This is a genomic window from Rhizobium leguminosarum (assembly GCF_019798305.1).
Classification (GTDB): Bacteria; Pseudomonadota; Alphaproteobacteria; order Rhizobiales; family Rhizobiaceae; genus Rhizobium; species Rhizobium leguminosarum_U.
The window spans coordinates 228,950-343,412 of sequence record NZ_JAAXDD010000003.1; the positions used below are offsets into that span (position 1 = coordinate 228,950).

The following is a 114,463-nucleotide window of genomic DNA, read 5'->3' on the forward strand; positions in this document are numbered from 1 at the left end:
CCGTCGCTGACGAGCCAGTTCGTCCTCCTGACGCTGACAACCAGCATTGCATCGGCGATTTCGGCCTACGAGCTGACCTCCGTATCGCAGCGCATCGAGTCGGAGAGCTTCCGCAGCTTCGAGGTCTACTTTACGGTCACGGTTTTCTATTTCGTGATCTCCTGGCTGATGATGCGCATCTTCGCGCTGTTTTCGGCGCGCTACTTCAAATATCCGGTCAAGTAGGAGGAATTCCATGGGTCACGACGAATTCGTCTTCCTCCTGATCGGCCTGAAGTGGACCGTGGTCCTGTCCGCCGTCGGCTTCGTCTGCGGCGGCATTGCGGGGCTCGGCGTCGCCCTTGCGCGCGCCTCGGGCATCCCGCTGCTGGAACGCGTCACCGCCGCCTATATCGCCGTCTTCCAGGGTACACCGCTGCTGATGCAGCTTTTCGTCGTCTATTACGGCCTGGCGCTGGTCGGGCTGATGCTCGATGCCTGGGTGGCCGTTGCGATCGGCCTGACCCTGCATGCGAGCGCCTATCTGGGCGAGATCTGGCGCGGATCGATCGAAGCGGTTCCGCGCGGCCAGACGGAAGCGGCAAAGGCTCTCAGCCTCAGATACGTCTCGCGCATGAGGGATGTCATCCTGCCGCAGGCGCTGCGCATCTCGCTGCCAGCCACGGTCGGCTTCCTCGTGCAGTTGATCAAAGGCACCTCGCTTGCGTCGATCGTCGGCTTCACCGAGCTGACGCGGGCCGGCAACATCATCTCCAACCAGATCTTCCAACCGCTGACGGTCTTCGGCATCGTCGGCATTCTCTATTTCCTGATGTGCTGCCCACTGACGATCCTTGGCGCGCGCCTCGAACGAAAGTTTGCCGCCTCTGCGCGCTGATCCGCATCGCCCCATTCTTCGACGCGGTCCAGCCCGCCAATATGGAGTTCTACTGATGACCAGTCCCAGTCCCGCTCAAGAGGCAGAAACCATGATCACCATGGAGCGGGTGGAGAAGTGGTATGGCGCTTTTCAGGCCCTGCGCGACATCAACATATCGGTTCGCAGCGGCGAGAGGATCGTCTTGTGCGGGCCTTCCGGCAGCGGCAAGTCGACGCTCATTCGCTGCATCAACCATCTCGAGACCTACGAAAAAGGGGAAATCCGCGTCGGCGGGATTCTTCTCGGCAATCAGGCCAAGACCATCGATGCGATCCGTCGCGAAGTCGGCATGGTCTTCCAGCAGTTCAATCTGTTTCCGCATCTGACCGTGCTGCAGAACTGCATGCTGGCGCCGATGAAGGCGGCCGGCGTCGGTAGGGCGGAGGCCGAGGAACGGGCACGCGGGCTGCTCGAGCGGGTCAAGATCCTGGAGCAGGCCGACAAATATCCGGTGCAGCTTTCGGGCGGTCAGCAACAGCGTGTCGCCATCGCCCGCGCGCTTTGCATGCGGCCGAAAGTGATGCTGTTCGATGAGCCGACGTCGGCGCTTGACCCGGAGATGGTCAAGGAGGTGCTGGATACGATGATCGCGCTGGCCGACGAGGGCATGACGATGATCTGCGTCACGCACGAAATGGGCTTTGCCCGCCAGGTCGCCGATCGCGTGATCTTCATGGCAGCGGCGCGATCGTCGAGGAAGCCCCGCCCGCCGAATTCTTCACAAACCCGCAGCATGAGCGAACCAGGAAATTCCTCGGAGAAATCCTGCGGAAGTAAGGGGTCTCAAGGTCGATGCCTCTGGCAAATTACGGGAGCCGGCAATGAAGCCGCTGGAGATTGCAGTCATGGGAGCCGGCCTCATCGGCAGGCGCCACGCCGAGCGCATCATGTCCGAGCCCGGAACCGCTCTCTCGGCGGTGATCGATCCTTCCGCCGCCGGTCGCGACTTTGCCGAGACTGTCGGCGCTCGATGGTACCGGAGCTTCTTGGACATCCGCGTCGAGGACAGGCCTCACGGCGTCATCGTGGCAACGCCGAACCAGCTCCACGTCGAGAACGGCATGGAGATCGTCGCGGCCGGCATCCCCGTTCTGATCGAGAAACCGATCGCCGACGATGTCGATGCTGCAGCAGCGCTCGTTGCAGCCGGCGAGAAAGCAGGCATAGCGCTGCTGGTCGGCCATCACAGGCGCCACAATCCGATGATCCAGGCGGTCAAACAGATCGTCAACGGCGGAAGGCTTGGCCGGATCATCGCGGTGCACGGCACGTTCTGGGTCGCCAAGCCCGACGACTATTTCGATATCCCCTGGCGGCGCGAAGCGGGCGCCGGCCCGGTCTTCGTCAACCTGATCCACGATGTCGATCTCTTCCGATATCTCTTCGGCGAGGTCGAAGCCGTCCATGCGATGGAATCGCACGCCGTGCGGAACCATGCCGTCGAGGATACGGCCGTCGTCACGCTGCGTTTCGCAAGCGGGGTTCTTGCAACCCTCAACGGCAGTGATGCCGTGGCCGCGCCCTGGAGCTGGGAGACGACCACCGGCGAAAACCCTGCTTTTCCCCGTTACGATCAATTCTGCTATCAGATCGGCGGCACCAAGGGTTCGCTCGGAATTCCTGATCTGACGCTTTGGACGAGCCCTTTGAGGCCCGACTGGCTGGAGCAGCTTGCCCAGGAGCGGGTGCCTTACCAAGCAGCCGATCCCCTTTGCGTTCAGCTCAGACATTTTTGCGACGTCATTCGTGGCGATGCCACGCCTCTGGTGAGTGGTCGGGAGGGCCTCGCAACGCTCAGGGTCGTCGAAGCGATCAAGAGATCGGCGCGCTGGGGACAGATGATCCACCTCTCTAACGCCAGCGCCTCTTCCGATCCCCAGAAAGTCTGACCACATGATCACCGGGACGACCAAACTCATCGCTCACCTCGGCTATCCGACGGAGTCCTTCAAGGCCCCCCTGATCTACAATCCGTACTTCGAGGAGAACGGAATTGATGCCGTCGTCGTGCCGATGGGCTGCAGGCCGCAGCACTATCCGGCGTTTCTGAAGCTTCTGTTCCGGTTGTCCAATATCCACGGTGCTCTGATCACGATGCCGCACAAGATTTCGACGATGGCGCTGCTCGACGAAACGTCGACCAACGCGAAAGTCGCCGGCTCGTGCAATGCAGTGCGTCTTGGTTCGGACGGCAGGCTGATCGGTGACATGTTCGATGGCGAAGGCTTCGTTCGCGGCGTATTGCGCAAGGGTAAGAAGGTCGAAGGAGCCCATGCGCTCATTGCGGGTGCCGGCGGCGTCGGCTCGGCGATCGCGGCGTCCTTGGCACAGGCGGGCGTGGAGCATCTCGCCATCTTCGACCCCAATGAGACGACCGCGACCGCGCTGCTGGACAGGCTGAAGAAATATTATCCGCAGCTTCAAGTGACGGTCGGCTCCGCCGATCCAGCGGGTTTCGATATCGTCGTCAACGCGACACCCCTCGGCATGCGACGGGGCGACCCGTTGCCGATCGATATCGACCGCATCTCGCCTTCGACCTTCGTCGGCGAAGTCGTGATGACGAAGGAGATAACCCCTTTTCTCGAGGCCGTGCGAGCGCGCGGCTGTGCATTTCAGGTTGGGACGGACATGTTGTTCGAACAGATCCCCGCCTATCTCGAATTCTTCGAATTCCCGACAACGACGGCCGACAATCTGCGTGCCATCGCCAAACTCGGATGATGCGAATTCAGAGCATGATGCCGAAAAGTGTGAGCGGTTTTTCGGACGACATCCTGTTCTAGAGCGAGGCGGTGATGCCGCCATCGACGGTCAGCATGTGGCCGTTGACGAAGGAGGAGGCATCCGAGGCGAGGAAGACGGCGGCGCCGACAAGCTCCTTGACCTCGCCCCAGCGGCCCGCCGGCGTGCGGGTTTCCAGCCAGCCAGAAAACTTGGGATCGTCGACAAGCGCCTGGTTGAGCGGCGTGCGGAAATAGCCGGGCGCGATCGCATTGACCTGCAGGCCGTATTTCGCCCAGTCGGTGGCCATGCCGCGCGTGAGGTTCTTCACCGCGCCTTTGGTCGCGGTATAGGGCGCGATACCGGGACGGGCGAGTTCGGCCTGGACGGAGGCGATGTTGATGATCTTGCCGCGGCCGCGCGATATCATCGCCTGGGCGACCGGCTGGCTGACATAGAACAGGCTGGAGACATTGGTCTTGAAGATCTCGTCCCATTTGTCGACCGGGAAGTTCTCCAGCGGTGTGCGAAACTGCATGCCGGCATTGTTGACGAGGATGTCGATCGGGCCGATCTCGGCCTCGATGTAGGTGATGGCGGTGCGGCTGGCCTCCGCATCGGTGACGTCGAAGGCGGCGCTGACCGCATGGCGATGGCTGCGACGGATATCCTCGGCGGCGGCCTCCGCCTTCTGCGCGTTGCGGCCGTTGATGATGATCGAAGCGCCATGCTCGGCAAGCCCGACTGCCAATGCGCGGCCGATGCCCTGGCTGGAGCCGGTGACGAGGGCGCGGCGGCCGGAGAGATCGAAGAGGGGGAAGGTCACGAGGCTGCTCCGTTGAGGGAAGAAAAGCTTGCAAGCCGAGGTCACGCCCGTCTTGATAAGTATAGCACCTGGTGCTACATAAACCCATGGTCGGGCGCACATACAAAACGGGTTGGTTTACCAAGGCGGCGCGCAAGGCGCATATATCAGATTCGGAATTGCGTGAAGCTATCAGGCAGGTAGCGGAAGGCAAGGCCGACGATCTGGGCGGCGGTGTCTTCAAGAAGCGTCTGAAAGACAACCGTCATCGTTCGATCGTCTTGGCGAATGCCGGACGGTTTTGGGTGTTCGCCTATCTTTTCGCCCAAGAAGGATCGTGCGAATATCGATGACGCGGAGCTACTGGCTTTCAAGGCGCTTGCTGCTTTGTACCGCAAGAAAACAGCATCCGATATCGAAACCGAACTTCGAGCCGGTGCGCTCGTGGAGGTAGATGATGAAGACGAAGCGTAATTTCAAAAGCGATGCTTTCGAAGCGATCCACAGTTCAGTCGAGGCCATGTACAACGCCGGCACAATCGACAAGGAAACGATGCGCTCCTTCGACGAAAGTTGCCTCGTTTCGCCGGGCGTTCTCGATCCTGAAGAGATCAAGGCACTGCGGGAAAGCAATCACGTAAGCCAGCCCGTTTTCGCACGATATCTCAATACCAGCGAATCCACGGTGCAGAAGTGGGAAAGCGGTGCCAAGCGGCCGAGCGGAATCGCGCTGAAGCTGCTCTCGATCGTGCAGAAGCACGGGCTTCAGGTTCTGAGCTAAAGCGATCCAAGCCGCCTGATATTCCCCGTCAGCTCCTTCGCCAGCCGCAGGCTGGCGGCGGTTGCTATCGTCATTTGCGGCAGCAGCAGCCATTCGAGCGTCCAGGCAGCGCCCGAGCGTTCCTGTTCATGGACGAGGGACTGGTGGACGCCCGATAAAGCAGTGGCGTTGAAGCGGGCGAGCGAGACGAGGACCTCGGCGGAAATGGGGTTTTGCTTGTGTGCCATGGCCGACGAGGTGCCACCGCCCGAGATTTCGATCTCATCGCCGGCCTGGGCAAGCAGCGCGATATCCTGCCCTATCTTGCCGAGACTGCCTGATATCGACGCGAACAGGCCGGCAATATCGGCGATCGGCAGACGCCCGCTCTGCCATTGCGGTGCATCTGTGAGGCCGAGTTCCTGGGCGAGCGAGGCACGGATGGCTGCGGCCTGCGATCCGAGCTTGTCCAGTGTTCCGGCCGCACCACCGAACTGGACAGGAAAGCTCTGTTCGGTCAGGCGGTCGCGATAGGTCGTCAACGGTGCGCGCCACGCATTGAGGCGATCGGAGACGGTGATAGGGATTGCCGCCTGCATGCGGGTATGACCCATCAGCTGATTCCGGCCGAACTGGCCGTCCAGCGCATCGAGCCCTGCGGTAATGGTGGAAAGCCGGCCGGCAAACAGGAAGACGACGGCCTTCAGGCGGATCATCAGGCTGGTATCGATGACATCCTGGCTGGTGGCGCCGAGGTGCAGGCTTTTTGCCGCTTCCTCTCCGACATCGGTGCGCAGCTGCTTGATGAGGTCGGGAACGACGACACCGTCTCTTGCCGTTGCCGATCGAAGACTGGACATATCCGGCGAGAAGGCGGTGCAGGTGTCAGCGATGCGCCTTGCGGCTTCGGCAGGAATGAGGCCATGAGCGGCTTCAGCCTTGGCGAGCGCGGCCTCGAAGGAGAGCATGGCCAGGATATCCGCCTCGGCGGAGAAATAGGGCGCGATTTCGTCGTCGCCGAGCAGGCCGGAAAGGAAGGGGTGGTCGAAGGGCGATGCGGTCATGATTGTCTCGGTTTGTGTGGCGGCCCCCTCATCCGGCTGCCGCCACCTTCTCCCCGCTGGGGAGAAGGGACTAGAGGCGGCGTCCGCGCTTTATGGGCAGGTGATCTCGGTGGGCACGTCCCCTCTCCCCTTGGTGAGAGGGCAGGTGAAGGGAGGTTACTTGCACAGTGGCCAGCAAACAAGCCGCCACCATGCCCTCAGATATCGAGAAACACCGTTTCCTTCGGACCCTGCAGGTGGATGTCGAAATGGCAGGTCGCGCCGTCGCGGGTGGCGACCATCGTTGCGACGCGCTCGCGATGTTCGATGCGGGAAAGCAGCGGGTCGGCGGCGTTGGCTTCCGTCTCCTCGGGGAAATACATGCGCGTGTGCAGGCCGATATTGATGCCGCGGGCCACGATCCAGAAGGTGATGTGCGGGGCTTGTCTGCGGCCGTCCTTGAAGGGGACACGGCCGGGCTTGACCGTCTCGAAGCTGTAGACGCCGTCCTCGGCACGGGTTGGGCAGCGGCCCCAGCCGGTGAAATTGGGATCGGCGGCGCCGCGCATTTCAGACGGGCTGTTGTAGAGGCCGGCGCTGTCGGCCTGCCAGATCTCGATCACCGCATCGCGCACCAGCGCACCGGCGCCATCGAGGATCCGGCCGGTGACGGTGATACGCTCGCCGAGCGTCTTGTCGTTGACCATCTCCATGCCGAGATCGGTGTCGTAGACGCCCGCGATGTCGCAGAAATTCGGCGTCAAGCCGATATGGACGTAGGGGCCGGCCGTCTGCGACGGGGTTTCCTTGAGGTAGCCGAGCTGCTGCATGGTCAGTTGCCCTCCAATTTGTTTTCGAACATCGTCGAGCGACGGCCGCGCAGCACGATATCGAATTTATAGGCACGTGAATCCATCGGAATGGTGTTGCCCCAGTCGAGCGGCGCGATCAGCTGCTCGATCGCCGCCTTGTCGGGGATCGTGCCGACGATCGGACATTTCCAGATCATCGGATCGCCTTCGAAATACATCTGGGTGATCAGGCGTTGGGCAAAGCCGTGTCCGAAGATCGAAAAATGGATATGGGCGGGACGCCAGTCGTTGATCCCGTTCGGCCAGGGATAGGCGCCGGGACGGATGGTGCGGAAATGGTAGCGGCCGTCCTCGTCGGTGATGGCGCGGCCGCAGCCGCCGAAATTCGGGTCGATCGCCGCCAGATAGGTTTCCTTCTTATGGCGATAGCGGCCGCCGGCATTAGCCTGCCAGAACTCGACCAAGGCGCCTGCAACCGGCCTGGCGCGCTCGTCGAGCACGCGGCCATGGACGATGATGCGTTCGCCGATCGCACTTTCGCCGGGCCGCGCGTAGTTCAGGATCAGGTCGTTGTCGAGGTCTCCGATCATCGAATGGCCAAAGACCGGACCGGTGGTCTCGGAAATCGTGCCGTCGAGCGACAGCAGCGCGCGCTGCGGCGCGCGCAGCACGGAGGTCTTGTAGCCGGGGGTCAGCGCCGGCGCATGCCAGGCGCGGTCGCGGGCGAAGAAGCCGCCGGTCTCGGGCTTGCGGTTCGGTCGTTCGGACATTTTCCTCCCTCAGGCCGCCTTTTCGGCGTCCATCTGTTCAAAAGCCTGTTTTGCGATCTTGATCGCGTGATTGGCGGCGGGAACGCCGGCATAGATCGCCACATGCAGCAGCGCCTCGCAGATGTCCTCGCGGGTCGCCCCCGTATTGACAGTGGCGCGCACATGCATGGCGACCTCGTCGTCCTGGCCCAGCGCCGCAAGCAGGGCGATCGTGACGATCGAGCGCTCGCGCTTCGTCAGCCCCGGGCGCGACCAGACATGGCCCCAGGCAGCTTCGGTGATCAACTCCTGGAAAGGGCGGTCGAACTCGGTCGCAGCAGTGGCGGCGCGGTCGACATGGGCGTCGCCGAGCACGGCGCGGCGGGTCGCCATGCCCTGCCGATAGCGCTCGGAGGAGGGCGCGGTCTCATTCATGGGCTGACTTCTCCGGACGGAATGGATGTGAGGAAGGCGCGGATGATCGCCGTTAGCGCCTCCGGCTGCTCGACGCAGGGAATGTGCGCGCAATCAGGGATGACCTCGTAACGGGCGCCTGATATCAGCTTCGCGGTCGAAAGCACGAGATCGGGCGGCGTCGAGCCGTCCTGGTCGCCGACGATGCAGATCGTTGGCACAGTGATCGTCTTGGCGATTTCGGTGAAATCGGCATCGCGGATCGCGGCGCAGGCGGCGAGATAGCCCTCGACGGGCTGGCGCGTCAGCATGTTGCAATAGCCGGCATAGGCGGTGCTCTCGGGCCGCCGGAAGGCGGGCGTGAACCAGCGTTCCATGATGGCATCGACGATGCTGCTGATCCCATTTCTCTCGACGGCGGCGATGCGGGCGTTCCAGCTCTCCGCCGTGCCGATCTTAGGGGCGGTGTCGCAGAGGATCAGCGCGCGGACCAGGTCCGGCCGGCGGTGATAGAGCGACTGGGCGATGAGGCCGCCGACGGAGAGGCCGCAGATGACGGCATTCTTGACCGACAGCAGATCGAGCAGGCCGGCGAGATCCGTCGCATGGTCTTCGATCGATGAGGGGAGCTGGCCGACATCGGAAAGGCCGTGGCCGCGCTTGTCGTAAAGCACGATGGCAAATTCACCGGCAAGCCGCATCACGACGTCGCGCCAGATGCGGAAATCCGTTCCCAGCGAATTGGTAAAGACGATCACCGGCCTGTCGGCAGGGGCGCCAATGACCTGATAATGGATCGTCACGTCGTTTATGCGGGCGAATTGCACGTCGATCTCCTCCCTCATCAAATCAGTTCAGCCGGAGGGCCGGCATTTGGTTTAACTGACGGACGGCATTCCTGACTCAGGCGTCTGCGCCATGAATGGCTCCTCCCGCCTGCCTCACCCTCCGTCATGCTCGGGCTTGACCCGAGCATCCACAACGCATCCACCAGCAGCAGCGGGCATGGATCCTCGGGTCAAGCCCGAGGATGACGGAGAGTGGGGTTAGCCCTCTTGCCAAACTTGCCCCGGCCTATCGAGGCAGACCGCATCCGGTGCTTCACTAAGCCTCCCTGGATTATAGAGGATTTCACAAAGAATGATGCGCGCTTCAAAATTTTAGAGTTCTCGCCGCCCATCCAACGGGACAGGTAGATTCCGGCTGGAAATTGAATGATTGATCCGGTTAAGTAAAATGATATTTATTGGCGTTTCGATAACCCTGGAGTTATGTGAACAATGATCGACAGCCGGGTCAAGTTCCGCCATCTGCAAACCTTTGTCGAGGTGGCGCGGCAGAAGAGCGTCATGAAGGCCGCCGAATTGCTGCATGTCAGCCAGCCGGCAGTCACCAAGACGATCCGGGAACTGGAACAGGTGCTGGGGGTCGATGTTTTCGAGCGCGATGGCCGCGGCATCAAGATTACCCGCTACGGCGAGGTCTTTCTGCGGCACGCAGGCGCTGCGCTGACCGCCTTGCGCCAGGGCCTCGATTCCGTCTCGCAGGAGCAGTTTTCCGAGGCGCCGCCGATCCGCATCGGCGCGCTGCCGACGGTGTCATCGCGCATCATGCCGCGGGCGATGGAACTCTTCCTCAAGGAGAAGACCTGGAGCAGGGTGAAGATCGTCACCGGCGAGAACGCGGTGCTCCTGGAGCAGCTTCGTGTCGGAGATCTCGATATCGTCGTCGGACGTCTGGCCGGCGCCGAGAACATGGCGGGCTTTTCCTTCGAACATCTTTATTCCGAGAAGGTGGTGTTTGCCGTGCGCGCCGGCCATCCGCTGCTCGACGGCCGGCAACCGCTGTTTGCCGGCGTCGCCAACTATACGGTTCTGATGCCGACGCGCGGTTCGATCATCCGGCCGGTGGTCGAAAATTTCTTGATCGCCAACGGCGTCTCCAGCCTGCCGAACCAGATCGAGACAGTGTCGGATTCCTTCGGCCGCGCATTCCTCAGGGCAAGTGACGCGATCTGGATCATTTCCAACGGCGTCGTGGCCGGCGATGTCGCCGACGGGCGGCTGGCGCTTCTGCCGGTCGATACCGGCGAGACCAAGGGGCCGGTCGGCTTGACGATGCGCGCCGATGCCGTGCCGTCCCTACCGCAATCGATCCTGATGCAGACGATCCGCGAGGCGGCAGGCACGGTATCCTGAGATAACGGAGGTCGGACCGATGGGCGATCAGAAAAGATCTGGGCAGGCGGGCGACGGAAGCGACGGTGAAATTCGTCGCGGTGCTTTCGGTGATGATCTTCGTCGCGGCAGGCTCGCTGTCCTATTGGCACGGCTGGCTGTTCCTTCTCAATTTTTGCGGCTGGATCATCGCGACGACAGCCTATTTCCTGAAATATGACCGCGCTTTGCTGGAACAGCGACTGCATGTCGGGCCGCGCGCGGAGCGGCAACCCATGCAAAAGCGTATTCAGCTTTTCAACAGCGTCGTGCTGATGCGCTCTTCATCGGCTCGGCGCTCGATCATCGGTTCGGCTTGTCGGCCGTTCCGGTGCCGATGGTAATTTTCGGTAATCTGCTGGTCGCGGTCGGCTTTTACGGCTGCTTCCTCGTCCTGCGGCAGAACAGCTTCGCCTCGGCGACGGTCGAGATCCGTAGGGATCAGCGACTCATTTCGAGCTGGCTCTATAGCGTCGTGCGCCATCCAATGTACGCGCCGGCGCTGGTGCTCTTCTCAGGCATGCCGCCGTCGTTCGGCTCGTATTGGGGCCTGCTTGCTATCCCTCCCGCCTTCGCCGGACTGCCGGCTGCTGGATGAGGAGAAGCATCTGACGAGAGACCTGCCGGGCTACGCCGAATACCGCCGCAAGGTCCGCTACGGCGGCTGCCTGGACTATGGTGGCGCCAAAGCCGGCAGTCCGCTGGACCCACCTCTTTAAATTTGATTGATGAATGCCCAGATTTGGACTATGTCTAGTTCAAGACGGGAGGCCTTTATGCAGCATGCACGACGGGAGCACCGAGAAGGCCAAGGGCCACAGCGACTGAAAACCGAGCGGTTTGCTCCGGCAAACCGCAAGAGGCTAAGCGCCCCGGCCTTGCGAACCTTTCTGGCGATCGCCGATCTCTGGGGGCTGACGGAAGAGCAGCGGCTGCTCGTGCTCGGTTATCCCTCTCGGTCGACCTATCACAATTGGGCCAAACAGGCGCGCGAGCACGGCGCCTTCACGCTCGATGTCGATACGCTGACCCGCATCTCGGCCGTGCTCGGCATCCACCAGGCCCTCGGCGTGCTGTTTTCCGATGAACGCGCCGGCGTCGCCTGGCTGCGCACATCGCATCAGGCGCTCGTTTTCAGCGGGCGTCCGCCGCTTGATATCGTGACCAACGGGACCCAGGACGGGTTGATGACCGTCCGCCGCTTTCTCGATGGCGCGCGAGGCGGTCTCTATATGCAGCCGAATGCGCTCGACGAAGCGTTCACGCCCTACGAAGACGCGGACATCGTCTTCCGGTGAGGGATCGTTTTGCCCAGGCGCCGCGTCCGTCGTACCGGCTGATCCCCTCGCAATTTCCGCCCATCGGGCTTTTTGAGACGGTGACGCGGGCGGCCGATCTCGAAGCCGTGATGGAGCTCGTCGGCTGGACCAACGACCGCCTGGTCGCCGACCGTATCCAACGGCTTCCCGAGGACCAATGGGTTTATGGCATTGCCAACGCCAGTATTGTGATGGCGGCATTCCTGCATGTCGCGCCGGGAGGAATGCGCTTCAACGGCCCTGATCTCGGCGCCTGGTATGCCGCCGACGATCTCAGGACAGCCGCCGCGGAGGTTGGCCATCATCTCAGGCGCGAAGTTTACGCGCGCGGCGTCGCGACGATGGCGCGCACCTATCGAAGCTATTCGGCCAGTCTGATTGGTGATTACCTCGACATTCGCGGCGAAGAGAGGCTGCGGCCCGATGTCTATGACGGCACCAGCTATGCGGCATCGCAGGTGCTGGGGGAAGAGGTGCGCTCGAGCGGCGGCGCCGGTATCCTCTATGATAGTGTCCGGCTGAGAGGTGGAGTGGCCATCGTCGCCCACCGGCCGCGCAATATTCGCGACGTCGTCCAGGCCGACCACTTCGAAATCACCGTTTCCGCCACCGACCGACGCATCGATGTCAGGAAGCTTGCAGCCTGATGGCGGCAGCCGCGGGCGGGCGCCGGGATATGGGTGATGCTCAAACCGGCAATCGTTCGGCCCATGTCTTCACCGCCTTCGCCATCGTGGCGAGGTGATCGGCACTGGAGAAACCGGAGATCGACTTGCGTGGCTTGAGGTCGTGGTCGCCATCCTCCAGCCAGAGGATCTCGATCCTCTCGGACAGATCGTAGCCCGGCACCTCGTCCCGCGTGCCGAATTCGTCGCGGGTTCCCTGGCAGATCAGGGCGGGCGTCGTCAGCCCTTTGAGATGGCCGGTGCGCAGCTTCCCCGGCTGGCCGGGCGGATGGAAGGGATAGCCGAGGCAGAGCAGGCCGGCGATCTTCCTCCGGCGATGAAGATCGTCGGCGACCATGCTGGCGACCCGGCCGCCCATCGACTTGCCGCCGATGATAAGCGGGCCGCTGGCCCCGAGTTCGGCAATCGCCGCCTCGTATTCGGGATTGAGCGTTTCGGCCCGTGGCGGCGGCTTGCGGCCTTCCGAGGTGCGGCGGGCAGCCATATAGGCGAATTCGAAACGAGCCACACGGAAGCTGACGCCGGCGAGCGCATTTGCGGCTGCTGTCATCGATGCCGAATCCATCGGCGCGCCGGCGCCATGCGCAAGAAGGATGGTGAAGCGCGCACCCTGAGGCCCCTGCAGCAGAAACCTGTCAAGCATCGGTAGTCCTCCATCCCATCGCCGGAACCATGTCCACGGCCGTGACTTCTTCCTGGAAAGGAGACTGACAATGTCGACGAATGATCAAAACGTAAAGCCCGAGCAGCGGCGACCCAAGGATGTCGGCGTCGTTCCTGAAAAGCCGGAGCCCGCCGACGCAAAATCGATGGCGCCGCCGGCGGTGCAGCCGGCTGGGGTCAGGGACAAAAGCGAACGACCTGTGGTTAATCCGATCACCGGGGTCGCCTCCTGATCGACAGAGCATGAAAAAGTGTGAGCGGTTTTCGGACGACATTATGCTCTAACCGTTTGATTTAGAACAGGACTCAGGTTTTAAGCCGACCCGGCCTAAAATCATCCTGTTCTAGGATCAATCGTCGTGCGGAACCGGCTCTTGAAACGCCGGCGGAAAGGGTCCATATACCCGTCCTGCCTGAAAAATGGATGCGCGTGGTATCGACGTCGTCGAACTGTTCGTTGTCCGACAGGATAAGGGCGCTCCCCGCAAGGGTCGAGCGCCCTTTTTGCTTTTCAGTCCTTGCGCATATCGCCGCTTTCTTCTTGTCGTTTAATGGCGGAAGAGATTTCAGCGGCGGAGAAGCGGGGCCCCGTGGATTGGATGAGTGAGCGATCATCGGCAGAACTTGTAGAAATGTGGGCCGGAAATAATAAGCACGGAACGGCTGTAAACTATCTCTACCTGGGGGCAGCGCGTCAAATCGGTCGTCAAAGCCACGTTGAACAATCAGCCACGCCAGCCAAACGGAGACAGCCGCACCTTGTTACGCCGGGAAAGGGTTTCGCCACGCATCTAGTTGTTCAAGCCGTTCGTACCACGCCTGTATATGCCTGAACTCGGAAAGTGGAATCTCAGCAGAAGTCGCATAAGGAAGTGCAGCGGCTAGTGCGAAATCTGCGACAGTCAGTGTCTTCCCGACCGCAACGCTGTTCGTGGCCAAATGATCGTCGAGCACGCGAGCATGGAGGCGGAAACTCGTCTTCGCATCTTCGACCACGGCGACGTCAGGCTCGCCGCCGAACAACGGCTTGATCAAGGTTTCAAACCACAGCGTTGCCCCGTGCCGGGTGAAATGACTGGCATCCCAACTCAACCAGCGCAGCACGTCGATCTGCCGGTGGTCATGCGGCCAGAAATCCGAGGCAACTCTGTCAGACAACCGGCACATGATGGCATTCGCTTCCCACAAGGTTCCGCCATCATCCTGCAGCACAGGGACTTTCCCGTTCGGGTTAAGAGCCAGGAATTCAGTGGTGCGCTGTTCTCCGCTTGCCAGGTCAATCCTTATGAACTCCACGTCGGCTTTAAGAAAACGGGCAGCGGCGCAGGCCTTCCGAGGATTGAGCGTCTCGCAATAGTAAAGCTTCATCGCCGCCTTATTCATGATCCGGCCTTTCGGATTCAGCCCCCAGAAAAACGCCAAGTCGCTCGAAGCTTTGCGACCAACCACCTTCATGACCCTCAAGTGACGATGCGCTTTCAAATCCACTTTGCCGAAACGTCATTTCCGTGCCTCCGTCGCTTTCCTTTAGCGCAATCGTGACCACCGTTTCCGGGCTCGTTTCGCCGGTTCCGATTTCCCAGGCATGTGTGAAGACAAGCCTGTGCGGAGGCTCGACCTCAAGGTATTTTCCGCTAACCCAGTGCTCCTCTCCATCTGGCGCTATCAGACAGGCGCGGTGTCTACCGCCGGGCCAAACTTCAAGCTGGTCGCCCACCGCCTTGAAACCGTGAGGACCGCTCCATTGCGCTAGCGCTTTCGGGTCGGTCCATGCCCTGAAAACGAGATCGCAGGGGGCATTGAACCTTCGTACAAAAACCAGATCGCGAGCATTGTCAGTATCAGTCTTCGGATTTGTCATCTTCGTATCCTTGTACCTTGGACAAATAGCCATCGAGACGATCGAAGCTCTGATCCCAGAAGCGTCTATAATCGCCAATCCAATCAGAAATTTTCTTCAACGCGTCCGGCTGAAGTTCGCGGGGACGCGAAGTCGCTTCACGGCCGGAGCGGATCAATCCGGCCTGTTCCAGGACCTTGAGATGCTTTGAGATGGCAGGCTGAGACAACTCGAAGGGATCTGCGAGTTCGGCCACGGTCGCCTTGCCGTTAGCAAGCCGCTCAAGGATTGCTCTCCTTGTTGGGTCTGAGAGTGCGGAGAAAATCGAATCGAGGCTGCTATCCATATATCACCATGTAGCTATATAACCGAAGAGATATATTGCTTATGGCGGCGTGTCAAGGCCATCTTGCGCGACCGTTTCCCTGCCAACAGGTGCCCATGCTGACGCTGGCGACGCTGGGGCGGCTAGAGCGGCCATTAAGAAACGTTCTCCTTTCCATTATGCGGCCTCCGAAACGAGCTTCGGCATGCCAGCGAAGATCGCGGAACGGTTCTTGCACGGTTACTAATATGTTTACTGTGGGGAGACCTAATGTCATGAAGTGGCGCACATCCGAAGAGTTTGCCCCTCTGATGCTCGTCGTGAGTGGGTCGGAAAAATACAAGCTTGTCGCAACCCTTTTCCAGGCTGCCGAGATGCTGACCGTTGGCTGGCCGATCGACGACGGAGAAGAATATCTTATAGCGATTAGAGCGTGCCGAAATGCAATTCATGGGGAAATTCCGGCTCAGGACGCGCGAGCAGCGCTTATCCGTGCCGCCGACGAAGCTGGCATTCCGGTGATCACCGTTCACTGAGTTTCGCAGCCGACGGTGAAATGAGTTCACGGGGCGGCGTCCTCTCGGAAGGGCGCAATGCTGATCATGAGCTGGTTCGATGGTCCGCATTTCGGAACGCGAGATCTTGATCTGCTGGGCTTTGGCGATCCGGGCGCTGAGCCGGCCAAAGCGCGGGGCGAATATTTTCCGTCGGCTCTGTCGATTTTCGCATCAGCCGATCGTCCTTGTAATGATGTGCTGGCACCGCGGTCGTGGCTTCAGCACGTCCTTGGCGCGTCTGAGACGCGCGGCAATAGAAGGAGGATATCATCATGGATAATCAACATCTGGTCCCCGCCGCCGTGCTTGCGGCCAAGAACGTCGTCCGGTTTCCCAATGAGAGCCAGGCGTATCGCAGCGCCCGCGACGCGCTGCTGGCCGAAGAGATCGAATTGCGCCGGCACATCGAGCGCGTGGCAAGACAGCGCCGGGCGCTGCCGCCGGGCGGCGAGGTGACGAAAGACTACCGCTTCCAAGGCAGCGATGGGCCGATCTCCTTTGCCGAGCTCTTCGCCGACAAGGATACGCTGATCGTCTACAGCTACATGTTCGGCCCGCAACGCGAGCGCCCGTGCCCGATGTGCACCTCGCTGCTGTCGGCCTGGGACGGCGAAGTGCCTGACATCCAGCAGCGCGCCGCCCTTGCTGTCGTCGCCCGCTCGCCGATCGAAAGGCTGCTGGCCTTCAAGAAGGAGCGCGGCTGGCATCATCTGCCGCTTTATTCCGACATGACGGACGACTACAGCCGCGACTATCACGCAATCGGCAGGGATGGCAGCGATGACGCCGCCTTCAACGTATTCACGCGGCGCGACGGCACCATCCGCCATTTCTGGAGCCAGGAGATGGGCGGTGTGACGGCCGATCCCGGTGAGGATCCGCGCGGCGCGCCCGACCTGATGCCGCTCTGGACCGTGCTCGATGCGACGCCCGAAGGTCGGGCACCGGACTGGTATCCGAAGCTGGCTTATTAAGATCAGCCGCGTCTACGCCGTCAGCCGGTGGAGCGGTTTCTTGAGGCTTCGACCCATTCGATGCTGGTAACCGCGTCATCAGACAGCGGCGGCGGATCGATGTCGTAGACATAGCCGGAGAGCATGTCGGCGGCGCGTTCCGCCGCCTTGATCTTCGCCTCGGTTTCCGCGACCGCCTTGGAGATTGCTTCGATGCGGGCGCGGAACATGTGGGCGAGCACATCGCGGCCGGACTGCTTTTCCAGCCGTTCCAGATGCAGTCCGATGCGCGAGGCGTGGCGCTCCAGCTCGCTCTTGCTGAAACGCGCCTTTCGCAGTTCTTCGGAAAGACTGTCCTGCATGACGGCCACGGGATCGAAACTTCCGGGTGCGCGCTCGTCGAGCACTGCATCGGTGACGAGCTTCTCGATCATCACCAGCGCCTGCAATTCGGCCGCATCGGCGAATTCGACGTCGTAGCCGGTATCGTCGTAGACCTTGCGCCGGACCGGATCGAGAAGCAGCCCATAGGCTTTCTGCAGATGGGCAAAGGCTTCCGAATCGCCACCCGAATCGGGGTGGGCGACCTTCGCCAGGCGCCGATAGGCGGCCTTCAGCTGCGCCTCGTCCGCATCGCGTTCAACGCCGAGAATATCGTATGGATCCGTCACGCCTGCTCCCTTGCTCCCCGGCACGTTGCGGGCAGTCTAGGTCTTCTTCTGCATCAGAAGGGCGAAGTTTAGACCGAAACGAGGAATGACGTCCATGGCCCGAGATGGCGATGGTTTATGCACACGCTTCGCCAAATCCTCAATTGCTTAATGTTTTCAGTTCGTTGTTCGAAGATCAGGCTGTGGTGATCAAAGCGAGATAACATCTGGCTTCGCCATCGATTTCCAGCACGGTTGCGGCCGTATCCGTCACCAGCAGCGCATCGCCGGCCGCAAGCGCGCCGGTCTCGCCGTCCCGCCGGAATGACAATGCGCCGCGATGGCAAAGCAACAGGCATGTCGAGGGCGGCAGGGGCACGGTTTTGCTGCCATCGACGTCGATGCGGATCAGCGTATGGCTAAGCCGGCCACGGCGCGTCATGACGTTGAGATCGGTGATTGTTCCGTCCTCGAGCCTGGCCGCGACAGGGATATCCGCCGGGAAGGCCAGCGGATCGCTCGCCGTTGTCAGCGGCACCGAAGATCTGCCTTCCACATCAAGCACCATGCCGTTGCCATCAAGGATCGCCAACGTGCGGTCGATGCCGGGAAAGATCGAAAACGGGCCATCTTCTGCGACCGTTGCCATGCTGATGCGCCACTCGAAGTCGTTGATCGACGCGTCCGGTGGAAAGACGGCGATCTCCACCGTCTCTCCCTTGCCGTTTTTCCAGGGCATGCGTTTGTGATCGCCTGCGCGCAGGATCCTCACCGGGCTCAGTTCCCGAGAATGCCGGGCAAGCGCAGGCCCTTTTCCTTGGCGCAGTCGATGGCGATCTCATAGCCGGCATCGGCGTGGCGCATGACGCCGGTCGCCGGATCGTTCCACAGCACGCGCTCGAGGCGTCTTGCGGCATCGTCCGTGCCATCGGCGCAGATGACCATGCCGGAGTGCTGCGAGAAGCCCATGCCGACGCCGCCGCCGTGATGGAGCGACACCCAGGTGGCGCCCGATGCCGTGTTGAGCAGGGCATTGAGCAGCGGCCAGTCGGAGACGGCGTCGGAACCGTCCTTCATCGCTTCAGTCTCGCGGTTCGGCGAGGCGACGGATCCGGAGTCCAGATGGTCGCGGCCGATGACGATCGGGGCGGAGAGTTCGCCTGTTCTCACCATCTCGTTGAAGGCGAGGCCGAGCTTGTGGCGGTCGCCAAGACCTACCCAGCAGATGCGTGCCGGCAGGCCCTGGAAGGCGATGCGCTCCCTGGCCATGTCGAGCCAGTTGTGCAGGTGCTTGTTGTCAGGCAGCAGCTCCTTCACCTTGGCATCCGTCTTGTAGATATCCTCCGGATCGCCGGAAAGAGCCGCCCAACGGAAGGGGCCGATGCCGCGGCAAAACAGCGGGCGGATATAGGCCGGCACGAAGCCCGGGAAGGCAAAGGCGTTTTCGAGGCCTTCGTCCTTGGCGACCTGGCGGATGTTGTTGCCGTAGTCGAGTGTCGGCACGCCGGCATTCCAGAAGGCGATCATCGCTTCGACATGCTCGCGCATCGAGGCGCGCGCCGCTTTTTCCACGGCCTTCGGATCACTTTCGCGCTTTGCCTTCCACTCACCCATCGTCCAGCCTTTCGGCAGGTAGCCGTTGATCGGGTCGTGGGCCGAGGTCTGGTCGGTGACGATATCGGGGCGGATGCCGCGACGGACCATCTCCGGCAGGATTTCGGCAGCATTGCCGAGCAGGCCGACAGACTTTGCCTCGCCGGCCTTTGTCCAGCGGTCGATCATCTCAAGCGCTTCATCGAGCGTCTCGGCCTTGGCGTCGACATAGCGGGTGCGCAGGCGGAAATCGATCGAATCGGGATTGCATTCGACGGCGAGGCAGCAGGCGCCGGCCATGACGGCGGCGAGCGGCTGGGCGCCGCCCATGCCGCCGAGCCCGCCGGTCAGGATCCATTTGCCCTTGAGATTGCCGCCGTAGTGCTGGCGGCCGGCCTCGACAAAGGTCTCGTAGGTGCCCTGCACGATGCCCTGCGTTCCGATATAGATCCACGAGCCGGCCGTCATCTGGCCGTACATGGCAAGGCCCTTCTTATCCAGCTCGTTAAAATGATCCCAGGTCGCCCAATGCGGTACGAGGTTGGAGTTGGCGATCAGCACCCGCGGCGCATCCTTGTGGGTGCGGAAGACGGCCACCGGCTTGCCGGATTGGACAATCAAGGTTTCTTCTTCCGTCAGCGTCTTCAGCGTCGCGACGATGCGGTCGAAATCCTCCCAGGTGCGGGCGGCGCGGCCGATGCCGCCATAAACGACCAGCTCGTTCGGATTTTCGGCGACGTCTGGGTCGAGATTGTTCATCAGCATGCGCAGCGGCGCTTCGGTCATCCAGCTCTTGGCAGTGAGATCGTTGCCGCGGGGCGCGCGGATTTCGCGGATATTGTGGCGTGGATTGTTCATGGCGGTTCCCCTGTTCTCAGGTTTCGGGCGTCAGCGTTTCAGGTCGGGCGCGATCTGTTCGATGCGCACCAGAATGTTTTTGAGATGGACGCGGAGTCTGTCTGCCTTGGCGGCATCGTAGGCGAAGGGCGCCGCCGCGGTTTGGAGATGCGTCGATTGCGCAAGCTCCATCTGGATCGCGTGCACACCGGTATCGGGCCGACCATAGTGGCGTGTCGTCCAGCCGCCCTTGAAGCGACCGTTGAGCACACTGTCGTAACCTTCGGCGGCTTCGACGACGGTGAGCGTCGCCTGCTCGATCGCGCTGTCGCACGTTTTGCCCATGTCGGTGCCGATATTGAAATCCGGCAATTTGCCTTCGAAGAGGAAGGGAATGTGGGAGCGGATCGAGTGGCAGTCGTAGAGAATTGCGACGCCATGGATTGCTCTCACGCGCTCGATCTCGGCGGCAAGTGCCGCATGATAGGGGGCATGAAAGTCCCGCAGCCGCGCCGCGACGTCGGCTTCGTCAGGCGCCTGGCCATCCTTCCAGATCGCCTTGCCGTCGAAATCCGTCTGGGGAATAAGGCCGGTGGTATTCTGGCCGGGATAGAGGCTGACGCCCGCCGGATCGCGGTTGGCGTCGATCACATAGCGGTGGAAGGTGGCGCGCACGACCGTGACATTGTCGAGAAGACCGTCATAGAGCCGGTGGATGTGCCAGTCGGTGTCGGCCAGCATCCTGCCGTTGTCGTTGAGGCGGTCGGCGATCCCGGCCGGCACCTCGGTGCCGGTATGGGGGAAACCGAGGATGATGGGGGAGGTGCCCTGACGGGTTTCGTATGGGGTGGTCATAGAAACCCCTCCCCAACCCCTCCCCACAAGGGGGAGGGACTTAACGTGCGGCTCTTGCCGTATTCAGCTTCCAGCGCAGAGTATGCCGCCGGCTTGTTGTTTCGTGAGGCGGTGCCACGGCTTAGCCCCTCCCCCTTGTGGGGAGGGGTTGGGGAGGGGACTTTTTCCTTCACCACCATGATCAACCCTCCAAAATCGGCAGAATACCATTCGAAACCGAGGCGTTCAGCGCGCCCGTTGCCACCAGTTCGGCGGCGGCGGCGAGGTCGTTTGCCATATAGCGATCGACGTCGAGGCTCGGAACTTTGGTGCGGATGGCAGTGATCGCCTTGGCAAGTTCCGGGCTCGTCGACAGCGGCGCGCGCAGTTCGACGCCTTGGGCGGCGGTCAGCGCCTCGATGCCGATGATGCCGAACAGGTTTTCGGTCATGCCAAGCAGGCGGCGGGCACCATGGCAGGCCATGGAGACATGGTCTTCCTGGTTGGCCGAAGTCGGCGTCGAATCGACCGAGGCTGGGTGTGACATCTGCTTGTTCTCGGACATCAGCGCCGCCGACGTCACCTCGGCGATCATCAGGCCGGAGTTCAAGCCCGGCTTCTTGGCGAGGAAGGCCGGCAGGCCGTAGGAGAGGGTCGGATCGACCAGCAGTGCGATGCGGCGCTGCGAAATCGCGCCGATTTCGCAGACGGCGAGCGCGATCTGGTCGGCGGCGAAGGCGACGGGTTCGGCGTGGAAATTGCCGCCGGAAACGACGGAATTGTCCGACAGCACCAGAGGATTGTCGGTGACCGCATTGGCCTCGATTTCAAGCGTGCGGGCAACCGAGCGCAGCAGATCGAGGCAGGCGCCGTCGACCTGCGGCTGGCAGCGGATGCAATAGGGATCCTGGACGCGCTCGTCCCCCTCGATGTGGCTCTGGCGGATGATGGAGTTTTCGAGGAGCGCCCGGAGCGCGGCTGCAGTGTCGATCTGGCCCTTGTGGCCACGCAATGTGTGAATATCCGGATGAAAAGGCGCCGAAGAGCCCATGGCGGCATCGGTGGACATGGCGCCGGTGATCAGCGCTGCCTGTGCAGCACGATGGGCGCGGAAGAGACCGGCAAGCGCCAGCGCCGTCGAGGTCTGGGTGCCGTTGATCAGCGCCAGGCCCTCCTTGGCGGCGAGCACGACCGGTTTGAGGCCGGCCCTTTCGAGGGCTTGCGCGCCTGGGAGGCGTTCTCCGGCGAAGAAGGCTTCGGCCTCGCCCATCATCACCGCCGCCATATGGGCAAGGGGCGCAAGATCGCCGGAGGCCCCGACCGAGCCTTTTTCCGGGATCAGCGGAATGACGCCCTTATCAAGCATGCCTTCGATCAGCCGCACCAGTTCCAGCCGCACGCCGGAGGCGCCGCGCCCGAGCGAGACCAGCTTCAGCGCCATGATCAGCCGCACGATATTCTCAGGCAGCGGCGCGCCGACGCCGCAGCAATGTGACAGGATGAGATTGCGCTGCAGGGTGGTCACATCGGCGCTGTCGATCTTGATCGAGGCGAGTTTGCCGAAGCCGGTATTGATGCCGTAGACCGGCCCATTGCCGGCGGCGATCTCGGCGATGCGTGCAGCGGCCTTGGCGATGCCGGCATCGAAGGCGGGATCGAGCCTTGCCGATGCGCCGGTCCAGTAGATGATTTCCAGATCTTTTAGCGAGACGGAGCCCGGGTGGAGCGTGATGGTCATCGACCGTTCCTTTCGCCCTTGAAGACGCGTATGTGAAGAGGATTGAAGCCGATGCGGTAGACGAGCTCCGCAAGGCTTTCGATATTCCAGATGGCAAGGTCGGCGGATTTGCCGGGTTCGAGCGTTCCCGTCTTGTCGAGCAGACCGAGCGCGCGGGCGCCTTCGCGGGTGGCGCCGGCGATGCATTCCTCGACGGTGAGGCCGAAAAGCGTGGCCGACATGTTCATGGTGAGCAACATCGAGGTGAGCGGCGAGGTGCCGGGATTGCAATCGGTGGCGATCGCAATCGGCACGCCTGCCCGCCGCAACGCCTCTACCGGTGGTTTCTGCTTCTCATGGATGGCGTAGAAGGCGCCGGGCAGCAGCACGGCGACGGTGCCGGCTGCGGCCATCGCCGCAACGCCATCTTCGTCGAGATATTCAAGATGATCGGCCGAAAGCGCGCCATAGGACGCGGCGAGCCTGGCGCCGCCAAGATTGGAGAGCTGCTCGGCATGCAGCTTGACCGGCAGGCCGAGCGCCTTTGCCTTGTCGAAGACGCGGGCAATCTCGGTCGTGGAAAAGGCGATGCCCTCGCAGAAGCCGTCGACGGCATCGGCGAGACCGAGATTATGCATGTCATCGAGACCGGGCAGGACGACATCATCGAGATAATCGCCGTTGCGACCCTTATATTCGAGAGGCGTCGCATGGGCGCCGAGATAGCTGGTGGCGACGCGGACCGGTCTGATATGGCCGAGCAGGCGGGCGCTCTGCAGCATCTTCACTTCACCGGTTCGGTTCAGCCCGTAACCGGACTTGACCTCGATCGTCGTGACACCTTCGGCAAGCAGCGTGTCGAGCCGCGGCAGAGCCCCGGCAACGAGCTCTTCGACCGACAGCGCATTGGTCGCCTTCACCGAGGAGACGATGCCGCCGCCGGCGCGGGCGACCTCCTCATAGGTGGCGCCTGCAAGGCGCATTTCGAATTCGCGGGCGCGATTGCCGCCGTGGACGATATGGGTGTGGCAGTCGACGAGGCCGGGCGTTACCCAGCGGCCTTCGAGATCGACGATTTCGGAGTGCTCGACGGCCGATGCCGGCAGCTCGCTTTCGGCGCCGGCAAAGGCGATGCGGCCGTTTTCGACCAGCACGGCGCCCTTTTCGACGATGCCGAGCCCTTCTTTGCCAGGCGCCAGCGTGGCCAGCCGCGCATTGCGCCAAAGAACTGGGCGGGCGTCGGCGGATGCGGCTTCCTCTGAAAAATTGTTCCCGGTCATCAGCTTTGCGCCTTTCCTTATGTCAATAACATGTATATACATAATCGACGGGTGACAAGAGAAATTTTGCGCGCTTTTCTGGAAAAGGAAGATCGGCGGCACGGCAAAAGGAGAGGGAAGGCCATGACCACACTTCACGCAGACACGGCGCTGACGCTGCAAGGCTGGCAAAAGGATGTGCGGCTGACGCTCGAGGCTGGGCGCATCGCGCGGGTTGAAATTGGTACGTCTCCCGAGCCCGGCGACGAACGCCACGCTCTCCTCCTTCCCGCCATGGCGAACCTGCACAGCCATGCCTTCCAGCGGGCGATGGCCGGCCTTGCGGAAGTGCGCGGCCCGGCCAACGACAGCTTCTGGAGCTGGCGCACGGTCATGTACAAATTTGCCCTGGCGATGACGCCTGATCATGTCGAGGCGGTCGCGGCCAAGCTTTATGCGGAAATGCTGGAGGCCGGTTTTTCCCGCGTCGGCGAGTTCCACTATCTTCACCACGACAGGGATGGCAGCGCTTACGCCAATATAGCCGAGCTTGCCGAACGCATCGGCGCGGCGAGCGAAGAGACCGGGATCGGCCTGACGCTGCTGCCGGTCTTCTATGCCCATTCCGGCTTCGGCGGAGCTGCTCCCATCGACGGTCAGCGGCGTTTCATCAATTCGCTCGAAAGCTTCGAAAGGCTGATGGAGGGATGCCGGAGGGTGACCGGCCGGCTCGCCGGCGCCGAGCTCGGGCTGGCGCCGCACAGCCTGCGCGCGGCGACCCCGGACGAGCTTATAAAGCTCGTGCCGATGGCCGGCGACGGTCCTATCCATATCCATGTCGCCGAGCAGGTGAAGGAGGTCGAGGACTGCATCGCCTGGTCCGGTGCGCGGCCTGTGCAATGGCTGCTCGATCATGCGCCTGTGGATGAGCGCTGGTGCCTGATCCATGCGACGCACATGACCGAGGACGAAACGCGGCGGATGGCGAAAAGCGGCGCGATCGCCGGCCTCTGCCCGATCACCGAAGCCAATCTCGGCGACGGCGCCTTTGCCGGGCCGCTTTTCCTCGAAGAGGGCGGACGTTACGGCATCGGCTCGGATTCCAACGTGCTGATCTCGGTGCCGGAGGAACTGCGCCAGCTCGAATATTCGCAGCGCCTGGCGCTTCGCGCTCGCAACGTCGTCGCTGCACCCGGCGGCTCGACGGCGCTTTCGCTGTTCACACATGCACTTGCCGGTGGTGGCGCCGCGCTGAAGGCGCCGGCAGGTCTCGTCGAGGGCCATTCCGCCGATATCGTCTCACTCGACACCGAAGCCGTTCCCTATCTCACAGGTGACCAGATCCTCGATCACTGGCTGTTTGCCGGCGGCATTTCGATCGATTGCGTTTGGGCACGCGGCCGCAAGCAGGTGGAGGGCGGCCGCCATCTCAGGCGCGACGCCATCGACCGGCGTTTCCTCGCTGTCATGGGCGAATTGCTGGCCGCCTGAAAAAGAGCTTTTCCTGTCCGGACATTCGAATTAGAGCAGTTCCAGCAAAAATGTGTAGTGGTTTTTCGTCTGGAATCGCGTAAAAACAAAGAGATAGCGGGAGACCAATCGGAACGTGGCGATGAACCAAAGCAGGGATCCCACCTTGCATCAGCGCATCCTCAGCGACATCGAGGGCCGAATCGTCTCGGGCGATTGGCCGCCGGGGTACCGCATTCCCTTCGAGGTCGATCTCGCCACGCAGTATGACTGCTCGCGCATGACGGTGAACAAGGTGCTGACCCAGCTCGCCAAGGCCGGCCTGATCGAGCGCCGCAAGAAGTCCGGCAGCTTCGTCACCCAGCCGCAGGCGCAATCGGCTGTTCTCGAAATCCACGATATCAAGGCCGAGGTGCAGTCGCTGAACCTGCCCTATTCCTATGCGGTCTCGAAGAAGACGAGCCGCAAGGCCAAGGCGGAAGACAGCCGAAGGCTGGAACTGCCGGTGGCGTCCTCGGTCGTCGAGATCGTCTGCATCCACAGTGCCGGCATGCGGCCCTTTTGCCTGGAGGAGCGGCTGATCAGCCTTGCGACGGTGCCGGAGGCCGCCAATGCCGATTTCCTGACGATCGCGCCGGGGCCGTGGCTGCTCAACCAGGTGCCGTGGAGCACGGCCGAACACCGGATCCACGCCGTCTCGGCCAATGCCGAAGTGGCCGCCGTCCTCGACATAGCGCGCAATACCGCCTGCCTCGTGGTCGAGCGCCGGACCTGGAGCGGCGCCGGCCCGGTGACGCATGTGCGCTTCACCTATCCGGGCGATCGTCATGCGTTGGTGGCCCGTTTCACGCCGGCGTCGCAATAAGTCCGCTATGTTCCATATACAACATGGGCAGTGTTTTTATTCCTCGAACATCTTGCCGCTGCGCGCTTCCAGCCGGTAGCGGTGGCCGGGATAGACGAGGCGGGCGGTCGAGACCACCTGTTTTGCCGACCATGTGCGCCGGCGGATCGTCAGGCACGGTTCGGTCTTCATGATGGTCAGCAGCTTGCATTCCCAGGCCTGTGGCATCGCCGCCTCGACAACGTGCTCGGAGCCGCTGAGCGGGGCTGCGGCTGTCAGATAAGCGTTCGGCGTCAGCGTCGAAAAATCCTGGTCGAGATATTCAGGCGCGGCCTCCGGATGGACGAAACGGTCCTCGATCTGTACCGGAACACCGTTTTCGCTGTGAACGATCAGCGAGTGGAAAACCGCGGCACCAATCGGCAGTTCGAGCGCGTCGGCAACCTCGGGAGAGGCGGTTTCCTGGGCGAGAACAACGACGGAGGCCTCGTGGGCATGACCGCGTTCGGCGATTTCCTCGGCGATGTTGCGGACCTCGAACAGCGCCGAATAACCCTTGCGCTCCGCAACGAAGGAGCCGACGCCCTGGATGCGGACAAGTTCGCCCTCGTTGGCAAGTTCGCGCAGCGCCCGGTTGGCGGTCATCTTGCTGACGCCGAGCTCGACCACCAGTTCGTTTTCCGAGGGCACGCGATATTTCGGCGGCCACTCGCCGCTGTGGATGCGGTCGAGGATCACCTGCTTGACGCCGGCATAGAGCGGGGTGCTATCATTCTGCGCCAATTCGCGCTTCATCTCACCGGGACGCTTCATTGCCTATTCCTTTTGCACGAATGGAATTCGCTACATAATTCGACTTTCCTCTTGCATATCACAAAATATCTCATATGGTACCATATACAACCTCCCAATCGGTCCTTGAAACAGAAATAGGACAGGAAAGGGCAAGCCGGCGAAGACCGGCCGTGGTGCCGCAAGGTCTGTTTCAATTCCAGAGGAGAATTCACAAATGAAATTCAGCGCAATCCTGCTTTGTGGCGTGGCGGCTTTTTCCGCCTTCGCCGCGCCTGCCTTTTCCAAAGACTGGACGAAGGCGACCATTACACTCGAAGGCGCCTATGCGCCCTGGAACCTCACCAACGCCGACGGTACGCTCGGCGGCTTCGAACCGGAACTCGCCAAGGTGCTGTGCGAGCGCGCCAAGATCGAATGCACGCTGGTCGCCTCCGACTGGGACGGCATGATCCCGGCGCTCAACGCCGGCAAGTTCGACGTCATCATGGATGCGCTGTCGATCACCGATGAGCGCAAGCAGGTCATCGACTTCACCATTCCCTATGCCGCCACCCCTGCCGCCTTTGCCACCGCCAAGGACAGCCCGCTGGCAAAGGCCGCCGGCACCGGCACCACGATCAAGATGACGCCCGGCCAGACCGGCGTGAAGGAGATCGACGCGCTGAAGGCCGCCTTCAAGGGCAAGACGATCGGCATCCAGGCGGCGACCGTCTACGCCAAGTTCGTCTATGACAATTTCGGCGATATTGCCGAGATCCGCGAATACAAGACCGGTGCCGACCGCGACCTCGACCTGCAGAACGGCCGCATCGACCTCGGCTTCGATGACGCCGTCTACTTCAACAATGCCTTTGCGTCCGCCAACGGCGCGCTCGACTTCACCGGCCCCGAGATCGCCGGTTCGATCTGGGGCGAGGGCGAAGGCCTGGGTGTCCGCAAGGCGGATACGGACCTGCGCGACAAGTTCAGCGAAGCAATCAAGTCCGCACTTGCCGACGGCACCGTCAAGAACCTCTCGATGAAGTGGTTCAAGGTCGACGTCAGCCCGCAATAAGCGTTTCGGCCTTTCGGCCGCAAACACCGGTCTCCGGCTTTGTCGCCGGAGACCGCATGCTCGAACAGGAAGATTTTAGGCCGGGGTCGGCCTAAAATCTGAATCCTGTTCCAAATAAGAGAGTTAGAGCATGATGTCGTCCGAAAACCGCTGACACTTTTCGGCATCATACTCTGGTGTCAATCCGCAAAACACTGCCACGGACGGGGAACGGACGATATGGCAAGCTTGGAACTTCTCGGCTTCGGCTCGACGGGATGGGGCGCGCTGCTCATTGCCGCCGCCTTGATGACGCTGGCTGTCACGGCGACGGCGCTGGCGATCGGCGCCGTGCTTGGCGCGATCGTCGCAGCCGCGAAACTCTCCGGCAGTCTCGTCCTTGTCACGCTTGGCAATGTCTACACGACCGTGTTTCGCGGCGTGCCGGAACTGCTGATCATCTATCTCATCTATTTCGGCGGCTCGTCGGCCGTCACCTCGATCGGCCAGGCGATGGGCTACGAAGGGTTCCTCGGCTTGCCCTCCTTTGCCGCCGGCGCGCTTGCCGTCGGCATCATCTCCGGCGCCTACCAGGCGGAAGTCTTCCGCGGCTCATTTCTCGCCATCTCCAAGGGCGAGCTTGAGGCCGCCTCGGCGATCGGCATGCATCGCGGCATGCGCCTTCGCCGCATCATCATGCCGCAGGTGTTTCGCCTCGCCATTCCCGGCCTCGGTAACGTCTGGCAGCTCAGTCTCAAGGATTCGGCCCTGATCTCCGTCACCGGCCTTGCCGAGCTGATGCGCACCAGCCAGGTGGCGGCGGGCTCGACCCGGCAATATTTCCTGTTCTTCATCGCCGGCGGCTGTCTCTATCTGCTCCTGACCAACCTTTCGGACCGCATCTTCAACGGGGCGGAGCGCCGCGCCAATCGCAGCATGCCGGCATCCGCCATGGGCCAGGCGTAAGGAGGCGGCAATGGATTTCACCTTCATCGCCTCGACCATGGTCACCCTGCTCAAGGCCGTGCCGACGACGCTCATCCTGTTTTCCCTGTCGATCGTCTCCGGCGGCCTGCTGGCGCTTGTCATCGTCTGGATGCGGACCAGTGGCAACAAAGTGCTTTCGGGCTTTGCCAAAGGCTATATCTTCGTCTTCCGCGGCTCGCCGCTTTTGATCCAGATGTTCCTGGTATTCTATGGCCTCGGCCAGTTCGGCTTCATCCGCTATTCCTTCCTGTGGCCGTTCCTGCGTGAGCCGATGGTCTGCGCCGTGCTGTCGCTGGCGCTCTGCACCGCCGGCTACACGGCGGAGATCTTCCGTGGCGGCATTCGTGCCGTCTCGCCGAAGGAGATCGAGGCGGCGCGCTCGATCGGCATGTCCGGCTTCCTGCTGGTGCGCCGTATCCTGGCGCCGATCGCCTTCCGCCACGCGCTGCCGGCCTATTCCACCGAGATCGTGCTGATGATGAAGTCGACGGCGCTCGCAAGCCTCGTCACCGTCTGGGAGGTCACCGGCGTCGCCCAGCGGCTGATCTCGCAGACCTACCGCACAATGGAAGTCTTTCTCTGTGCGGCGATCATCTATCTCGTTCTCAACTTCATCATCCTGCAGGGCATGGCTCTGCTCGAATATTCGCTGTCCCGACATCGCCGCGCCATTCCGCAGGCGCTGAAGGCATAGTGATCTTTGACCCTATTGGAGCACCCATGCCAGGCGTAACCCGACTATCGGTCCGCAATATCCGCAAGAGCTTCGGTACGCACGAAGTATTGCGCGGCATTTCCCTCGATGCCGAAGACGGCGATGTGATTTCGCTGCTCGGTGCCTCCGGCTCCGGCAAGTCGACCTTTCTGCGCTGCATCAACCTGCTCGAAACCGCAAGCGACGGCGAGATCTGGGTCGACGGCGAACAGATCCGCATGGTGCACAAGGGCGCCACGAGCAAGCCGGCCAGCCAGAAACAGGTAGACCATATCCGCTCCGAACTCGGCATGGTGTTCCAGTCCTTCAATCTCTGGTCCCATATGACGATCCTGCAGAACGTCATCGAAGGGCCGATCCACGTGCTCAAGCGACCGCGCGCCGACTGCATCGCCGAGGCCGAAGCGCTGCTCGAAAAGGTCGGCATATCAGATAAGCGCCATGCCTATCCGGCCCATCTCTCCGGTGGCCAGCAGCAGCGGGCCGCGATCGCCCGTGCGCTGGCGATGAAGCCGAAGGTGATGCTGTTCGACGAGCCGACCTCGGCGCTCGATCCGGAGCTTGTCGGCGAAGTGCTGCGCGTCATGCGCGCGCTGGCCGAGGAAGGCATGACCATGCTCGTCGTCACCCATGAGATGAGCTTTGCCCGCAACGTCTCGAACCGCGTCGTCTTCATGCGCGAGGGGCTGATCGAAAGCAGCGGCAAGCCGGACGAGATGTTCACCGGCGGCGCGACACCGGCTTTCCGCCAGTTCATCGGCCATTTCGGAAGCGGTCAATGACGATCACCATCGATGCCGTGCTGACCTGGCGCGATGTCGCGCGCGTCGGGTCAGGGGAAGCGCTGGCGCTGTCGCCGGCCGCCTGGGGGCGGGTCGAGCAGGCAAGCCGCATCGTTGCGCGTATCGTCGAGACGGGCGTGCGCGCCTACGGCGTCAATACCGGCGTCGGGGCGCTGGCGGATACCGTCGTCGATCGGGCCTCGCAGAGCCTGTTGTCGCGCAGCATCGTGCTCAGCCATGCCTGCGGCGTCGGGCCATTGCTGGCTGCCCGCGAGGTGCGCGCCATCATCGCCGCCGGGATCGCCAATTTCGCCCATGGCCATTCCGGCGTGCGGCGCGGGATCGTCGAGCATCTCGCGGCCTTGCTGGAACATGATTGCATTCCCGACGTGCCATCCAAGGGCTCTGCCGGTTATCTCGTCCACAATGCCCATATTGCCCTTGTTCTGATCGGCGAAGGCAGCGCTCACCTGGCCGGCCGGCGCATGAGCGGTCGCGAGGCGCTTGCTGCGATCGGGCTCGAACCGCTGGTGCTCGGCGCCAAGGAAGGCTTGAGCCTTGTCAACGGCACCGCTTGCGCCACCGGCCTGACCGCCGTGGGGCTGTCACGCGCCGAACGGCTGCTCGACTGGGCCGATGCCACCGCAGCCCTGACGCTGGAAGCGGCGGGCTGCCAGATCGCCGCCTTCGACGCCGCTGTGCTGGCGCTGCGCCCATCGGCGGGAATAGAGAAAGTGGGAGCGACGCTGCGCGCGCGGCTTGCCGGCAGCGGCCTTGTCGCCGCCGCCTTCGGCCGGCGCACGCAGGATGCGCTCAGCCTTCGTTCGGTGCCGCATGCGCATGGCGCCGCCCGCGACGTCTTCGACAATTCCGCCCGCGTCGTCGATCAGGAGCTTGCCTCAGTGACCGACAATCCGGCTGTCTCAGGCACGCCGGAACAGCCGATCGTCTGCTCCGAGGCGCATGCGGTCGCCCCGGCGCTTGGGCAGGCGGCCGATAGCCTGGCGATTGCGCTCGCTCAGATCGGTGCGATCAGCGAACGGCGTATGGACCGGCTGGTCAATCCGCTGGTAAGCGGCCTGCCTCCGTTTCTGGCCAGCGACGCCGGCCGCCATTCCGGCTTGATGATCGCCCAATATACCGCAGCCGCCCTCAGCAACGAGAACCGCCGCCTTGCCGCACCGGCGGCCATGGACGGCGGGCTGACCTCCGGCCTGCAGGAGGATTTCCTCGCGCATCCGACGGCCGCCGCCAGCAAGCTGCTCGCCGTCATCGACAATGCCGAATATATCCTTGCGATCGAGCTGATGGCCGCTGCCCAGGCGCATGATTTCCTGGCGGCCACCGCGCCGCGGGCGCCAGGCACGGACCTTGTCTATCAAGCCGTGCGGCAGCATGTTTCCCATTATGGCGACGAACGGCCGCTCAACGGCGATATCGAGACTGTCCGCACCCTGATCCGCGATACTGCGCCGCCGTTATGATCGGCCTCAGAACGGCTGGGTTTCGGAATTCTGCTTTGGCTTTTCGCCGGCCTCGAGACGTTTGAGGCACTGGACGAAGGTCGGGTAGAGCTGCTCCACCCGCGAGAGCGGCAGCGTCCAGTCGCCTTCGTCGCCGGCAAAGGTAAGCTGCACGTCAGGCGTTCCGGCAAAGGAATTCTTGATGATCTTCTTCAGTCCGCCGCTCCCCTTGCTGGCCGGACCCCAGAGGCGAAGCGTGTTCTTGCCGAAGAACTCGGCGGCGACCACTTTCGTCGTCGTACGGTTGGTCAGCGTCACCTCGGTCTTGGTATTGGCCGGAATGTCCCATGTGATCTTTGATACCAGCCAGAACGTCTCGGTCGCGCTCTGGCGGAATTCCATGGTCTTGCCGATCTCGCTGTCCCACAGCAGGCGGCAGTAGGGATGTGGGCTCTCATTCGCAAAGCCGACCGACCATTGTCTCGCGCCGCCCATCCATTCGGTCTCGCCGAAGGCGCAGACCGGCTGCAGGGCGGCGGCCATCAGAATCATCACTGCCGGAATTTTCATCGCCGAATCCATCTCCAACGCCATCGGCTCCAGCGATAGCAAAAGAAGGTTGAGCTTTTGCTACTGCAAGGGTGGTCGTTTGCGGGAGGGGCGATTTGCCACCGTGATGGCGCCCACCACGCAGATGTCGATTGTGATCAGGAACGCAGTGAGGCGAAATGCATATCAAGCTAGGAATCGCCTTTCAGTCGATTAGCAATCGAAAGGACGCTCCGCGACCGCAAACCGGCAGGCTATATCGCCCTATTGCCTGAGCATGTACTCGGCGGCTTCGCCGATTTGCCTACGAGAGTCCGCCTAAATCACTATCCTCGGCAATATTAGTTGTAAGACCGCGCAAAGTAACCCGTGTAATTATTGCCTTTCTGAAGAAGAAGTCCAGTCTTGCCGTTTGACTTGGGTCAAGGAAATATTCGTTAGATGTTGAATATATCTGATAATATGTTCTCAAACTTGTCGAGAGCCGCGTTCCGTTTGTCATGATGAGTGAACGGCGCAAGCGTTCGGCAAGGAAATCAAGGGCGAAACATGATGATGCAGTTTGTCAGGACTCTCCTAATTGGTGCCACGATTGTCGCGCTCTCGGTTCCTGTCATGGCCGAGGGCGATACAGGCGACCTTACGGTCGAAAAGGCGGCAAGGGCATTTCCAACCAAGCGACCCTATTCGCCTTACGCCGACCGCAACTTCCCAACCCGACCACTGTTCGGCGATACCCACCTTCACACTGCCGTTTCCTTCGACGCCGGGGCCTTCGGAGCCCGGCTGACACCGCGCGATGCCTATCGATTTGCGCGGGGCGAGCAGGTCATGTCGTCCACCAACCAGCCCGCCAAGCTCTCGCGTCCTCTGGACTTCCTCGTGGTGGCCGATCACTCGGACAATATGGGAATGATCACCGACCTCCTGGCGGGCAAGCCCGAATTGCTCGCCGATCCGAAAGCCCGCACGTGGTACGACATGATCCAGTCTGGCCGGGGTCCGGAGGCTGCCATCGAGATGGTCAAAGCCTTTGCAGCCGGAAACATTCCGAAAGTCATGGTGTATGGTGCCGACACGCTCCCCTACAGGAACGTCTGGGATGACACGATCAAGGCGGCGGAGGAATACAACGACCCGGGCCGGTTCACCGCCCTCATTGGCTACGAGTGGACCTCGACTGCGGAGGGAAACAACCTTCACCGCAACGTGATTTTCCGCGACAATGGCGAAAAGGCCGGCCAGGTCGTGCCTCTTACCACCACGAAACCGCTGGGAAGCAACGACCCGCGCGATCTTTGGAAATGGATGCAGGCTTATGTGGACAAGACCGGGGGCCAGGTGCTTGCCATCGCCCACAACGGCAATCTCTCGAATGGTCAGATGTTCCCGATCATCGAACCTGGTACCGGTACGCCCATCGACCGGGAGTATGCCGAGACCCGCATGAAGTGGGAACGGCTCTATGAAGCCACCCAGATCAAGGGTGACGGCGAGACCCACCCCGTTCTGTCCCCCACTGACGAGTTCGCCAACTTCGAGAAGTGGGACAAGGGCAATCTCGATCTGACTGTCGCGAAGTCGAACGACATGTTGCAGTATGAATATTCCCGTTCGGCACTGAAACTCGGATTGAAGCTTGAGGGCGAGATTGGCGCCAACCCCTACAAGTTCGGCATGGTCGGCTCGACCGACGCGCATACGGGGCTTGCCGGGGTTGAGGAAGACAATTACTGGGGCAAGACCTCGGGCATGGAACCCGGCGCGGAGCGGTCAACAAGGGAATTTATGGCCGGCCGGTCAGGCAAGATCATGGAATGGGAGACATCCGCCTCCGGCTATGCGGCGGTATGGGCGGCGGCGAACACCCGCGAAGCGATTTTCGATGCCATGCAGCGGCGCGAGACCTATGCCACGACCGGCCCGCGCATGGCGGTGCGCTTTTTCGGCGGCTACGACTTCACGGAGTCCGATGCTCAGACCCGGAGTCCCGCCATTGCCGGCTATACTAAGGGCGTGCCGATGGGCGGCGACTTGGGTTCGGCGCCGGATGGCAAGGTGCCGACCTTCCTCATCGCAGCCCTGAAGGATCCGATCGGCGCCAATCTTGATCGTTATCAGATCGTCAAGGGCTGGGTCGATGGCAAGGGCGAAATGCAGGAGAAGGTCTATGATGTCGTGTGGGGCGGCGACCGCAAACCGGGAGCCGACGGCAAGCTTCCGCCCGTCGGCAACTCCGTCGATGTCTCCAATGCCAACTGGTCCAACACCATCGGCGCTCCCGAACTGATTGCCGTGTGGAAGGATCCCGACTTTGATTCCTCCCTCCGCGCCTTCTACTATGGCCGTGTTCTGGAAATCCCGACGCCGCGCTGGACCACCTATGACGCCAAGTATTACGGCCTGACACTGCCGCCGGAAATTCCCACCTCGATCCAGGAGCGGGCTTACACCTCGCCCATCTGGTACTCGCCGGAGAAGTCTTGATGATCTGGATAGAGCAGGCACGGGTTGGGCTGAGTGAAATGGATCTTAGCCAGCGGGTGGATGTGCAGCAATGTTCGGCCGTATAGCGAGGGAGCCTCTGCTCCATTTCTTGTTGATCTCGCTTGCTATCTTTGGAATTTCTGCACTCATCGGAGGTGGAGGGGCAGAAGCGCCCGAGCGCATCATTGTTACTGCATCTCGTATCGAACAATTGGCGACGATCTACGCCAAGACCGGCCAGCGGCCGCCCACCGAGGATGAACTCAAGGGCCTAATCGACGACTACGTCAAAGAGGAAATTTTTTCACGGGAAGCCAAGAAGCTTGGTCTCGACCAGGACGATACCGTCATTCGCCGCCGGCTGCGACAGAAGATGGAGTTTCTCAACGACGCAGAAGTCGAGCAGACCGCCCCGACGGATGCAGAAATCGAGGCCTATCTCGAAGCCCATCAAAAGGAGTTTGAAGTCGATCCGATGCTCGCCTTCGAGCAGGTGTATCTCAGTCCGCAGCGCCGCGGTAGTGCAGCTGAGCAGGATGCAGCATCGTTTCTCAAGATTCTTTTGACCAACCCCGGCATCGATGTTTCGTCGTTGGGCGATCCGTCTCTGCTTCCCGTCGAGCTACCGCTCACTACCAAGACCTCGATTGCCCAGGCCTTCGGTTCCGAGTTTGCCGACTCACTCGACAACGCCGCGCCTAACCAATGGACGGGGCCGGTACGATCCGGTTTCGGCCTGCATCTTGTGCGGGTCTCGGAGCACATCTTCGGGCATGTCCCTGCGCTGCAAGAGATCCGCGACCCCGTGGTGCTCGAGTGGAAAAACGCCAAACGCGAGGAGATCGAAAACAGCCGCCTTAAGGAGTTGCTCAAGCACTACGACGTGATTGTCGAACCTGCAGTTCGAGAGACCAAGCCATGATCCGAATCGCTGCAACTCTCTGGATCCTGATGCTGCCGTTGCTTGCTTCAATTGCATCGGCCCATGAGCTACGACCTGCCTACCTCGACATGCGGGAGGTCGGTGAAAATACCTTTGTCATAGTGTGGAAGGTGCCGGCACGCGGCGAGATGCGCCTCAGCCTCAACCTGCGCCTGCCCGAGACTTGCAAACCGGAAGCCGAGCCCGTGCGGACGCTCGAGGCTGGTGCCTACAAGGAGCGATGGACGGCAAGATGCGGAGTAGTCCTGCAGGGCCAGGTGATTGCAGTGGATGGGCTCGACGCCACACTAACCGATGCGCTGGCGCGTCTGTCATACCTCGACGGCACCACCGAAGTGGCGCGCCTCACCCCCGAAAATCCGAGCTTCGCCGTTGTTGGCACCCAATCGAGCCTTGAGGTTGCCGCGACCTATTTTCGTCTTGGTCTCGAGCATATTCTTTCCGGCATCGATCATCTGCTGTTTGTGCTAGCCCTCATACTTCTGATCCACGACCGGTGGATGCTGCTGAAGACGATCACGGCTTTCACCGTCGCTCACAGCATTACCCTGTCGGGTGCTGGGCTCGGCTACTTCAGTCTGTCCCAGAAACCGGTGGAGGCGGTCATTGCACTTAGTATTGCTTTCGTCGCAAGCGAGCTCCTCAAGATCAAGCCGGGGGATCCGCGTCTGTCCGAGCGCTATCCCTGGCTCGTGGCTTTTGCCTTCGGCCTTCTGCACGGTTTCGGCTTCTCAGGGGCGTTGAAGGAAATCGGCCTGCCGCAGGTCGATGTTCCGCTGGCGCTGTTGACTTTCAATCTGGGAGTGGAGGCGGGGCAACTGGTTTTTGTTGCGGCCGCGCTTGCTGGCTGGGCAGCGACCTCTGCTTTCGCCGAAGTACCGGCGCAGCCAGCCCGTACATTGGCTGCTTATTTCATTGGGGTCGTCGCAACCGTGTGGCTAATCGAGCGTTTGGTCACACTTGGTACGTGATCGAGATGACCTCGGTATCCCCGACGTGTGACAGACTGCGCAACCCATCAAAAAAATTGGGCGCCCCGGGCCGTCCGCTGGAAGGATAATCGCTAGCAGTCCGAAGTTCGCCAGTCCGGGCGTCAGAACCGGAAGGCGACACCGATAATCGGTCCCTGCTCGACGACGTCAAAGACGAACCCGTCATTGTCGTAATTGACGCCGAGTGCGCGATATCCCGCGACCGCCGAGATGCTGTCGTTGAACTTGTAGCCGAGGCCCAACGCCACGTCCCAGTCGAGGTCGGCGCCGCCGGCGCCCACCAGACCCCATCCCGTGACATAGATTTCCGGCGTGAAGAAGTAGTTTCCACGAACGCCGGCGACGGCGTCGACCCATGTGGCGCTGTCTTCGACATCCACTCCGGCCAGAATGCCGCCATTGAAGGAGATTTCGGTTTTGGCCGACCAGACCCTCATGCCCCCGACCACATCGAGATGGCCATTTTGGTCATCGAGTATGGCGTAACCGACGCCAAGAAGTCCCGCGAAGGTCTTCGATGTCACATCGACGCTGTCGGCAAGGATGCCGGCAGGTGTGTCGGCGTCGGCACCGAGCTTGGTGTAGATCACGTCACCGACGATGCTGAAGCGATCGTATCTTGCTTCGCCTGCCGCCATGAAAGCGAAGTCGAGGTTTTGGAGGATATCGCCGAAATCCGCATCGACATGAACTTCCGGAAGCCCAAACTGCCCAATATCGCCGGATATGCCGGCAGCCCAGAAATATGGCGCGAAGGTGAATTCCCACCCGCTCTGGCTCTCGACCGTTTTTGCTTCCGGCGTGAGCGGCGTGATATCGGCGGCGTTGCCGGCCGACGCAGCGGAGATCCCCGCCAACAACAGAATGGCACGTAAGTATATGGCTTTCATGAGAATCCCCCGACCTCGTTTGTCGCCTCGGCACTGCTGTCCCGAGTCGGCACTGTGCAACGGGAAGTAGCTTTCGACAAGCTTAAATGTCTATTTTCCGTTGATCGCCTGCTTCAACTGCCCGATGAGGCCTGAAATCTGCCGGTCCTGAGGCCTCAGTCGCGCCAGATCTTCCGCGTATTCAAGCGCCTCCGGCAGGCGTCGAAGCTTGAGACTGTATTGGAGCGCCAGACCAATGATGTCGGGATCTCCGCCCGTGACCCAGCCATCAAGTCTGTCTAGGGCCTCTCCCGTCCGGCCAGCCGAATCGAGAGCGACGGCAAAGGTCGTTTTGTACTGGGAGTTCTGCGGATCGAGCCGCACGGCCTCTTCGAGTTCCACTATGGCATTGGTCAATGCCTGTTTGCGCACCAAGGACAGCGCATGGCCGTAACGCAGATCCGCGCGTTCGGGCGCCATCCGGATCGCTTCGGCATAGGTCTGCTCCGACCTGTCGTTCTGACCGGTGGCGCGGTAGAACTCGGCGAGATTGATGCGCATTCCCTCCAGTGTCGGGTCGAGCGAAATCGCCCGCCGGAACGCGGCTTCGGCCTCGGCCGTACGCTGCCGGGCGAACAGGAAGAAGCCATAATTGCTTTGTGTTTCCGCGACGTCGGCATTGGCTTCGACATAGGCGCGCAGATCCGCGACAGCGGCTTCGAAATTGCCCTGCTGATTGCCGAAGAGGTGGGGAGGAGTGCCGGCGAGTGCATTGGCGGCAGCAACGCGCACCGCACGCGTTTCATCGCCGAGCAGCTTGCCGATCGCATCCAGCCTCTGCTCCGACGGAATGTTGCTTGCCGCTTCCGCAGCACCGAGCCTGACGAGCGGATCTGCATCGGCTGCAGCCGTTTGAATGTCGGTGGTGATATCCGCGCCGCCAGTTCGGCTCATTGCTGCGATGGCGCTGCCCCTGACAATTCCTGCTTGGTTTTGGTCGCCGACAAGCGCGCGCAGGGCCTTCACCGCGGCTCGATCGCCGTTTGCAGCTCCGGTGAAGGCATGGGCGATCGACGGGCGTTTGCGCCATTGCGTTCCGTACCATCCATCCATTGTTTCGGCTGCCCAATCATCGGTTTTGCCGACATGGCAGGTCGTGCATGCATTCGGCGTTCCGAGCGTGGCCGACAGGTCGGGCCGTGGGATGACGAAGGAGTGGTCGCGGCGCGGATCGACCTTCATGTAGGTGCGTTCCGGCATATGGCAGTTGGCGCATTGTGCTCCGGTGGAGCCGGCCTGGTGGCGGGTATGACCGGGAGTGTCGAACATCCCGCTCGGATCCTGGTTGACGAAGCGCTCCGGCTTCGCCTCTGTGTGGCATTGCGTACAAAGCGCGTTGCCCTCGGCCTTCAGGCCGGCATCATGCGGCCGATGACAGTCGAGACAGGTCACGCCCGCCCTTGCCATCTTGCTTTGCTGAAACGAGCCATATTCGAAGACCTCGTCGAGTATCTGTCCGTCAGGGAAATAAAGATCCTGCCGGAGCAGGGCAGGGGAAAAATAATCGAGAAAGGGCTTTCCCGGTTGATAGCCGTCCAGCAGCTTGGTGCGCCTGGCATGGCAGGCAAAACAGATGCCAGCATCGACTTTCGGCAGACCTGTATCCGGCTTGACGGAGGATGAGGCGTTGCCCGATTGCGCCGAAGCAACGTGCCTGGCGCCGGGACCATGACAGGACTGACAGCCAATGCTGGTGGCGACGTAGGTCGACTTGTATTCGTTCGTCTGCGCTTGAAACTTCGCCTGGGGATCGGTCGAATGACAATCGATGCAGGTGCGGTTCCAGCGATAGAAAGGACCTGTCCAATGATAGGTCGATCCGGGTTTGGCCGGGGTTCCGTTGCCGAGCCAGAACCACTGCCGTCTGACCGTATCCCAGGCGATGTCGAGAGCCTGCAGCCGTCCTCCCCCGATGTCGATGAGGTATTGCTGCAGGGGCTCGTAGGCGAAGGTATATTTGACTTCGAACTCGGCCTGGTTGCCGTCCGCCCCCTCGGTGTTGACGAAGAAGCGGCCGTCGCGGCGGGTGAAGGTCGTGACGACGCCGTCATGGTCGAACCTGCTATTGTCGAAATCGCCCCGCACCGTTTCCTCGTCGGCCAACGCCATGGCCTTTGCATGGTGGGATTTCGAAAAAGCCGCGGCCTGATCGGCGTGGCAGGATGCGCACGTCCTTTCGTCCACGAAACCCTCATGGATCGATATCTGCGGGTCGGCCCCGGATGTCGGGATGTCGTCAGTGGCAAGGCTGCGCCCGGCAGGCGCGAGCAACAGGAAAAGCAGGACAGCTATTCGTCCCACTGCTGTTGACCGAACAGATGCTGCCACTCAATCGCTCCCTATTGACGTTTTAGAAGTCGGGGCCGCCATTGTTCAAACTTCTGGCGTGAGGCGCATTCCTAATCCTTGAACACTTGTTTCCAGTCGGCCTTCATATCGACGACGGTCCAGCCGGTGATCGCCGCCGCATCGAGCGCCTTGTCGAGGCGGCCGAATTCGGTATCGCGGTCGTAGGCATATTCGCGCTCCGCATCGGTGTGATGGATCAGCACGCCGAGCCTGGCAGGTGCGCCTGCCATGGTCGTCCATTGCAGCATTTGGAGATCTCCGTCGGAATTACCGAAGGCGGCAATCGGCCGGCGGCCGATCTGCTGGTTGATCCCGACGGGTTTACCGGCCTTGTCGTCGATGAAGTTGACTTCGGGGAGCCGATAGAGGGTCGGCGTGTCGTCCTGCATCCTGAATTCGGTCTTGATCGACGAGCCGATAACCTGCTCGGGCGGGACGCCATAGACTTTTTCCGCCCATGGCCGCATGAACTCGATGCCGCCTCCTGAAACGATGAAGGTCTTGAAACCGTTGGCGCGGAGATAGGCGAGAAGCTCGACCATCGGCTGATAGACGAGTTCTGTGTAAGGCCGATTGAATTTAGGGTCACGTGCTGACGCCAGCCAATCGGTGACGATCTTCTGGAAATCATTGCTGGTCATTCCGGCATGCGTGGTCATGATTAGCTCGACGAGGCCCTTTTCTCCCGACGCCGCGAGCGCCGTCATGTCGCCTTCGAGCACGGCCTTGAACGGCTGCGTTTCTTTCCATTCCGGATGCTGAGGAGCAAGCAATTTCACTCGGTCGAGAGCGAATGCGAGCTGCGTATAGATCGGATGTTCGACCCACAGGGTTCCATCATTGTCGAAAACGGCGATGCGTTCCGGTTCCGGAACGAATTCGGGCGATCCTTGCCCGGTTACCTTATCGACGAAAGAAACGATGGCTGCCTTCGAGGCCGTGTCGTTCCACGAGGGCAGCGGATCGCTTTGAGCGTACGCGGAAGCAGCAAAGAGAAGAGCCGCAGTAACAGCCAACGTTCGGCCGCGGGCCGACTTGATGAAATCTTGAATCGCGAACATCGGATGTCCTCCAAATTGCTGGTACGAAAGTCAGATAAACCCCGTTTGGAAGACGGCGGCTCTGGTTGGATCCAGGCCGCCGTGCGAAAATCAATTGCCGGTCGGCATAGGAATGCTCACGCCTTCCTTTGCCAACGATTCTCGGATCCATTGAAAACGACTGTAATCCGATAGCGTGATGGGACCGTTGTAGGTCAGGCTCTGGGGCTTGCGAGGTGGGTATTCCACGTAGGTGGCCATGATCTTCTTCAATTCCTCGCCCATGACCACGCCCATCCAGGTCCGCTCCGTGAAGTTGTTCATGAAAATGTCGTAGCGTTCCTGCGGGTCCTGCCACAGATCAAACACTTGGGGCACCGTGGCGACATACTTCTCCTCACCCTTCCAGCCGAGGTTGGTGTCGACCGCCAGCCCGCCCGTCGCGGCTCCGTCATCGCCGCGGATATTGAACGCGAACTTGTAGTTGTTGACGCGTATCGCACCGGGCGAGAGCTCGTTTTCGGTAAAGTAGAACCATGACTTGCGTTCCGATTTACCGGTACCGAGCAGGATCGGCGACATGTCGTAGCTATCGAATATAATCGGTTTGTCTTCGCGATCCTTGTCGGGAAGCGGAACCGCGCCGACTGCGGCGAATGTCGCCATCAGATCGAGGCCACCGACGATGTCGTGGTTCTTGGTGCGGGGTTTGATCTTTCCCGGCCAGACCGCGATCGCAGGAACACGGTTGCCGCCCTCACGCAGGGTGCCTTTGGTGCCACGGAACGGAGTGTATCCGGCGTCCGGATAAACGTCCTGCCACGCCCCATTATCGGTGGTGTAGAAAACCAGCGTGTTGCGGTCCATCCCGGTTTCCCGCAATTTGTCCATGATTCGGCCAATGCGGGTGTCGAGTTCCACGATCGAGTCCGCATACTTCGACTTCGACATGGACTTGTGCTCGAACTCCGGGGCCGGCATGTTCGGCTGGTGGACCTTCATGAAGTTCACGTTGATGAAGAAGGGTTCGTCCGGCGCTTTGGCGGCCTCGTCAAGAAAGCCCAGTGCCGCTTTCTCTACGTAGCTGTCGAAGAACGGAATGCCGACAACGCCTTCCTTACCGTCGATCGTGGGTGTGTCGACATATTGCCCGTTGACCTTGAATTCTTCGGTCACCGGTCCTCCTGCCTTGCCGGACAACGCCCCCTTGGTCACCTTCTGGAACATCGCCCGCAGCTTCGGATCCATGTCCGGAAACCAGGTGGGATCGGCATAGGTATAGGCATTCAAGTGGTAAAGGCCGGTGTACCGCATCTCATCATAGCCTTGCGCAGTCGGCATGGCGTAATCCGCTTCGCCGAGATGCCATTTGCCGGTGAAATAGGTATGATAGCCGCCGCGCTTGAGAACGGAGGCGAGCGTCCATTCGGCTGCGGGCAATCCACCGCCCTGGCCTTGAAAGGCGACGGTCGTCATGCCGCTGCGGTTCGGAATTCGTCCCGTCTGCATGGCCGCACGGCCGGGTGTGCAGCTCGGCTGGGCGTAGAAGGAGAAGAAGGTCATGCCGTCTTCAGCCAGCTTGTCAATGTTCGGGGTCGGCATCCCGCGACCTTCGCCCCCGCCATAGGGGCCAAGATCGCCGTAGCCGGTATCATCTGAAACGATGAACAGGATGTTGGGTTTTCGTTGGGCGTCCTGCGCTTGCAGGGGCGAGGCCGCACACCAGAGAATGGTGGATGAAGCCAGTGCTCCGATGCAGCGGATAAGGATTCTGCCGTTCATTTCAAATCCCTCCGTTGACGTTCTTGAATGACGGAGCCGCTCGCGGCAAAGGCTGCGATTGCATGCGTCGATTCAACTAGACTGCTTTGAAAATGAAGATCCTGCCGGAGCTGCCTTCGGCAGGGTTGCGAAGCCGGTTGCATCTCTGCCCCGGCGCGCTGAATTTTAGCGAATGCTGCCTTCGCCCGATATTGTACTTTAGGGAATCTCTTGATGCGATGGCAATCGAAAGTAGTGCTGGGCAGATGACGGCGCAGCGAGAAGCTGTTATTGTCGCCCGGCTTTGGGGGGAAAGCGGATGGGCTTGGGCGAATGGTCAGGTCGATTATGCTGCACTGCCTTTTTGTTGGCGGTTGTCGCCATAAGTGTGTCCGGCCGCGATGCGGCAGCCTCCGACACCTCAATTGCCATCATCGACCCGGTTCCCCGCGTTCTCGTTCTTTATCCCTACGATGAGAGGATCGCGGCGACGACCGCTGCCGGAGAGGCGCTGCGGAGCCGTTTGCTGGAAGCGACAAACGGCAGGATCGACCTGTTTTCGGAGTTCCTGGATCTCTCGCGGTTTCCGGAGGGCGACCATGTCGCGCGCATGGCACGATATCTCGGCGAGAAATACGCGGCGCGCCGCCCGGACGTTGTCGTGGCCCTCGGCAAGGAATCGGCGAGCTTCGTAACCGCGAACCGCGGCACGATCGCGCCTGGCGCAAAGATCGTCGCCGCCGGTTTCGGCACAGCCACCGCCGATAAGATCAGCTTGCCGAATGACGTGATCGGAGCCTTCACGACATTCGACATTCTGAAGACGGCCGAGATGGCCCGCAGCCTGCAGCCCGATGCGCGCCACCTCTACATTGTCGGCGGTTCGTCCGACTTCGACCGCGGCTGGCTGACGACGGCCCGCGCGGCTCTCGAGCAGTTCTCGAAGTCCTACGAGACCACCTATCTGGAAGATCTGACGATCGACGAGTTCGTCGATCGGGCATCCCGTGTGCCGCCCGACAGCATCATCCTGGCATTGACGGTCTTCAAGGATCGGGCAGGGCGCAACTTTATTCCGCGCGACGCGATCGGGCAGATCGCAGCAACCGCCAGCGCGCCTGTCTACGGGCCCTACCAGACCTACATAGACCATGGCGTCGTCGGCGGCAACACCGTCACATTCGAAGCTCTTGGCAGGACCGTCGGCGACCTCGTCATCGATGCGATTGCCGGCAAGCCGTTGTTGGATATCGAGGCGCCGCAGACCTATATCGCCGATGCCCGACAACTCAAGCGCTGGGGGCTTGCCGAAAAGGATCTGCCGCCAGGCACGATCCAGATGCACAGGGAGAGGAGCCTCTGGGAGGAACACTGGGTCGTGTTGGTGGCGGGAAGCGGCCTCGTGCTGGCGCAGGCCAGCATCATCTCGGTGCTCCTGCTTGAGCGGAGGCGCCGCCGCGACGCCGAGCGCAGCTCGCGGCTTTACCTGCTTGAAGCCATCCATCTCAACCAGTCCGCGACAGCCGGCGCATTGTCCTCGTCGATCGCTCACGAACTGAACCAGCCCCTATCGGCCATTCGAAACAATGCCGAGGCAGCGTCGGTGCTGCTTCGAAGCGAGAGCCCCGATCGCGAGCTGATCCAGCAGATTCTTCTCGACATCCAGGAGGACGATCAGCGCGCAGGCGATATCATCAGCCGAATGAGAGGACTGCTCAAGAAAAGAAGCGAGATCGATTGGCAGGAGTTCGACCTGAACGACGTCACGTCGAGCGCAATCCATATCATTCACGGCGAGGCGGAACGACGCGGAATTACGCTGACATCGAGCCGGCCGCCCAGCGAGTTGCGGGTGCGTGCCGACAAGGTCCATGTACAGCAGGTCATCCTCAATCTGGCGACGAACGCGATGGATGCCATGCTGGAGGCCGTGCCGGCGGGGAGAACGCTCACTTTTGCAACGGGACTGGCGAACGAGAAGGCGGAATTGCGGGTTTCCGACACGGGAAAAGGCATTCCCGAGGAGCGGCTGATCCGCATCTTCGAACCGTTCTACACCACCAAGCAGGCGGGGACGGGGCTGGGTCTCTCCATAGCCCGCGCCATTATCGAGACCTATGGCGGCACTATCTGCGCCGACAACCGCCCCGAAGGCGGGGCAGTCTTTCGCATGGTCCTGCCACTCGCCCACGGGCAGGAACGATCAAGATGAAACCTGTCATTCATATCGTCGATGACGACAATTCCTATCGGATGGCGACCGCAAGGCTGCTTTCCGCTCATGGCCTCAAGGTCGAAGCCTACGAATCCGGAGATCACTTTCTCGCCCGCTTTTCCGCTTGCGAGCCCGGCTGCGTTCTCCTCGATCTCCAGATGCCCGGCCAGTCCGGCCTGCAGATCCAACGGCGGCTCTGGGAGCTGGCACCGCACTTGCCTGTCGTGTTCCTCACGGGGGAAGGAGACATAAAGGCAAGCGTCGAGGCGATGAAGGCGGGTGCCAAGGATTTTTTGGAAAAGACTTCTTCCACGGCGTCATTGATGGAGGCGATCGATCGCGCGCTCATTCAATACGAAAGACAGCGGGCCGGCCACGACCGCCTTCAAGCCCAGCGGGCGCTGGTGGCGGGCCTCAGTCCGCGTGAGGCCGAAGTGTTCCAGCTCCTCATTCGCGGCCGTCTCAACAAGCAGATCGCTTATGCACTCGGCATCTCGGAGCGGACGGTGAAGGTGCATCGCCATCAGGTCATGGAAAAGCTTGCCGTGCGTTCGCTGGCCGAGGCAGTGTCGATCGCCGCGAATGTCGGTCTCATCGGCCAGGATACGGCATCGCCGGTGGGGTGATCCGATGTCCTTCCCTTTAGGACAATATCAATCGACCTCCAAGCGGCCTAGTTTGATCGGCAACCGTTAGTCTCTCATAGGTTCGAAGGAGGGGGCATGAGGTGGAGAACCTTCGCCGCACGGTCGCTGTCGTCGATGATGACGCAAGCCTACGGCGCAGCCTCGGGCGGCTGCTCAACGCCTACGGTTTTCTGGCCGTGGAGTATGCATCCGCCGAGGCCTTTCTCGCTCGCGATCCCAAAACGGCGATAGACTGCCTTGTCCTTGATATCGACCTCGGTGGCATGTCCGGCATCGATCTGCAACGCCGGCTGAAGGCCGAGGGGACAACCCTTCCGGTGATTTTCATCACGGCACTGGAAACCGACTCCGTGAAAGTGGAAGCGGAAAAGGTGGGATGCGTTGCATATCTGCAGAAGCAATTTTCCGGAGCTGCACTGATCGCGGCCATCAACAAGGCGTTGGGACTGTGAACTGATGGGAGTGGCTGACAATCTCGCCGGGGGTGTTGATGAACCAGACGGCGGCCTCGACAACCCATAAACTCCTCTCGGGAACGTCCTTGATTGCCGCAAGGCCTTGAATCCTGACTTCGCATTGCCAATCTGGCGAGGACCGACATGATGTGAAGGGAGTTCTACGGCAGGCATGAGTGAGGTTCAACGACGGGGATTCTTGGCGAGGCTCAACGCATATGAGCCGCTGACATTGATCATGCTGGCATCGATCGCCGGTGGGCTGTTCGTGCTGCAGCGATTGACCAGCGAAGTCCTGGAGGGCGAGACATTCCGCTTCGACGAGGCGATTCTGCTGGCTCTGCGGCGGCCGGGCGAACTCGCCGTGCCGATCGGGCCTGGCTGGCTGACGCATGCCGTCGACGATATCACCAGCCTCGGCGGTATCACCGTACTCTCGCTGATGACCGTTCTCGTCACCGTCTACCTTCTGCTCGACCGGCGCTGGCCGATCGCGATCTTTGTCTTTTCCTCGGTGCTGACCGGTTGGCTGGCGAGCACGCTCTTGAAGATCCTCGTCGCTCGGCCGCGCCCCGATATCGTGCCGCATCTGGTCGAGGTGAGCGATCTCAGCTTTCCCTCCGGACATGCGATGGTCTCGGCGGTGACCTATCTGACGCTGGGCGCGCTGCTGGCGCGAACGCAGCGTTACCAGTCGACGCGAATTTTCGTTATGGGCGCCGGCGTCTTTCTCGCCGTCATCATCGGTTTGAGTCGGATCTATCTCGGTGTCCATTACCCCACTGACGTCTTGGCTGGATGGTGCGCCGGCGCGCTCTGGGCGCTCGGCTGCTGGCTGATTTCGAAGCGATTCGTTCCGAGCCGCACGCCAGATGATGTTGCGGAAGCGGAAAACGGCAAGAAAAGTAAGGCCGAGACGTGATTCCCCCGGCATAACGGACAAGCACCATGACAACTTTGACAACGATCACCTCGACGGTCACGGCCGCGTTTCTCGGCTCCTTCGTCGAGGTCGTTGAAGCCTTCACCATCATCCTCGCCGTCGGCGTCACGCAGAGCTGGCGTCCCGCCTTCATCGGCACCGGTCTTGCGCTCGCCCTTCTCGCCCTTCTCGTGCTGGCGCTCGGTCCGCTGCTCGGCCTTATTCCGATCGAACTGATGCAGTTCGTGATCGGGACGCTGCTCGTTCTTTTCGGCCTGCGCTGGTTGCGCAAGGCGATCCTGCGGGCTTCGGGCTTCATCGCGCTGCACGACGAGGAGAAGGCCTTCGCGGCCGAGACCGATAGCCTGCGGCGCCAATCCGCCGAGCGCCGTGCCAATTTCCTGGCAGGGACGGCAGCTTTCAAGGCCGTGCTGCTCGAGGGGATCGAAGTGGTGTTCATCGTCATCGCCACCGGCGCCGGGCACGGCATGATCGGCTATGCCAGCCTCGGTGCGGCCGCAGCCTGCCTGCTGGTACTGATCATCGGCATCTTCGTGCACAAACCGCTCTCTGCGGTTCCGGAAAACAGCCTGAAATTCGTCGTCGGCCTGCTGCTCAGCGCCTTCGGCATATTCTGGGTCGGCGAGGGTGTCGGCGCCGACTGGCCGGGCGCCGACCTATCGCTCCTGGCCATCCTTGCCGTCCTCGCCGTCTTTTCCTTCGTTGCCGTCCGGATGCTGCGGCAGTATTTCAACACCCGCGCCGAGGTCACCGCATGATGAATATTCTTAACATTGCGCTCAAGGAACTCTTCGGCATGTTCATCGACGACGGCGCGCTGGCGCTGTTGGCGCTGCTATTAATCGCCGCCGTCGGCTCGCTGGTGAAATTCGCGCATGTCGACGCGCTGCTCGGCGCTGCTCTGCTTCTCGTCGGCTGTCTGATGATCCTCGCCGAGAGCCTGACGCGCGCAGCACGGAAGAAGTTTCAGCGGAAATAGTCTACAGCGGCGCGCGTCTGGGACAGCTATTGCGGCACCTTAAACAGATGGCGGATACGCGTAACCAGCGAACTCACCGAGCGGCCATGCAACGTCGCGCCCTCGGCCGCGAAGGAATGCTGGCCGGTCTCGATACGGTGTGAGAGGGTGGCGGCAAGCTCTTCGGCGATGCCGGGCCGGTCGTGCAGCAGCGGCGTCAGGCTTGCCTGGGCAATCTCATAGACAACAACGAAGGTCAGCGCCCGCAGGCTGGCGGCCTCGCCGACGCCGATCAGCAGTCCGCTTTCGCCGAAATAATCGCCCGGCGCCAGCCGGCCGAGTTCGATTTCCTTGTGGCCTTCCTGCCGTGTCGCGATGAGCGCACCGCTGCGCACGATCATCAGCGATGCAACCGTATCGCCCTGTTCGATGAGGATGGCATCCTTCTTGTAAGTCCGCCGCGTCATCGAGGCTGCCAGCGTTTCCTTCTCGTCCTCGGTCAAGGAGGAAAACAATGGGATGGCGTCGAGAAGCTTAAGCGGCGTCGGCCGGTGCGGCTTCACCACCTCTTCCGACTGCAACTGGTCGTGCGGAGGGCCGGCGGCCTCGAGCGGTCGTGCCAAGGTGAGGCCCGCGGCCTTGATATGGCGGTAGATGAGATCGAATATGTCGTTCTTCGCCGGTCCCGTCTGGCCGATATCCCTGACGCGGAAGGAGAGCTCCAGCTCCACCGCATCTGATGTCAGCGATTTGATCTGCACGCCGGGTTTCGGCTCAGTCAGGATCGAGTCGCTGCTCAATAGCACGGCGCGCATGACGTCGATGATCGCCGACGGCCCGATCGTCGGCACGACGCGGACCGTCAGCGTCGCGCCGTGACTTCGGTCGGGACTGCTGAGATTGGTCAGCCCGACCTTGGCCAGAAAACTGTTGGGCAAGACGACGAGGTCGTTAGAGCCGTTCAGCAGATGGGTGGAGCGCCAGTTGGTTTCAACGACACGGCCTTCAACGCCGTCATTCAGGACGATCCAGTCGCCGATCGCGTAGGGCCGGCCGAGATTGAGCGCGATGCCGGAAAAAACGTCGCTCAAGGTGCTTTGCATTGCAAGGCCGAGGATGATGGCAAAGACGCCCGACGTGGCGATCAGCGTGCCGACGGGAAAGCTGAAGACATAGGCGACCACCGAGAGGATCGCGCCGAGATAGATCAGGCCGATGACCAGATCCTGCACGAGGCGACCTTCGCGCGGCTGGCGCTCAAAGATCAGGAAGACGCGGACGAAGGCGATCAGCGCCCAGGCGGCATTGATCCACCAGACCACCTTGGCAAGGGCGATGAAGACGCGTTCGAAGGTCGAAGCCGGCGCCGGCCCGACTTCGTAAGGTACGATGTCGTGATAGAGCAGCAGGACGGTCAGCGCCGCGAAGAAGAACACCTGGCCGGCGAGCTTCCAGCTCGGGAAGGGCCGAAGCGCGATGCGCGTGACGATCGCACCGACCACGGCCAACGCCCCGGCCTGGACGACAGGATCGGCGAGCACTCCGGACCATGTGACATTATCAAGCATCGATTGTCCGTTCGCCAGAGCATGAAGCCGAAAAGTGTGAGCGATCTTCGGACAACATCATGCTTCACCCTTGAATTCTAATGGTGGCTTCGCCGCATCCTGACTTCCAATCCGACCGCGAGGCAACCGTAAAATAGCGCCAGAGCCCAGAGCGTCAGAAAAGGCGTGCGGACGTCGCTCAACGATGCCCCGAGCTGCGATACCGATACGATTCCATTGATGGCGGAACTGCTGGGAACCAGGAGCGCCAGATATTGCAGCGCCTTCGGCATCGCCTCGGTCGGCCAGGAAAAGCCCGCGAGAAACAGGAAGGGGATGCCGATCGCCGCAAACACCAGCTGGACGATGAGGGGGCTGCGGAACAATGCCGCGACGACCATGCCTAGCGCGCTGACGGAAAGCACGAAGGGCAGCGAGACGGCGAAGATGATGAGCGGTCCCCCGAGCCTTGGAATGTCGTAGAGATAAGGCAGCACGATCAGATAGAAGGGCAGCACCACCGCCTCCAGGATGAGGTAGGCGAGCAGCTTGCCGAGCACGGTTGCGAGAGCGCCCGCCGGTGAGCCGGCGAGCCCGTCGTTTCGCAGCGTTCCGAGCAGGCCGACGCCGATCAGGAGCATCTGCTGCAGAAGGAGAACGAAGGCGGCGGGCAGGAGATAGGTGGCGTAGCCCCCCTGGGGGTTGAAGAGCGGCACCGTCGTCAGCGGCATCGGGTCGGAGGCCGCAGCGGCGATGGCGGGATCGACATGAATGGCAACCAGCCTTGCGGTCTCGACCTCGGCGCCGAAAGTCTTGGCGACGGCGGAGACGCCGCCGGAGATGCGCGAATAGATCAGGAAGTAGCTGGCATCGGCATAGAGCGCCACGGGCGACGGCCGTCCGTGCAGCAGGTCGCGCTCGAAATATTTCGGGATGACGAGCGTGCCGTAGAGCTGGCGGCTGAAGACCTCGCGCTCGGCGCTTGGCTCGTCGGGCAATTCGGCGCCGATGGACACATCGGCCGAGGCATCGACGCGGCGGGCGAACTGGCGGCTGCTGTCGGTGCCGTCGAGATCGACAAGGGCGATCGGCACGTCGCGCAGGGCCTCGCCCCTGTAGGGTTGGGGATAGAGGGCGGCATAGATGCAGGCCGCCAGAATGAGCACGGAGAATGCCGGCCGCAGCGATAGGATGCGCTGCAATTCGATGCGGCAGGTCGCCAGCACGCCGTTCATCGGGGGGCCTCCCGCAGTGCCAACGCCTCACGCCTGTTCCTCGATCTCATCGTCTCCAGCCGGAGCACGGTAACGGATGCAAGCAGGACGACGAGGAAGAGCAGCACGAGGATCGGCTTCCACGACAGATCGAGCGGCGTGCCGCGGATCGTCTGATCGATCCTTGCCATCAGGTACCATGTGCCGGGGATCATCTGGCCGTAATAGTAGGCGAAATCGTTCATGCCGATCCTCGGGAAACCGATGCCCATGAAGCCGAAGGCGGGCGCGGCGAGCAGCGAGCCGATGCTGATGGCGCTCGCCATCGGCCGCAGCAACAGCGCCAGCAGCACGCCGATGAACTGGCTTGCCAGGATAAACAGGGTGCCAGCCATCAGCAGCAGGGCGCGATTGCCGTGCAGCGGCATGTCGAGAAGATCGAAGAGCACCAGATCGGCGATGCCGAGCACGGCGAGAAAGATCAGCGTATAGGGCAGGATCTTGCCCGCCAGCGCCGGCCCCAACCCGCCGCCCAACCGTCGAAGGATACGCAGCCGGTGGCGGCTCTCGACGTCGAGGCCGAGCGAATAGGCCATCGTCGTGATGATCACCACCTGCAGCACGCTGGGCATCAGGGTGGCAAGAAGGAAATGGGCATAGTTGAGGGTGGGGTTGAAGAGCGGGTTCACCTGTACCGGAACGGGAGCGAGAGCGGCCTGTGCGGCGTCGACCGGCTCTCCCTGGGCGGTGCGCAACGACAATCTGATGCCCGCAGCCACCGTCGGCACGGCGGCGTTGACACCACGCAGCACCAGATTGCCGGTCGTCATCGTCTGGCTGTTGTAGAAGAACACCACTTCCGGCCGGCGGCCGGACAATACGTCGCGCTCGAGATTGCGCGGCAGCATCAGCAGGCCGTGAACCTTGCCGGAAAGGATGAACTGCCGGCCTTCGGCGAGGTCGCTGACGGCAAGCGCGACCGACGTATCCTGGGTGGCATCGACCATGCGGATGATCTGGCGCGACAGATCGGTGCCGTCCTGATCGAGCACGGCGATCGGCAGGCGGGTTGCCAGACCTGAGCTGAAAACCGCGGCCAGAAGGCCCATCAGCAGCAGCGGCAGGACCATCGTCAGGAACAAGAGGAACGGCCGGCGGCGAAACCAGTGGAACTCCCGTGTGAAGACGAGAATAAAACCCGGGTGCATGCGCCCGCGCGGCGTCATTTCAACGCTCCGACCAGGCGGCGATGACGCTCATGCCGGGCCGCAGGCCGTCCACGGGTTTTACAGGAACGGCGCGCACCTCGAATGTCCGCAGATCGAAATCGCCGGTTGCCCGCGTCGCCCGCCAGGTCGCGTACTGTCCCTGTGCATTGACCATTGTCACCTTGACCGCGATCTTGTCGGGGCCGATTGGAGGCACGACGACATCGAAATTGTCCCCGACCTTCAGGCCCTTCAGCAGATCTTCACGCAGGTTGAAGGTGAACCAGGGGTTCTGGAGATCGATAATCGAAAAGAGTGGCGCGCCGGCGCTGAAATTCTCGCCGAGTTCGGCAACCCGCGTCGTGACCTGCCCGGAGATCGGCGCATGGATCGTCAACTCGGAAACGTTGACCTGCTGCTGATCGAGCGAGGCGCGCGTCTGTTCCACCTGCGCGGCGGCAAGCGCCTTCTCTTCCTTGCTAGAGCCGGCGACCGCCAGCCGCACATTGGCCTCGGCGGATTCGCGCTTGCGGATCGCTGCCTCTAGATTCCGGGCCGCCTGGTCCGCCTGAGCCTGGGTCGAGGCGCCGGTGGTGATCAGCCTGGCCTGACGCGCAGACTCTTCCTGGTAGAGGGTCACATCCGCGACGGCCGCAGCGAGCTCGGCGTTGGCGGCATCTATCGTCTCGGGACGCGTGCTGTTGACGCGGGCAAGATCGGCTTGCGAAACGGAAAGGGCGGCTTGAGACATATGAAGTGCCGCCGTCAGTTCGGGACTTTCAAGCGCGGCGATGACAGCGCCGGCTTCGACATTGTCCCCGACATCGACATTGAGGTTGGCAATGCGGCCGGAGACACGCGGGCTGATATCGACCCGATTGGCAGAGACCTCGCCTTGGACGATGAGCGGCGGCGGACGTGTTGCAAACCAGAGCAGGATGCCGAGTGCTGCCAGAACCGCCAAGGCGATCACCGGCCGAAGAATTCTGGAAGCTGTCATGACCCACTTTTCCCCTGCCGAATGACGTCGCCCGGATGCATTTGGAACACTGGCAGGCCAGCATTGCCGGTCGCTACAGAGATGTCAAATGACTGTTTCTATGTAACAACCGGTCTGTTCGGCGAGGGTCTTGCAACCTTTACCCGAGGGAGGGCGTGGGCCTCGCCCCGCCTCCTTGTCCTGTTCGAAATCTCGGGCGACGTACACGTCCGCACACAATGAAGTGGCACGAAGGTCGGGATTTCTCGTTGTTTTGGCCAAGCGACTCAGCCTCATGTTTGTGGCGTCCCATCCTTGCGGCGTCACAAGTGCTTGAGCGCTTACAGCGCCGCGCACCTGTTAAGACGCGCGGCGCTGTAACACTTTGAATCTACATATCGTGATGTTCGAAAATCAATTCCCGTTTCACGCCGATGCGTTAGCTGCGCGGCTTCAGATTTTCTGGGTCATAGATCGGCTTGTACCCGACGCCGACAACCTCCACCGGATAACTCTCGGCAAAATACTCGACATTCAGCCTGCGTCCGACCTGGCAATGCGACCAGGGTAGATAGGCCAAGGCAATGTTCTTTCCGACTGTTGGGCCGTAGGCGATCGAGGTCGTGTAGGAGCGGCGGCCAAGCTCGTCGACCAGAACCTCTCCCGTGGCGGGATCGACAACCGGCAGGTTGCCGACGGGATAACGCTTCACGCCCGATTTGTCGGTATTCTCGGTCATCACAAGCGTGCAGAGCATGGCCGGCTGGTGCTCACGCGCCTTGTATTCCAGATGCTTTGCCTTGCCGCGGAAATCGGCTTCCTTGACCTTCGGACGGGCGAGATCGGCTTCGATCAGGTTGTACTGGGTCAGGAGGTCGGCGTTCTGCAGGCGCAGGCTCTTTTCCATGCGGCGCGAGTTCGCATAGGTCTCGACGCCGAAAGCCATCACGCCGGTCGAGCGCAGCGCATCCCAGACGGCGAGGCCGTCTTCGTACTTCATGTGCAGTTCCCAGCCCTGCTCGCCGACATAGGAGATGCGGAAGGCGGTGACAGGCTTGCTTGCGATTTCGATCGGCTTGATCGCCGCAAAGGCGAAGTTTTCCTGATCGAGCCCGGCCGGATCGGCCACAGCCTTCTTCAGCGTGTCGCGCGCGTTCGGGCCCCAGATGCCGATCGTCACGAATTTTTCCGAGACGTCGGTGATAATTACGTCAAGGCCGCGGTCTTCGGCGACGCGCTTCATATAGTGCAGGTCGCGCGGGCCGGCATCGGCGCCGTTGACGAGACGGCAGCGGTCGGCCATGCGGAAGACGGTGAAGTCAGCGCGCACCATGCCTTCGTCGTCGAGGAAGTGGGTGTAAATGCCCTTACCAATGTTTGCATCGCCGCCGACCTTGGCGGCGCACAGCCATTCCATCAACTCGACATGGTCAGGTCCCTCGATATCGACCATGTGGAAGTGGCTGAGATTGACGATGCCGCAATCCTCGCTCATCGCCAGATGTTCGGCATTCGACACGCGCCAGAAATGGCGGCTGTCCCATTCGTTCTCGCGAACCGGGACGCGGTCGGCGTATTTCTCCAGAAGATGCTCGTTGGCGGCGTAGCCGTGCGCACGCTCCCAGCCGCCAAGTTCCATGAAGTAGCCGCCAAGCTCCTTTTCGCGCGCGTAGAAGGGCGAGCGCTTGGCGTTGCGGCCGGATGCATAGGGTTCGCGGGTGTGAACAGCCGGGAAATAGATCTTCTGGGCGGCTTCGTAGCACCGGCCCTCGATGAACTCTTCCGTCAACTGATGCGGATAGAAGCGGGCGTAGTCGATGCTGTTGTGATCGATCTCAGTGCGGCCATCGGTCATCCAGTCGGCGATCAGCTTGCCATAGCCCGGGCCGTCCTTGACCCAGATGGCAACGCAATACCAGAGGCCGCGCACCTTCTGGCTCTCGCCGCAGGATGCGCCGCCGCCGGCCGATACTTGCAGCAGTCCGTTGAAGGAGTGACCTTCGTTATAGCCGAGCTCGCCGAGGATCGGCGTCAGTTCCATGGCGCGCTCGAGCGGCTCGATGATCTGCTCCATCTCGAGGTCACGCTGCGAGGGCGAAAGACGGGCTTCGTGTTTTTCGAGAATATCGCGCGGATGGCACATGCGCGGATTGGTGGCTTCGTAGTAGCCCCACTCGATCTGACCGCCCTCCGTGGTCGCCGGGTCGCCGGTATCGCGCATATAGGCGGAGTTGCCCTGGTCGCGCAGCAGCGGGAAGCCGATTTCCTTGCCGGTGCCTTCAAACTCGTTATACGGACCGAAGAAGGTGAGCGGGTGGTCGACCGGCATGACCGGCAAGTCTTCGCCGACCATCTCCGCGATCAGGCGCCCCCAGAGGCCGGCACAGACGATGACGTGGTCGGCCATGATGGTGCCGCGATGGGTGACGACGCCCTTGATGCGACCGCCTTCGACGATCAGCGACTTCGCCGGCGTGTTGCCGAACACCTGCAGCTTGCCAGCCTTTTCGGCGGCATCGACCAGCTTGCCGGCAACGGTCTGCGAGCGCGGAATGACGAGGCCGGCATCCGGATCGTAAAGGCCGCCCATCACCTGATCTTCCTCGATCAGCGGGAACTTCTTCTTGATCTCGGAAGGGCTGACATAATGAGCGCGCGTGCCGAAGGCGCGTGCCGAGGATAGCTTGCGCTTGATTTCCTCCATCCAGGCATCGTCGCCGGTGCGCGCCACTTCGAGGCCGCCGATGCGGGCGTAATGGCCCATCTTCTCGTAGAAATCGATCGAATATTGCGTGGTCCAGACCGACAGATAGTCGTGGCTGGTGGTGTAACAGAAGTCCGAGGCATGGGCTGTCGAGCCGATATCTGTCGGTATGCCCGACTTATCGATGCCGACAATATCGTCCCATCCCCGCTCGACGAGATGATGCGCGATGGAGGCGCCGACGATACCGCCGAGCCCGATGATGACGACCTTTGCCTGTTCCGGAAATGCTGCCACGTGCTGTTCCTTCTATTTATCGCACGAATTAAAATATTCTAGCCGCGCTTGACGTACGCTTCGCGCGCGAGATGCAGCAGCCATGCCAGCCTCGTAAGGAGTGTCACATTTGCCGAAGCTGCGGAACCCCCAGACCGCTCCGCATGGCAGCTGCGATGAGGGTATTATGCATAAGGCTCATGATCGTCATTGGTCCTACGCCGCCTAGTACCGGCGTAATTGCGCCAGTCCGGATCGAGACGGCGAGGCAACCGCCAAACAGCGCCGGCACTGCTGCGATCCATTCCGCATCGAACGGTCTGGCAATGACTGACTAAGATCGGATATGGGCGAGCCCTTGCAGCCGGCCTTTCCGTTCGCGCGCCCCGGGATCACGGCGCTGAAATCGCCGCAAGCCGGTCGATGTCCACCAACACGATATCTTCGGAAACAGGCTCGCGATTGTGCAAGCGGAACCATTCTGCCGCTTCGCGAACACGCTCTCCATGTGGCGGCGGATAGGCGCCGAGTCCGAGAACCCATTCCCGTACGGTCTCGCGCTCCATCCGCCCGGCCCGGTATCGATCGCAGACGGTTTTCGCTGATGCGACGAGATCATTGATGCTTTTCACGGGATATTCCTCAATGCACGGATGGCTCTTCATCTTCGAGAAGCGATCGAATGCCGTCGCGCGCGACGACGGCCAGGAATTCGTCGAAGGCATCCCGGTCAGTCGCGAATGGCTCGTCCCAGCGGATCAGGTCTTCCGCTTGCGTCACCACTTCCATCGTCCAGTCTTCATTGCTGCCCGATGTGCGGAAGATGTCGACGAGCACGGTGATCCCGTCATCGGTGAATTCTCCCGCCAGTTCGGAGTGTTCGAGCTTTTCTTTTTTCGCCATCATTCAGCCACCTGCACCGGGCGGTGCGTCGTTTTTGAGATATTCTTCATATTGAACCGTCTCGGTCTCATTCGTGTCGATCGAGGCATCCGCGCGCTTTGCAAGCCGAACGCCGGCACCCCCACCATTTTCAGGGATGAAAACAACGCCTGCGCCTTCCAGCGCGTGCTTCACATCCTGAAGGGTCCGTTCATAGGGAGAGCGCTTTCCAGCCTCGAAATTAGCAATCGTCGCTTTGGCGACTTTCGAGGCCGATGAGAGATCGTCCTGAGACCATGCTAAAAGGGCCCGAGCCGCGCGGCATTGAGCGGAGGATAGACACAAAACAATAACCTTGCATCAAAAGTGTGATTCTGTCTCGGGCAGATTATATTAAAAACGCAATCTCGATACAAGGGATGACGAGAGCAGGTGCATGACGGCATAGGACATTGTGAGCCCTTGAATAGACCGGCCTATTCCATCCCTTCGACTTTTAATACTCCACGCACAACTGGCGAAAGGGAAGATTGATTGACTGAATATTATTAGAGTCTAATTTATATTGCCTTTATCACGCACCGGGAGGTTATAATGCGTGAGGCAGATATGCAAAAACTCGATGCACTTGTCGGTCGTCTTGTTGGCGACGTCGGCGCCGCCATTTCCGGTGCCTTGGTCGTGCTTGGCGACAAGGTCGGAATCTTCAAGGCGATGGCCGACGGAACGCCGATGAGCGTCCAGAATCTTGCCAAGAAGACAGGGATAAAGGAGCGTTATCTCAGGGAGTGGCTGAGCGCCCAAGCGGCCGCGGACTATGTCGCTTACGATGAAAAGACGGATCGTTTCAGCCTGACGCCGGAACAGGCGATGGTATTTGCCGAGGAAAACAGCCCCGCCTTTTTCGTCGGCGCCTTCGAGGTTGTCCAATCCATGTGGATGGACGAGCCGAAGATCGCCGATGCCTTCCGTACCGGCAAAGGACTTGGCTGGCATGAGCACAGCACCTGCCTCTTCCGGGGAACCGAGCGGTTCTTTCGTCCGGGCTATAACAGCCATCTCGTCAACGAATGGATACCGGCGCTTTCCGGCGTCGAAGAAAAGCTCAAGGCCGGCGCCAGTGTCGCCGATGTCGGTTGCGGTCATGGGGCCTCGACTATCCTGATGGCGCAGGCCTATCCCGCTTCCCGCTTTACCGGGTTCGACTATCACGGCCCGTCAATCGAAAGAGCAAAGGCTGCCGCCCAGGATGCGAGTGTTTCGGACCGCATGACCTTCCAGCAGGGTTCGGCGGCGGAATTTCCGGGGCGCGGCTATGACATGGTCGCCATGTTCGACTGCCTTCACGACATGGGCGATCCCGTCGGCGCCGGCCGGCATGTCAAGGACACGCTTGGGCCGAATGGAACGTGGCTGATCGTCGAGCCCTTTGCCCATGACCATCTCAAGGACAATCTCAATCCGGTGGGACGCGTCTATTACGGCGCGTCGACGATGATCTGCACACCGGCATCGCTCTCCCAGGAGGTGGGGCTTGGGCTTGGCGCACAGGCGGGAGAAATGAAGCTTCGAAAGGTGGCGCTCGACGCCGGATTCACGCATTTTCGTCGTGCGACGGAAACCCCGTTCAACATGGTGTTCGAGGTGCGGGCCTGACGCAAATGGTTTAGCAGGTGGCCAGCTATCTCAGTTTTCCGATGCTGGCATACATGCCCGTCGTGCGGAATTCGGTGGGGTTGGTGCCGTAGACGCGGCGGAAGACCTTGGAGAAATAGTTGGGGTCTTCGAAGCCGCACATGATGGCGACTTCCTTGACCGGCAGGAAGTCCGCCTTGGTCAGAAGCTTGACCGCGCGCTGCAGGCGTTGCTGCAGTACGAATTCCGCCGGCGGCATGCCCTCGCTCTCGGCGAAGCTGCGCGAGAAATGCGCGCGGCTGAGGCCGACGATGCCGGCAAGCTCGCTGACCCGCAGCGGCTTCTCGAGATTGGCGTTGATATGGTCGATCACCGGCTGCATGAGGCTGAGTTCGGCGGCAAAGGCCGGCGAGCCGAAGACGTCGTCGTAAAGCGCCATCGCCGCTTCATAGGCAATCGCCGAGGCGGCACCCGGCGATGTCGCGCCCTTGACGAGGCGCAGGCTGCAATCGGCAAGATGATCGATGGTCGAGGGCTGCAGCTTCAGCACCGGGCCGGCGGTCGACAGCACCATCTGGTGGATGCGCAGCGTTTCCTCGCCGTTCATCGAAATCCAGAAATATTCCCAGCGGTCGCCTTTTTCCAGCCAGTAGCGATGATTGTGCGGCACCAGAACGAGCAGCGTGTCGCCCCCCTGAAGCCGATAGTTGCGGTGCTGGTAGCGCAGCTGGCCGCTGCCGCTGATCGTGTGCTGCAGCACCGTGAAGGGGGTCTGGCCGCGCCGGCGGCCGTCCCAGTCATAGGTCTCGTTTTCGCGCACTTCATAGCCGGCGCTGGTCGGCATGGCATGCAAGCGCTGGCGGCCACGGGGCAACGACACCGTCCTCATCGACTGTCCGTTTGCGATCAAATCCTGCAGCACAAAATTACCCCTGAAAGCATAATCCTTCTCTGGTCGCCCTGCCAATTTCGGGCATAATCCCGGCCGACACGAGGAAGAGACCACGGCCGACAGAGCGGCCGGGAGGAAAAAGGCAGATTTTTCGGTGTTTTCAGCCACATGCGTCGGCATGCGGCCGGATCCTCCGTGGCCTTCTTTTCCTTAGCATTCGATTGGGTCGAGGTGAAGATCATGAGTTTCAAAATCGCTATCATCGGTGCGGGCAGCGTCGGTTTCACCAAGAAGCTGTTCACCGACATATTGTGCGTTCCGGAGTTTCGCGACATCGAGTTTGCACTGACCGATATCAGCGAACACAATCTGGAAATGATCAAGGCGATCCTCGACCGCGTCGTCGAGGCGAACGGGCTGCCGACGAAGGTGACGGCGACGACCGACCGGCGCCAGGCGCTCGAAGGCGCGCGCTACATCATCAGCTGCGTCCGGGTCGGCGGGCTCGAGGCCTATGCCGACGATATTAGAATTCCGCTGAAATACGGCATCGACCAGTGCGTCGGCGATACGATCTGCGCCGGCGGCATCCTCTATGGCCAGCGCAACATCCCCGTCATCCTCGACTTCTGCAAGGATATCCGCGAAGTCGCCGAGCCCGGCGCGAAATTCCTGAACTATGCCAATCCGATGGCGATGAACACCTGGGCGGCGATCGAATACGGCAAAGTCGATACCGTCGGCCTGTGCCACGGCGTCCAGCACGGCGCCGAGCAGATCGCCGAGGTGCTCGGCGCGAAGTCGGTGAGCGAGCTCGACTATATCTGCTCCGGCATCAACCACCAGACCTGGTTCATCGACCTTCGCCTCAACGGCCGCAAGATCGGCAAAGATGAGCTGATCGCCGCCTTCGAGGCGCATCCGGTCTATTCGCAGCAGGAGAAACTGCGCATCGACGTGCTGAAGCGTTTCGGCGTCTATTCCACGGAAAGCAATGGCCATCTCTCGGAATACCTGCCGTGGTATCGCAAGCGGCCGGACGAGATCACCCGCTGGATCGATATGTCCGATTGGATCCACGGCGAGACCGGCGGTTACCTTCGTCATTCGACGGAAACGCGCAACTGGTTCGAGACGGAATATCCGCAATTCCTGGAATCCGCCTCGCAGCCGATCGATCCTGCCAAGCGCTCGAACGAACATGCCAGCCACATCCTCGAGGCGCTGGAGACGAACCGGGTCTATCGTGGCCATTTCAACGTCAAGAACAATGGTGTCATCACCAACCTGCCTTCGGATGCGATCATCGAATCGCCCGGCTTCGTCGATCGGTTCGGGATCAACATGGTCTCCGGCGTCACCCTGCCGGAAGCCTGCGCCGCCACCTGCATTTCCTCGATCAACGTCCAGCGCATGTCGGTGCATGCCGCCATATCGGGCGATATCGACCTTCTGAAGCTTGCCGTGCTGCACGATCCGCTGGTCGGAGCCGTCTCGACGCCTGAAGAGGTCTGGCAGATGGTCGACGAGATGGTCGTTGCCCAGGCGCGCTGGCTGCCGCAATATGCCGATGCCGTGCCGGCCGCCAAGGAGCGGCTGTCGAAATCGAAGGTGCAGACCCGCGACTGGGCGGGGGCCGCACGCCGCAACGTTCGCTCGATCGAGGAGCTGCGGGCGGAAAAGGCGGCGCTGAAAAAGGCCGTCTGATTTTGTGAAGGATGGGTCGTCATCGGTTTCCGGGAGGGAAATCCATGACATCAGGCCCGCTTTCATGTCGTTCGAGGAAAAACGAGCCGCCTGACCGCGCTCCGGAACAAGAGGGAGAAACGATGATGAATTTCCGTAACGCAGGCATTCTGGCCGGGCTGGCGCTCAGCGTCTCAGCCGCGGCGCTGAATGCATATGCCTCCGAGCAAACCGTTCCACCGAAACCGGCGGACTTTCCGGCCGAAGGTAAGATCAATTATGTCGCGCGCGACTCCATCCTGGAGTTCAAGGCGCTGCCCGAATATCACGAGCCCGACTGGGTCACGAAGAATTTCGTCGCCACCGGCAAGCTGCCGCCGGTCAAGGACCGTCTGCCGAAGGAGCCGCTGGTCTTCAAGACCGGCAATATGCCCGACGGCATCGGTGTCTACGGCGATACCATGCGCCACGTCATCGGCGGACGGCCGGAAGGTTGGAACTATGGCGCCGGCCAGACGCAGGGCTGGGGCGGCATCGATATCGGCCTTTCCGAATGCCTGACGCGCACCGCGCCGCTGTTCCAGGTGCAGGCCTCCGACACCGAGCCGCTGCCGAACCTTGCCAAGAGCTGGGATTGGTCGCAAGACGGCCACAAGCTGACCATGCATCTGATCGAAGGCGCCAAATGGTCCGACGGCGCGCCGTTCAACGCCGACGACATCATGTTCTACTGGGATGATGAAGTCATCGACCCGAACGTCTCGCCGCTCGGCGGCGGCGCCTCGCCGGAAGCCTTCGGCGCCGGAACGACGCTGAAGAAGGTTGACGATTACACCGTCGAATGGACCTTCAAGGAGGCCTTCCCGAAGCAATATCTCTACACGATGTCCTACCCGAATTTCTGCCCGGGTCCGTCGCATATCCTGAAGGCGCAGCATCCGAAATATTCGAAGAACACCTACGACCAGTTCAAGAACGCCTTCCCGCCCGAGTTCATGAACATGCCGGTCATGGGCGCCTGGGTACCGGTCGAATATCGCCCGGACGACATCATCGTCATGCGCCGCAACCCCTATTATTGGAAGGTCGACGAGAAGGGCGATCAGCTGCCTTATCTGAACGAGCTGCACTACAAGCTCTCGACCTGGGCCGACCGTGACGTCCAGGCCGTCGCAGGCTCCGCCGATTTCTCCAACCTCGAGCAGCCGGAAAACTTCGTCGCGTCGCTGAAGCGCGCCGCCGAAAAAACGGCGCCCGCCCGGCTTGCCTTCGGCCCGCGCCTGATCGGCTATAACTTGCGCATGAACTTCTCCGCCAACGGCTGGGGCAGCCCGGACGAGCGCGGTGAGGCAATCCGCGAATTGAACCGCAACGAAGACTTCCGCAAGGCGGTGACCATGGCGCTCGACCGCAAGGCGATCGGCGACTCGCTGGTCAAGGGGCCGTTCACCGCGATCTATCCGGGCGGGCTCTCCTCCGGCACCAGCTTCTACGACCGCAACTCGACCGTCTACTATCCCTTTGATCTTAAGGGCGCCAAGGCGGAACTCGCCAAAGCCGGCCTCAAGGATACGGATGGCAATGGCATCGTGAACTTCCCGGCCGGCACGGCTGGCGGCAAGGATGTCGAAATCGTCATGCTGATCAACAATCAGTACACGACCGACAAGAGCCTTGCCGAAGGTGTCGTCGGCCAGATGGAGAAGCTCGGGCTGAAGATCGTCATCAATGCGCTCGACGGTGCCAAGCGTGACGACGCCCATTATGCCGGCCGCTTCGACTGGCTGATCCAGCGCAACACGACGGAGCTGTCGTCGGTGGTGCAGAACACCGAACAGCTCGCCCCTGTCGGTCCGCGCACCAGCTGGCACCATCGCGCCGGCAAGGATGACCAGCTTGATCTGATGCCCTTCGAAAAGGAGCTTGTCGATGTCGTCAACAAGTTCAGGACGAGCCAGAACAACGACGAGCGCGTCGATCTGATGAAGCAGTATCAGAAGATCTCGACGGAGCACGTCAACACCGTCGGCCTGACGGAATATCCGGGCGCCCTGATCGTCAACAAGCGGTTCTCCAACGTACCCCAGGGTACGCCGATCATGATGTTCAACTGGGCTGAAGATTCGGTGATCCGCGAACGCCTGTGGGTGGCTGCGGACAAGCAGGGCAAATACGAGCTGTTCCCTGAACAACTGCCCGGCAAGCCCGGCGAAAAGGGCCCGATCAACTAAGCTCCCTCCCAGCTGAAGTGAGCTCCAGGCCGCGCGTGCCGCGCGCGGCCTGACATGACCAACAAGCCGGCCGCGCTGACAAGGAGCGACTGGCGGCAAGGAGAAGCGAACCGTTCGATGTTACGATTCCTGCTCGTGCGCATAGCCTCTGCGATCCCCATTCTCTTCATCCTGAGCGTGGTGACCTTCGCGATCATCCAGGCCCCACCCGGCGACTACGCCGATTATATAAGATCCCAGCTGATCAACCAGGGCGGCGCGTCCTATGCCCAGGCCGAAGCGCAGGCGCAGCTCTACCGGGTCGAACACGGCCTCGATAAGCCGATGGTCGTCCAATACATCAACTGGATCGGCGGGATAGTGACCCGCGGTGATTTCGGCTACAGCATGTTTTACAACAAGCCGGTCGCCGATGTCGTCGGCGAACGCCTGCCGCGGACATTGCTTCTGGCGCTTGTCTGCCATCTCCTTGCCTCGGTGCTCGGCATCGGCTTCGGCATCTGGGCGGCGACGCGACAATATAGCTGGATCGACAGCCTGCTTTCGGGAATTTCTTTCCTCGGCATGACGGTGCCGCGCTTCCTGATGGCGCTGATCATCGTCTATCTCCTGGTGTTCCAGCTTAACGTCTCCGAAATCGGCAGCTTCTTCTCGCCGCAATATGGCGGCGCGCCCTGGTCGTGGGCGAAGTTCGCCGATCTGGTTCACCATGTCTGGCCGGTCGTGGCGATCGCCACCTTCGGTGGGCTCGCCTACAATATGCGCGTCATGCGCGGCAATCTGCTCGATACGCTGAATGCCCAATATGTCGAGACGGCCAAGGCCAAGGGGCTTTCCGGCGCAGCTGTGGTGATGCGCCATGCGGTGCCGAACGCGCTGCACCCGCTGGTGATGTACCAGGGCGTCGTGCTGCCCTACATGCTGACCGGCGAGATCGAAACCGCGATCATTTTCGCCTTGCCGACCGTCGGCCCGGCGATCGTCGGCTCGATGGCGGTCGGCGACGTCTATGTCACAGCCACCTTCATGATGGTGCTGTCGGCGACGCTGATCGTCGGCAACATCATCGCCGACATGCTGCTCGCCCTGCTCGATCCCCGTGTCCGCCAATATGGAGGAGCCTGAGATGCTGGCTTTCGACTCCGCGCCGCCTCCGCCGACGACAGAACTTTCTATCAACAAGCCATCGCGTGGGCATGAAAGCTATATCGCCCTTGTCTGGCGCCGGCTGAGGCGCTCCTGGACCGGCATGGCAGGGCTGGTGCTCGTCGTGCTGTTGATCGTCATGGCGATCTTTGCCGATTTCTTTGCGCCGATGGACCCGAAGGCGACCGATGTCGGCTTTGCGCCGCCGCAGATGATGAGCTTCCACGACAAGGACGACAATTTCGTCTTCCAGCCGCGCGTTTATGCACTCTCCGATTCCGAAGAGCTCGACCCCGTCACCTTCCAGCCGATCGTCGGCATCGATTACGACAATCCGCGGCTGCTCGGCTTCTTCGTCAAGGGCGCTGAATATCGGCTTTTCGGCCTGATCCCGGCCAGCCGGCACTTCTTCGGCTCGACCGACGGTCAGCCGGTGCATTTCCTCGGCACCGACAAGTTCGGCCGCGACGTGCTGTCGCGCGCCATCATCGGCTCGCGCATTTCGCTGACCATTGCCCTGACGGTGGTCTTCATCGTCACGATCATCGGCACGACCGTCGGCATGGTGTCGGGCTATTTCGGCGGCACATTCGATATCTGGTTGCAGCGTTTCGTCGAGCTGGTTCTCGCCTTCCCACAACTGCCGCTCTATCTGGCGCTGACTTCGCTGATCCCGGTGACGGCGCCGACCAATGTCTTCCTTGCCTTCGTCATCGCCGTGATGTCGGCGCTCGGCTGGGCGCAGATGTCGCGCGAGGTGCGCGGCAAGACCTTAGCGCTCGCCCGCATCGATTATGTCAGGGCGGCCATGGCCGTCGGCGCTACCGACACGCGCATCATCATGCAGCACATCTTCCCGAACGTGATGAGCCATGTCATCGTCGCGGTGACGCTGCATATACCGAGCGTCGTGCTCTTAGAATCCTTCCTCGGTTTCCTCGGCTTTGCGGTCAAGCCGCCGCTGATCTCCTGGGGGCTGATGCTGCAGGATACGGCGACCTATTCGGTCATCGGCTCCTATCCCTGGATCCTCTCCCCCGTCGGCTTCGTGCTCGTCACCGTCTTCGCATTCAATGCGCTCGGCGACGGATTGCGCGACGCGGTCGATCCTTATTGAGGTGATTGATATGGCTCTCGCACTGGTCAATTCCTTCGCCCCGCCCGTCCGCCACGACCATGATGGCCGTTCCGACACGCCGATTATCGACGCCCGCAATGTGGCGGTGAATTTCAAGGTCGAAGACGGCATGGTCGAAGCCGTCAAGGATGTCTCCTTTCAGCTCTATCGCGGCGAGACGATCGCAATCGTCGGCGAATCCGGCTCGGGTAAATCGGTGACGGCGCGAACGGTGATGGGGCTGTTGTCGAAGCGCGCCGTCGTCTCCGAGAAATCGACGGTTGCCTATGACGGCAGCAATATCCTGAAATTTTCCGAGCGGGCGCGCCGCAAGCTGCGCGGCGATCGCATCTCGATGATCTTCCAGGAGCCGATGAGCTCGCTGAATCCGATCTATACGATCGGCAGCCAGATCGTCGAAGCGATCCGCGTCCATCGCCGGATCAGCAAGAGGGATGCGCAAAAGCGGGCGCTCGAACTGCTCGAACATGTGCAGATCCCCGATCCTGCCGCGCGGCTCATGCAATATCCGCATCAGCTTTCCGGCGGCCAGCGTCAGCGCGTGATGATCGCCATGGCGCTTGCCAACGATCCCGACGTGCTGATCGCCGACGAGCCGACGACGGCGCTCGACGTCACCGTGCAGGCGCAGATCCTGAACCTGATCCGCAACCTGCAGAAGGAACTGGGGATGGCCGTCATCCTCATCACCCACGACCTGACCGTGGTGCGGCAGTTCTCGGATTACGTCTATGTGATGCAGTACGGCGAAGTGCGCGAGCACAACACCACCGAAGCGCTGTTTGCCAATCCGCAGGACGCCTATACCAAGCATCTGCTTGCCTCCGAGCCGCGCGGCCAGGCCAATCCGCTGCCCGAAGGATCGGATGTCATCCTCGATGCCAAGGGCGTGCGCGTCTCCTTCATGATGCGTCACGGTACTTTTCTCAAGCCAGCGATGCGTGAGCTTGTCGCCGTCGACAGCCTTGACCTGACGCTGCGCCGTCATGAGACGCTCGGTCTCGTTGGCGAATCCGGCTCCGGCAAGACGACGTTTGGCCAGGCGATCCTGCGGCTGAACACGCCCGACAGCGGCGAGATCCGTTTCGACAACCAGCCAATTCATGGCCTTTCCCGAGCCGAGATGCGGCCCTTGCGCGCCCGCATGCAGGTGGTGTTCCAGGATCCTTTCTCATCGCTCAATCCGCGCATGACGATCGGCCAGATCATCGAGGAGGGGCTCGTCGTCAACAGGCTGGGCGCGACCAAGGCCGAACGCCAGGACCGGGTGCGTGAGGCGCTTGTCGCCGCCGGCATGCCGGGCAATATCCTGTCGCGCTTTCCGCACGAATTTTCCGGCGGCCAGCGCCAGCGCATCGCCATTGCCCGCGCCATCGCGCTGGAGCCGGAATTCATCCTGCTCGACGAGCCGACATCGGCGCTCGACCTTTCCGTCCAGGCCCAGATCATCGAACTCCTGCGCAAGCTGCAGGACGAACGTGGCCTGAGCTACCTCTTCATCTCCCACGATCTCAAGGTCGTCAGGGCGCTCTGCCATCGCGTCATCGTCATGCAGCATGGCAAGATCGTCGAAGAGGGTCCTGTCAACGAAGTTCTCACCCATCCCAAGACCGCCTACACCGAACGGCTCGTCAAGGCCGCTTTCGAGGTAGCATGATTACCGAATGCCGGAGGCTATAATGGCAAGAAATCCCAAAATCACCTTTATCGGAGCAGGCTCCACCGTCTTCATGAAGAACATCGTCGGCGACGTGCTGCAGCGGCCCGCGCTGTCAGGCGCGACGATCGCGCTGATGGACCTTAATCCGCAGCGGTTGGAAGAAAGCGCCGTCGTCGTCAACAAGCTGATCTCGACGCTCGGCGTCAAGGCGAAGGCCGAGACCTATTCCGACCAGCGCAAGGCGCTTGCCGGCGCCGATTTCGTCGTCGTCGCCTTCCAGATCGGCGGCTACGAGCCCTGCACGGTCACCGACTTCGAGGTGCCGAAGAAATACGGTCTGCGGCAGACGATCGCCGATACGCTCGGCGTCGGCGGCATCATGCGCGGGCTTCGCACCGTGCCGCATCTCTGGAAGGTCTGCGAGGACATGCTCGCCGTCTGCCCCGAGGCGATCATGCTGCAATATGTCAACCCAATGGCGATCAACACCTGGGCGATATCAGAGAAGTATCCGACCATCCGCCAGGTCGGCCTCTGCCATTCGGTGCAGGGCACGGCGATGGAACTGGCGCATGACCTCGATATTCCCTACGAGGAAATCCGCTACCGCGCGGCCGGCATCAACCACATGGCCTTCTATCTCAAATTCGAGCATCGCGAGGCCGACGGCTCCTACCGCAATCTCTATCCCGACTTGCTGCGCGCCTATCGCGAGGGCAGGGCGCCGAAGCCCGGCTGGAACCCGCGCTGCCCGAACAAGGTGCGCTACGAGATGCTGACGCGGCTCGGCTATTTCGTCACCGAAAGCTCGGAGCATTTCGCCGAATACACGCCCTATTTCATCAAGGAGGGCCGAGACGACCTGATCGAGAAATTCGGCATCCCGCTCGATGAATATCCGAAGCGTTGCATCGAGCAGATCGAGCGCTGGAAAGGCCAGGCGGAAGCCTATCGTTCGGCCGACAAGATCGAGGTCGCGCCGTCGAAGGAATATGCCTCCTCGATCATCAACTCGGTCTGGACCGGCGAGCCCTCGGTGATCTACGGCAATGTCCGCAACAATGGCTGCATCACCTCGCTGCCGACCAATTGCGCCGCCGAGGTGCCCTGCCTCGTCGATGCTTCCGGCATCCAGCCGACCTTCATCGGCGACCTGCCGCCGCAGCTGACCGCGCTGATCCGCACCAATATCAACGTCCAGGAGCTGACGGTGCAGGCGTTGATGACGGAAAATCGCGAGCACATCTATCACGCAGCGATGATGGACCCGCATACCGCAGCCGAACTCGACCTCGACCAGATCTGGTCGCTGGTCGACGATCTGCTCGCCACCCACAGCGACTGGCTGCCCGAATGGGCACGCACGACCCGCAAGGTACAGGCCGCCTGACCCCCTCTCCCGGGTAAGGCGTCAAGAAGCCCCGCGGTCGCAACAACCGCGGGGTTTTTTGCGTGAGGATGGGCGGGACGGCCGGGATCAGCAATTGTCTACCTTGGACCGCCTGCCATACGCTCCTTCAAGCTCTCGACCTCTTCGGCCAGCTTGTCGAGATCGCTTTGCGATGCCGCTTGCGATGTCGCCACTATCCTGGGAACATAGATCTTCCCGCTGGCATCGCGTTCATCGGGAATGTTGTATTTGAATATTCGCTGTGCTGATTTGGCATCCGTCGCCCGGACGAAGACCATAGCTTCGTTGTTGCTATCTAGCGCAACCGACATGTCGAAGGTACCGGGGCTCACAGCTAAGTTCTCGAGCTTTTGACCCTTTTTGTCCACGTAGGGACTAAGCCCATCGTGCACTGTGAAAGCGGTGAAGGCTTCCGTCACGTCTATTGTCACGTCACATGGCATGATTGTTCCCCCCGTTGGAAGTTTAATCGTTGCTGAGGCGACCATTGCGATGGGCCATCCTGAGTGTGATAGCGTAGGAGCTCGGAGACCTCTTGCCAGGCAACTGGGCATCCAGAATAAGCGTCCTGGCGTCGCCGAAAGCCGTCGAGATCTCGAGGATTTGCGAGGATGCTGTAAGCCGCCACATTTTGTACCCCAAATCTTTGTCAAAGCCGCAGCCGGCTGCAGGCTCGGCATGCGGACCTGTGACAACGAAAATGCGGTTGGAATCCAGCCTGTAGCAGTGACCCTCGAACGCATAGCCGTAAGCAAGGACTGTCGATCCGGTGATGCCGACTCCGCTTGCGAGTTTTATCTGCAGTTCCGCCTTTCCCGCCATCCCGACATCCAGGTGGGTAATGCCGTGGGCGTCGTTCAAGTCTATGCCGTAGAGTATGATCTGGCCCGCCACATAGGGGAGTCCAGGAAGTGAAGGTGCTGGAACGCTGTCGTCTATCATCGATGCCTCCCGTCGTTTGATTAAAGAATGCCGCGCCACCTCATGCAATCTTCGAGCTGGTCGATATAAGCGCGCCCGCGCCCCCGCCAGGCGGCCTCGAGCAAGGCCGAAGCCGCAGCCTCGAAGGTCAGGCTATCCGGGTCGAGATATGTCCATGAGCGCGTCACAGCTTCGCCCACCACGTCCCGCGCCTCCTGCAGAGCGGCTTTCGTGGCGAAATGCGTTACGTCATAGGATGTCGCCGATGCCCGAAATCCTTCTTCTATCAGCGCCGGCGCCATCTGCTGGCGAAGATCGCTGAACTTCCTGGGATTGATCTTCGACAGTCCGCGCTCGAACAGCAGCGACTGGTAGACCTCGATCAGGCAGTCGAAGAGGCCCGCCGCAAAGGGCTTCGACTGGTCATGAACTTCCTGGCTGACATCGCCGATGCGAAGCGAGTTGTTGAGCGATCTAAGCTGCTTTTCGTCGCTGAGTTCGGCAAATTTGTCGAGTTCGTTGTGCAGGAGCAAGTTGCCTCTTGTGCGCCGAAGCAGCCGGTCGAGCGCGGTATCGAATTGCAGCAATCCCAAGAGCGATATGAAATCGGCGATCGCTTCGTGGTAGGAAAAGAAGTCGCTGCCGGATCCGTCGCTTTCAAGGATCCCAAGTTCGCTCAGCAGAATGAGATGCCCCATTTCATGGGCAACCGCGTCGAAATTCAGTGCGAAACAGGATGTCGGGCTTTCCGGCTCGCTCTCGCCGAGTTCCAGAAAGCCGAAGCCGGATTGCGCATTCTGCCAATGGGGAATGCGGGGAACGATTTCCAGCCGTTCCAGCGTCGGCTCGAAGAACCAGCTGATCGGGCGCCCGGCATAGCTCTCGCAGATATCGAGAATCCGGCGGGCGCAGGCATAGCTGTGTGTCGAAAGAAATGCCGGCGAACTAGGCCCTATGTGATCGAAGTGCCCGTCGGGGCCGGGCTCTGCGGGCGGCTGCAAAAGGCCGGGATAGGGGGGGATATAAGGCGCGGCATAGGGCGTTTTCGGTTCGATGGGATTTGCCACATAAATCCGGCTGTCGGACGGCCCTGCCAGGATGGGTCCCGCTGAAGGTCCGATCCAAACCACTTCGGGCTTTTCGTAACCGGGAATGAAGGATGGCTGCGGAAAGACAAGGAAACGCGTTCCGAGCGGCCGCTCCAAAGCCGACCCGTCGCCTGCGCCCTGCGAATGTGTGATGGCATCCAAAGCTGCCCCCACCGCTCGTTGCCCAACGCCGAGCGATCTTGTACTATACCAGTACTACTGGTATTCCGACAATAGCGTTTCGAGCATTCCGCAGTAATCCATGTCATTGGCGAATGATTCCGTAAGTTCAAACTCGAAAGAAAGGGGCTCGTTCAAGCCATTGATCTTGTGATCGGCCAGATATCTCAGGAGATTTACAGCGTCGGTTCGCTTCTGGTTTATGGCTCGGGCTTTTAGCCACGCCTTTAGATCTGCGATCCGGTCTACAGCGCTGAGATTGTTTTCCGCCGCTGCGAAAAGGCTTGCGAACGACCTTTCGCTGAAGTGCAGCGAGCGTGCCAGGAACTCAAGCTGATGTCTCAGCCGCCTTTCGATGACCCCGACGCGTTCCGCTTTTTTCAGGCTCAGCCTGATGTCGATAAGAGCGTCGCCCAATGCGCGCGAGCCCAGCTCGACGGGAGCCATCGGCACCGTGACGTCGGCATCATCGGCGAGCGGGTGCCGTCGGTACCACCGGTAGATCAGCCCATGCCCGAGCATTCCCTGGGGAGCGAGTTCCGCTGCTCTGAGCGCGCCTATGCTGGCCGCGCCGTATATGCGGAGCCCTCGGGCCATTGCCCAGCGAATTTCCTGGTGGCGAACGGCGGGACGCTGCGCGAAGACGCCGTCGATCAGCACGATCGCCGACGGAGCGTAGTCCGCCACGGCGCGCACGACATCGCCGCAGCCGACGGGAGGTAGATAGATCGCCTCCAGGAATTTCCGCGCCTCCGTCGTGGAGAGGGTGGGGCCGAGAAAGACAATGACATCGTCACCCAAGATCCGCCTCCGGATTTGTTTCCAGCGGAGGAGCAACCACCCGGACGACGTGAAGAGGGACGCGATCATCCGAATGAAGAACCACAAGGATGGCCACCTTTGCGCCGGCCAGCTTCAACGCCTCGGCGATTGCTAGGATGGAGCGGCCGCTGGCGACAGGAGCTTCATCGGGGCGGTAGGAGCTGCTGCCCTTTACGAGTTGCGCGCGCCATGCGGCAAGCTCCGAGGCATCGGCATATGAGTACACTTCGCCGCTGATATCGTCGCGCGCAGCCGAGATCACCCCCAGCCGCGATTGACACGCTTCGAGCAATGCGCTCGTCAGCGCGCGATCATGGCTGAAGTCGCAGCCGAAGCCTTCTGCCGGCAAGGGCGCAAATGGGGCTCTGGTTGCATCCTCCATCACGTGGCACCAGTAGATCGGCAGCGCGTGTGGCGCCGGGATTTTCCAGATGCCGACCACAAACCCCGCCTTGGCGAGCCGTCGCATGATTTCCCCGGCGCTGCCTGAGTGGACCGACCGGGAGTCGATCTGGAAGCGATCGAAGAAATGCGGCGTCTTCATCGCCGTGCATCGCGCCTGCCGCTCCAGAATCTCCCGGCAGGCATGCAAGGCCGCGCTTTGCAGGCTGGTGCCGGCTGCCAGACCCGTTGTGTCTCTGGGCATCCAATGCGGATGAGGCGAGGGGACGGTGTAGGTGGAGTCGACAAGGGCAAGCGGGACAGGGGTTCTCCGGCCTGAAAGCAGATCCAGCCCGTCGATCCAGGAAAGCCTCTCCGCCTCTCGCCCGACGCCGAGGTGCGACCAGAATTTCTGCTCGTTCATCTCGCGGAAAGCCGCTCCGAAGACGCGCTCTGGGGCAATCCGCTCCGAGGCCCATCCCTCCAGGGATTCCATCAGGCCCGATATCGCCGCAAGTGTGAGGGTCAAACCCTTTCCTTGGCTGACGGCGACGGAAAGGGAGCGCGGCCTGACAACTTGGACGACGGGGATGCCGATCCGGTCGAGTTCTGTTACCGAACCCAGCCTGGTGATCCCGTATTCGTGCTTGCGCGCCAGGATGCGCTGCACCGTCTGCCAGGGATCCGGGGGCGAGAGAGTAGGGGCATCAAAGATGTTGTCGAGCACCCCGTGGTCCATCGCCTCCTCCTGGCCCTATGACCTTGGCAGTCCGTCTAAGGCGCGTTTTGCTCTTTCGGCCAGCCAGGTGGCTTTTTGTCCTTCGGCAATCTGCACCGCCCTCATCAGGTCTCTCCTTATCAAGGATGGAGGGTCGTTCAGATCTCGTCTCAATCTTGCGCTGAGGCGGTAGAGTTCGGCGAGCCAGAACCGTTGACCGCTGTTACGGCCAACGTTGATCGCATTGTGAATGGTCGCCAGGGCTTCAGCAGGCTTGCCGAGCCGTCGCAGCACCTGCGCATGCATGTCGCTGTGCATGGAAAAATTATCGTCAGTGCCCAATTGCTGCTGGAGCAGCAGACCGTGTTGGAAACGCTCTTCACCCCGTTCGGCAAACGACGTCATCAGCTCCGCCCAGCCGCAATACATGTTGGCGCGCGCCTGGCTGGCGGCGAGGCCGTGTCGCTCGGCAAGCGCCAGCATTTGTTCGCCGATGTCATGGACATCGTCATATCTGCTTTGGCAACGGCGAAGGACGACGGCGTAATAAAGTGCGTGAATCATGCTCCCGGCATGATCGGTCGAGGCCGCCCAGTCCAGGCACTGTCTGATCGCATCTTCACTGGCATCGGCATCGTTGAGAAGCAGGTAGGACAGGGCGCTCTCGCCCAGGCCGCAGACCTTGGCATCATGTCCGCCGAAGAAGGCGCGATTTCTGACCGCTCTTTCTGGCTCGTAGAGATCAAGGCCTCTGGCGACGCAATCGAGGCAGAATTCGTGCTCGCCGGCGTGGAAGCTTGTCGCCCATCCGCAGTGATAGGATTGAAGCCGCGTCTCCTGATCTTCGACGACTTGCATGTCGCCGACGAGGATACGCGCGCGAGACTGTTGCGTCAGAATGTTGGGCGCCGTGAACCACCATCCCCAATAGACCGGGAAATGTTTCGACCGAACAGCCGAGGCCTGTTTCCTCAGAAGCTGCATTGCGCGGGAATAGGTGCGCCGCGCGCTTTCCGAGCCCTCTCCCTCCAGTGCGCTCGCAACGACCCCCTGAAGTTCGAGCAGGCCCAATGCCAGTTCGGTGCGATCGGGATGGCGCCGGGAAAGGCTGTCGACCTCCTGCGCGCAGAGCTCGAGCGACACGTTCGCCTCGTGCATGGCGGAGCGCAGAACGCTTGCCTCGGCCGCCGCCAGGGCAAACCTGGCCGCGGCGGCGTGCAAGCCTGCTTCGGCGCATTGCCAGGCCGCGATGGCAGCCGGCAGACTGGGCTTTGCTTCCCCGATCAGGAGTTCGCCGATCCTCTTGTGTATGCGTCGTTTGTCGCTTTTGAGAAGGCTGCTGTAGGCGGCTTCCTGAGTGAGTACGTGCCGGAACTGAAAAGAGCCGGGCGTGGCGGAAGAGGGCTCGATGATGCCTTGGGAAACCAGCCGCTCGACCGCGACCTCCACCGTCTGCCGGCTGACCCCTTCGAGAAGGTAGGCGAGCAGCGAGATGTTGAATTCGCGGCCGATGACGCTCGCAAATTGCGCCGCCCGTCGTGCAGAACCGGTCGCCGCGAGTCTGGCGGAAAGCAGATCATTCAGCGAGCTGACGCCACCTTCCAGAAGCAGCCCTTTCCATTCGGATGAGGCCCTGCCCAAGGGTTGCCTTCCCAGGAAGAAGTTGGCCAGTTCCTCCGCGTAGAGCGGCATGCCATCGCATTGATCCAGGATGAAATCGGACAGGCCCGGCGGGGGACGCTCACGCCAGACCGAGGCGACGAGATCGCGAACCGCCGCAGATGCCAAGCCGGATAATTCTATCTCGGTCGCCAGTGCCAGGGATCGTCTGATCCTCGATGTCTGAACGACGAGGATCGGCAACTTGCCTGCGAGCAACCCAAGCCGATCGATCAGCTCCAACGTCATGCCGTCAGCCCAGTGCACATCCTCGAAGATGAGGAGCGTCGGAATGCCAGTCGCTTTGCACGTCAGGATGTCGGCAGCGGCTTCGATGACCTTCCGTCTGAATGCGCGCCCCGACAGATCCGACACGCGAATATTGCGCGAGGTCGCCGGCGACCGGTCTGACGTAAATGAGAGAATGGTGTCGACGATGTCTGCGCCTAGGTCTCGGCCGGATGCCTCAAGAGCCTGCATGAAAGCCGCGCTATCGCCATCCTTCAGAACCGAAGGTTCGGCCACAAGCCTCTCGAGAAACGACATAAAGGGGTGCAGAGGCTGGCTCTCCAGGCGCCTGCCGCACTGAAAGATCAGGGTCTCGTGTGAAGTTTGCGATAGACTGCGGGCGAATTCGCCCATCAGTCTGGATTTGCCGATGCCTGCCTCTCCGACCACGGTGATCGAGCTGCCCTTGCCGTCGAGAGCTGAATTCCAGGCGCTCGAAAGAGCGGCAAGCTCTCTTTCCCTGCCTCTTATCGGCCGGTCCCATTCATTGAATGGCGACAGCGCGGCCGTTGATCGATCGCGTTCCTGCGGGCGCCAGAGCGCAAACGGCTCTTCGAAGCCTTTGAGTTTGGCTTTCCGCACTAGGCTGTAGTCGAACTTGTGTCGCGTGAGCTGAACGGTCGAATCTGCGACCAGGACCGAATTCGGTTCGGCCTCTGCTTGCAAGCGAGCCGCCAGGACCGGTGCTGTGCCGACGATCTCGTCTCCTTGCGTGGAGAATACGACAAGACCTGTGGCAACCCCGATCCGCAGCCTGAAAGCGGTGCGCGCCTTGCCCTTGGTGCTCGTTGCAAGGCCCAACAATTCCAACGAAGCCTGTACCGCACTTTCAGCCGCATCTTCGGATTGATCGGGATAACCGAAGAAACAGCATCCCCCATCACCGAGTCGCTGATGAAGAAAGCCTCCATGCTTTTTTATGATCGTCTCGGCACTCTGATGTAAAGCCGACACGGAACGAAAGAACTTCTCCGGCTCGCTCCGCAACAAGAGCTCCGTCGAGCCGACGATGTCATAGAAAATGGCAGTGACCTGTCGCCGCTCACCTGTAAACCGAATTCGCGCATCGAGGTTTTTCATGCCGGGTCGCCCAACACCACAGAAGCCTTTCTCAGGACATCCGATTTATAGCTTGCATGCAAGCTTTTCGTGCGGCGATGCTAATTTATGAATCAGTTGTTGGACTGCGGCTTGATAATCATGCGCTCTTCAAACCCGCGACGCATGCCCGGCTGCATCGCTTCTGGCTCACCATGCTGTTTGGCGTATGCTCTTCATCAAGGAGGGCCGCGAGGACCTGATCGAGAAATTCGGCATTCCGCTCGACGAATATCCGAAACGCTGCATCGAGCAGATCGAGCGCTGGAAAGGCCAGGCGGAGGCCTATCGTTCGGCCGACAAGATCGAGGTTCAGTCGTCGAAGGAATATGCCTCCTCGATCATCAATTCGGTCTGGACCGGCGAGCCCTCAGTGATCTACGGCAATGTCCGCAACAATGGCTGCATCACTTCACTGCCTGCCAATTGCGCTGCCGAAGTGCCCTGCCTCGTCGACGCCTCCGGCATCCAGCCGACCTACATCGGCGACCTGCCGCCGCAGCTGACCGCGCTGATCCGCACCAATATCAACGTGCAGGAGCTGACGGTGCAGGCGCTGATGACGGAAAATCGCGAGCACATCTACCACGCCGCGATGATGGACCCGCATACGGCAGCCGAACTCGACCTCGACCAGATCTGGTCGCTGGTCGACGATCTGCTCGCCACCCACGGCGACTGGCTGCCCGAATGGGCACGCACGACCCGCAAAGTACAGGCCGCCTGACCCCTCTCCCGGGTGAGGCGTCAAGAAGCCCCGCGGTCGCAACAACCGCGGGGCTTTTTGCGCGAGGATGGGCGCTTTGCGATTAAGGGATCTGTCGGTTGTCGATCATCTGTCTCATTCCAGATCGCACTTTCCCGAACGTCATGGTGACCTTGATGCCGGTTTTGTTGTCACAATAAGTTGCCGGCGGGCCATCGGCTGTTGCGCAGGCGAGATGGCGATCCGTCGAATTGGCGGAGCTCTTGCCGGGCGACTTGAATTAAACACAGTCCGACGCTATCTAACGGTCATCGGCGTTGCTGGTGAGTGCTCCACGCGAGCGTTCGCGACTGCCGAAGTCGCTTATCTGCTTTTGACCACGGATGTACTGGCACTGGTGTGAGAGCGATGTTGGAAAGGTCGGTGCGATTTCGCCCCGGCCTTTTTTATTTGCCCGTTAGCCAGGGCGGCAAGTGTTCCCTCAAACGACATCGGTATCGTCTCCAACAAGGTTGGCTGCGTCTTCAGGGCTCAAATTGGGTCGACCCGGTCGAGAGTCGACGTGCCTTCAGCGAACGGGGATGGTTCCGGTTCGACGATACGCTCGATCCATATGCCCCTGAGCAGATCAGCGAAAGCGCGACGGCGGCGCGCTTTCGGTGGGCGGGGACGTTGGACGTGTCTGGCTGGGAAAGGTGAGGTCGAAGTCGCCTGGAGAGAGCGGGGCGGCCCTATCGTCGAACTTCCCGCAAGTTCCGATGGGTTATGGCAGCAAACGTCTCCATCGGGCAGTCACCGTTCAGTTAGACGGTTCGATCTGCTACGACTGGACGCCGGAGGGTTGGTCGTTGTGTTTCGATTAAAGGAAAAGCGATTGTCGGTATGAACGCCTGACAAAAAGGGTGCCCTCTGTCAGAGCCCTCGTTCGCTTGCCCGGTGAACGGTTTACTCGGCGGCTTGCCGGAGAGGGTATTCTTCTGGGAGATCCACCAGAGCGATGATCTCGAAGTCCGCGGGCATAGCGTGCTGATCGGTTCCCAGGAGCGCCAGCGTCCAATAGTCAGAATCCTCCCCGAAGACCGTGGAGACCCGAACGATCGTCGGTCGTCCGTCGAAATACTTCGAGGACTTCGCCCAGTAAAATGCATCCGGAACCAAACTCGCTGCAATCATGACGCCTACCCCCGTGACCTGTGGATAATAGCGGAAAACCTGGAAATGAGAATACCTCAGCTTGTCCAGGTCGTCGTCGGGCGGAACCTTCAAATGGGCGGCTCGACTTTGCTACCATCCAGTCCGGCTAGTCCGCTGATTCAGGAGGTGTCTGGCGGTTCCGAGGCACTGACGGTGGTTCGAAGCGCGACGAGAGTCGTTGCGGTCGTAGCTTGGTGATGCGACGCAGCTCCTTTGGAAGCTCCCTGCCGATTGAGCCACACCTGAACAGAAATCCGGTTCCGCACTGCGCATCTACGGTAAGGGCCGCCGTTTGCCGCGGGCGCTGACGTCACGTACTGGCGCTGACCCGCGTGCATCCCCTTGCCTTGGGCGCCGCTTATCAAGCTTCATCCCTGCGAATGGTCGATAGCTGTGCTGCAGATGGATATATGCTCCGACGACGGCAGTCTGGCTGCCTCGGAACTTTTGATCTCGCCAGTCTGTTCGTACCGTTGAATGGAGGAGCTGACCATGTCCAGAAAGAATAATGCCCCATCACAGGGGGGCAATCCTAAAGAGCAGCCTGTCAATCGCCCTGACCGTAAGGAAGCGCCACTAGAGACTGACGATCGCAAACCCCCGGCTCGAGATACGAGGGAGGCACCGGTGCCCAACCCAAACGGCGAGCCTGTCGACAAACCTTAGCAACTGCCGGATCCTCGTGAAGCAACTTTAGGATCGAGTTTGCTGTTGTCTGGAACAACGACGATCCAACCGTCTCGCGAGGCCATCACCGATAGCGTACGTGGTTGGTATGATCCATGATCGTTTCCTCCTTTGTGGAGGAAGGATAATCGGAGCGCAAACTGAATGTTCCAGCCGTAGGCGTCAGGGTCCGCTCATCTTTCTCACCAGGTCGATAAGCGCATTGGTCTCATCGTTTGCAGACGCAGGATCTGAAGCCGAAGCTTGGCAGCTAATGCACAAGCGGTCCTTGAAAGCGATAGCGTTCGATCTCACTTGATATACTGACTTTGATTTTGAACTGACAGCTTCTTGCCAAAGGAGCTGCCGCCGGTGCTCAGCAAAGACGCCTGGTGACGTCAGGGAAACCAGCATGGCTATCATTGACCAAATTTTTGTCTCCTCCGCTCGCTCAACAGTAGGCGGATAGACGAGGAAATAGTGTTCCTTATCTTCTCAGTTCGCGGCACATTGGAACGGAGAGTTCTGATTCCGTCTGCGCGTGCTTTTGACGCGACCCGCATCTCCAATCGAATGAGGTGACTTTTGACGCAGTTCTTCGAAACCACTCAAGGAATAATGGCAATGGGAGCGCTGATTGCTGCCGGTGGCTTCACTGCCGGCGCCTGCATCCCCACCGTGATTCAGCTTGCAAGAAAGCAGATCAATCGACGCTCACGAAGCGAGGCGAGAAATCTGGCGATGATGACGGTGCTGGCGCTCGACGACTTCGTTGGCGCAAGCTATGCGGCAGTCCGGGACGTCCCAGAATTCAATCCGATGGATGAAGGCGAATTCGCGTTTCACGTTCCCGATCCTGTCCTTTCGCTTCCGAAGGACGCCGATTGGAAGCTTTTCACTACCGAGTTGTCAGACGAAATCTTGTGGCTGTCGAACCGGGTCAAGAACCTCAACTATGCGTTGGATAGCCTCGATCTGTCTCGGCCCGGGTACGATGGCTTCTTTGAAAAGCGCCAGGAAGGTTATGCGGGTCTTGCAGCGGAGGCCATGGACCTGATTGAGCGCATGCTCCAAGCGTTCGGTCTGACGCTGCCTACCAAGCCTGACTACTATCGCCAGCGTGAGGGCCTCGTATCGGCGATCCAAAGCGTGGGAGAGCGAAGCTCCGGCCGTCGACCCACTGGGACTGTCACGCAATCAAACGGATCGAATGTCCTGTACCTATTTCCAAAGACAGGCGATGAAGCCGACTGATTTAAAGGAACCGCGCTCACGAACAACTTGAGCTTAAGAATGACGAGTGGTGCTAAGAAGGTCGGCAGTGCGAGATCCGAGAGAACAAATCAAAGTGGTATCCACGCGGCCGACACAGTTTCTTTGACCAAAGACGTGTGACGCCATTTCGATCGGTCGGAGTTGGTCCCGCACGTGGTTGGCTTTGTCGATCAGATCTACTCGATAGCTCATGGCCGTCTCCCGATGATCAGTTTAGTTCGGAGGCGGTCGCTCAGCGTTCAGGAAATTGATGCGAAGCTGCTTTCGTGCTGGCAGTATGACCTCACGATCAATCAGTTGCCCCAGCCAATTTGGAACCGATCAAATCGAACCTCGCTCAACGGCTGGTTGGAGGAGCCCAGCCTTACCGAACGAAGAACGAGACGAAGCTCGGGGGAATAGTATTGTTCAAAAATAATCGGGGGCAATCCCGTCAGTTCGAGACGGCTGTTGATGGCCCAAACTTTGTAGGAACAAGACGCGATAGTTTCCTCTCCCCAGCCGTCGAACCTAATAATAGTAGCGCCCGAAACGGATTTTTGGCCATTGATGAAAAGTGTCGTCTCGGATTGCCAGTTCCTCTTCTGTGGTAGATCGTCCAACCCAATCGCATTGGCGTATTTCAGCTCATGCGTCCCGTTGGGACCAACTCTCTTTTCGACGAGCAAGGGGTGCAAATATACAGCCGACACCGGCTGCAGTGAACGGTTACGCTCCACCAGCTTTTGTTCGGTGAGACCCGGACCGTCCGGCTGGTAGAACACGGAATAGAAAGGCACTTCTCTGGTAAGCAGCACGCCCTGTTTGGTTTCTTTAGCGCTCAAGCAACTGCCAGAGGCGGGCGCCGCCAATGTTAGTCCAACCAACAGGGACAGACTTCTCAGCAAGATCGACATTCCAGCTATCCCTCATCGACCCGATGTCACAACGACAGCATGACAAGTTCGCACCTCAGCTATGAGTATGCACGGCGCGACTTTGTCGCTGTGGAGCCGCCCGTGGCAAAATACCTTCGCTTGATACCGAGCAAGGCCGCTTTCGTCCACGGAATCGGGATCTCAAAAGGGTCCTGCTTCTCTTCGAGGTGCCCGCTGCCGCTTAACAAACGCGAGAAGCCCTGATCCATGCCGCCGACGAAGCTGGCATTTCGGTGATCACCATCGTTCACTGAGTTTCGCAGCCGACGATGAAATGAGCTCAGGGGCGTGCCGCCTGCTTCTTCTTGCCGATCGCCTTCGCATACTCTGCTCCTTGATCTCCTCAAAGCGGGCCCGCTTTAACTGGTATCAAAGGCGTTGCCCAGGTTGCCAGCGTCGACATCTGTTCAATGGCCTCCTATTACTCCTTCGCGGACCCGGCGGCCGGGAAGGCATTCTTCGCCATGAGCATCGTCGCCGTTCCCGCGCGGGGGTCACCCGATCTGCCAACGCGATGCAGCACCTGCGATCCGTGGGCGGTAAACGCGGTGAGGTCTCGTCGGAGCCGTGACCGAGTCACGTAACGGGCGGAACTAGTGGCGCAGGATCTCGCCGCCGGCATCCATGAACACCACGCGTTGCGCGACCTTGCGGGCAAAGCCCATTTCGTGGGACACCATCATCATCGTCATGCCATCCTCCGCGACAGCGACCATGACATCGGATCGAGCGCCGAGGTTGGTTCGTCGTAAACAGCCAGGCGGTGTTTCTAAAGCGGTCGAAACACCCTCTATCGGCTAGTATCCGCCCATATTGCCGCGAACTGGGCCAATCCCCAGCGGCTGTGCATAGGTCGTGTTGTCCGATCCACTGGTTGCGCATCCTGAGAGTGTCATGAAGACGATTGCTGCTGCTACAAGAATGTTTTTCAGAGGCACGGCGTTCTCCGATCATGGCAGGCTGCCCAGGCCTCAAGGGCCACGCCGAGGACTTTCCGTTAAATCACCGACAATGGCAAGCGCGTGGTTAGTTGGCGGTAAGTAGCGATATGGCCTCTTCAAGCGTCTGCCTGACTGGATAGTCGCTCGGCGAGGCATCTTTCCCCAGCACGCTGACATAGATGTGGGTGCTGCTGGTGAACGCCCTGACTTAAGTCCCTTGGGGGCGTCGTCGGCCAGCGCAGAAAACCTGGACCCGCCAGTTGACCAGCAGGAACCAACTGCTCCAGAAATCTGCCCCCTCAAAATGTCAGCGATAGTCTATGCCGCAGGAGCAGCGACCCGACGGTCCGGGTTAGGCGTCGCGCGTGCCACCCGCGACGGGGATCGATGCATCCCCGACCAGCACGTCAGATGGTGGCCTTTAACTTCAATCAGCCAAAGAACGCACGAAGCTGAGCGAAAAACCCGCTTGGTTTGCAGCCTGCCATCTTTCGCAAACGGCGAGCGACGACTGCCGCGCTGACGCGTTCACCGAAATGGCAGAAGCACACAAGATCATGCAATTGCTCATCGCCGAGTTCGAAGAACCGTTTGGCCTCTCCATAACTGTCGTTTTCCATTCCTGCCGCCCGCAGCATGGGATCAGCGAATGCAACAGAGATCGGCGTGCCGTCAGCCCGCAGAGCAAGCCGATCGGCCATCGGCTGATACTCGGTTTCGTGAAGTGTCTTGAGAAACGGTCTGGGGCTGTCTTCGAGACTTTCGGCCCAGCGTTCAAGCCGTTCGCGCCAAGTCATTTCAAGGCGCTTGCAGGTCGGGCTGACAGTTGCGATGCTTTTCAACTGGTCTAATGCGTACTGTTCCATTTCGGCCTCCTATCTCCGGAAAAATAGATGGTCCGCCTCCCAAAAACAGCGTCGCTCAGGTCGCAGCCGATGTCCAATCACGATTGAAAACGGCACCTGCGTTGAAGTGGAACGGAAGCCGGAATCGACGACACGCCGTTCGCGCGGCTGCCTTTAAGGCGTCGCTGAGTTGGCGGTCTCGGGTCATTTTCAACTGGATTTGCAACCCGCCGCGAAACGATACATCGCACCATCGCGCGTTCTCAGATCCCTGACCCGTAGAGCTCCTGGTCATCGTCGCCTTCCCAGGGGGAGGGCATCGAGGTGCGATTGAGGTTGGCCGAGGGCATCGGCATCCAACACTTCAATTCCGGCTCGGCATATTCGATGACATGCCCGGGCGAGGAATCAGAGGCACGCCAGCCTTCTGCACCGAACTGATCGCCATGCGACCAATAGGCGAGGTCAACCTCGGCCGGCCCCTGTTCGGACGGGCGAATCGTAACGAGGATCCGGCTACCATCTCTCGGTGCGCTTGCCATGTCGCGCCAGCGGTCTGTGTCGTCCATCGTTTTCCTCCTGCCTCGCTACAGCTTGCGAGTGTCGCCTCGCCATCGAAAACGGTCAATTGAAACTTTGCAGGACCACAAAAGAGAGGAAAGCCCTTACCCGTGGCCTTCATCGACGGACGAGGTAAGCAGGTCGCGGCGGCCATCCGAAAATCAACTTCGTCTCCTCGTTTGCCGGGCAAAGGGATTACGGACTCCGAGTGGGCCGATCCCCAATAGCGTAAACATCCACAGGGTCGCGCGAGTGTGGCGTGATCCTTCGTGACTGGAAGCACCACAGCCTTACCAGCCGCCGGTCCCGCGAATGCTTCTGCAAGCCGACCGTCCGAAGATCGGACGTCGGCACGGCGATGATCATCTTCGCCTGCAGAGCGACAATACTTGGAAATCGCGACAGCCGCATAATCGGCTGTCGCCATCGCCTTTACCGTGACGTAGGGCGATCCTATCCGGGGAAATCGTCGTTCTCGTCGGGATAGGACTTGCGTTGCACGGGCGCCTCGGTCTCAGGCGACGGACCATCCACCGTCCACCAGCAGGTTCGCGCCAGTGATCAGGCTCGCGGCCGGTGATGCAAGGAAGACTACGGCACCCACCACATCATCGGTTTCACCGATCCGGCCGAGTGGAATATGGCCGAGCGTCGCTTCGCGATTGTCGGCATCCGATAGAAAAGGTGCTGTACCATCCGTGTAGATGAAGGTCGGCGATACTGTGTTTACGGTGACATCATAGCGGGCCCATTCGGCTGCAAGGCAGCGCGTGAGGTGATTGATTGCCGCCTTGCTCATGCAATAGATTGCCTCGCCGCGCAGTGCCACGGTGCCAGCCTGTGAGCTGATGTTGATGATCCGGCCCCCATTGCGCCTGATCATGTGCCGGCCCACAGCCTGCGTCATCAGAAAGGTGCCCTTGATGTTGACATCGAGTATCTCGTCAAGATCCTTCTCTTCGACGAGTTCCGCGAGATTGCCTGGAGCCACGCCGACATTGTTGACGAGGACGTCGATCCGACCAAATGTCGTTAACGCTGCGTCGACGGCCTGTGCGATATGGGCCTTATTGGGAATGTCCAGTTCAACAGTGAGGACCTTTCGTCCCGCGCCCTCGAGTTCGGCAACCAGACCCGCCGACGCTGCGACATCGCGGACCCCCAAAACAATGTCGGAGCCTGCTCTGGCACAGGCAAGCGCGCAAGCTCGACCGATGCCACGGCTCGCTCCAGTCACCAAAGTCACCTTGCCCTCAAGGCTGAAGTCCGGCGCATTCCTCTGCATCATGATGCCTCCGTTGATGAAGCTCCCTTATCGCATGCGATGCAATGAGATCCCTGAAAAAGCTCGAGATCCTGCCGTCGCAGCTCGCGGCTCGCGTCCTCTGCCTCCCAGCCGAATTTCCATGCATCGTGGCGCGCGCCAGTCTCCAGGCGCTGGCGTGTCCCTGGTCGGCATTCTCGCGGCCGCGAGCTAGGGACTTTCGTGCGGCTTAATCCCCAGCACGCACCCGCGCTCGTGCGCCTGCCTCCTGAATGTCAACAAGCTCCTCGATTGTCATGTTTTCCCCCGAGAGAGCGAATTTAGCATCGAGTTCGCTGTTCGCAAGATGTTACTAATGGACTCGGCTGGAATTGTTGGCGCCATTCAGAGGCTCGCGGTGGCATTTGATCTTTGTCAGATGTAAGGTCGAGGAAGTGCAGTGAGTGCGCATAGACAGCCACCAGATGGAGCGGTGACCGCTGTGAATCGAAAGCTTGCAGCCATTCTCTCCACTGATGTCGTGGGCTTTAGCCGCCTTACGCGCTTGATGAGGAGACCACCGTTCGTGAACTCACCCTTTGCCACGATCAGATAGCGGCACGGGTGCTCGAGCATGGCGGCCGCATCTTCGGCAGCGCGGGTGACGGCCTTGTCGCGGAGTTTCCAAGTGCGGTTCAGGCTGTCCGGTGCTCGGTTGAAATGCAGCGCAGCCTTCTCAGCCGCTCAAATGACCTTCCACAGGATCGCCGCCTGGAATTTCGCATCGGTATCAATCTGGGCGACGTGATCGTGTCTGGCGACGATCTGCTGGGCGACGGCGTGAACATCGCGGCGCGCCTGCAGGAGATGGCTGCTCCCTCAGGCATATGTATTTCTGGGTCGGTGCGCGAGCATCTCGATGGCAAGGTGCTGTTCACACTCACCAGCCTGAGAGCGCGTCCTGAAAAACATCCCCAAGCCAGTTTCTGTCTTTCGCGTGGATTGGCCGGAAGAGAATGGGGAAGGGAATGAGGCAGGGTCGGTGCGATCGTTTTCGGCCCGTTTTGGCAAGGACCAGCCATCGATCGTGGTCATGCCCTTCGACAATCTCAGCGGCCAGAGCGATGAGTATTTCGTGGACGGCGTCGTGGAGGAAATCACCGCTGCTCTATCTCGGGTTCGAAATTTCTTCGTGATCGCACGCCAGTCTGCGTTCACGTACAAGGGTCGCTTCGTCGATGTGCGTGGTGTCGGCAGGGAACTTGGCGTGACCTATGTGGTCGAAGGTACCGTCCGACGGGGAGGGGACCGGCTGCGTATTTCGGTGCAACTTGTTGAAGCTGAGATGCGGACCCAGCTTTGGTCCGAGCGCTATGAGGGCGCGATCCAGGACATCTTCGAGTTCCAGGACAGGATCGCGGCGCAGGTCGCGGGCGCAGTCCATCCAGCCATTCGCAGCGCGGAAATCGAGGTCGCGATGCGCAAGCCGCCCAGCAGCCTGCGCGCCTACGACCTCGTCATGCGCGCTTACCCGTACCTCTGGGGTCACAACAAGGACGCTATCAAGCGAGCAATCCCGCTCCTTCAGGACGCCATCGGGATCGATCCTACGTACGGCCGAGCCCATGCTTTCTTAGCCTGGTGCCACGCCCAGAACCTTGGCTACATCTGGACTGAAGAACCAGAGAACGACCTCGAATGCGCATTAAGTGCCATCGAGGCTGCAGCGGCCTCGATTGACGATGATCCGACTGCCTTGACCGCTACCGGAGGAGCGTTGAGCCACTGCGGCGATCAGGAGAGTGCGTCGGCCTATCTCGAAAGAGCATTGGCGCTCGATCCAAACAATGCCTGGGGATGGGCTAGATATGGATGGGTCGCGAGCTACAAAGGCCAGCCTGATCGCGCGAGGGAGCGTTTCGAGCGGGCGATGACGCTTAGTCCGGCGGATCCACTCGCCTTCAATATGAGAATGGGCTTGGCCCTATCCTTGGCGTTGGCAGGCGACCTTGCCGAGGCAGTCTCCATCGCCCGGGAGGTGGTCAACAAACACCCGGAGGTGACGTGGCCATACCGGATGATGACTGCCTGGTCGGCTATGAGTGGTGACGTGGACACAGCTCGATGGGCGGCGAAAAAGCTGCTGGCAGCCGAGCCGGGCTTTACGATCCAGCGTTATCTGACACGGCCGGTGTTTCGAGCCGCACCGCAATGGGCAGATCAAATGGCCGAGGGCTTGCGGCAAGCGGGGTTGCCCGAAGGCTGACTGCAAGCGAGAAGTTTAGATTGACCCGCTCATTGCTCGTCGATCTCGCCCCCATATCCTTTCATCGAATGAAGGTGTTGTCGCCGAGGGACTTGAACATCCCGATGCGCGACCCGCGCGCGCATGATCACGGCCGACTCAATCCAGCGATCAGCCTGACCTTGCTCCCGCCGCAGCGCGACGCCGCATCGAACCGCTTTCTGGCTCCGCGACATTTTCTCGAGCATGCGCCCGAAACGGACAGGAGCTATCGGCCTGCCTCTGTCATTCCGTTGTCCCTTACATGGCAAAATTCAATCAACTGCTCCGAGGTCATTGGTCGTGCCAGAGCGTAACCTTGCAATATATGGCAGCCGAGATCTTTCAGGATCTTCGCATGCTCCATTGTCTCCACGCCTTCTGCAACGATATCGATGTTCTGCGATCGGCCGATTTCGATAATGGAGGAGACCAGGCGGCGCTGCGATGGAGACGCGATAATCGGCTTGATAATTTCGCGGTCGATCTTCAGTCGTCGCGGCTCAAATCGAAGCAGGCTAACGATACTGGCATGTTCGGTGCCGAAGTCATCGATCTCGATTTCGATGCCAAGCTTTTTGACGGCGGGAATGATCTCGTTGAGAACAGGTTGAAGAGCATTCAAGGAGATTGTCTCGAGCAGCTCGAAACACAGGCGACCCTTCTCTATGGGAAGCTCGGACAGCTCGGCAAGCAGATTGGCCTGCGCCAGCCGACGCGCTGAAATGTTGACCGAGACACGGGGAATTTGCATTCCCAGACTGTCCCATCTTGTCAGCTCGAACAGGGCCTTTTGCAGGATCAGCCTATCCATGTCGCCGGTGCGCCCCAGCTTTTCCGCCACCTCCAGAAATTTGTCCGGGGCGAGCAGACCTTTTTGCGGGTGATCCCAACGGGCAAGTGTCTCGACGCCGACAATATCCAATGTGTCTGCATCGAACTGCGGTTGGAAGAATGCAACGAGTTCATCGCGATCGAGCGCTTGCTTGAATTCGTCCGCCAATTCTTTCGCATGGATTGCGGCGCTGCGAAGCTCTTCTGTAAAAACCGCCGCTCGGCCGCGGCCCGCCTTCTTCGCCTCGTAGAGAGCCAAATCGGCATTGAGAAGCAATTGGCCGAGGTCCCGCCCGAGGGCACCTTCACTCTCCCAGGCGACCCCGACGCTTGCACCGACAACACAGGCCGCACCGTCAATGAAGAGGGGTTGGTCGAGCGTATCGACAATTTGCCGGGCCAATGCGTTTGCCTTCGGCTCCGGATCGACACTCCAGTTGGCGAAGATGAACTCATCTCCACCGATCCGAGCCGCGACGTCGTTTGGACCAGCCAATTCGGCAAGGCGCGAAGCCGTTGCTTGCAAGACCGCGTCACCGCCTGCATGCCCTTTCGTGTCGTTGATCTCTTTAAATCGATCCAGGTCGATATGAATGAGGATCAGACAATCTTTTGGACGCGGTCTCGGCGGTTGCGAGATCATCTGGTCGACAAATCGTCGATTGGGAAGCCCCGTCAATGCATCATGCAATGACAGGTACTCCAGCCGCTGTCGTGCTCGAACGAGCTTTTTCTTGTGAAGGCGAAGCTTTTCGATCGTTCTTTGGCGTGATTTGGTCAGGAAACCGATCCAGACAATCGGCGCAACGACACAGAATGCCAACAGGCTCGCGTAGAATTCAAAAATGCCGATCCCGGTATTTTGGCCCCATCCCTGCTTTGGCAGTGCGGCGAGAGTCCATCGGCCATAGGCCATATCGACGGACGTCTGGACTGGTTTCCTGGAAAAAGTTGCCAGGTTGCCGAAGAAAACCTGTTTTGGCGCATTCGGCTCCGGTACGGTGCTGATAGCAATCTCGAGCTCAGTCGAAGCAAGGCCACTTGCCTGGTAAAGCTTTGGTATGTCTACTATCCCGGAAAGCAAGCCCCAAAAAATCTGGCTTTTTCCGTCATTGATGTAGATCGGGTACCTGACCACAAAACCGGTTCCACCTTGGACAAGCTCCACCGGGCCTGTCAGAACGATATTGTGCGTGTTGCGCGCCAGCATCGCGGCAGCCCGTTGCTTCTCATTGGTTCGGTAGTCGAGCCCGATGGCCTTTTCGTTTCCTTTCTCCGGATAAACCCACCTGACCACCATGTCGGGCGCGGCGGCGAAACTTCGCAATTGTGAATCGGGCTTCAGGATCTCAGCGGCAAGTTTGGAAAATCCGTTTTGGTCCATCGCCGGATCGACTGCGATGCCGGCGGCCAGCCCTTGCAACAGCTTCACATTGCTGTTGAGGTTCGTCTGAAGCCGGGAGGATATGGTGGCAAGCTCGCCGGCAACGATCGATCGCTCATCGGCCAGCGATCGCTCCAGCCGCCAGTTCGTTGCCACCCAGACGACGATTGCCGCAATAATGGCCGCAAATATTGCCGGAGCGAATGCGGTGGTATGGCTTATGACAGAGCGAGCGAGATTTCTTCGAAGTTTCATTAGGTTGCCGGCATGGATGAGAAGCCCTCATCCTTGCACGGTTTCTTTAAGGCAACGCTAAACCTGCCGGCGTCCCATAAAGGAAAACTGCCTATTCGTCCTGGATCCGGGGTAACAGACGTAGCATTACAGCATCTTGCCCGCAGCGCTTATGTCGCCGGGCTGAAGTCCGCCGCCAGCACCGCGTCCTTGAGCGCCCGCGAATAGGGATGCTGCGGGTTGTCCAAGACACTGCGCGCCCGTCCTCGCTCGACGATTTCGCCTTTGCGCATGATGATAATGTTGTCGCTGATATAATAGGCGGTGGCGAGGTCGTGGGTGATGTAGACGATCGAGAGCCCGAGCTCGTTTTTCAGGCGGCCGAAGAGATTGACGATCGCCATGCGCAGCGATGCGTCGACCATGGAGACCGGTTCGTCGGCCACCAGCAGGCGGGGTTGCGGGATCAGCGCGCGGGCGATGGCGACGCGCTGAAGCTGGCCGCCCGACAATTCGTGGGGAAACCGCCCTTTCACTTCTTCAAGGGTCAGGCCGACATGGACGAGGGCTGCATCCGCCATCTGCTCCGCCTGCTGCCGGTCCGGCCGGTTTCCCGAGAAGGAAAAATTGCGGGCGGTCTCGAAGAGATAACGATCGACACGTTTCAGCGGATTGAAGGCTTCGAAGGGGTTCTGCAGAACCGGCTGCACCTCTTTCATGAAAGCCTTGCGTTCGGATCGGCTATGGATGGCGACGGTCTTGCCGCTGAATTGAAGCTCGCCTTCCGTTGGTTCGGTCTGGCCGAGGATCATCGCCGCGATCGTCGATTTTCCCGAGCCGGATTCGCCGACGATCGACAGGATCTCCGGCTCCGCTCCGAGTTCAAAGCTGACGTCCTTGACCGCCGTGATCAGCCGCCGGCCGAGCATGCCGCCCTGCCGGTAGACTTTGGTGACATGCGAGAGGCGAAGAAGAGCGCTCAAACCGGATCTCCCGTAACGGCAAAACACGCCACGCGCCGGCCCGGCTCGACGGTGACGAGCGGCGGAACCTTCTGTGAGCATATGTCCATGCGCTTCGGACAGCGCGGGTGAAACCGGCAGCCTTCCGGCGGCATGGCGAGGTTCGGCGGGCGCCCCTCCAGCGAAGGGCGGGCCGTCGCATCGCCGATGCGCGGCAGGCTGCCGACGAGATGCTGCGTATAGGGGTGGAGCGGTTTGCTGAAGAGCTTGGCGGTCGGCGCCTCCTCGACAAGACGCCCGGCATAGACGATGCCGATGCGGTCGGAGACCGTCGCGTGAACCCCCATATCATGGGTGACGAACAGGAAGGACGAGCCCATCTCGCGCTGGATTTCGCGGATCATCGATAGCACGTCGCGCTGAACGATGACGTCGAGCGCGGTCGTCGGTTCGTCGGCGATGATGAATTCCGGCGTCAGGATGGTGGCAAGCGCAATGGTCATGCGCTGACGCATGCCGCCGGAGAGTTCATGCGGGTAAGCGTCGAGCAGCTGCGGATCGAGCTTCAGCCGCTGCAGGTGGGTGGCGACCTTCTCGAAAAAAATCGCCCTGCTGACCTTCATGTGGCGAAAGGCGAAATCGGTGAAGGAATGGCGGATCCGGCGCACCGGATTGAGCACATTCATCGAGCCCTGCATGATATAGGACAGATGCCGCCAGCGCAGCGCCAGGCGCTCTTCCGGCTTCATCGCGTAGATATCCTGGGTGCCGCCGTCGAAATGGAATTTGACGGTGCCGGAGACGACCCGGAGCGGCGGCCGGATGGCGCCTGCGATGGTCTTGATCAGGGTGGTCTTGCCGCTGCTCGATTCACCGGCGACGCCATAGACCTCGCCGCGGGCGATCGTCAGGCTGATATCGTCGACGGCGCGCACCTCGCGATCGACGCCGAAGAGGAAGGCACGGTAATAGGCTTTCAGATTCTGGATTTCGACCAAAGGATCCATTCTAACTTCCCATCCGGTTCAGCCGGCTACGCGGATCATTGTATTCGTTCATCGACATGGACAGCAGGAAGAGCGCCAGGAAGAGGACGACGATGACGGCGACGGGGGCGGCCACCCACCACCATATGCCCGATATCAGCGCCGAATGCGCGTTGGCCCAATAGATCATCATGCCCATGGTCGGCGTCTCGATATCAGTGAAGCCGAGCACCGAGAGGGTGATCTCCATGCCGATCGACCAGATCATGTTGTTCATCGTGGTGGCGAAGACGATCGGCAGAACATAGGGCAGGTGCTCCTCGACGAGGATCTTGCGCATGCTCATGCCGGAATAGACGCTCTGGGTGGTGAAGGATCTCGTCTTCAGGCTGATTGCGACCGAACGGATGAGGCGTGCATCGTAGGACCAGCCGAGCGAGGCCATGATGAGGATCAGCGCCGTCCAGGTCATGCTGTCCTTCAGCACGAAATAGAACAGGATCAGCAGCGGAAACTGCGGGATGACCATGACGCTGTCGTTGATGGCCATCAGCACCCGGTCGACCGCACCGCCGGCATAGCCGGCGACGAGGCCGACGACCAGCGAAATGATGCGTGAAATGAAGGCGACGCCGATGCCGAAAAACAAGGTGTTCCTGAGGGCGGTCGTCAGCTGCCAGAACACGTCCTGGCCGCGCGAGGTCGTGCCGAGCCAATATTCGCCATCGGGCGGCATGTCAGGCGGCAGAAGATAGATGTCGGTCGCGCCGTAGGGCGAGAAATACGACAAGATGACGAAGCCGACGATAACGGCAAAGAGCAGCAGGCCGCAGAGGAATTCCATGTTCTGGCGCGCGAGGTCGCGGATGATGGTAAACATGCTCTATTCCACCTTGATGCGCGGATCGATCAGCGGGCTCAGAATGTCGATGATGAACACCGCGGCGGCGACGCCGACGATCGACAATGCGCTGAGGCCGAGCACCAGGCTATAGTCGCCGGCATGCACCGCTTCGATCAGCAGGTTGCCGATGCCCGGATAGCCGAAGACGATTTCGGTGATCACCGTGCCGTTGAAGATTGCGCCGAGCGACATGGCAAGCCCGGTGAACTGCGGCACCATGGCGTTGCGGGCGATATAGGAGCGCAGGATCTTTCGCTTCGGAACGCCGCCAAGCTCGGCGAAGACGACGTAATCCTCGGTGATGATGTTGGAAACGAGCGCGCGCATCCCGATCAGCCAACTGCCGGCGCCGACCATGATCAGCGACAAGGCCGGCAGGATCGAGTGTTTCAGGATATCGAAGACCAGGGCAAAGGAGAGGTCAAGGTTGGCGTTCATCTCGTAGCCACCGTTGATCGGCAGCACCGGCCAGAGATAACCGAAGACAATCAGCAGCACGAAGGCCAGAATGTAATAGGGAATGGGAAGCAGGGCGATGAAGACGAGGCTGACGGCCTTCAGCACCATGTCCTTGCGGTAATAGCCGGCGAGCGCGCCGATGGCATTGCCGAGCACGAAGGTGAAGAGGGTCGACACGGTCATCAGCCCGATGGTCCAGGGCAGGGATCGCAGGATGATGGTGGAAACGGGTGTGGGAAAAGCCGACAGCGAGGGACCGAGATCACCGGTGGCTAGCCGAAGCCAGAAATGCAGGTATTGCTGCCAGATCGAGCCCTCCATGCCGTAAAGCTCGCGAAGTGACTGGCGCATCAGCTCGATCGCGTTGGGATCGGACTGACCCATCTGCGTTATCGCGCCTATGCTTTCTTCGACCGGATCGATCGGGGTCAGGTGGGTGACGAAGAATGTGATGGTCACGCCAAGAAATACGACAAGCAGAAACTGACCGAACCGCTTCAGCACAAAGATCAGATAGGACGTCATAGGGCGGTGGTTCCTCTCTGGTTCCCTTCATCGAGTGGAAAGGATCGACGGACATGCCACATGCCCGTCGATTAGGGGGCCGGCGCGCAACACTCGCGCCGGCGTTGGGAGGATTATTTCGGTTGTGCCGGCTTCAGCTTGACCATCATCAGCCTGGAGTTGGCCCAATTCGGCACCGGATCGGTGTAGGGATCGGATATCGTCGGATAGCCGGTCCAATAGGTCGTATCCATCGAGGTGAAGACGTTATACGACATCAGCGGGATCGTCGGCATTTCGCGGGCAACCAGCTTCAGATAATCCTTGCCGAGCTCGACGCCCTTGGGATCGTCGGCGCTGATGCCGCGGATGCTTTCGATGATCTTGTCGAGCTCCGGATTGCTCCAGCGCTGCCAGTTGCGCGGCGGCTGATTGTCACCCTTCTTGGCCACGAACTGCGAATGCCAGCTGTCGAGGAAGAACGACAGATCGGGATCGCCGCCCCAGGTTTCGACGCTCCAGGCGATCGCCACCTGGAAATCGCCGGGCTGTAGCGCTGTCTGCCAAAGTTTCGCGGCCGGCACGGCCTTGGCGTCGATGCCGAATGCGGCCCATTGCTGTGCGATCAGCGTCCCGGCGCGAGTGAAGACCGAGCGCGTGTCGCCTTCCACCGTCATCCGGATCTTGAAGGGCTGTCCATCAGGGGTCAGCCATTTGCCGCCGGATTTCTTGAAGCCTGCCTTCTCCAGCAGTTCGCCGGCCGCTTTCGGGTTCGGTTTCCACCAGCCGTAGCCGAAGGCACCACTGATCGCTTCCGGATCGGTTGGGATCTGGTCTTTGAACTTCGGCTGCTTGCGCAGGATATCGGCGATCTGTTGCCCGACTGTCGGATCATATGGCTTGATCTTGCTCTTGCCGGTATCGATCTCGAAATCCTTCAGCCAATCCTGCATCGGCGCCTGATAGTCCTTCATCGTGGCCGCCGTCGGCGGCACGCCGAGCGCCGACAGCGTCGCAGCGCCGCGGTAGCTCGCCATATCAACCGCCTTGATGTCGATCAGCAGGGCAAGCGCCCAGCGTACATCGGCGTTGTCGAAGGGCGGATTCTGGGTGTTGAAGATCACGGCCGGAAGCGTCGGGTCGGGATGGGCGAAGGGGAAGCCTGGGAACCAGGTTTCGACCGACTTGGATTTCTCCTTGAGGGTGAACATGCCCTCCGGTGTATTGTCGTGGATGATATCGAGATTGTGCTCGAGCTGAGCGATCGTCCGCTTATCCGGCGGGCCGGGATCGGTATAGGTCACGTATTTCGGGGCCGGCTCGCCGAAGCGGGCAAGCGAGGTCCGCTGCCAGTCGTCACGCTTCTCCCAGGTGTACCACTTGCCCTGGGGGTCGAATGCCTTCAGCTTATAGGCGCCGAGCGAGACGGGATTGGCGAAATCATAGCGAAGCGGATCTTCGACTTTCTCGAAGACATGCTTGGGCATGATCCAGGCGCCGTTCCAGCGAACGGTGAAAATGGCGTGGAAGCGCGAATTGGGCTTCTTCAGCTTGAACACCACAGTCGAGGGGTCGGTCGCCTCGACGCTTGCCACCTGCACCGAGAAAGCAGCACTCCAGACCATGCCGGGGTGATCCATCTGCGTCTTCACGGTATAGACCACGTCGTCTGCCGTGAACTCCACGCCGTCGCTCCAGAAGAGCCCCTTGCGCAGTTTCACGGTCATCTCGGTGAAGTCGGCATTATATTGCGGCTTGTCGGCAGCCAGCGAATTATCCCAGGTCGCGCCGCCAAGTCCTTGTTCGGGGTCGATATACCAGAGCGTATCCATGGTCAGCTGCTGCAGGCCGGTCGATACACCGCCGCCGCCGTTGACCCAGATGTTGAACCAGCCGGGATTTTTGATCGTCCCTTCCGGATTTTCGACGATGAGCGTCTCCTTGCGCGGCAAGGAGGTGTAGTCATCGGCCTTGGCCGCCGCTGTCAGGCCGAGTGCGGCCAGCGCGACGCCAAATGCGAGCCTCTTCCACTGTTGCATGAACTCCTCCCTAGAAAGCGACGATACGGCGGCCGTAATGGCACGCATGGGCACGTCGCGGTTGTCGGTTCGCAGAAGCCTCAGGACTTGAACAATCAGGTCCAGGACCTCGGTGAACCATCCCTCCGGCTCCCTGCCTCCTCGCGGCGAGCCGAATATCTTCAGCCGGGGCGTGCCCCAATGGGCTACCCGGCGGTAGCTATCACACCGACAGCCGAATGACGTTGTAGGAGAACGGTTTCAGCGCCGCCCGCAGCCTTCCATCCTCGATCTTTCCACTTTCGACATTGACGGGGGCGACCGTCTTCGGCCGCGCTGCCGTGTTGACGGCTTCCAGGTCGCCGTGGGTCATCTCCACCTGCTCGACCACCCGGGCATTTCCGAAACCTTCCAACCGCACATCGAGATCGAGCGCCGTGCTCGGATGGCGGTTGACGGCAAAGAAGGTCAGGGTCTTGCCGTCCTCGGAATGGACTGCCGATACGTCGAGATAGGGGACGTCGTTCTCCTCGTCGCTGTCATAGGTCGGGCCATCGACGACCAGCTGCAGTGCCGTTCCACGGCCATATCTGGAGGCGTAATAGAACGGGTAATAAATAGTCTGGCGCCATGCCGCACCGCCGTCCTCGGTCATGATCGGGGCGATGACGTTGACGAGCTGCGCGATGCAGGCGATGCGCACCCGGTCGGAGCGACGGATGAAGGTGTTCAATATGCCGCCGACCTGCAGCACGTCCTCGAAATTATAGATGTCTTCCAAGAGATGCGGCGCATCCGGCCATTCGTCGCGCGCCAGGATCTCCTTGTCCTGCTGGTTGGAATGATACCAGACATTCCATTCGTCGAAGGAAATGCCGATCGTCTTATTCGAGCGTTTTTTCGCCTTGATGTAGTCGATCACGCCGCCGATCGTGGTGATATAGCGGTCGAGCTTCGTCGCGCGTGCGAGATAGTTGAGGGTATTTTTCTCGCGGTTGGCAAAATACATATGCAGCGAGATATGGTCGGCGCTGTCGTAGCACTGCTCGAGGACTTGCGCTTCCCACTCGGGATAGGTCTTCATGTCGGAATTGGACGAGCCGCAGACCACGAGTTCGAGCGATTTGTCGAAGCCGCGCATGGCCTTCGCCGTCTCATCCGCCAGCCGGCCATATTCATAGGCCGACTTGTGGCCGACTTGCCAGGGACCATCCATCTCATTGCCGAGGCACCACAATTTGACGTCGTGCGGATTGGACCAGCCGTGCTTGCGGCGCAGATCCGACCAGTAGGTGCCGCCGGGATGGTTGCAATATTCCAGGAAATTGCGGGCGGCATCCAGGCCGCGTGATCCGAGATTGACGGCAAGCATCGGCTTGGTATTCGCCTTCTTGCACCAGTCGACGAATTCATTGACGCCGATCTGATTGGCTTCGCGGGTGCGCCAGGCAAGGTCGAGGCGAACCGGACGCTCGGCACGCGGGCCGACGCCGTCTTCCCAATTATAGGCCGAGACGAAATTGCCGCCGGGGTAGCGGCAGTATGGCGTGTCGAGCTCACGCACCAGATCAAGGACATCCTGGCGGAATCCGTCCTCATCGGCCGTCGGGTGACCGGGCTCATAAATGCCCCCGTAGATCGCCCTGCCGAGGTGCTCGAGAAATGAGCTGTAGAGCCTGGAGTCAATGGTCGCGATGCGGAAATCGCGGTGGACAACGACGTTCGTCTTCAACGGATCCTCCCGTTTATATATCAGATTTCTTGTTTTCTTGCCCCTAACTTGATATCAGGAATGTTGTTCTGTCAACCGCGTTGCGTTTTTAATCATACTAATGCGGTTTTCTGGAGAAAATTATTTTATTCCAGTATGTTGTCCTATTTTATCGCTCATCGGAACTGGAAAGAAGCGTGATATTTAAATCAAGATTTCCGATTTTGATTTTTTCAGACGTGCAGTCGCATGATGATATCGCGTCCGTGATTTCCGAAGCCGCGGCCGAAAATATTCACGCCGCCGGTATGGCCGGCATTCTCGGCGATGCCGACCCGGAGCCGGATGGAGGAATGCTGCGCAAGCGCGAGATCGCTGAGCGTGACATTCGATGCGGCGATACCATCGATGAAGGTTCCGCGCGTGGAGATCCGCCAAGTCTTCATCATACCATATTGCGAGCCTTCGAGCTTCCACCATGCCGGCGTGAAGGCGCCCCGCTTGTCGCCGTAGTCGCCGGGCGACGTCCAGGTGCCGATCGCCATGCCGTTGACCCAGAGCGTTATGTCCGAGGGCCAGTCCGGATTGGTGCCCGGCACCTCAGACGACAGCTCCATGGAAAACTCTATGGCGCGGATATCCTTGTTCAACACCTTGGCGTTATTGGGGAATTTATATTCCACATATCCCCTGCCGAACCAGACGAGTCCGGCCTGCATGCGCTGCGGATCGAGAAAATAGTCGGGAACATCGAGGGGGCCGATGACGCTCTCGGTGGAGCAAAGACCGCATGGCGCATGGACGTCACAGCTGGTGTAGAGCCCGACCGGCATCTCGACTTCGATGATATTGTTGGCCCTTTGCGCGGCACTTTCCTCAAAGCTGATCAGAATTTCGCTGTAGATCGCAGAGCAGATCTTCTGGTTTCCCTTGCGCGCCTTCGTCAATTGGGAATCGACAAGCCGGGCGTCTTCCAAAATCTGGATCCCGGTGGCGACAGTCGATTGAGGAAGAGAAAGAGCACGCGCGATGTCGTTGATATTCATCGGCCCCCTGGCGCAGAGCAGCTTCAGCATCTCAAGCCGCGCCGGCGCCGAAAGCGCGCGTATCGCATCATTATTCTCGCCGGCGGCAATCGTCAAAAACGAGCGTTCCATCATTCCCCCACTATTTCCGATGAAATGATGTATATCGGAAATTGTGATACATCAAGTGGGAAAGCTTCAACGGGTTGCTACGATAGCGGCCTGGTTTCAAGCCGCCATGAATGAACGTTGAAGCCCTTCCGGCTTTCGATACGACGTTGGGTCCGGGAACGTTACGCATCAAAGTCCGGCGCGTCCCGGATCGGCTGGCGGGGCGGAATTTCGGGTTCAATTCCCCGACCAATCTGAAGCGGGCGCGAATGGCCTCGGCGAGATTCCTGATCGTCATGCTGCGAGATGCGTTTCCGCCCTCAGACTGGCAGAGTGGTCCGCCGGCCCGGGTCAATGCCCGATGAGATTGCATATGGCATCGGTCAAGGTTTTCGGGACCGCTGCGGCCTTTGGGATCACGTCGCGCCGCCGAAGGCCGATCAGTGGGTCGAGCGGCCCCAGCCCTAGCTCGGGCCGCTCTGTCGCCAGTCGTCACCGCCGCAGCAGCGGCCGCAACGCGGCCTGTGTTTCCTTCAGCAGCGGCAGATAGCGTTCCTTCATCTCGGCCGCCGGGACGAGGGCGGCCGGCGCGCCGATATTGATCGCCGCGGCCGTTTCGCCGCGGTCGTTGTCGATGGGCACGGCAATGGAGCAGAGGCCGATCTCCAGCTCCTGATCGATGATGGCGTAACCCTCGGCGCGGACCCGACGGAATTCGGCGATCAGCTCGTCCGGATCCGTCCTGGTATTCGCAGTATTTTGCTTCAGCTCGCTGCGGGCGAGGATGGCGCGTGCCTCGCTTTCGCTAAGGGCTGCGAGCAGCACGCGGCCCATCGAGGCGCAGTATGCGGGCAGGCGGCTGCCGGGGGTCAAGTTGATCGACATGACGCGGCGCTGCGAAGCGCGGGCGATATAGACGATGTCGGTGCCATCGAGCACCGAGGCCGAGGCGCTCTGGCCGGCCTTTTCCGAGAGAAGATCGAGATGCGGCTGCAGCATCGCCGGCAGCGGCGTCGCTGCGAGATAGGCATGGCCAAGGCGCAGGATCTTCGGCGTCAGCGTGAAGAACTTGCCGTCGTAATCGGCATAACCGAGTTCGGCGAGCGTCAGCAGCGAGCGTCGCACGGTGGCGCGGTCAAGCTCCGTCAATTTCGACGCCTCGGCGATGGAAAGCCGCTGCCGCGTTTCACCGAAAGCTTCGATGACCTTCAGGCCGCGGGCAAAGCCGCTGACGAAATCCGTTTCGCGCATGGGTCCAGTCTCCAATGGGTTCATTTCATTTTGTGCGATATATGAACAAATGTCAAATATCGCACAAATGCATTGCCGGCTGGCTTGCCGCGCTTTATGTCTACGCCAGAGTACGGGATGGAGAGTTCCCGACCGCATCTAGCCAAGGAGAGATCCCGCATGGACAAGACAGTCGGGAGCACGGCGGAAGCCGTCTCTGAGATCGGTGATGGCGCGACCGTGATGATCGGTGGTTTTGGTGGCTCGGGCGCCCCGATCGAGCTCATTCATGCCTTGATCGACAAGGGCTCGAAGAACCTCACCGTGATCAACAACAATGCCGGCAACGGGCGCATCGGCATTGCAGCGATGATCGATGCCGGCATGGTCAGAAAGATGATCTGCTCATTCCCGCGTTCGTCGGATCCGCGCGCCTTCACGGATAAATATCTGGCCGGCGAAATTGAGCTCGAACTGGTGCCGCAGGGAACGCTTGCCGAGCGCATCCGCGCCGGCGGAGCCGGCATCCCGGCTTTCTATACGCCGACCGCCTACGGCACCGAACTGGCCAACGGCAAGGTCATCGCCGAATTCGACGGCCGCCACTATGTGCAGGAGCGCTGGCTGAAGGCCGACTTCGCGATCGTCAAGGCTGCGATCGGCGATATCCAGGGCAACCTCACCTACAATAAGGCCGGCCGCAACTTCAATCCGCTGATGTGCATGGCGGCGGCGAAGACCATCGTTCAGGTCTCATCCATCGTGCCTGCCGGCGGCATCGATCCCGAACATGTGGTGACACCGGGCATTTTCGTCGACCGCGTCGTCACTGTTCCCAGTCCCCAGCAGGAAGAAGAGCTCATTCGAGCCGGAGTGGCCTACGTATGACCATCGATCACAGCTTCATCAACACCCGCCCCATCAACACCCGGGAAGACATCAAGCTTTCCAATGCGCAGATCGCTTGGCGCGCCGCGCAGGACATTGCCGACGGCGCCTATGTGAACCTCGGCATCGGCTTTCCGGAAATGGTCGCCCGTTATCAGCCGCCCGGTCGTCAGGCAATCTTCCACACCGAAAACGGCATCCTGAATTTCGGCGAGCCGCCGGCGGCAGGCGAAGAGGACTGGGATCTGATCAACGCGGGCAAGAAGGCGGTGACGCTGAAGCCGGGTGCTGCCTTCTTCCATCACGCCGATAGCTTCGCCATGGTGCGCGGCGGCCATCTCGACGTCGCCATCCTCGGCGCCTATCAGGTTGCCCAGAGCGGCGACCTTGCGAACTGGCGGGTGGGCAGCAAAGGCGTGCCGGCCGTCGGCGGCGCCATGGACCTGGTGCACGGCGCCAAGCAGGTCTGCGTCATCACCGAGCACGTCACCAAGACAGGCGAGCCGAAGCTGGTCGAGACATGCACCTTCCCGCTGACCGGCGTTGCCTGCATCACCCGCGTATATACCAGCCATGCCGTCATCGACATCGTCAAGGGACGCTTCGTCCTGCGCGAGAAGCTCGCCGCGATGTCGCAGGAGGAATTGCAGGCGATGACCGGCGCGCCGCTGCACGTCGAGGCGCCGGTTACCGACCTCGTCGTCCCGAAACTCTGAGGAAAAGCCATGACCGAAGCCTTTATCTGCGACTACATCAGAACGCCGATCGGCCGCTTCGCCGGCTCGCTATCCCAGGTGCGCGCCGACGACCTCGGCGCAATCCCGCTGAAGGCGCTGATGCAACGAAATGCCGCCGTCGATTGGGAAGCCGTCGACGATGTGATCTTCGCCTGCGCCAATCAGGCGGGCGAGGACAACCGCAATGTTGCGCGCATGTCGGCCCTGCTGGCCGGCCTGCCGATCGCCGTACCCGGCACGACGATCAACCGGCTCTGCGGCTCCGGCATGGATGCGGTGATCACGGCGGCGCGCGCCATCCGCTCCGGCGAGGCCGAGCTCATGGTCGCGGGCGGGGTTGAGAGCATGTCACGCGCGCCCTTCGTCATGCCGAAGGCAGAGACGGCCTTTTCACGGGCGGCCGAAATCCATGACACGACGATCGGCTGGCGCTTTGTCAACCCATTGATGAAGAAGCAGTACGGCGTCGATTCCATGCCGGAGACTGGTGAGAATGTCGCCGAAGACTATCATGTCAGTCGCGAAGACCAGGATGCGTTTGCGGTGCGAAGCCAGGCGAAGGCGGCCGCCGCCCAGGCGAACGGACGGCTGGCGAAGGAGATAACCCCGGTGACCATCCCGCAGCGCAAGGGTGATGCTGTTATCCTCGACAAGGACGAGCATCCGCGCGCAACGACGATCGAAACGCTGGCGAAACTCGCGACACCTTTCAAAAAGGAAGGCGGCACCGTGACCGCTGGCAATGCCTCCGGCGTCAATGACGGAGCGGCGGCGCTGATCGTCGCTTCCGAAGCGGCAGCGCGAAAATACGGCCTGACGCCGATCGCCCGCATTCTCGGCGGCGCGGCTGCCGCGGTTCCGCCAAGGGTGATGGGCGTCGGGCCGATCCCGGCCTCACGCAAGCTGATGGCACGGCTCGGCATGACCGCCGAGCAGTTCGACGTGATCGAACTCAACGAGGCCTTTGCCAGCCAGGGGCTGGCGGTGCTGCGCGCGCTGGGGATCGCCGACGACGATGCGCGGGTGAACCGCAATGGCGGCGCGATCGCGCTCGGCCATCCGCTTGGCATGTCGGGCGCACGCATCACCGGCACGGCAGCACTCGAGCTTCTTGAGACCGGCGGACAATATTCGCTGTCGACCATGTGCATCGGCGTCGGGCAGGGGATCGCGATCGCGCTTGAAAGGGTTTGAGGTCGCGACGCTTCCAGCTTTTGCCGGAGGCTGCCGAGCCGTTGCGCGGGGCGCCCGGTTTCGTTAGAGATCGGGCATGCTAATCCGACCGGCAGACAAGAACGATCGAAGCGCCATCTGGAGGATCATCGGCCCGACGATCCGCGCCGGGGAGACCTATGCGCTCGATCGCGATCTCTCGGAAACCGATGCGCTGGCCTACTGGATGGGACCGGACCGCGAGACCTTTGTCGCCGAAGAGGATAGCGTGATCCTTGGCACATATTACATCAAGGCCAATCAGGCAGGCGGCGGCCGGCATGTCTGCAATTGCGGCTACATGACTGATGCTGCTGTAAGCGGCCGCGGCGTCGCGCGGCTGATGCATGAGCATTCCCTCGAGCATGCCCGCTTGCGGGGCTTTCGGGCGATGCAGTTCAATTTCGTCGTCAGCAGCAATGAACGCGCGGTTGGGCTGTGGCAATCTCTCGGCTTCGATATCGTCGGCCGGCTTCCTGATGTCTTCCTTCATCCCACTCAAGGCTATGTCGACGCATTGGTGATGTTCCGCACGCTTTAGCGGCCGCATCGCGCGGCGAAAAAAGATGGGAATGCGCTGTCGAAATCGCGGCGGTTCAAACGTCTTAAGATAGCAGGCGCGGATTGCGGCGGTGAGCCGCGTGCCTCGCGATCACTCTGTCGGCATGGAGGTTATGAAGCCATGAGTGTTTCTTATCGTTGGGTCATCGTCGCCGTCGGCGCTCTGATGTCATGCGTGGCAATCGGCGCGATGTTCTCGCTGGCGATTTTTCAGGAGCCGATCGCATCCGCGACCGGCTGGTCGCATGTCGGTATCGCCAGCGCGATGACGCTGAATTTCATCGTCATGGGCTTCGGCGGTTTCTTCTGGGGGGCGGCAAGCGACCGGTTCGGCCCGCGCGCGGTTGTGCTGATAGGCTCCGTGCTGCTTGGCCTGGCGCTGGTGCTGGCAAGCCGCGCCGAGACACTCCTGCAATTCCAACTGACGTACGGTGTCCTGGTCGGACTGGCCGCCAGCGCCTTCTTCGCGCCGATGATCGCGGCGACGACCGCCTGGTTCGACGAGCACCGCGGCCTTGCCGTGTCGCTGGTCTCCGCCGGCATGGGGGTCGCGCCGATGACGATCTCGCCCTTCGCGCGGTGGCTGATCTCGGCCTATGACTGGCGGCCGGCCATGTTGATCATCGGCATTGCTGCCTGGGTGCTGCTGGTGCCAGCCGCCCTGCTGGTCAGGCGTCCGCCTGCCGGGACCGCAGATGCCGACACCGGATTTGCTGCGGAAGGCGCCAGGCCGCAGCTGTCGAAAGTCTTCCGGTCGCCGCAATTCATCGTGCTCGGCCTTACCTTCTTTGCCTGCTGTGCGGCCCATTCAGGCCCGATCTTCCACATGGTAAACTATGCGACGATCTGCGGCATCGCACCGATGGCGGCGGTCAGCATCTACAGCGTCGAGGGGCTGGCGGGGCTCGGCGGCCGGTTGCTCTATGGCAGCCTCGCCGACAGGATCGGCGTAAAGCCGGTGCTGGTTGCCGGCCTGCTGGTGCAGGCGGCAGCCCTCGCGACCTATCTCTTCGTCAGCCAGCTCGGCGAATTCTACGCGCTCGCAATCGTCTTCGGCAGCGCCTATGGGGGCGTGATGCCGCTTTATGCGCTGCTGGCGCGGGAATATTTCGGCCAACGCATCATCGGTACGGTCCTGGGCGCGGCAACGATGCTATCCAGCCTCGGCATGGCCTTCGGCCCTCTGATCGGCGGCTGGATCTTCGACACATTCGCCAATTATTCCTGGCTGTTCATCGGCTCCGCAATGGTCGGGCTGGGGGCTGCGGCAATAGCGCTGGCATTTCCGCCTCTCGCCCGCCAAAAGCCGCAGCCGGCCTTTGGCGTGGCTCCGTAACGAGACCCTTTTCGGTTCTTGCAGGCAAACTCAGGCGGCCATCGGTGACGATGGCCGCTTGCATGAGCGACGCAAATCTCCCGCTTTCGTGCATTGCCCTTCGTCGATTTCCCCTGATAAGACTTCTCCTATTCGTTTCATCACCTATGTCCTTGGTTTTTCGGGAGGCAATCGTCGCCATGGTCGAACTTGCGCAATCGCTCGCATCCATCAAGCTGCCGGACCTGTCCGGCAAGGCCGTGCTGATCACCGGCGCCTCGACCGGGATCGGCGCGGCACTCTCCCGCGCCTTTGCGGCTCAAGGGTCCAAGGTCGGCGTGCATTACAATGCCAGCCGCGAACCGGCGGAGAAGCTTGCAGAGGAAATCCGGGCTGCCGGCGGCACCGTGCATCTGATCCAGGGCGACGTGTCGAGGGAAGGGGAGACCGAGCGTGTCGTCGACGAGACGGCAAAGACCTTCGGTCATCTCGACGGCCTCATCAACAATGCCGGCGGCATGCTCGGGCGCAAGCCGACCTCGGAATATACCGATGCGCATTATGCCGCGGTCATGGACCTCAACGCCCGCTCGGTGCTGGCGGCAACACGTGCGGCGCATCCCTGGCTGAAGAAGCAGGGCGGCTTCATCATCAACACAACCTCGATCGCCGCGCGCAACGGCGGCGGCAATGGTGCGATCCTTTATGCGGCGTCCAAGGGATTCGTCTCGACGATCACCCGCGGTCACGCCAAGGAATTCGTCGCCGACAGGATCCGCGTCAACGCGGTGGCGCCGGGTGTCATCGCGACACCCTTCCACGAGCGTTATACCAATGACGAGCAGATGGAGCTGCAGCGCAAGTCGATCCCGATGGGTTTTGTCGGCACGTCGGAGGATTGCGTCGGCGCCTATCTCTTCCTCGCCTCGCCGACGTTGTCGGGTTACATCACCGGCCAGATCATTGAGGTCAATGGCGGCCAGCTGATGCCGTAACCGCTTCGATCGGCGAGCAAGATCCTTCGCTTTCCCTTTTAAAAAGGGAACTTTCGAACCGCCATGACGTTTCCCGCTTGGTCTTTTCAGCGAGCGGGGCACCATGAGCTTTTCATTTTCGGAACTCGACTTCCTCAAGCCGGAGCTGGGAGCGGAGTATACGGGTTCTGGCACCCATTTCGCGGTATTCTCCGCCCATGCGGAACAAATGGAGCTCTGCCTCTTCTCGCCTGACGGAAAGAACGAGATCGCCCGGCTGCCGTTGCCGAAGCGCGAAGGCGACATCTGGTCGGGCTATATCGCCGGCGTCGGGCCGGGCACTGTCTACGGTTATCGCGCCCACGGCCCCTATGACCCGCAAGCCGGCCATCGCTTCAATCCGAACAAGCTCCTGCTCGACCCCTATGCCAAACAGGTGACGGGCGAGCTTAAATGGGATGACGCGCTCTTCGGTTATCAGATCGGCGAGGACGACCTTTCTTTCGACGAGCGTGACAGCGCGCCATTCATGGTCAAGGGCGTGGTGCAGGATCCGGACTTCGATTGGGCGGGTGAAGAGGCGATCCGCCGCCCCTGGCCCGACACCATCATCTATGAGGCGCATGTGCGCGGCCTGACGATGACCCATCCGAAGGTGCCAGACCGGCTACGCGGTACCTTTCTCGGCATGTGCAGCGATCCGATCATCGACCATCTCGTCAAGCTCGGCATCTCGGCGATCGAGCTGCTGCCGATCCAGTATTTCCTCGACGATCGTTATCTCCTGGAGAACAACCTACGCAATTATTGGGGCTATCAGACACTCGGCTTCTTCGCGCCGCAATCTCGTTACATGTCCGGCGACAAGATCACCGAAATCAAGACCATGGTGAAGAAGTTCCATGCCGCCGGCATCGAAGTCATCATGGACGTGGTCTATAACCACACCGCCGAAGGCAGCGAGAAAGGACCGACGCTGTCCTTCCGCGGGCTCGACAATGCGAGCTATTACATTCTCTCCCCCGACGATCCGCGCCACACCTTTGATACCACGGGGACCGGAAACACGCTGAATGCCGCCAATCCAATGGTGATGCGCATGGTGCTCGACAGCCTGCGCTACTGGGTCGGCGTCATGCATATCGACGGCTTCCGTTTCGACCTTGCCAGCACGCTCGGCCGCCAGGATATGGAATTCGATCGGCAGGGCCTGTTCTTCGGCGCCATTCGCCAGGATCCGATCCTTGCCGGTGTCAAGCTGATCGCCGAGCCCTGGGATGTAGGCGATGGCGGTTATCAGGTTGGCGGCTTTCCACATCCCTTCCGTGAGTGGAACGACAAGTTTCGTGACGACGTGCGTCGCTTTTGGAAGGGCGATGGCGGCATGGTCTCGGAGATCTCGCAACGCATCACCGGCTCGGCGGTACAGTTCAACCACTCGGACCGCGGCGCGACGTCATCGATCAATCTCCTGTCGGCCCATGACGGCTTCACGTTGATGGACACGGTTTCCTTCGACGACAAGCACAATGACGCGAACGGCGAGGATAACAGGGACGGACATTCGGACAATCATTCGGACAACATGGGTGCCGAAGGCGTGACGGATAACGAGGACATCAACAGCCTTCGGGCGCGCCGGCGCCGCAACATGATGGCGACGCTGATGCTCTCCCAGGGCGTTCCAATGATCCTTGCCGGCGATGAGGTGGGCAACAGCCAGGGCGGCAACAACAACGCCTATTGCCAGGACAACGAGATCGGCTGGACGGATTGGTCGGGGCTCGACGACCCCTTCCTCGATTTCTGCCGGCAGGCCGTCGCCTTCCGCAAGGCCCATCCCGTACTGCGGCAGGAGCGGTTCCTGACCGGCGAAACCGGCGAGGACGGCCGCATCGAGATCGCTTGGTACAGACCGGACGGCGGCTTCATGGATGACGGTGCCTGGAACGATGATGAACTGCGGGTGCTCGGCGTCTATCTTTCGAAGAGCGCGAATGCGCCCGAGACCGAGACCATGGATGACCTCTTCCTCATCTTCAATGCCGGCGGCGACTGCGAATTCCACGTGCCGGAGGTAAACGGACTGGCGAAATGGTCGCGGATTGCCGACACCGGGGCGGAGAGGGATGCCTTTAAGGTTCGCGATCAGGATAATCCGGTCATGGTCTATGCCCAGAGCGTTGCCGTCTTTGCGCCGGAGGGGCAGACCGAGCCGCTGAAGGACATGACCAAGGCCGGGCGCCGGTGGTGGTTTCAGTTCGGGCGCAGGAGCAAGTAACGGGTCGCAGAGAACATGAATGCCGAAGCCATCACCGACCTTGGTCTCGTCTATGTCAGCGATACTGAACCAGGCATCCGCAGGCGAAGGAAGGGTAAGGGCTTCAGCTATGTGATGCCCGACGGCACGACGCTTGCCGACGAATTGCAGCGGGCGCGCATCCGCGCGCTCGGTCTGCCGCCAGCCTACGAGAATGTCTGGATATGCCTCTACGACAACGGCCATCTGCAGGCGACAGGTTTCGATGCACGTGGGCGCAAGCAATACCGCTACCACAAGGATTGGCAATCCTTCCGAAGTGCGGGAAAATTCCATCAGCTGATTGAGTTCGGCCGGGCGCTGCCTCGGATCCGCCGGACCGTGCTGCGCCATCTCGACACCGGTGCGGAGGATGTGAACGGCGTGCTTGCGGCTTTGACGACGCTGCTCGACGAGGCGCACTTACGCGTCGGCAACCAGGCCTATGTCAGGGAGAACGGCACCTATGGCGCAACGACGCTGCTGAAGCGCCACCTGAAGATCGTTGACGGTCAGATAGAGCTGAAATTTCGCGCCAAGGGTGGCAAGCGCGTCCAGCGCAGCCTCAAGCATCCCAGGCTGCAGAAGATCCTGGAGGAGATAGCCGACCTGCCAGGCCGCCAGCTCTTTGTCTGGAAGGACGAAAGCGGGGCGCTGAAACCGATCGATTCCGGGCGGTTGAACGCCTATCTGGCCGAAATATCGGGCATTCCGATTTCGGCGAAAACCTTCCGGACCTGGGCCGGATCGCTGGCGGCCTTCGGTGTGGCGCGTGAGACGATCCTCAGTGGCGGCCGACCGACGGTAAAGCAGATGTCGGAGGCCGCGGCCGAGGCGCTGCACAACACACCGGCGATCTCGCGCTCGAGCTATATCCATCCCGCGATCATCGCGCTCGCCGGCAACGATCACCCGCTGATCGAGAGCGGCAATGAGCCGCTGCGGGGCTTGCGGGCCGAGGAAAACAGGCTACTTGATTTCCTGACACGCGAGATCGAAGAATGAGCCTGGCCAATCCGCCGAAATCAGACGTATCACTGACCCACCCCGACCGGCTTTACTGGCCGGACGAGGGCGTGACCAAGCAGGCGCTGGTGGACTACTATGCGGCGGTGTGGCCATTCATGGCGCCTTATGTCGTCAACCGGCCGTTGGCGTTGCTGCGTCTACCGGACGGGATAAAGGGCCAACAACGGTTTTTCCAGAAACATGCCTGGAAGGGCATGAATCCGCATATCGAGGAGATCGCCGACCCGCAGGATGCGGACGGCGAAAAGCTGCTGCGCATCGTCGATTTCGATGGGCTCGTGGCGCTGGTGCAGTCTGCCGTGCTCGAAATTCATCCCTGGGGCACGACGATCGACAATTGGGAAAGGCCTGACATGATCACCATGGACCTCGATCCCGGCGAGGACGTGGCTTGGAGCGCGGTGATTTCGGCAGCGCTTGAATTGAAGACGCGGCTGGAAGCCCGCGGCCTGGCTGCCTTCGTCAAGACGTCGGGCGGCAAGGGACTGCATGTGGTGACGCCGCTTGCGCCGAAGGCCGGCTGGGCGGAAGTCAAGGATTTCGCCCATTCGCTGGCCGAAAGCATGTCGGCCGACGCGCCGGACACATATCTGGCAACGGCGACAAAGGCAAAACGCGGTGGACATATCTACATCGATTATCTGCGCAACGGCCGCGGCAACACGGCGGTCGCGGCCTATTCGACGCGGGCGCGATCGGGTGCGCCAGTTTCGACGCCGCTGGATTGGTCAGAATTGAACGAGGTGAGCGGTCCCGCCGCTTTCACGCTCGGCAACGTGCCGCGGCGATTGGAGACCCGGCCGAAGGACCCATGGGGAAATTTCTTCGATGCGGCCGTGCCGCTGGAATGAACGGCTCTATCCTTTGCTTTTATGCAATTCCCGGCAAAACCGCTTCGCGCTTTGCCTGGGAAAACCGCTTCGCACTTCTTCTGGAATTGCTCTTCACTCATCCCGCACTGTCGAGTTCGGGATAGTGCCTGAAAATCCCTTCCTCATTGAAGGCGAGGCGGCGGCGGGAGGCGAGATAACGGGCAATGTTTGGACGCTTAGCCACCGCATCATGCAGAGCCAGCAGGGCAGGATATTCCGCCTTGCATTTCGTCATGGCTTTCGGAAAGGCGTAGGTCATGCCCTCGATCACCTGGAAGAGCGAGAGGTCGACATAGGTGAGCGCATCGCCGACCAGATGGTTGGGGCCTTTCGGATTCTGCCGCAGCACACGCTCGAAATAGCGGAGGAATTTCGGAATGCGGTCGCGGATGAAGGCGGCTGAGCGGGCTTTTGCCTCTGGCTTCTGGTCCTCGTAATAGAGCGACATGTCGATCGGGTGATGCGTATCGTGCACTTCGGCGACGAAATCGGTGACGGTCAGCTGCAGGCCGTTGACGACATGGCGAAGGCCTTCATCCTCGGGCGCAAGGCCGAGCTTCGGACCGAGATAAAGCAGGATGTTGGCGACATGTGGGATAATGAGGTCACCGTCCTTCAGGAAGGGCGGGGCAAAAGGAATGTGCGGTTCGCTTTCGCTCTCCATGATGTCGAACATGGCGCCGGTGCCGCGCCCGGGCTGGCGGGTGATGTCGATATAGTCAGCGCCGGCTTCTTCCAGCGCCAATCGCACGAATTCGCCGCGGCCTTGAATGCCGTCCCAATAGTAAAGTTCGTATGCCATGGCTGCTCAATCCTTCGGTTGGCGACCGAAGTCTTTTCGCAATTCGTCCTTGGCTTTTTCAAGAGTGCCGCGCCGCTTTTTCGTCAGCTGGTCGCCGGCGCGGTTGATGTAGAAGGTCAGCATCGACATGGCGGCGCGAAAGGGGCTCGACTTGCGGCGATCGCTCTCCTCGGCGGAGTGCTTGACGGAGCGGGCAATCTTCTTCGGGTCGTCCGATTTGAACACGCCTTGCTTCAGGTCCATCGCATCGCTGTGTTCGGTGACGTCCTGCGACCATTTCTTCTTCGATTTGGGCATGTCGAAAATCCTTTCGCCGGATGCGGCCGGCGGCAAGCCACCGCCTGTCCAGTTAATGATGGCTGTGGTGTTCGTTGCGCTTGCGCGTCGCAGCGGCCTTCTTCGCGGATGCGGAACGTTCCTCCTTCGAGCGTGCGGCGGAGGCCGCGCCGCCGATGCGGCCGCCCTTTTCAGAAGATTCATGCGTATCCTTCTTGCCGCGGCCGGAACCGGATTTGTTGCCGCCTCCGCTTTCCTTGTTGACGGTCGCCCAGGCACGCCTTTCGGCTTCCTTCTCGGAGACGCCGCGATCCTCGTAGCCCTCCTCGATATGCTCGGCCTTGCGTTTCTGCTTGTCGGTATAGTCAGATTTGTCACCTCTCGGCATTTTTGCCTCCTCTGGCTTTAAAAGGGAGTGAACCGATACGGAGGCCAAAAGTTCCGGTCATACGATCATGGTCTGCAGGCCCAGGATTCGGAACAAAAGCCGGTTTTATCAGGTATCCGATGGGAAAAGCCTGCATGAGCCCGCACATAAGAAGGAGCCGAGAACATGGAAAAACACATCGTCAAAGCCGATGGAAACGGCGCGATCGACGTGAACGGTCAGGTATGCCGGTCACCTATACCCCGATCCTGCCGGCACGATCTCGATCGAACTGATGTCGCGTGACGACAGCTGCACAAGTGAGGTGGATCTGATGCGCAAATATCCCGAGTTCGACGGCGCCGACGCATAAAGCAGAAGTTACAGCATTTCCGCGACCGGCAGAAAACAGAAATGCTTTAGCCGACAGGTCGCTGCTGGACGGCGTTCCTGACCGCTTGGTCGAGCGCCGTGCTGCTGAAAGGCTTCGACAGCAGCACTGAACCGGGGAGACGGTTTGCATCCGGCAGGCTGCTGTTGCCGGTGGCAAAGACCAGGCCGACCGACGGAAAGGCCTCGCGCGCCTTGGCGGCAAAAACCTGGCCCGACATGCCGGGCAGGCCGACATCGGCGACGATGATGTCGACAATGGTGTGTCCGAGGATTTCCACGCCCCTTTCGCCGCTGTCAGCTTCGATCACGTCATAGCCGAGATCCTGCAGAATCTCGGCAGCATCCATCCGGATGAAGGCGTCATCTTCCACGAGCAGCAGCTTCAGCTTTTCACCGGTGATATCGGGCTGTTTGGGAACGGTCACCGCGGCATCGCTCGCCCCTTGGCGGCGTTGCGTCCGGTTGGCAAGCACGTGGCTGATCTTGCGGGCGAGTTCCTCGCGTGTATAGGGCTTGGAGAGCAGTTCGAGGCCGGGATCGAGCCTGCCGCCATGGACGATCGAATTTTCGGTATAGCCCGATGTGTAGAGCACGGCGATATCAGGCAGGCGCTCGCGCGCCATGCGTGCAAGCTCCGGGCTCCTCAACGGGCCGGGCATGACGACATCGGTAAAGAGCAGATCGATATGGGCGCCGCTTTCGATAACGGTGAGCGCGCTTTGCGCATCCTTGGACTTCAGCACGTAGTAGCCGAGATCCGTCAGCATCTCAACGACAGTCGTGCGCACACCCTCGTCATCCTCGGCGACAAGGATGGTTTCCGTGCCCCCTATTGCCGGCACGCTGTCGACATTGGTGATACGATCCTCGCTCTGGAACGAGCGGGGCAGGTAGAGCTTGACAGTCGTGCCTTCGCCGATCTCACTGTAGATCTTCACATGGCCGCCGGACTGCTTAACGAAGCCATAGACCATCGACAGGCCAAGTCCGGTACCCTTGCCTTCCGGTTTCGTTGAGAAGAAGGGCTCGAATGCCTGTTCTATTACCTCCTGCATCATGCCGGAGCCGGTATCAGTGACCGCCAGCACGACATATTGGCCGGCGGTGACTTCAGGATGGGCGCGGCTGTAGGAATCGTCGAGGAAGGCGTTGCCGACCTCGACTGTCAACTTGCCGGCGCCATCCATCGCGTCCCGGGAGTTGATCGCAAGGTTGAGCAGGGCGTTCTCGATCTGGGTCGGATCGGCAAAGCTGTTCCAGAGGCCACCGGAGACGATGGTCTCGACTTCGATCTCTTCGCCGAGCGCGCGGCGCAGCATGTCGTCCATGCCGGTGACGAGCCGGCCGATATTGACGACCTTCGGTTCCAGCGGTTGGCGGCGGCCGAAGGCGAGCAACTGGCTTGCCAGCCGCGAGCCCCGTCCGACGGCGGCAAGCGCGTTGGAAATGCGTTCCTTTGCCCGGCCGTTATCAGCCACGTCCTTGCCGAGAAGCTGCAGGTTGCCGGAGATCACTTGCAGCAGATTGTTGAAATCATGGGCGACGCCGCCGGTAAGCTTGCCGATCGATTCCATCTTCTGCGATTGCTGGAGTGCTGCTTCGGCTTGCTGGCGCTCGGCAATCTCTGCCGCGACGCGGACCTCGAGCATTTCGTTGAGTTTCCGCAGCTGATCTTCCATATCGCGGCGCTGGTCGATTTCGACTTTGGCGGCACGGAAGAGCCGGATATTGTCGATCGCGACGGCTGATTGGCCGGCGAGGCTGACGAGGCTCGCCTCGGCCGCTTGGGAAAAACAGCCGGGCTGGCCGTGGCCAAAGAACAAACCGCCGATGACGCTGCCGTCGCGTGATTTCACCGGCACGGCAAGATAGCTCCTGACCGGCAGATGCCCCTTCGGCATGCCTGCATGCGGCGCATTCTGCCCGTAGCGCGGGTCGAGCAGGATGTCGTCGGAGCGCACGATGCCTTCGCCGTTGAAGGTCGGCGCGAACACCTTGGTATTGCGTGGCATCGGGAATTTCTCGAAGTTCTTCCGATCGACACCGGAGAGCGCGTAGAGCATGTAGCTGCCGCGCTCGCCGTCATCGACATTGTAGAAGAAGGCGCCGAATTCCGCGCCGGTCAGCGTCACGCCGGCATCGACGACAATCTGGGTGAGGCGTTCGATATTGGGCTCGGCGGTGATCGCGGCACCCGCCTGGTTGACGACTGCAAGCGCCTCCGATTTTGCACGCAGCTCTTCCAGCGCGATCTGTTCGCCGCGCTTGGCCGACACCTGGTCTGTGACATCAAGGGCCGCACAGAGGATGCCGGCAACCATGCCGTCATCGTCGCGCAGCGGGGTGTAGGAGAAGGTGAACCAGGTGTCCTCGGTGCGGCCGTCGCGGCGCATCGGGATGAGCAGCTCCTTGAAGAGCTGCGAACCGCCTTCCAGAGTGCTGGCGATGATTGGCGAGAACTGTTCCCAAATATCAGCCCAGACCTCGCGGAAGGGTCTTCCGAGCGCACCCGGATGTCGCTCCGGGAAAACAGGCACATAGGCGTCATTGTAGAGAAAAGCGAGATCCGGACCCCAGGCGACGAATTTGGGCTGGCGGGAATTCAACACCATTTCGGCGATATGCTTGAGAGATGCAGGCCAGCTTTCGACCCGACCGAGACCGACGGCGTGGAAAGCCGGATGCCGCAACAATTCACCGATTTCGCCGCCGCCTCTCGGCCAGCCGTTCGCGACGCTTCCCATTCAAAATCGCTTTCTTGTCGTCAGCCGCGCCGGGGTGATTGGCCACCTCGGGGTCAGCCCTTCCAAACCGTCAACATAGAGGCTTCCGATAGGAGGGAAAGGGCGCGGTCGAAATATCCTTAACCGCCGGGCGTTCAACACTTTTAGCCGTCTGCGGACGGCGCCTGCGGGCTGTTATTTTCGATAGAGTTTTTGCGATGCGGCGAAGGCGCGGCCGATGTCGAAGGAGGGCCGCTGCACCGGCGCGCGCGGATCGCGGAAAACCAGCCCAACGAGATTGTCGACGACAAGAATGAACCCAAGCGCGAGACCGAGATAGAGCAGCGCGGCGATGATGAGGAGCGACATCTCCATCCCTCACACGATCGTGGTCGAAGCGCAGCCGCTGGCTGCGCAGAGCGGGAGGGAAAGGATTTCGATACGACCGTCGTTCATGGCAACTTCCCCGGTTTCGCCATAAACAGCCATTGGATGTTCTTGTTCCCGATTATCGGGCGAGGGAACAACTTTATTTGGAAGCCTCAAAGCTTGCAGCGTCATCCGGCCTCTGTTCACCCCCGCATGGAAGCCCACCTCTCAAATTCCATAAAGCACAACTAATTCAGGGATATGACAAACAGGGATCAAAGGGCGTCGCGACGACGCCCTTTTAATCGAGATGCTCGGTATTCCAATGTTCAGGACGCCGTCTTGCGGCTCGCAGTCCGCTTCGCTGCCGGTGTCACGACGCCGTTCGTCTTGCTGCCCGTCACGCTGCGTTTCGCTTTGGGATTGGCTTCCTTACCATTGGAAGACGCAGCAGAGCCCTCAAGCGCTTCGCGCTCGCCTCGTGCCTGTTCCCAATGAATGGAATCTCGCCCTATCGGATATCCCTCTTCTTCCCAGAGGGTGTATGCACGTTTTTTGATCCACTCTTCCCGAGTTTCTGCCATCGCTGATCTCCAGTCACATGATGCCGTCGTTCGAACGCGATACTGCTGAGATGGTTCCAGAGGAGGGGCGCTGTTTCAAGCGAAATCGCGCCGCAACCGGAAATATTTCGCATCGCAGCATATTAGGGTTGAGAATCGGCACTCATGAGGGCCGAAATGCCGCCGCCTTGTGCAGATCTGACACGAACTCCCGGCGCTGCCGGTGCTGCTCTTCCTCGTCGCGGATGCGCAAGAGATAGGAGGGGTGGATGGTGACCAGAACAGGCGGGCGG

106 protein-coding genes and 7 pseudogenes (2 of these 113 cut by a window edge) are annotated in these 114,463 nt (G+C 60.8%); 51 read left to right on the forward strand and 62 right to left on the reverse strand.

The genetic code is table 11. The annotated features are described in order from the left end of the window. From HFO99_RS06970 to HFO99_RS06990, 5 genes and pseudogenes are all read left to right on the forward strand, one after another. Positions 1-225 carry the 3' end of an amino acid ABC transporter permease gene (locus HFO99_RS06970; protein WP_017991876.1) on the forward strand. Its footprint begins 444 nt before the window's first position, so 225 of the gene's 669 nt are visible here — the last part of the coding sequence; its start codon lies beyond the left edge, outside the window; its stop codon occupies positions 223-225. Between the two features lie 10 nt (positions 226-235). Continuing rightward, entirely contained in the window at positions 236-877 is a 642-nt protein-coding gene (locus HFO99_RS06975; protein ID WP_222360166.1) for an amino acid ABC transporter permease, read from the forward strand. A 55-nt stretch (positions 878-932) separates the two neighbouring features. Next, positions 933-1,696 (forward strand): annotated as a pseudogene (locus HFO99_RS06980) (amino acid ABC transporter ATP-binding protein). Positions 1,697-1,740: 44 nt separating this feature from the next. After that, entirely contained in the window at positions 1,741-2,808 is a 1,068-nt protein-coding gene (locus HFO99_RS06985) for a Gfo/Idh/MocA family protein (protein ID WP_222360168.1), read from the forward strand. Between the two features lie 4 nt (positions 2,809-2,812). After that, positions 2,813-3,643: a shikimate dehydrogenase family protein gene (locus HFO99_RS06990; protein WP_222360170.1), complete on the forward strand. Its 831-nt coding sequence runs from the start codon at positions 2,813-2,815 to the stop codon at positions 3,641-3,643. Positions 3,644-3,701: 58 nt separating this feature from the next. On the opposite strand, the gene HFO99_RS06995 is transcribed toward HFO99_RS06990, so the two are convergent. Beyond that, positions 3,702-4,469: an SDR family oxidoreductase gene (locus HFO99_RS06995; protein ID WP_168305704.1), complete on the reverse strand. Its 768-nt coding sequence runs from the start codon at positions 4,467-4,469 to the stop codon at positions 3,702-3,704. Positions 4,470-4,555: 86 nt separating this feature from the next. Between HFO99_RS06995 and HFO99_RS07000 the strand changes: the two are divergent. Continuing rightward, positions 4,556-4,922: pseudogene (locus HFO99_RS07000) on the forward strand (type II toxin-antitoxin system RelE/ParE family toxin). After that, positions 4,906-5,229, forward strand: coding sequence for a helix-turn-helix domain-containing protein (locus HFO99_RS07005; RefSeq protein WP_222360172.1), 324 nt, complete (start codon positions 4,906-4,908; stop codon positions 5,227-5,229). Before HFO99_RS07000 ends, HFO99_RS07005 begins: the two are co-directional and overlap by 17 nt. Here the strand turns inward: HFO99_RS07005 and HFO99_RS07010 are convergent. The 5 genes from HFO99_RS07010 to pcaD form a co-directional block, all read right to left on the reverse strand. After that, positions 5,226-6,272, reverse strand: a complete 1,047-nt coding sequence (locus HFO99_RS07010; RefSeq protein WP_222360174.1) for a 3-carboxy-cis,cis-muconate cycloisomerase — start codon at positions 6,270-6,272, stop codon at positions 5,226-5,228. The two genes, HFO99_RS07005 and HFO99_RS07010, sit on opposite strands and share 4 nt — an antisense overlap. Before the next feature lie 197 nt (positions 6,273-6,469). After that, the gene (gene pcaG, locus HFO99_RS07015; protein WP_222360176.1) at positions 6,470-7,081 is read right to left on the reverse strand and encodes a protocatechuate 3,4-dioxygenase subunit alpha; all 612 of its coding nucleotides are present in this window, start codon (positions 7,079-7,081) and stop codon (positions 6,470-6,472) included. A 2-nt stretch (positions 7,082-7,083) separates the two neighbouring features. Beyond that, complete coding sequence (pcaH, locus tag HFO99_RS07020) at positions 7,084-7,833, reverse strand: protocatechuate 3,4-dioxygenase subunit beta (protein ID WP_222360178.1); 750 nt, start codon at positions 7,831-7,833, stop codon at positions 7,084-7,086. 9 nt (positions 7,834-7,842) lie between these two features. After that, positions 7,843-8,247, reverse strand: coding sequence for a 4-carboxymuconolactone decarboxylase (pcaC, locus tag HFO99_RS07025; protein WP_222360180.1), 405 nt, complete (start codon positions 8,245-8,247; stop codon positions 7,843-7,845). Beyond that, complete coding sequence (gene pcaD / locus HFO99_RS07030; RefSeq protein WP_222360182.1) at positions 8,244-9,053, reverse strand: 3-oxoadipate enol-lactonase; 810 nt, start codon at positions 9,051-9,053, stop codon at positions 8,244-8,246. Before pcaD ends, pcaC begins: the two co-directional genes overlap by 4 nt. 453 nt (positions 9,054-9,506) lie before the next feature. On the opposite strand from pcaD, the gene pcaQ reads away from it, so the two are divergent. The 5 genes from pcaQ to HFO99_RS07050 all read left to right on the forward strand — a co-directional run bounded on the left by pcaQ (position 9,507) and on the right by HFO99_RS07050 (position 12,408). Further along, a complete protein-coding gene (gene pcaQ, locus HFO99_RS07035; protein WP_222360184.1) occupies positions 9,507-10,424 on the forward strand; it encodes a pca operon transcription factor PcaQ in 918 nt (305 codons plus the stop codon). 65 nt (positions 10,425-10,489) lie between these two features. Continuing rightward, positions 10,490-10,786, forward strand: coding sequence for a hypothetical protein (locus HFO99_RS33340; protein ID WP_261323040.1), 297 nt, complete (start codon positions 10,490-10,492; stop codon positions 10,784-10,786). Next, complete coding sequence (locus HFO99_RS33345) at positions 10,780-11,040, forward strand: methyltransferase family protein (RefSeq protein WP_261323052.1); 261 nt, start codon at positions 10,780-10,782, stop codon at positions 11,038-11,040. Before HFO99_RS33340 ends, HFO99_RS33345 begins: the two co-directional genes overlap by 7 nt. 178 nt (positions 11,041-11,218) lie before the next feature. Next, positions 11,219-11,740, forward strand: a complete 522-nt coding sequence (locus HFO99_RS07045; protein WP_222360186.1) for an MbcA/ParS/Xre antitoxin family protein — start codon at positions 11,219-11,221, stop codon at positions 11,738-11,740. Further along, complete coding sequence (locus HFO99_RS07050) at positions 11,737-12,408, forward strand: RES family NAD+ phosphorylase (RefSeq protein ID WP_222333717.1); 672 nt, start codon at positions 11,737-11,739, stop codon at positions 12,406-12,408. Before HFO99_RS07045 ends, HFO99_RS07050 begins: the two co-directional genes overlap by 4 nt. A 40-nt stretch (positions 12,409-12,448) precedes the next feature. Here HFO99_RS07050 and HFO99_RS07055 read toward each other — a convergent pair whose 3' ends face one another. Beyond that, positions 12,449-13,090 (reverse strand): alpha/beta family hydrolase, encoded by a 642-nt coding sequence (locus tag HFO99_RS07055; protein WP_222360187.1) that lies wholly within the window; start codon positions 13,088-13,090, stop codon positions 12,449-12,451. 70 nt (positions 13,091-13,160) lie between these two features. Here HFO99_RS07055 and HFO99_RS07060 point away from each other — a divergent pair, with 70 nt between their 5' ends. Further along, on the forward strand, positions 13,161-13,343 hold the full coding sequence (locus HFO99_RS07060; protein WP_222333715.1) for a hypothetical protein: 183 nt from the start codon (positions 13,161-13,163) through the stop codon (positions 13,341-13,343). A gap of 529 nt (positions 13,344-13,872) precedes the next feature. Here HFO99_RS07060 and HFO99_RS07065 read toward each other — a convergent pair. Genes HFO99_RS07065 through HFO99_RS07075 form a run of 3 tightly spaced genes read right to left on the reverse strand, consistent with a single transcriptional unit; the run spans position 13,873 to position 15,296 of the window. Then, entirely contained in the window at positions 13,873-14,493 is a 621-nt protein-coding gene (locus HFO99_RS07065; protein WP_196766988.1) for a glutathione S-transferase family protein, read from the reverse strand. Continuing rightward, positions 14,486-14,971, reverse strand: coding sequence for an SRPBCC domain-containing protein (locus tag HFO99_RS07070; RefSeq protein WP_017968254.1), 486 nt, complete (start codon positions 14,969-14,971; stop codon positions 14,486-14,488). The genes HFO99_RS07065 and HFO99_RS07070 overlap by 8 nt, the downstream gene beginning before the upstream one ends. Beyond that, positions 14,952-15,296 (reverse strand): ArsR/SmtB family transcription factor, encoded by a 345-nt coding sequence (locus tag HFO99_RS07075; protein ID WP_164575646.1) that lies wholly within the window; start codon positions 15,294-15,296, stop codon positions 14,952-14,954. The genes HFO99_RS07070 and HFO99_RS07075 overlap by 20 nt, the downstream gene beginning before the upstream one ends. A gap of 254 nt (positions 15,297-15,550) precedes the next feature. On the opposite strand from HFO99_RS07075, the gene HFO99_RS07080 reads away from it, so the two are divergent. The 3 genes and pseudogenes from HFO99_RS07080 (at position 15,551) to HFO99_RS07085 (ending at position 16,806) form a co-directional block, all read left to right on the forward strand. Then, the gene (locus HFO99_RS07080; protein ID WP_017968256.1) at positions 15,551-15,811 is read left to right on the forward strand and encodes a DUF982 domain-containing protein; all 261 of its coding nucleotides are present in this window, start codon (positions 15,551-15,553) and stop codon (positions 15,809-15,811) included. 48 nt (positions 15,812-15,859) lie between these two features. Then, positions 15,860-15,952: pseudogene (locus tag HFO99_RS33350) on the forward strand (nucleotidyl transferase AbiEii/AbiGii toxin family protein); the annotation flags it as partial. A gap of 152 nt (positions 15,953-16,104) precedes the next feature. Beyond that, positions 16,105-16,806 carry a DUF899 family protein gene (locus tag HFO99_RS07085; protein WP_222360189.1) on the forward strand — a complete coding sequence of 234 codons (702 nt, stop codon included), beginning with the start codon at positions 16,105-16,107 and terminating at the stop codon, positions 16,804-16,806. Between the two features lie 20 nt (positions 16,807-16,826). On the opposite strand, the gene HFO99_RS07090 is transcribed toward HFO99_RS07085, so the two are convergent. From HFO99_RS07090 to hutI, 6 genes are all read right to left on the reverse strand, one after another. Beyond that, a complete protein-coding gene (locus tag HFO99_RS07090) occupies positions 16,827-17,456 on the reverse strand; it encodes a J domain-containing protein (protein ID WP_026154580.1) in 630 nt (209 codons plus the stop codon). A gap of 175 nt (positions 17,457-17,631) precedes the next feature. Then, on the reverse strand, positions 17,632-18,207 hold the full coding sequence (locus tag HFO99_RS07095; RefSeq protein WP_222360191.1) for a HutD family protein: 576 nt from the start codon (positions 18,205-18,207) through the stop codon (positions 17,632-17,634). Between the two features lie 5 nt (positions 18,208-18,212). Next, positions 18,213-19,886: a urocanate hydratase gene (hutU, locus tag HFO99_RS07100; protein WP_222360193.1), complete on the reverse strand. Its 1,674-nt coding sequence runs from the start codon at positions 19,884-19,886 to the stop codon at positions 18,213-18,215. 30 nt (positions 19,887-19,916) lie between these two features. Continuing rightward, positions 19,917-20,720: an N-formylglutamate deformylase gene (hutG, locus tag HFO99_RS07105; RefSeq protein WP_222360195.1), complete on the reverse strand. Its 804-nt coding sequence runs from the start codon at positions 20,718-20,720 to the stop codon at positions 19,917-19,919. 181 nt (positions 20,721-20,901) lie between these two features. Next, complete coding sequence (gene hutH, locus HFO99_RS07110) at positions 20,902-22,437, reverse strand: histidine ammonia-lyase (protein WP_222360197.1); 1,536 nt, start codon at positions 22,435-22,437, stop codon at positions 20,902-20,904. Continuing rightward, positions 22,434-23,696: an imidazolonepropionase gene (gene hutI, locus HFO99_RS07115; protein ID WP_222360199.1), complete on the reverse strand. Its 1,263-nt coding sequence runs from the start codon at positions 23,694-23,696 to the stop codon at positions 22,434-22,436. The genes hutH (HFO99_RS07110) and hutI overlap by 4 nt, the downstream gene beginning before the upstream one ends. Positions 23,697-23,819: 123 nt before the next feature. Between hutI and HFO99_RS07120 the strand changes: the two genes are divergently transcribed. Both HFO99_RS07120 and hutC (HFO99_RS07125) read left to right on the forward strand, forming a co-directional pair. After that, a complete protein-coding gene (locus HFO99_RS07120) occupies positions 23,820-25,166 on the forward strand; it encodes a formimidoylglutamate deiminase (RefSeq protein WP_222360201.1) in 1,347 nt (448 codons plus the stop codon). A 121-nt stretch (positions 25,167-25,287) separates the two neighbouring features. Next, on the forward strand, positions 25,288-26,010 hold the full coding sequence (gene hutC, locus HFO99_RS07125) for a histidine utilization repressor (RefSeq protein WP_222360203.1): 723 nt from the start codon (positions 25,288-25,290) through the stop codon (positions 26,008-26,010). Between the two features lie 36 nt (positions 26,011-26,046). On the opposite strand, the gene hutC (HFO99_RS07130) is transcribed toward hutC (HFO99_RS07125), so the two are convergent. Beyond that, positions 26,047-26,802: a histidine utilization repressor gene (hutC, locus tag HFO99_RS07130; RefSeq protein WP_064246830.1), complete on the reverse strand. Its 756-nt coding sequence runs from the start codon at positions 26,800-26,802 to the stop codon at positions 26,047-26,049. Between the two features lie 196 nt (positions 26,803-26,998). On the opposite strand from hutC (HFO99_RS07130), the gene HFO99_RS07135 reads away from it, so the two are divergent. The 5 genes from HFO99_RS07135 (at position 26,999) to hutH (HFO99_RS07155) (ending at position 31,785) form a co-directional block, all read left to right on the forward strand. Further along, positions 26,999-27,838, forward strand: coding sequence for a transporter substrate-binding domain-containing protein (locus tag HFO99_RS07135; protein ID WP_222360205.1), 840 nt, complete (start codon positions 26,999-27,001; stop codon positions 27,836-27,838). 219 nt (positions 27,839-28,057) lie between these two features. Further along, entirely contained in the window at positions 28,058-28,783 is a 726-nt protein-coding gene (locus HFO99_RS07140; RefSeq protein ID WP_222360207.1) for an ABC transporter permease, read from the forward strand. Positions 28,784-28,793: 10 nt separating this feature from the next. Next, on the forward strand, positions 28,794-29,498 hold the full coding sequence (locus HFO99_RS07145; RefSeq protein WP_018497025.1) for an ABC transporter permease: 705 nt from the start codon (positions 28,794-28,796) through the stop codon (positions 29,496-29,498). A 26-nt stretch (positions 29,499-29,524) separates the two neighbouring features. Next, entirely contained in the window at positions 29,525-30,301 is a 777-nt protein-coding gene (locus HFO99_RS07150; protein WP_222360209.1) for an ABC transporter ATP-binding protein, read from the forward strand. After that, positions 30,298-31,785 carry a histidine ammonia-lyase gene (hutH, locus tag HFO99_RS07155; protein WP_222360211.1) on the forward strand — a complete coding sequence of 496 codons (1,488 nt, stop codon included), beginning with the start codon at positions 30,298-30,300 and terminating at the stop codon, positions 31,783-31,785. The genes HFO99_RS07150 and hutH (HFO99_RS07155) overlap by 4 nt, the downstream gene beginning before the upstream one ends. Before the next feature lie 6 nt (positions 31,786-31,791). Here hutH (HFO99_RS07155) and HFO99_RS07160 read toward each other — a convergent pair whose 3' ends face one another. Then, positions 31,792-32,334, reverse strand: a complete 543-nt coding sequence (locus tag HFO99_RS07160) for a hypothetical protein (RefSeq protein WP_222360213.1) — start codon at positions 32,332-32,334, stop codon at positions 31,792-31,794. A gap of 534 nt (positions 32,335-32,868) precedes the next feature. On the opposite strand from HFO99_RS07160, the gene HFO99_RS07165 reads away from it, so the two are divergent. The 3 genes from HFO99_RS07165 to HFO99_RS07175 all read left to right on the forward strand — a co-directional run bounded on the left by HFO99_RS07165 (position 32,869) and on the right by HFO99_RS07175 (position 36,714). Then, a complete protein-coding gene (locus HFO99_RS07165) occupies positions 32,869-34,800 on the forward strand; it encodes a DUF3604 domain-containing protein (RefSeq protein WP_222360418.1) in 1,932 nt (643 codons plus the stop codon). Positions 34,801-34,870: 70 nt separating this feature from the next. Continuing rightward, entirely contained in the window at positions 34,871-35,722 is an 852-nt protein-coding gene (locus HFO99_RS07170; RefSeq protein ID WP_222360215.1) for a peptidyl-prolyl cis-trans isomerase, read from the forward strand. Next, the gene (locus HFO99_RS07175) at positions 35,719-36,714 is read left to right on the forward strand and encodes a HupE/UreJ family protein (RefSeq protein WP_222360217.1); all 996 of its coding nucleotides are present in this window, start codon (positions 35,719-35,721) and stop codon (positions 36,712-36,714) included. Before HFO99_RS07170 ends, HFO99_RS07175 begins: the two co-directional genes overlap by 4 nt. Positions 36,715-36,836: 122 nt before the next feature. Here HFO99_RS07175 and HFO99_RS07180 read toward each other — a convergent pair whose 3' ends face one another. The 4 genes from HFO99_RS07180 to HFO99_RS07195 all read right to left on the reverse strand — a co-directional run bounded on the left by HFO99_RS07180 (position 36,837) and on the right by HFO99_RS07195 (position 42,835). Beyond that, positions 36,837-37,625, reverse strand: a complete 789-nt coding sequence (locus tag HFO99_RS07180) for a DUF481 domain-containing protein (RefSeq protein ID WP_222360219.1) — start codon at positions 37,623-37,625, stop codon at positions 36,837-36,839. 90 nt (positions 37,626-37,715) lie between these two features. Then, the gene (locus tag HFO99_RS07185; RefSeq protein ID WP_222360221.1) at positions 37,716-39,992 is read right to left on the reverse strand and encodes a tetratricopeptide repeat protein; all 2,277 of its coding nucleotides are present in this window, start codon (positions 39,990-39,992) and stop codon (positions 37,716-37,718) included. A gap of 71 nt (positions 39,993-40,063) precedes the next feature. Continuing rightward, the gene (locus tag HFO99_RS07190) at positions 40,064-41,074 is read right to left on the reverse strand and encodes an HAD family hydrolase (RefSeq protein WP_222360223.1); all 1,011 of its coding nucleotides are present in this window, start codon (positions 41,072-41,074) and stop codon (positions 40,064-40,066) included. 90 nt (positions 41,075-41,164) lie between these two features. Beyond that, positions 41,165-42,835 (reverse strand): arylsulfatase, encoded by a 1,671-nt coding sequence (locus HFO99_RS07195; RefSeq protein WP_222299694.1) that lies wholly within the window; start codon positions 42,833-42,835, stop codon positions 41,165-41,167. Between the two features lie 298 nt (positions 42,836-43,133). Between HFO99_RS07195 and HFO99_RS07200 the strand changes: the two genes are divergently transcribed. The 6 genes from HFO99_RS07200 (at position 43,134) to HFO99_RS07225 (ending at position 48,053) form a co-directional block, all read left to right on the forward strand. Beyond that, a complete protein-coding gene (locus tag HFO99_RS07200; RefSeq protein ID WP_222360225.1) occupies positions 43,134-45,026 on the forward strand; it encodes a sensor histidine kinase in 1,893 nt (630 codons plus the stop codon). Beyond that, complete coding sequence (locus tag HFO99_RS07205) at positions 45,023-45,655, forward strand: response regulator transcription factor (RefSeq protein ID WP_222360227.1); 633 nt, start codon at positions 45,023-45,025, stop codon at positions 45,653-45,655. The genes HFO99_RS07200 and HFO99_RS07205 overlap by 4 nt, the downstream gene beginning before the upstream one ends. A gap of 101 nt (positions 45,656-45,756) precedes the next feature. Beyond that, positions 45,757-46,128 (forward strand): response regulator transcription factor, encoded by a 372-nt coding sequence (locus tag HFO99_RS07210; RefSeq protein ID WP_222360230.1) that lies wholly within the window; start codon positions 45,757-45,759, stop codon positions 46,126-46,128. Between the two features lie 175 nt (positions 46,129-46,303). Then, entirely contained in the window at positions 46,304-47,053 is a 750-nt protein-coding gene (locus tag HFO99_RS07215) for a phosphatase PAP2 family protein (RefSeq protein ID WP_222360232.1), read from the forward strand. Positions 47,054-47,079: 26 nt separating this feature from the next. After that, complete coding sequence (locus HFO99_RS07220; protein WP_222360234.1) at positions 47,080-47,832, forward strand: COG4280 domain-containing protein; 753 nt, start codon at positions 47,080-47,082, stop codon at positions 47,830-47,832. Next, a complete protein-coding gene (locus HFO99_RS07225; protein ID WP_222360236.1) occupies positions 47,829-48,053 on the forward strand; it encodes a hypothetical protein in 225 nt (74 codons plus the stop codon). The genes HFO99_RS07220 and HFO99_RS07225 overlap by 4 nt, the downstream gene beginning before the upstream one ends. Positions 48,054-48,079: 26 nt before the next feature. Here HFO99_RS07225 and HFO99_RS07230 read toward each other — a convergent pair whose 3' ends face one another. From HFO99_RS07230 to HFO99_RS07270, 9 genes are all read right to left on the reverse strand, one after another. Then, a complete protein-coding gene (locus tag HFO99_RS07230) occupies positions 48,080-49,600 on the reverse strand; it encodes a mechanosensitive ion channel family protein (RefSeq protein WP_222360238.1) in 1,521 nt (506 codons plus the stop codon). 77 nt (positions 49,601-49,677) lie between these two features. Next, positions 49,678-50,814: an ABC transporter permease gene (locus tag HFO99_RS07235; protein ID WP_222360240.1), complete on the reverse strand. Its 1,137-nt coding sequence runs from the start codon at positions 50,812-50,814 to the stop codon at positions 49,678-49,680. Continuing rightward, positions 50,811-52,019: an ABC transporter permease gene (locus HFO99_RS07240; RefSeq protein WP_222360242.1), complete on the reverse strand. Its 1,209-nt coding sequence runs from the start codon at positions 52,017-52,019 to the stop codon at positions 50,811-50,813. Before HFO99_RS07240 ends, HFO99_RS07235 begins: the two co-directional genes overlap by 4 nt. 1 nt (position 52,020) lies before the next feature. After that, positions 52,021-53,001: an HlyD family secretion protein gene (locus HFO99_RS07245; RefSeq protein ID WP_222360244.1), complete on the reverse strand. Its 981-nt coding sequence runs from the start codon at positions 52,999-53,001 to the stop codon at positions 52,021-52,023. A 418-nt stretch (positions 53,002-53,419) separates the two neighbouring features. Further along, positions 53,420-55,981 carry an FAD-dependent oxidoreductase gene (locus tag HFO99_RS07250; protein WP_222360246.1) on the reverse strand — a complete coding sequence of 854 codons (2,562 nt, stop codon included), beginning with the start codon at positions 55,979-55,981 and terminating at the stop codon, positions 53,420-53,422. 103 nt (positions 55,982-56,084) lie between these two features. Next, a complete protein-coding gene (locus HFO99_RS07255) occupies positions 56,085-56,252 on the reverse strand; it encodes a hypothetical protein (RefSeq protein WP_409994929.1) in 168 nt (55 codons plus the stop codon). Between the two features lie 100 nt (positions 56,253-56,352). After that, positions 56,353-56,592, reverse strand: a complete 240-nt coding sequence (locus HFO99_RS07260; RefSeq protein ID WP_222360248.1) for a hypothetical protein — start codon at positions 56,590-56,592, stop codon at positions 56,353-56,355. A gap of 10 nt (positions 56,593-56,602) precedes the next feature. Then, on the reverse strand, positions 56,603-56,863 hold the full coding sequence (locus HFO99_RS07265) for a hypothetical protein (RefSeq protein ID WP_222360250.1): 261 nt from the start codon (positions 56,861-56,863) through the stop codon (positions 56,603-56,605). A gap of 3 nt (positions 56,864-56,866) precedes the next feature. Beyond that, entirely contained in the window at positions 56,867-57,187 is a 321-nt protein-coding gene (locus HFO99_RS07270) for a helix-turn-helix domain-containing protein (RefSeq protein WP_168304242.1), read from the reverse strand. A 249-nt stretch (positions 57,188-57,436) separates the two neighbouring features. Between HFO99_RS07270 and HFO99_RS07275 the strand changes: the two genes are divergently transcribed. Further along, on the forward strand, positions 57,437-58,498 hold the full coding sequence (locus tag HFO99_RS07275) for a class I SAM-dependent methyltransferase (RefSeq protein WP_222360252.1): 1,062 nt from the start codon (positions 57,437-57,439) through the stop codon (positions 58,496-58,498). 25 nt (positions 58,499-58,523) lie between these two features. On the opposite strand, the gene HFO99_RS07280 is transcribed toward HFO99_RS07275, so the two are convergent. Beyond that, positions 58,524-59,549, reverse strand: coding sequence for an AraC family transcriptional regulator (locus HFO99_RS07280; protein WP_222360254.1), 1,026 nt, complete (start codon positions 59,547-59,549; stop codon positions 58,524-58,526). 60 nt (positions 59,550-59,609) lie between these two features. On the opposite strand from HFO99_RS07280, the gene HFO99_RS07285 reads away from it, so the two are divergent. The 6 genes from HFO99_RS07285 to HFO99_RS07310 all read left to right on the forward strand — a co-directional run bounded on the left by HFO99_RS07285 (position 59,610) and on the right by HFO99_RS07310 (position 68,620). Then, positions 59,610-61,076 carry an alpha-glucosidase/alpha-galactosidase gene (locus tag HFO99_RS07285; protein ID WP_222360256.1) on the forward strand — a complete coding sequence of 489 codons (1,467 nt, stop codon included), beginning with the start codon at positions 59,610-59,612 and terminating at the stop codon, positions 61,074-61,076. A gap of 122 nt (positions 61,077-61,198) precedes the next feature. Then, complete coding sequence (locus tag HFO99_RS07290) at positions 61,199-63,286, forward strand: ABC transporter substrate-binding protein (RefSeq protein WP_222360258.1); 2,088 nt, start codon at positions 61,199-61,201, stop codon at positions 63,284-63,286. 117 nt (positions 63,287-63,403) lie between these two features. Further along, entirely contained in the window at positions 63,404-64,411 is a 1,008-nt protein-coding gene (locus tag HFO99_RS07295) for an ABC transporter permease (protein ID WP_222360420.1), read from the forward strand. 1 nt (position 64,412) lies between these two features. Continuing rightward, on the forward strand, positions 64,413-65,549 hold the full coding sequence (locus HFO99_RS07300; protein WP_222360260.1) for an ABC transporter permease: 1,137 nt from the start codon (positions 64,413-64,415) through the stop codon (positions 65,547-65,549). Positions 65,550-65,559: 10 nt separating this feature from the next. Further along, a complete protein-coding gene (locus HFO99_RS07305; protein WP_222360262.1) occupies positions 65,560-67,227 on the forward strand; it encodes an ABC transporter ATP-binding protein in 1,668 nt (555 codons plus the stop codon). A gap of 22 nt (positions 67,228-67,249) precedes the next feature. After that, a complete protein-coding gene (locus HFO99_RS07310) occupies positions 67,250-68,620 on the forward strand; it encodes an alpha-glucosidase/alpha-galactosidase (protein ID WP_222360264.1) in 1,371 nt (456 codons plus the stop codon). Positions 68,621-68,718: 98 nt separating this feature from the next. Here HFO99_RS07310 and HFO99_RS07315 read toward each other — a convergent pair whose 3' ends face one another. The 6 genes from HFO99_RS07315 to HFO99_RS07340 are packed head-to-tail and all read right to left on the reverse strand — an operon-like array spanning position 68,719 to position 75,778. Further along, positions 68,719-69,129, reverse strand: a complete 411-nt coding sequence (locus HFO99_RS07315; protein WP_261323044.1) for a hypothetical protein — start codon at positions 69,127-69,129, stop codon at positions 68,719-68,721. Further along, a complete protein-coding gene (locus HFO99_RS07320; RefSeq protein WP_222250827.1) occupies positions 69,107-69,583 on the reverse strand; it encodes a hypothetical protein in 477 nt (158 codons plus the stop codon). Before HFO99_RS07320 ends, HFO99_RS07315 begins: the two co-directional genes overlap by 23 nt. A gap of 20 nt (positions 69,584-69,603) precedes the next feature. Further along, entirely contained in the window at positions 69,604-70,812 is a 1,209-nt protein-coding gene (locus HFO99_RS07325) for a hypothetical protein (protein ID WP_261323045.1), read from the reverse strand. A 54-nt stretch (positions 70,813-70,866) separates the two neighbouring features. Next, the gene (locus tag HFO99_RS07330; RefSeq protein ID WP_222360268.1) at positions 70,867-71,631 is read right to left on the reverse strand and encodes a TfuA-like protein; all 765 of its coding nucleotides are present in this window, start codon (positions 71,629-71,631) and stop codon (positions 70,867-70,869) included. Then, positions 71,624-72,772, reverse strand: coding sequence for a YcaO-like family protein (locus tag HFO99_RS07335; protein ID WP_222360270.1), 1,149 nt, complete (start codon positions 72,770-72,772; stop codon positions 71,624-71,626). The genes HFO99_RS07330 and HFO99_RS07335 overlap by 8 nt, the downstream gene beginning before the upstream one ends. Before the next feature lie 15 nt (positions 72,773-72,787). Then, on the reverse strand, positions 72,788-75,778 hold the full coding sequence (locus tag HFO99_RS07340; RefSeq protein WP_222360272.1) for an ATP-binding protein: 2,991 nt from the start codon (positions 75,776-75,778) through the stop codon (positions 72,788-72,790). A gap of 190 nt (positions 75,779-75,968) precedes the next feature. On the opposite strand from HFO99_RS07340, the pseudogene HFO99_RS07345 reads away from it, so the two are divergent. Next, a pseudogene (locus HFO99_RS07345) lies at positions 75,969-76,523 on the forward strand (alpha-glucosidase/alpha-galactosidase); the annotation flags it as partial. A 924-nt stretch (positions 76,524-77,447) separates the two neighbouring features. On the opposite strand, the gene HFO99_RS07350 reads toward HFO99_RS07345, so the two are convergent. Beyond that, complete coding sequence (locus tag HFO99_RS07350; RefSeq protein WP_222360424.1) at positions 77,448-77,675, reverse strand: hypothetical protein; 228 nt, start codon at positions 77,673-77,675, stop codon at positions 77,448-77,450. Between the two features lie 1,272 nt (positions 77,676-78,947). On the opposite strand from HFO99_RS07350, the gene HFO99_RS07355 reads away from it, so the two are divergent. Further along, positions 78,948-79,616, forward strand: coding sequence for a hypothetical protein (locus HFO99_RS07355; protein WP_222360273.1), 669 nt, complete (start codon positions 78,948-78,950; stop codon positions 79,614-79,616). Positions 79,617-79,930: 314 nt separating this feature from the next. On the opposite strand, the gene HFO99_RS07360 is transcribed toward HFO99_RS07355, so the two are convergent. From HFO99_RS07360 to HFO99_RS33355, 6 genes and pseudogenes are all read right to left on the reverse strand, one after another. Continuing rightward, positions 79,931-80,533 carry a hypothetical protein gene (locus HFO99_RS07360; RefSeq protein WP_222360274.1) on the reverse strand — a complete coding sequence of 201 codons (603 nt, stop codon included), beginning with the start codon at positions 80,531-80,533 and terminating at the stop codon, positions 79,931-79,933. Between the two features lie 635 nt (positions 80,534-81,168). Then, positions 81,169-81,308: pseudogene (locus HFO99_RS07365) on the reverse strand (polar amino acid ABC transporter ATP-binding protein); the annotation flags it as partial. Positions 81,309-81,926: 618 nt separating this feature from the next. Next, positions 81,927-82,361 carry a hypothetical protein gene (locus HFO99_RS07370; RefSeq protein WP_222333674.1) on the reverse strand — a complete coding sequence of 145 codons (435 nt, stop codon included), beginning with the start codon at positions 82,359-82,361 and terminating at the stop codon, positions 81,927-81,929. A gap of 242 nt (positions 82,362-82,603) precedes the next feature. Next, complete coding sequence (locus tag HFO99_RS07375; protein WP_222333673.1) at positions 82,604-82,909, reverse strand: hypothetical protein; 306 nt, start codon at positions 82,907-82,909, stop codon at positions 82,604-82,606. A gap of 506 nt (positions 82,910-83,415) precedes the next feature. Continuing rightward, a complete protein-coding gene (locus tag HFO99_RS07380) occupies positions 83,416-84,186 on the reverse strand; it encodes an SDR family NAD(P)-dependent oxidoreductase (RefSeq protein WP_222333977.1) in 771 nt (256 codons plus the stop codon). Then, positions 84,155-84,463: pseudogene (locus tag HFO99_RS33355) on the reverse strand (CrpP-related protein). Before HFO99_RS33355 ends, HFO99_RS07380 begins: the two are co-directional and overlap by 32 nt. A gap of 141 nt (positions 84,464-84,604) precedes the next feature. Between HFO99_RS33355 and HFO99_RS07385 the strand changes: the two are divergent. Continuing rightward, positions 84,605-86,410, forward strand: a pseudogene (locus tag HFO99_RS07385) (tetratricopeptide repeat protein). Positions 86,411-86,657: 247 nt separating this feature from the next. Here the strand turns inward: HFO99_RS07385 and HFO99_RS07390 are convergent. The 9 genes from HFO99_RS07390 to HFO99_RS07430 all read right to left on the reverse strand — a co-directional run bounded on the left by HFO99_RS07390 (position 86,658) and on the right by HFO99_RS07430 (position 98,811). Beyond that, entirely contained in the window at positions 86,658-88,901 is a 2,244-nt protein-coding gene (locus tag HFO99_RS07390; RefSeq protein ID WP_222360275.1) for an EAL domain-containing protein, read from the reverse strand. A 149-nt stretch (positions 88,902-89,050) separates the two neighbouring features. Next, positions 89,051-89,863, reverse strand: a complete 813-nt coding sequence (locus HFO99_RS07395) for an ABC transporter ATP-binding protein (RefSeq protein WP_222360276.1) — start codon at positions 89,861-89,863, stop codon at positions 89,051-89,053. After that, positions 89,860-90,849: an ABC transporter ATP-binding protein gene (locus tag HFO99_RS07400; protein ID WP_222360277.1), complete on the reverse strand. Its 990-nt coding sequence runs from the start codon at positions 90,847-90,849 to the stop codon at positions 89,860-89,862. The genes HFO99_RS07395 and HFO99_RS07400 overlap by 4 nt, the downstream gene beginning before the upstream one ends. 1 nt (position 90,850) lies before the next feature. Beyond that, positions 90,851-91,708, reverse strand: a complete 858-nt coding sequence (locus HFO99_RS07405) for an ABC transporter permease (protein ID WP_222360278.1) — start codon at positions 91,706-91,708, stop codon at positions 90,851-90,853. Positions 91,709-91,711: 3 nt separating this feature from the next. After that, the gene (locus HFO99_RS07410; protein ID WP_017968310.1) at positions 91,712-92,716 is read right to left on the reverse strand and encodes an ABC transporter permease; all 1,005 of its coding nucleotides are present in this window, start codon (positions 92,714-92,716) and stop codon (positions 91,712-91,714) included. Between the two features lie 113 nt (positions 92,717-92,829). Further along, positions 92,830-94,734 carry an ABC transporter substrate-binding protein gene (locus tag HFO99_RS07415; protein ID WP_222360279.1) on the reverse strand — a complete coding sequence of 635 codons (1,905 nt, stop codon included), beginning with the start codon at positions 94,732-94,734 and terminating at the stop codon, positions 92,830-92,832. Between the two features lie 202 nt (positions 94,735-94,936). Continuing rightward, the gene (locus HFO99_RS07420) at positions 94,937-96,445 is read right to left on the reverse strand and encodes an alpha-N-arabinofuranosidase (protein ID WP_222333668.1); all 1,509 of its coding nucleotides are present in this window, start codon (positions 96,443-96,445) and stop codon (positions 94,937-94,939) included. A 212-nt stretch (positions 96,446-96,657) separates the two neighbouring features. Beyond that, entirely contained in the window at positions 96,658-97,584 is a 927-nt protein-coding gene (locus HFO99_RS07425) for an ArsR/SmtB family transcription factor (RefSeq protein ID WP_222295285.1), read from the reverse strand. Positions 97,585-98,052: 468 nt separating this feature from the next. After that, the gene (locus HFO99_RS07430; protein WP_222333667.1) at positions 98,053-98,811 is read right to left on the reverse strand and encodes an IclR family transcriptional regulator C-terminal domain-containing protein; all 759 of its coding nucleotides are present in this window, start codon (positions 98,809-98,811) and stop codon (positions 98,053-98,055) included. Positions 98,812-98,970: 159 nt separating this feature from the next. Here HFO99_RS07430 and HFO99_RS07435 point away from each other — a divergent pair, with 159 nt between their 5' ends. The 9 genes from HFO99_RS07435 to ligD all read left to right on the forward strand — a co-directional run bounded on the left by HFO99_RS07435 (position 98,971) and on the right by ligD (position 108,656). Further along, positions 98,971-99,678: a 3-oxoacid CoA-transferase subunit A gene (locus tag HFO99_RS07435; protein WP_222333666.1), complete on the forward strand. Its 708-nt coding sequence runs from the start codon at positions 98,971-98,973 to the stop codon at positions 99,676-99,678. Beyond that, positions 99,675-100,394 (forward strand): CoA transferase subunit B, encoded by a 720-nt coding sequence (locus tag HFO99_RS07440; protein ID WP_222360281.1) that lies wholly within the window; start codon positions 99,675-99,677, stop codon positions 100,392-100,394. Before HFO99_RS07435 ends, HFO99_RS07440 begins: the two co-directional genes overlap by 4 nt. Positions 100,395-100,403: 9 nt before the next feature. Then, positions 100,404-101,609, forward strand: a complete 1,206-nt coding sequence (gene pcaF / locus HFO99_RS07445) for a 3-oxoadipyl-CoA thiolase (protein WP_222360283.1) — start codon at positions 100,404-100,406, stop codon at positions 101,607-101,609. A 76-nt stretch (positions 101,610-101,685) separates the two neighbouring features. Beyond that, on the forward strand, positions 101,686-102,168 hold the full coding sequence (locus HFO99_RS07450; protein WP_222360285.1) for a GNAT family N-acetyltransferase: 483 nt from the start codon (positions 101,686-101,688) through the stop codon (positions 102,166-102,168). 141 nt (positions 102,169-102,309) lie between these two features. After that, the gene (locus tag HFO99_RS07455; protein ID WP_222299646.1) at positions 102,310-103,524 is read left to right on the forward strand and encodes an MFS transporter; all 1,215 of its coding nucleotides are present in this window, start codon (positions 102,310-102,312) and stop codon (positions 103,522-103,524) included. 179 nt (positions 103,525-103,703) lie between these two features. After that, on the forward strand, positions 103,704-104,498 hold the full coding sequence (locus tag HFO99_RS07460; RefSeq protein WP_222360287.1) for an SDR family NAD(P)-dependent oxidoreductase: 795 nt from the start codon (positions 103,704-103,706) through the stop codon (positions 104,496-104,498). 103 nt (positions 104,499-104,601) lie between these two features. Then, a complete protein-coding gene (glgX, locus tag HFO99_RS07465; RefSeq protein ID WP_222299642.1) occupies positions 104,602-106,758 on the forward strand; it encodes a glycogen debranching protein GlgX in 2,157 nt (718 codons plus the stop codon). A 15-nt stretch (positions 106,759-106,773) separates the two neighbouring features. Continuing rightward, positions 106,774-107,781 (forward strand): DNA topoisomerase IB, encoded by a 1,008-nt coding sequence (locus tag HFO99_RS07470; protein ID WP_222278757.1) that lies wholly within the window; start codon positions 106,774-106,776, stop codon positions 107,779-107,781. After that, positions 107,778-108,656 (forward strand): non-homologous end-joining DNA ligase, encoded by an 879-nt coding sequence (ligD, locus tag HFO99_RS07475; protein ID WP_222360289.1) that lies wholly within the window; start codon positions 107,778-107,780, stop codon positions 108,654-108,656. The genes HFO99_RS07470 and ligD overlap by 4 nt, the downstream gene beginning before the upstream one ends. A gap of 97 nt (positions 108,657-108,753) precedes the next feature. Here the strand turns inward: ligD and HFO99_RS07480 are convergent, their stop codons facing one another. From HFO99_RS07480 to HFO99_RS07515, 8 genes are all read right to left on the reverse strand, one after another. Beyond that, entirely contained in the window at positions 108,754-109,479 is a 726-nt protein-coding gene (locus HFO99_RS07480; protein ID WP_222360291.1) for a glutathione S-transferase family protein, read from the reverse strand. Between the two features lie 6 nt (positions 109,480-109,485). After that, positions 109,486-109,776 (reverse strand): DUF3175 domain-containing protein, encoded by a 291-nt coding sequence (locus HFO99_RS07485; protein ID WP_222360292.1) that lies wholly within the window; start codon positions 109,774-109,776, stop codon positions 109,486-109,488. A gap of 52 nt (positions 109,777-109,828) precedes the next feature. Further along, the gene (locus HFO99_RS07490) at positions 109,829-110,143 is read right to left on the reverse strand and encodes a hypothetical protein (RefSeq protein ID WP_011655053.1); all 315 of its coding nucleotides are present in this window, start codon (positions 110,141-110,143) and stop codon (positions 109,829-109,831) included. Positions 110,144-110,541: 398 nt separating this feature from the next. Further along, positions 110,542-113,259, reverse strand: coding sequence for a response regulator (locus tag HFO99_RS07495; RefSeq protein WP_222360294.1), 2,718 nt, complete (start codon positions 113,257-113,259; stop codon positions 110,542-110,544). Between the two features lie 174 nt (positions 113,260-113,433). Then, the gene (locus tag HFO99_RS07500; RefSeq protein ID WP_017968332.1) at positions 113,434-113,607 is read right to left on the reverse strand and encodes a hypothetical protein; all 174 of its coding nucleotides are present in this window, start codon (positions 113,605-113,607) and stop codon (positions 113,434-113,436) included. 9 nt (positions 113,608-113,616) lie between these two features. Then, complete coding sequence (locus HFO99_RS07505; protein WP_222333660.1) at positions 113,617-113,799, reverse strand: hypothetical protein; 183 nt, start codon at positions 113,797-113,799, stop codon at positions 113,617-113,619. 137 nt (positions 113,800-113,936) lie between these two features. Further along, positions 113,937-114,191, reverse strand: a complete 255-nt coding sequence (locus HFO99_RS07510) for a DUF2934 domain-containing protein (protein WP_222333659.1) — start codon at positions 114,189-114,191, stop codon at positions 113,937-113,939. Positions 114,192-114,333: 142 nt separating this feature from the next. Then, positions 114,334-114,463 carry the end of a UdgX family uracil-DNA binding protein gene (locus tag HFO99_RS07515; RefSeq protein WP_164575722.1) on the reverse strand. 512 nt of this gene lie beyond the right edge of the window, so the window shows 130 of its 642 coding nt (coding positions 513-642); its start codon lies off the right edge, out of view; the stop codon is at positions 114,334-114,336.

Excerpts from the sequence above, each read along its gene's own strand:
- HFO99_RS06975 (WP_222360166.1), top strand. The coding sequence starts at position 236 with ATGGGTCACGACGAATTCGTCTTCCTCCTGATCGGCCTGAAGTGGACC.
- HFO99_RS07485 (WP_222360292.1), bottom strand. The coding sequence starts at position 109,776 with ATGCCCAAATCGAAGAAGAAATGGTCGCAGGACGTCACCGAACACAGC.
- HFO99_RS07145 (WP_018497025.1), top strand. The coding sequence starts at position 28,794 with ATGGATTTCACCTTCATCGCCTCGACCATGGTCACCCTGCTCAAGGCC.
- HFO99_RS07305 (WP_222360262.1), top strand. The coding sequence starts at position 65,560 with ATGGCTCTCGCACTGGTCAATTCCTTCGCCCCGCCCGTCCGCCACGAC.
- HFO99_RS07065 (WP_196766988.1), bottom strand. The coding sequence starts at position 14,493 with ATGAATAAGGCGGCGATGAAGCTTTACTATTGCGAGACGCTCAATCCT.
- HFO99_RS07495 (WP_222360294.1), bottom strand. The coding sequence starts at position 113,259 with ATGGGAAGCGTCGCGAACGGCTGGCCGAGAGGCGGCGGCGAAATCGGT.
- HFO99_RS07470 (WP_222278757.1), top strand. The coding sequence starts at position 106,774 with ATGAATGCCGAAGCCATCACCGACCTTGGTCTCGTCTATGTCAGCGAT.
- HFO99_RS07230 (WP_222360238.1), bottom strand. The coding sequence starts at position 49,600 with ATGCTTGATAATGTCACATGGTCCGGAGTGCTCGCCGATCCTGTCGTC.
- HFO99_RS07235 (WP_222360240.1), bottom strand. The coding sequence starts at position 50,814 with ATGAACGGCGTGCTGGCGACCTGCCGCATCGAATTGCAGCGCATCCTA.
- HFO99_RS07080 (WP_017968256.1), top strand. The coding sequence starts at position 15,551 with ATGAAGTGGCGCACATCCGAAGAGTTTGCCCCTCTGATGCTCGTCGTG.
- HFO99_RS07450 (WP_222360285.1), top strand. The coding sequence starts at position 101,686 with ATGCTAATCCGACCGGCAGACAAGAACGATCGAAGCGCCATCTGGAGG.
- HFO99_RS07200 (WP_222360225.1), top strand. The coding sequence starts at position 43,134 with ATGGGCTTGGGCGAATGGTCAGGTCGATTATGCTGCACTGCCTTTTTG.
- HFO99_RS07180 (WP_222360219.1), bottom strand. The coding sequence starts at position 37,625 with ATGAAAGCCATATACTTACGTGCCATTCTGTTGTTGGCGGGGATCTCC.
- HFO99_RS07480 (WP_222360291.1), bottom strand. The coding sequence starts at position 109,479 with ATGGCATACGAACTTTACTATTGGGACGGCATTCAAGGCCGCGGCGAA.
- HFO99_RS07310 (WP_222360264.1), top strand. The coding sequence starts at position 67,250 with ATGGCAAGAAATCCCAAAATCACCTTTATCGGAGCAGGCTCCACCGTC.
- HFO99_RS07340 (WP_222360272.1), bottom strand. The coding sequence starts at position 75,778 with ATGAAAAACCTCGATGCGCGAATTCGGTTTACAGGTGAGCGGCGACAG.
- HFO99_RS07360 (WP_222360274.1), bottom strand. The coding sequence starts at position 80,533 with ATGTCGATCTTGCTGAGAAGTCTGTCCCTGTTGGTTGGACTAACATTG.
- HFO99_RS07215 (WP_222360232.1), top strand. The coding sequence starts at position 46,304 with ATGAGTGAGGTTCAACGACGGGGATTCTTGGCGAGGCTCAACGCATAT.
- HFO99_RS07285 (WP_222360256.1), top strand. The coding sequence starts at position 59,610 with ATGAGTTTCAAAATCGCTATCATCGGTGCGGGCAGCGTCGGTTTCACC.
- pcaH (WP_222360178.1), bottom strand. The coding sequence starts at position 7,833 with ATGTCCGAACGACCGAACCGCAAGCCCGAGACCGGCGGCTTCTTCGCC.
- HFO99_RS07400 (WP_222360277.1), bottom strand. The coding sequence starts at position 90,849 with ATGGATCCTTTGGTCGAAATCCAGAATCTGAAAGCCTATTACCGTGCC.
- HFO99_RS07405 (WP_222360278.1), bottom strand. The coding sequence starts at position 91,708 with ATGTTTACCATCATCCGCGACCTCGCGCGCCAGAACATGGAATTCCTC.
- hutU (WP_222360193.1), bottom strand. The coding sequence starts at position 19,886 with ATGAACAATCCACGCCACAATATCCGCGAAATCCGCGCGCCCCGCGGC.
- HFO99_RS07005 (WP_222360172.1), top strand. The coding sequence starts at position 4,906 with ATGAAGACGAAGCGTAATTTCAAAAGCGATGCTTTCGAAGCGATCCAC.
- hutI (WP_222360199.1), bottom strand. The coding sequence starts at position 23,696 with ATGACCGGGAACAATTTTTCAGAGGAAGCCGCATCCGCCGACGCCCGC.
- HFO99_RS07245 (WP_222360244.1), bottom strand. The coding sequence starts at position 53,001 with ATGACAGCTTCCAGAATTCTTCGGCCGGTGATCGCCTTGGCGGTTCTG.
- HFO99_RS07500 (WP_017968332.1), bottom strand. The coding sequence starts at position 113,607 with ATGTCGCTCCTCATCATCGCCGCGCTGCTCTATCTCGGTCTCGCGCTT.
- pcaF (WP_222360283.1), top strand. The coding sequence starts at position 100,404 with ATGACCGAAGCCTTTATCTGCGACTACATCAGAACGCCGATCGGCCGC.
- HFO99_RS07375 (WP_222333673.1), bottom strand. The coding sequence starts at position 82,909 with ATGGACGACACAGACCGCTGGCGCGACATGGCAAGCGCACCGAGAGAT.
- HFO99_RS07225 (WP_222360236.1), top strand. The coding sequence starts at position 47,829 with ATGATGAATATTCTTAACATTGCGCTCAAGGAACTCTTCGGCATGTTC.
- HFO99_RS07440 (WP_222360281.1), top strand. The coding sequence starts at position 99,675 with ATGACCATCGATCACAGCTTCATCAACACCCGCCCCATCAACACCCGG.
- HFO99_RS07195 (WP_222299694.1), bottom strand. The coding sequence starts at position 42,835 with ATGAACGGCAGAATCCTTATCCGCTGCATCGGAGCACTGGCTTCATCC.
- HFO99_RS33345 (WP_261323052.1), top strand. The coding sequence starts at position 10,780 with ATGGTAATTTTCGGTAATCTGCTGGTCGCGGTCGGCTTTTACGGCTGC.
- ligD (WP_222360289.1), top strand. The coding sequence starts at position 107,778 with ATGAGCCTGGCCAATCCGCCGAAATCAGACGTATCACTGACCCACCCC.
- HFO99_RS07390 (WP_222360275.1), bottom strand. The coding sequence starts at position 88,901 with ATGAAACTTCGAAGAAATCTCGCTCGCTCTGTCATAAGCCATACCACC.
- glgX (WP_222299642.1), top strand. The coding sequence starts at position 104,602 with ATGAGCTTTTCATTTTCGGAACTCGACTTCCTCAAGCCGGAGCTGGGA.
- hutC (WP_222360203.1), top strand. The coding sequence starts at position 25,288 with ATGAACCAAAGCAGGGATCCCACCTTGCATCAGCGCATCCTCAGCGAC.
- HFO99_RS07075 (WP_164575646.1), bottom strand. The coding sequence starts at position 15,296 with ATGGATAGCAGCCTCGATTCGATTTTCTCCGCACTCTCAGACCCAACA.
- HFO99_RS07140 (WP_222360207.1), top strand. The coding sequence starts at position 28,058 with ATGGCAAGCTTGGAACTTCTCGGCTTCGGCTCGACGGGATGGGGCGCG.
- HFO99_RS07070 (WP_017968254.1), bottom strand. The coding sequence starts at position 14,971 with ATGACAAATCCGAAGACTGATACTGACAATGCTCGCGATCTGGTTTTT.
- HFO99_RS07435 (WP_222333666.1), top strand. The coding sequence starts at position 98,971 with ATGGACAAGACAGTCGGGAGCACGGCGGAAGCCGTCTCTGAGATCGGT.
- HFO99_RS07045 (WP_222360186.1), top strand. The coding sequence starts at position 11,219 with ATGCAGCATGCACGACGGGAGCACCGAGAAGGCCAAGGGCCACAGCGA.
- HFO99_RS06985 (WP_222360168.1), top strand. The coding sequence starts at position 1,741 with ATGAAGCCGCTGGAGATTGCAGTCATGGGAGCCGGCCTCATCGGCAGG.
- HFO99_RS07010 (WP_222360174.1), bottom strand. The coding sequence starts at position 6,272 with ATGACCGCATCGCCCTTCGACCACCCCTTCCTTTCCGGCCTGCTCGGC.
- HFO99_RS07135 (WP_222360205.1), top strand. The coding sequence starts at position 26,999 with ATGAAATTCAGCGCAATCCTGCTTTGTGGCGTGGCGGCTTTTTCCGCC.
- HFO99_RS07205 (WP_222360227.1), top strand. The coding sequence starts at position 45,023 with ATGAAACCTGTCATTCATATCGTCGATGACGACAATTCCTATCGGATG.
- HFO99_RS07510 (WP_222333659.1), bottom strand. The coding sequence starts at position 114,191 with ATGGCAGAAACTCGGGAAGAGTGGATCAAAAAACGTGCATACACCCTC.
- HFO99_RS07350 (WP_222360424.1), bottom strand. The coding sequence starts at position 77,675 with ATGATTGCAGCGAGTTTGGTTCCGGATGCATTTTACTGGGCGAAGTCC.
- HFO99_RS07410 (WP_017968310.1), bottom strand. The coding sequence starts at position 92,716 with ATGACGTCCTATCTGATCTTTGTGCTGAAGCGGTTCGGTCAGTTTCTG.
- HFO99_RS07335 (WP_222360270.1), bottom strand. The coding sequence starts at position 72,772 with ATGGACCACGGGGTGCTCGACAACATCTTTGATGCCCCTACTCTCTCG.
- HFO99_RS07370 (WP_222333674.1), bottom strand. The coding sequence starts at position 82,361 with ATGGAACAGTACGCATTAGACCAGTTGAAAAGCATCGCAACTGTCAGC.
- HFO99_RS07295 (WP_222360420.1), top strand. The coding sequence starts at position 63,404 with ATGTTACGATTCCTGCTCGTGCGCATAGCCTCTGCGATCCCCATTCTC.
- HFO99_RS07240 (WP_222360242.1), bottom strand. The coding sequence starts at position 52,019 with ATGACGCCGCGCGGGCGCATGCACCCGGGTTTTATTCTCGTCTTCACA.
- HFO99_RS07455 (WP_222299646.1), top strand. The coding sequence starts at position 102,310 with ATGAGTGTTTCTTATCGTTGGGTCATCGTCGCCGTCGGCGCTCTGATG.
- HFO99_RS07430 (WP_222333667.1), bottom strand. The coding sequence starts at position 98,811 with ATGCGCGAAACGGATTTCGTCAGCGGCTTTGCCCGCGGCCTGAAGGTC.
- hutH (WP_222360197.1), bottom strand. The coding sequence starts at position 22,437 with ATGACCATCACGCTCCACCCGGGCTCCGTCTCGCTAAAAGATCTGGAA.
- HFO99_RS07055 (WP_222360187.1), bottom strand. The coding sequence starts at position 13,090 with ATGCTTGACAGGTTTCTGCTGCAGGGGCCTCAGGGTGCGCGCTTCACC.
- HFO99_RS07170 (WP_222360215.1), top strand. The coding sequence starts at position 34,871 with ATGTTCGGCCGTATAGCGAGGGAGCCTCTGCTCCATTTCTTGTTGATC.
- HFO99_RS07320 (WP_222250827.1), bottom strand. The coding sequence starts at position 69,583 with ATGATAGACGACAGCGTTCCAGCACCTTCACTTCCTGGACTCCCCTAT.
- HFO99_RS07150 (WP_222360209.1), top strand. The coding sequence starts at position 29,525 with ATGCCAGGCGTAACCCGACTATCGGTCCGCAATATCCGCAAGAGCTTC.
- HFO99_RS07265 (WP_222360250.1), bottom strand. The coding sequence starts at position 56,863 with ATGGCGAAAAAAGAAAAGCTCGAACACTCCGAACTGGCGGGAGAATTC.
- hutC (WP_064246830.1), bottom strand. The coding sequence starts at position 26,802 with ATGAAGCGTCCCGGTGAGATGAAGCGCGAATTGGCGCAGAATGATAGC.
- HFO99_RS07060 (WP_222333715.1), top strand. The coding sequence starts at position 13,161 with ATGTCGACGAATGATCAAAACGTAAAGCCCGAGCAGCGGCGACCCAAG.
- HFO99_RS07120 (WP_222360201.1), top strand. The coding sequence starts at position 23,820 with ATGACCACACTTCACGCAGACACGGCGCTGACGCTGCAAGGCTGGCAA.
- HFO99_RS07275 (WP_222360252.1), top strand. The coding sequence starts at position 57,437 with ATGCGTGAGGCAGATATGCAAAAACTCGATGCACTTGTCGGTCGTCTT.
- HFO99_RS07505 (WP_222333660.1), bottom strand. The coding sequence starts at position 113,799 with ATGACGCTGCAAGCTTTGAGGCTTCCAAATAAAGTTGTTCCCTCGCCC.
- HFO99_RS07290 (WP_222360258.1), top strand. The coding sequence starts at position 61,199 with ATGATGAATTTCCGTAACGCAGGCATTCTGGCCGGGCTGGCGCTCAGC.
- HFO99_RS07490 (WP_011655053.1), bottom strand. The coding sequence starts at position 110,143 with ATGCCGAGAGGTGACAAATCTGACTATACCGACAAGCAGAAACGCAAG.
- pcaG (WP_222360176.1), bottom strand. The coding sequence starts at position 7,081 with ATGCAGCAGCTCGGCTACCTCAAGGAAACCCCGTCGCAGACGGCCGGC.
- pcaC (WP_222360180.1), bottom strand. The coding sequence starts at position 8,247 with ATGAATGAGACCGCGCCCTCCTCCGAGCGCTATCGGCAGGGCATGGCG.
- HFO99_RS07380 (WP_222333977.1), bottom strand. The coding sequence starts at position 84,186 with ATGCAGAGGAATGCGCCGGACTTCAGCCTTGAGGGCAAGGTGACTTTG.
- HFO99_RS07085 (WP_222360189.1), top strand. The coding sequence starts at position 16,105 with ATGGATAATCAACATCTGGTCCCCGCCGCCGTGCTTGCGGCCAAGAAC.
- HFO99_RS07220 (WP_222360234.1), top strand. The coding sequence starts at position 47,080 with ATGACAACTTTGACAACGATCACCTCGACGGTCACGGCCGCGTTTCTC.
- pcaQ (WP_222360184.1), top strand. The coding sequence starts at position 9,507 with ATGATCGACAGCCGGGTCAAGTTCCGCCATCTGCAAACCTTTGTCGAG.
- HFO99_RS07190 (WP_222360223.1), bottom strand. The coding sequence starts at position 41,074 with ATGTTCGCGATTCAAGATTTCATCAAGTCGGCCCGCGGCCGAACGTTG.
- HFO99_RS07315 (WP_261323044.1), bottom strand. The coding sequence starts at position 69,129 with ATGGTCGCCTCAGCAACGATTAAACTTCCAACGGGGGGAACAATCATG.
- HFO99_RS07280 (WP_222360254.1), bottom strand. The coding sequence starts at position 59,549 with ATGCCGACGCATGTGGCTGAAAACACCGAAAAATCTGCCTTTTTCCTC.
- HFO99_RS07460 (WP_222360287.1), top strand. The coding sequence starts at position 103,704 with ATGGTCGAACTTGCGCAATCGCTCGCATCCATCAAGCTGCCGGACCTG.
- hutG (WP_222360195.1), bottom strand. The coding sequence starts at position 20,720 with ATGACCACCCCATACGAAACCCGTCAGGGCACCTCCCCCATCATCCTC.
- HFO99_RS07165 (WP_222360418.1), top strand. The coding sequence starts at position 32,869 with ATGCAGTTTGTCAGGACTCTCCTAATTGGTGCCACGATTGTCGCGCTC.
- HFO99_RS06990 (WP_222360170.1), top strand. The coding sequence starts at position 2,813 with ATGATCACCGGGACGACCAAACTCATCGCTCACCTCGGCTATCCGACG.
- HFO99_RS07175 (WP_222360217.1), top strand. The coding sequence starts at position 35,719 with ATGATCCGAATCGCTGCAACTCTCTGGATCCTGATGCTGCCGTTGCTT.
- HFO99_RS07160 (WP_222360213.1), bottom strand. The coding sequence starts at position 32,334 with ATGAAAATTCCGGCAGTGATGATTCTGATGGCCGCCGCCCTGCAGCCG.
- HFO99_RS07300 (WP_222360260.1), top strand. The coding sequence starts at position 64,413 with ATGCTGGCTTTCGACTCCGCGCCGCCTCCGCCGACGACAGAACTTTCT.
- hutH (WP_222360211.1), top strand. The coding sequence starts at position 30,298 with ATGACGATCACCATCGATGCCGTGCTGACCTGGCGCGATGTCGCGCGC.
- HFO99_RS07415 (WP_222360279.1), bottom strand. The coding sequence starts at position 94,734 with ATGCAACAGTGGAAGAGGCTCGCATTTGGCGTCGCGCTGGCCGCACTC.
- HFO99_RS07425 (WP_222295285.1), bottom strand. The coding sequence starts at position 97,584 with ATGATGGAACGCTCGTTTTTGACGATTGCCGCCGGCGAGAATAATGAT.